Source organism: Acrocarpospora sp. B8E8 (genome assembly GCF_039871605.1).
GTDB classification, from domain to species: Bacteria; Actinomycetota; Actinomycetes; order Streptosporangiales; family Streptosporangiaceae; genus Acrocarpospora; species Acrocarpospora macrocephala.
This window is the reverse complement of record NZ_JBDPLV010000050.1, coordinates 1-88,373: the sequence shown is the minus strand read 5'-3', so window position 1 is coordinate 88,373 and position 88,373 is coordinate 1. Positions and strand designations below refer to the sequence as shown.

The 88,373-nt window shown below is 66.8% G+C and carries 76 protein-coding genes and 6 tRNA genes; 36 read left to right on the top strand and 46 right to left on the bottom strand.

All coding sequences use genetic code 11. The annotated features are described in order from the left end of the window. Positions 1–1,094 precede the first annotated feature (1,094 nt). Positions 1,095–1,499 carry a hypothetical protein gene (locus ABGB08_RS36905; protein WP_347600445.1) on the top strand — a complete coding sequence of 135 codons (405 nt, stop codon included), beginning with the start codon at positions 1,095–1,097 and terminating at the stop codon, positions 1,497–1,499. A 17-nt stretch (positions 1,500–1,516) separates the two neighbouring features. After that, on the top strand, positions 1,517–2,371 hold the full coding sequence (locus ABGB08_RS36900; RefSeq protein ID WP_347600442.1) for a hypothetical protein: 855 nt from the start codon (positions 1,517–1,519) through the stop codon (positions 2,369–2,371). 155 nt (positions 2,372–2,526) lie between these two features. Here ABGB08_RS36900 and ABGB08_RS36895 read toward each other — a convergent pair whose 3' ends face one another. The 4 genes from ABGB08_RS36895 to ABGB08_RS36880 form a co-directional block, all read right to left on the bottom strand. Continuing rightward, positions 2,527–2,658 (bottom strand): hypothetical protein, encoded by a 132-nt coding sequence (locus ABGB08_RS36895; protein ID WP_347600439.1) that lies wholly within the window; start codon positions 2,656–2,658, stop codon positions 2,527–2,529. 926 nt (positions 2,659–3,584) lie between these two features. Next, positions 3,585–6,275 (bottom strand): RICIN domain-containing protein, encoded by a 2,691-nt coding sequence (locus ABGB08_RS36890; RefSeq protein ID WP_347600436.1) that lies wholly within the window; start codon positions 6,273–6,275, stop codon positions 3,585–3,587. A gap of 995 nt (positions 6,276–7,270) precedes the next feature. Continuing rightward, the gene (locus tag ABGB08_RS36885; protein WP_347600433.1) at positions 7,271–7,507 is read right to left on the bottom strand and encodes a hypothetical protein; all 237 of its coding nucleotides are present in this window, start codon (positions 7,505–7,507) and stop codon (positions 7,271–7,273) included. A 46-nt stretch (positions 7,508–7,553) separates the two neighbouring features. Continuing rightward, complete coding sequence (locus ABGB08_RS36880; RefSeq protein ID WP_347600430.1) at positions 7,554–8,249, bottom strand: TetR/AcrR family transcriptional regulator; 696 nt, start codon at positions 8,247–8,249, stop codon at positions 7,554–7,556. 85 nt (positions 8,250–8,334) lie between these two features. On the opposite strand from ABGB08_RS36880, the gene ABGB08_RS36875 reads away from it, so the two are divergent. Further along, a complete protein-coding gene (locus ABGB08_RS36875) occupies positions 8,335–9,207 on the top strand; it encodes an SDR family oxidoreductase (protein ID WP_347600427.1) in 873 nt (290 codons plus the stop codon). A 349-nt stretch (positions 9,208–9,556) separates the two neighbouring features. Here ABGB08_RS36875 and ABGB08_RS36870 read toward each other — a convergent pair whose 3' ends face one another. Further along, positions 9,557–10,219, bottom strand: a complete 663-nt coding sequence (locus ABGB08_RS36870; RefSeq protein WP_347600424.1) for a hypothetical protein — start codon at positions 10,217–10,219, stop codon at positions 9,557–9,559. Positions 10,220–10,282: 63 nt separating this feature from the next. On the opposite strand from ABGB08_RS36870, the gene ABGB08_RS36865 reads away from it, so the two are divergent. After that, complete coding sequence (locus ABGB08_RS36865) at positions 10,283–11,011, top strand: MerR family transcriptional regulator (RefSeq protein WP_347600422.1); 729 nt, start codon at positions 10,283–10,285, stop codon at positions 11,009–11,011. 317 nt (positions 11,012–11,328) lie between these two features. Next, positions 11,329–11,925 carry a 5'-nucleotidase C-terminal domain-containing protein gene (locus tag ABGB08_RS36860; RefSeq protein WP_347600420.1) on the top strand — a complete coding sequence of 199 codons (597 nt, stop codon included), beginning with the start codon at positions 11,329–11,331 and terminating at the stop codon, positions 11,923–11,925. A 271-nt stretch (positions 11,926–12,196) separates the two neighbouring features. Here ABGB08_RS36860 and ABGB08_RS36855 read toward each other — a convergent pair whose 3' ends face one another. After that, entirely contained in the window at positions 12,197–13,657 is a 1,461-nt protein-coding gene (locus tag ABGB08_RS36855; RefSeq protein WP_347600417.1) for a DUF1996 domain-containing protein, read from the bottom strand. Between the two features lie 241 nt (positions 13,658–13,898). Between ABGB08_RS36855 and ABGB08_RS36850 the strand changes: the two genes are divergently transcribed. The 5 genes from ABGB08_RS36850 to ABGB08_RS36830 all read left to right on the top strand — a co-directional run bounded on the left by ABGB08_RS36850 (position 13,899) and on the right by ABGB08_RS36830 (position 18,862). Next, positions 13,899–16,457, top strand: coding sequence for a glycosyl hydrolase family 18 protein (locus ABGB08_RS36850; RefSeq protein WP_347600415.1), 2,559 nt, complete (start codon positions 13,899–13,901; stop codon positions 16,455–16,457). A gap of 238 nt (positions 16,458–16,695) precedes the next feature. Beyond that, positions 16,696–17,043, top strand: a complete 348-nt coding sequence (locus tag ABGB08_RS36845; protein ID WP_347600412.1) for a metalloregulator ArsR/SmtB family transcription factor — start codon at positions 16,696–16,698, stop codon at positions 17,041–17,043. After that, on the top strand, positions 17,040–17,507 hold the full coding sequence (locus tag ABGB08_RS36840) for an SRPBCC domain-containing protein (protein ID WP_347600409.1): 468 nt from the start codon (positions 17,040–17,042) through the stop codon (positions 17,505–17,507). The genes ABGB08_RS36845 and ABGB08_RS36840 overlap by 4 nt, the downstream gene beginning before the upstream one ends. Continuing rightward, positions 17,504–17,860 carry a nuclear transport factor 2 family protein gene (locus ABGB08_RS36835; RefSeq protein WP_347600406.1) on the top strand — a complete coding sequence of 119 codons (357 nt, stop codon included), beginning with the start codon at positions 17,504–17,506 and terminating at the stop codon, positions 17,858–17,860. Before ABGB08_RS36840 ends, ABGB08_RS36835 begins: the two co-directional genes overlap by 4 nt. Before the next feature lie 180 nt (positions 17,861–18,040). Further along, complete coding sequence (locus ABGB08_RS36830) at positions 18,041–18,862, top strand: nitroreductase/quinone reductase family protein (protein WP_347600403.1); 822 nt, start codon at positions 18,041–18,043, stop codon at positions 18,860–18,862. A gap of 640 nt (positions 18,863–19,502) precedes the next feature. On the opposite strand, the gene ABGB08_RS36825 is transcribed toward ABGB08_RS36830, so the two are convergent. The 11 genes from ABGB08_RS36825 to ABGB08_RS36775 form a co-directional block, all read right to left on the bottom strand. Further along, complete coding sequence (locus tag ABGB08_RS36825) at positions 19,503–19,697, bottom strand: hypothetical protein (protein WP_347600400.1); 195 nt, start codon at positions 19,695–19,697, stop codon at positions 19,503–19,505. A gap of 102 nt (positions 19,698–19,799) precedes the next feature. Then, entirely contained in the window at positions 19,800–20,735 is a 936-nt protein-coding gene (locus ABGB08_RS36820; protein WP_347600397.1) for a sigma-70 family RNA polymerase sigma factor, read from the bottom strand. Then, positions 20,732–21,055: a YciI family protein gene (locus tag ABGB08_RS36815; protein ID WP_347600394.1), complete on the bottom strand. Its 324-nt coding sequence runs from the start codon at positions 21,053–21,055 to the stop codon at positions 20,732–20,734. Before ABGB08_RS36815 ends, ABGB08_RS36820 begins: the two co-directional genes overlap by 4 nt. Positions 21,056–21,321: 266 nt before the next feature. After that, entirely contained in the window at positions 21,322–24,480 is a 3,159-nt protein-coding gene (locus ABGB08_RS36810) for an ATP-binding protein (RefSeq protein WP_347600391.1), read from the bottom strand. A gap of 2 nt (positions 24,481–24,482) precedes the next feature. Continuing rightward, positions 24,483–25,100 carry a hypothetical protein gene (locus ABGB08_RS36805; protein ID WP_347600389.1) on the bottom strand — a complete coding sequence of 206 codons (618 nt, stop codon included), beginning with the start codon at positions 25,098–25,100 and terminating at the stop codon, positions 24,483–24,485. Then, entirely contained in the window at positions 25,100–26,224 is a 1,125-nt protein-coding gene (locus ABGB08_RS36800) for a DUF559 domain-containing protein (RefSeq protein ID WP_347600386.1), read from the bottom strand. Before ABGB08_RS36800 ends, ABGB08_RS36805 begins: the two co-directional genes overlap by 1 nt. Positions 26,225–26,430: 206 nt before the next feature. Next, a complete protein-coding gene (locus ABGB08_RS36795; RefSeq protein ID WP_347600383.1) occupies positions 26,431–27,213 on the bottom strand; it encodes an endonuclease/exonuclease/phosphatase family protein in 783 nt (260 codons plus the stop codon). A 575-nt stretch (positions 27,214–27,788) separates the two neighbouring features. Then, positions 27,789–28,031 carry a hypothetical protein gene (locus ABGB08_RS36790; protein WP_347600380.1) on the bottom strand — a complete coding sequence of 81 codons (243 nt, stop codon included), beginning with the start codon at positions 28,029–28,031 and terminating at the stop codon, positions 27,789–27,791. A gap of 559 nt (positions 28,032–28,590) precedes the next feature. Then, positions 28,591–29,073, bottom strand: coding sequence for a hypothetical protein (locus tag ABGB08_RS36785; RefSeq protein WP_347600377.1), 483 nt, complete (start codon positions 29,071–29,073; stop codon positions 28,591–28,593). 305 nt (positions 29,074–29,378) lie between these two features. Further along, positions 29,379–30,734 (bottom strand): PEP/pyruvate-binding domain-containing protein, encoded by a 1,356-nt coding sequence (locus tag ABGB08_RS36780; protein ID WP_347600374.1) that lies wholly within the window; start codon positions 30,732–30,734, stop codon positions 29,379–29,381. Next, positions 30,731–31,435, bottom strand: a complete 705-nt coding sequence (locus tag ABGB08_RS36775; RefSeq protein WP_347600370.1) for a transcriptional regulator — start codon at positions 31,433–31,435, stop codon at positions 30,731–30,733. Before ABGB08_RS36775 ends, ABGB08_RS36780 begins: the two co-directional genes overlap by 4 nt. Before the next feature lie 149 nt (positions 31,436–31,584). Between ABGB08_RS36775 and ABGB08_RS36770 the strand changes: the two genes are divergently transcribed. Beyond that, positions 31,585–32,754 carry a low temperature requirement protein A gene (locus tag ABGB08_RS36770; protein ID WP_347600367.1) on the top strand — a complete coding sequence of 390 codons (1,170 nt, stop codon included), beginning with the start codon at positions 31,585–31,587 and terminating at the stop codon, positions 32,752–32,754. A 72-nt stretch (positions 32,755–32,826) separates the two neighbouring features. On the opposite strand, the gene ABGB08_RS36765 is transcribed toward ABGB08_RS36770, so the two are convergent. From ABGB08_RS36765 to ABGB08_RS36740, 6 genes are all read right to left on the bottom strand, one after another. Then, positions 32,827–33,477, bottom strand: coding sequence for a hypothetical protein (locus ABGB08_RS36765; RefSeq protein WP_347600364.1), 651 nt, complete (start codon positions 33,475–33,477; stop codon positions 32,827–32,829). A gap of 131 nt (positions 33,478–33,608) precedes the next feature. Beyond that, entirely contained in the window at positions 33,609–34,205 is a 597-nt protein-coding gene (locus ABGB08_RS36760; RefSeq protein ID WP_347600361.1) for a hypothetical protein, read from the bottom strand. Positions 34,206–34,815: 610 nt separating this feature from the next. Beyond that, on the bottom strand, positions 34,816–35,214 hold the full coding sequence (locus ABGB08_RS36755) for a hypothetical protein (protein WP_347600358.1): 399 nt from the start codon (positions 35,212–35,214) through the stop codon (positions 34,816–34,818). Positions 35,215–35,310: 96 nt separating this feature from the next. Continuing rightward, positions 35,311–36,468: a hypothetical protein gene (locus ABGB08_RS36750; RefSeq protein WP_347600355.1), complete on the bottom strand. Its 1,158-nt coding sequence runs from the start codon at positions 36,466–36,468 to the stop codon at positions 35,311–35,313. A 2-nt stretch (positions 36,469–36,470) separates the two neighbouring features. Then, complete coding sequence (locus tag ABGB08_RS36745) at positions 36,471–37,214, bottom strand: MBL fold metallo-hydrolase (RefSeq protein WP_347600352.1); 744 nt, start codon at positions 37,212–37,214, stop codon at positions 36,471–36,473. A 49-nt stretch (positions 37,215–37,263) separates the two neighbouring features. Further along, a complete protein-coding gene (locus ABGB08_RS36740; protein ID WP_347600349.1) occupies positions 37,264–37,908 on the bottom strand; it encodes a TetR family transcriptional regulator in 645 nt (214 codons plus the stop codon). Between the two features lie 165 nt (positions 37,909–38,073). Between ABGB08_RS36740 and ABGB08_RS36735 the strand changes: the two genes are divergently transcribed. After that, positions 38,074–38,523 carry a MarR family winged helix-turn-helix transcriptional regulator gene (locus tag ABGB08_RS36735; protein WP_347600346.1) on the top strand — a complete coding sequence of 150 codons (450 nt, stop codon included), beginning with the start codon at positions 38,074–38,076 and terminating at the stop codon, positions 38,521–38,523. 82 nt (positions 38,524–38,605) lie between these two features. Here the strand turns inward: ABGB08_RS36735 and ABGB08_RS36730 are convergent, their stop codons facing one another. After that, the gene (locus ABGB08_RS36730) at positions 38,606–39,568 is read right to left on the bottom strand and encodes a YafY family protein (protein WP_347600343.1); all 963 of its coding nucleotides are present in this window, start codon (positions 39,566–39,568) and stop codon (positions 38,606–38,608) included. A 64-nt stretch (positions 39,569–39,632) separates the two neighbouring features. Between ABGB08_RS36730 and ABGB08_RS36725 the strand changes: the two genes are divergently transcribed. Continuing rightward, positions 39,633–40,766, top strand: a complete 1,134-nt coding sequence (locus ABGB08_RS36725; RefSeq protein WP_347600340.1) for an epoxide hydrolase family protein — start codon at positions 39,633–39,635, stop codon at positions 40,764–40,766. A gap of 24 nt (positions 40,767–40,790) precedes the next feature. Here ABGB08_RS36725 and ABGB08_RS36720 read toward each other — a convergent pair. The 8 genes from ABGB08_RS36720 to ABGB08_RS36685 all read right to left on the bottom strand — a co-directional run bounded on the left by ABGB08_RS36720 (position 40,791) and on the right by ABGB08_RS36685 (position 45,268). Next, positions 40,791–40,864, bottom strand: a tRNA-Glu gene (locus ABGB08_RS36720). Between the two features lie 10 nt (positions 40,865–40,874). After that, positions 40,875–40,951, bottom strand: a tRNA-Glu gene (locus ABGB08_RS36715). 10 nt (positions 40,952–40,961) lie between these two features. Continuing rightward, a tRNA-Ser gene (locus tag ABGB08_RS36710) sits at positions 40,962–41,051 on the bottom strand. An 11-nt stretch (positions 41,052–41,062) separates the two neighbouring features. Next, a tRNA-Leu gene (locus ABGB08_RS36705) sits at positions 41,063–41,136 on the bottom strand. Positions 41,137–41,146: 10 nt separating this feature from the next. Next, positions 41,147–41,220 (bottom strand) — tRNA-Leu (locus ABGB08_RS36700). 362 nt (positions 41,221–41,582) lie between these two features. Then, positions 41,583–42,215 carry a hypothetical protein gene (locus ABGB08_RS36695; RefSeq protein WP_347600454.1) on the bottom strand — a complete coding sequence of 211 codons (633 nt, stop codon included), beginning with the start codon at positions 42,213–42,215 and terminating at the stop codon, positions 41,583–41,585. A gap of 79 nt (positions 42,216–42,294) precedes the next feature. Continuing rightward, positions 42,295–43,653, bottom strand: coding sequence for a hypothetical protein (locus ABGB08_RS36690; RefSeq protein WP_347600338.1), 1,359 nt, complete (start codon positions 43,651–43,653; stop codon positions 42,295–42,297). 100 nt (positions 43,654–43,753) lie between these two features. Then, positions 43,754–45,268: a phospholipid carrier-dependent glycosyltransferase gene (locus tag ABGB08_RS36685; protein ID WP_347600451.1), complete on the bottom strand. Its 1,515-nt coding sequence runs from the start codon at positions 45,266–45,268 to the stop codon at positions 43,754–43,756. Positions 45,269–45,471: 203 nt separating this feature from the next. Here ABGB08_RS36685 and rsmI point away from each other — a divergent pair, with 203 nt between their 5' ends. Next, positions 45,472–46,314, top strand: a complete 843-nt coding sequence (rsmI, locus tag ABGB08_RS36680) for a 16S rRNA (cytidine(1402)-2'-O)-methyltransferase (protein WP_347600335.1) — start codon at positions 45,472–45,474, stop codon at positions 46,312–46,314. Between the two features lie 121 nt (positions 46,315–46,435). Here the strand turns inward: rsmI and ABGB08_RS36675 are convergent, their stop codons facing one another. Then, positions 46,436–47,920, bottom strand: a complete 1,485-nt coding sequence (locus ABGB08_RS36675) for a hypothetical protein (protein ID WP_347600332.1) — start codon at positions 47,918–47,920, stop codon at positions 46,436–46,438. 97 nt (positions 47,921–48,017) lie between these two features. Between ABGB08_RS36675 and ABGB08_RS36670 the strand changes: the two genes are divergently transcribed. The 4 genes from ABGB08_RS36670 to ABGB08_RS36655 all read left to right on the top strand — a co-directional run bounded on the left by ABGB08_RS36670 (position 48,018) and on the right by ABGB08_RS36655 (position 53,422). Then, positions 48,018–49,238 carry a glycosyltransferase gene (locus ABGB08_RS36670; protein ID WP_347600329.1) on the top strand — a complete coding sequence of 407 codons (1,221 nt, stop codon included), beginning with the start codon at positions 48,018–48,020 and terminating at the stop codon, positions 49,236–49,238. A gap of 40 nt (positions 49,239–49,278) precedes the next feature. Next, entirely contained in the window at positions 49,279–51,069 is a 1,791-nt protein-coding gene (gene metG / locus ABGB08_RS36665; RefSeq protein WP_347600326.1) for a methionine--tRNA ligase, read from the top strand. A 108-nt stretch (positions 51,070–51,177) separates the two neighbouring features. Continuing rightward, complete coding sequence (locus ABGB08_RS36660; protein ID WP_347600323.1) at positions 51,178–52,035, top strand: TatD family hydrolase; 858 nt, start codon at positions 51,178–51,180, stop codon at positions 52,033–52,035. Positions 52,036–52,498: 463 nt separating this feature from the next. Then, positions 52,499–53,422 (top strand): ubiquitin-like domain-containing protein, encoded by a 924-nt coding sequence (locus ABGB08_RS36655; protein WP_347600320.1) that lies wholly within the window; start codon positions 52,499–52,501, stop codon positions 53,420–53,422. Between the two features lie 174 nt (positions 53,423–53,596). Here ABGB08_RS36655 and ABGB08_RS36650 read toward each other — a convergent pair whose 3' ends face one another. Together ABGB08_RS36650 and ABGB08_RS36645 are read right to left on the bottom strand one after the other, a co-directional pair. Next, positions 53,597–55,159: an integrin alpha gene (locus tag ABGB08_RS36650; RefSeq protein WP_347600317.1), complete on the bottom strand. Its 1,563-nt coding sequence runs from the start codon at positions 55,157–55,159 to the stop codon at positions 53,597–53,599. Next, positions 55,156–57,054, bottom strand: a complete 1,899-nt coding sequence (locus ABGB08_RS36645) for a protein kinase (protein WP_347600314.1) — start codon at positions 57,052–57,054, stop codon at positions 55,156–55,158. The genes ABGB08_RS36650 and ABGB08_RS36645 overlap by 4 nt, the downstream gene beginning before the upstream one ends. 153 nt (positions 57,055–57,207) lie before the next feature. Here ABGB08_RS36645 and rsmA point away from each other — a divergent pair, with 153 nt between their 5' ends. Continuing rightward, on the top strand, positions 57,208–58,056 hold the full coding sequence (gene rsmA, locus ABGB08_RS36640) for a 16S rRNA (adenine(1518)-N(6)/adenine(1519)-N(6))-dimethyltransferase RsmA (protein ID WP_347600311.1): 849 nt from the start codon (positions 57,208–57,210) through the stop codon (positions 58,054–58,056). Here rsmA and ABGB08_RS36635 read toward each other — a convergent pair. Both ABGB08_RS36635 and ABGB08_RS36630 read right to left on the bottom strand, forming a co-directional pair. After that, positions 58,046–59,245 carry an FG-GAP repeat protein gene (locus tag ABGB08_RS36635; protein ID WP_347600308.1) on the bottom strand — a complete coding sequence of 400 codons (1,200 nt, stop codon included), beginning with the start codon at positions 59,243–59,245 and terminating at the stop codon, positions 58,046–58,048. The genes rsmA and ABGB08_RS36635 overlap by 11 nt on opposite strands. Before the next feature lie 191 nt (positions 59,246–59,436). Next, positions 59,437–60,780 (bottom strand): serine/threonine-protein kinase, encoded by a 1,344-nt coding sequence (locus ABGB08_RS36630; protein ID WP_347600305.1) that lies wholly within the window; start codon positions 60,778–60,780, stop codon positions 59,437–59,439. Between the two features lie 112 nt (positions 60,781–60,892). On the opposite strand from ABGB08_RS36630, the gene ABGB08_RS36625 reads away from it, so the two are divergent. Together ABGB08_RS36625 and ABGB08_RS36620 are read left to right on the top strand one after the other, a co-directional pair. After that, the gene (locus tag ABGB08_RS36625; RefSeq protein ID WP_347600302.1) at positions 60,893–61,792 is read left to right on the top strand and encodes a 4-(cytidine 5'-diphospho)-2-C-methyl-D-erythritol kinase; all 900 of its coding nucleotides are present in this window, start codon (positions 60,893–60,895) and stop codon (positions 61,790–61,792) included. A gap of 16 nt (positions 61,793–61,808) precedes the next feature. Next, positions 61,809–63,599 carry an ABC-F family ATP-binding cassette domain-containing protein gene (locus tag ABGB08_RS36620; RefSeq protein WP_347600299.1) on the top strand — a complete coding sequence of 597 codons (1,791 nt, stop codon included), beginning with the start codon at positions 61,809–61,811 and terminating at the stop codon, positions 63,597–63,599. Between the two features lie 113 nt (positions 63,600–63,712). On the opposite strand, the gene ABGB08_RS36615 is transcribed toward ABGB08_RS36620, so the two are convergent. Continuing rightward, complete coding sequence (locus ABGB08_RS36615) at positions 63,713–65,224, bottom strand: hypothetical protein (RefSeq protein ID WP_347600296.1); 1,512 nt, start codon at positions 65,222–65,224, stop codon at positions 63,713–63,715. A 326-nt stretch (positions 65,225–65,550) separates the two neighbouring features. Next, complete coding sequence (locus ABGB08_RS36610) at positions 65,551–66,063, bottom strand: MarR family transcriptional regulator (RefSeq protein WP_347600293.1); 513 nt, start codon at positions 66,061–66,063, stop codon at positions 65,551–65,553. Positions 66,064–66,149: 86 nt separating this feature from the next. On the opposite strand from ABGB08_RS36610, the gene ABGB08_RS36605 reads away from it, so the two are divergent. The 3 genes from ABGB08_RS36605 (at position 66,150) to ABGB08_RS36595 (ending at position 68,866) form a co-directional block, all read left to right on the top strand. Continuing rightward, positions 66,150–66,902, top strand: coding sequence for a trans-aconitate 2-methyltransferase (locus tag ABGB08_RS36605; RefSeq protein WP_347600290.1), 753 nt, complete (start codon positions 66,150–66,152; stop codon positions 66,900–66,902). Between the two features lie 98 nt (positions 66,903–67,000). Continuing rightward, the gene (locus ABGB08_RS36600; protein ID WP_347600287.1) at positions 67,001–67,348 is read left to right on the top strand and encodes a VOC family protein; all 348 of its coding nucleotides are present in this window, start codon (positions 67,001–67,003) and stop codon (positions 67,346–67,348) included. A gap of 69 nt (positions 67,349–67,417) precedes the next feature. Further along, on the top strand, positions 67,418–68,866 hold the full coding sequence (locus ABGB08_RS36595) for a CYTH and CHAD domain-containing protein (RefSeq protein WP_347600284.1): 1,449 nt from the start codon (positions 67,418–67,420) through the stop codon (positions 68,864–68,866). A gap of 65 nt (positions 68,867–68,931) precedes the next feature. Here ABGB08_RS36595 and ABGB08_RS36590 read toward each other — a convergent pair whose 3' ends face one another. The 4 genes from ABGB08_RS36590 to ABGB08_RS36575 form a co-directional block, all read right to left on the bottom strand. Then, complete coding sequence (locus ABGB08_RS36590) at positions 68,932–69,783, bottom strand: NUDIX hydrolase (protein WP_347600281.1); 852 nt, start codon at positions 69,781–69,783, stop codon at positions 68,932–68,934. Further along, positions 69,780–71,882 (bottom strand): RNA degradosome polyphosphate kinase, encoded by a 2,103-nt coding sequence (locus ABGB08_RS36585; protein ID WP_347600278.1) that lies wholly within the window; start codon positions 71,880–71,882, stop codon positions 69,780–69,782. Before ABGB08_RS36585 ends, ABGB08_RS36590 begins: the two co-directional genes overlap by 4 nt. Before the next feature lie 161 nt (positions 71,883–72,043). Next, the gene (locus ABGB08_RS36580) at positions 72,044–73,051 is read right to left on the bottom strand and encodes a TetR family transcriptional regulator (RefSeq protein WP_347600275.1); all 1,008 of its coding nucleotides are present in this window, start codon (positions 73,049–73,051) and stop codon (positions 72,044–72,046) included. 91 nt (positions 73,052–73,142) lie between these two features. After that, positions 73,143–74,084 (bottom strand): acyl-CoA desaturase, encoded by a 942-nt coding sequence (locus ABGB08_RS36575; RefSeq protein WP_155358647.1) that lies wholly within the window; start codon positions 74,082–74,084, stop codon positions 73,143–73,145. A gap of 249 nt (positions 74,085–74,333) precedes the next feature. On the opposite strand from ABGB08_RS36575, the gene ABGB08_RS36570 reads away from it, so the two are divergent. The 5 genes from ABGB08_RS36570 (at position 74,334) to pth (ending at position 78,504) form a co-directional block, all read left to right on the top strand. Further along, positions 74,334–74,406 (top strand) — tRNA-Gln (locus tag ABGB08_RS36570). A 150-nt stretch (positions 74,407–74,556) separates the two neighbouring features. Further along, the gene (gene glmU, locus ABGB08_RS36565; RefSeq protein WP_347600271.1) at positions 74,557–75,999 is read left to right on the top strand and encodes a bifunctional UDP-N-acetylglucosamine diphosphorylase/glucosamine-1-phosphate N-acetyltransferase GlmU; all 1,443 of its coding nucleotides are present in this window, start codon (positions 74,557–74,559) and stop codon (positions 75,997–75,999) included. Positions 76,000–76,073: 74 nt separating this feature from the next. Continuing rightward, positions 76,074–77,051, top strand: a complete 978-nt coding sequence (locus tag ABGB08_RS36560) for a ribose-phosphate diphosphokinase (protein ID WP_347600268.1) — start codon at positions 76,074–76,076, stop codon at positions 77,049–77,051. 93 nt (positions 77,052–77,144) lie between these two features. Then, complete coding sequence (locus ABGB08_RS36555) at positions 77,145–77,756, top strand: 50S ribosomal protein L25/general stress protein Ctc (protein WP_347600265.1); 612 nt, start codon at positions 77,145–77,147, stop codon at positions 77,754–77,756. A gap of 139 nt (positions 77,757–77,895) precedes the next feature. Then, positions 77,896–78,504, top strand: coding sequence for an aminoacyl-tRNA hydrolase (gene pth, locus ABGB08_RS36550; RefSeq protein WP_347600262.1), 609 nt, complete (start codon positions 77,896–77,898; stop codon positions 78,502–78,504). Here pth and ABGB08_RS36545 read toward each other — a convergent pair. Then, positions 78,501–79,070, bottom strand: coding sequence for a 3'-5' exoribonuclease (locus ABGB08_RS36545; RefSeq protein ID WP_347600259.1), 570 nt, complete (start codon positions 79,068–79,070; stop codon positions 78,501–78,503). The two genes, pth and ABGB08_RS36545, sit on opposite strands and share 4 nt — an antisense overlap. 184 nt (positions 79,071–79,254) lie before the next feature. Between ABGB08_RS36545 and ABGB08_RS36540 the strand changes: the two genes are divergently transcribed. The 7 genes from ABGB08_RS36540 (at position 79,255) to ABGB08_RS36510 (ending at position 86,285) form a co-directional block, all read left to right on the top strand. Beyond that, positions 79,255–80,595: a sugar transferase gene (locus tag ABGB08_RS36540; protein ID WP_347600448.1), complete on the top strand. Its 1,341-nt coding sequence runs from the start codon at positions 79,255–79,257 to the stop codon at positions 80,593–80,595. A 2-nt stretch (positions 80,596–80,597) separates the two neighbouring features. Further along, the gene (locus ABGB08_RS36535; RefSeq protein WP_347600256.1) at positions 80,598–81,359 is read left to right on the top strand and encodes a 3'(2'),5'-bisphosphate nucleotidase CysQ; all 762 of its coding nucleotides are present in this window, start codon (positions 80,598–80,600) and stop codon (positions 81,357–81,359) included. Between the two features lie 26 nt (positions 81,360–81,385). Then, on the top strand, positions 81,386–82,300 hold the full coding sequence (gene cysD / locus ABGB08_RS36530; RefSeq protein WP_347600254.1) for a sulfate adenylyltransferase subunit CysD: 915 nt from the start codon (positions 81,386–81,388) through the stop codon (positions 82,298–82,300). Continuing rightward, a complete protein-coding gene (gene cysN / locus ABGB08_RS36525; protein WP_347600251.1) occupies positions 82,300–83,544 on the top strand; it encodes a sulfate adenylyltransferase subunit CysN in 1,245 nt (414 codons plus the stop codon). The genes cysD and cysN overlap by 1 nt, the downstream gene beginning before the upstream one ends. A 107-nt stretch (positions 83,545–83,651) precedes the next feature. Beyond that, complete coding sequence (locus ABGB08_RS36520; RefSeq protein WP_347600248.1) at positions 83,652–84,545, top strand: sulfotransferase; 894 nt, start codon at positions 83,652–83,654, stop codon at positions 84,543–84,545. A gap of 16 nt (positions 84,546–84,561) precedes the next feature. Further along, entirely contained in the window at positions 84,562–85,455 is an 894-nt protein-coding gene (locus ABGB08_RS36515; RefSeq protein WP_347600245.1) for a glycosyltransferase family 2 protein, read from the top strand. Further along, the gene (locus ABGB08_RS36510; RefSeq protein ID WP_347600242.1) at positions 85,455–86,285 is read left to right on the top strand and encodes a WecB/TagA/CpsF family glycosyltransferase; all 831 of its coding nucleotides are present in this window, start codon (positions 85,455–85,457) and stop codon (positions 86,283–86,285) included. The genes ABGB08_RS36515 and ABGB08_RS36510 overlap by 1 nt, the downstream gene beginning before the upstream one ends. 104 nt (positions 86,286–86,389) lie before the next feature. Here the strand turns inward: ABGB08_RS36510 and ABGB08_RS36505 are convergent, their stop codons facing one another. Both ABGB08_RS36505 and ABGB08_RS36500 read right to left on the bottom strand, forming a co-directional pair. Beyond that, a complete protein-coding gene (locus tag ABGB08_RS36505; protein ID WP_347600239.1) occupies positions 86,390–87,262 on the bottom strand; it encodes a sulfotransferase in 873 nt (290 codons plus the stop codon). Next, on the bottom strand, positions 87,259–88,272 hold the full coding sequence (locus ABGB08_RS36500) for an MATE family efflux transporter (protein ID WP_347600236.1): 1,014 nt from the start codon (positions 88,270–88,272) through the stop codon (positions 87,259–87,261). Before ABGB08_RS36500 ends, ABGB08_RS36505 begins: the two co-directional genes overlap by 4 nt. Positions 88,273–88,373: the final 101 nt, after the last annotated feature.

The window sequence follows — 88,373 nt, the reverse complement described above, 5'->3', positions numbered from 1 at the left end:
GGCGGACAGGCCGCCACCGTCGGGGTACCGCACAGAAGTGTTGTACTGCTGAAATACGACGATGTAACTCACCTGTAGCGTTACGTGTTTGTACCATCGCCAATTGCTAGCACTTCAAGCTCTGTAGCCACGTGAGCCATACCCGATGCCACGGGCTTCATGTGGCGCCGACGGGTGGGCTTGGCTACCGTCGTGCGCACTGCGAGGTCGCGGTCGCGGCCGAGATGGGCTCAAGGGGGCCTTCCAATGGGCTTTTCAGCCTCCCGTAGTGACCGCCGCGACCCGCGACCCTGAAGGCGTATCTCCAGGTTGGGCCCGGTAAGGGCGGTCGCGCAGCGGGTCGCGGAGCCGCGACCAGTCGCGGGCAACGCGCGACCCGGGGACGCTCGAATTCCCGCACGGCTGTACAGCCGAGAAGTACAGCAACCGCTATGGATCTGCCTGGACTTCAGCGGACTCCCACAGACGGTTATCCAGCCCGTGACCTGACATCGGAGCATGTCAGCAAGGCAGTGCCATCTAGTTCGCATCGAAGGGGTCTGGGGTTCAAATCCCCATAGCTCCACCCACGTCAGAGGCCAGTTCCGATCATCGGAGCTGGTCTTTTGATCTTCTAGGTGACTACGCCTTGAAGATGTCGTTCACGGCCTCAGCATCACCCCTGAGCATGGTCTCTTATCTAAACTGTCGGGATCTCGGGGATACTGGATCCATGCGAGCCACCAAACGACGACGGCCACAGCGGCGGAGCCCTTGCGTGGTACCTCCGGGCGTCGACCTAGCGATCCTCGCTGCTCGTGCCTCCTATGTGGGCTCGCCCGAACACAAGACTTTCCCCTCGTTCGCCGGTCCGCCGCGCCCACGTGCGGATGCCACCAAATGCGACCCGGCATTAGGTGATCCTGGAATCCTGACGTCGTGGCTGCGCGAGGGCATTGCCAGCGGATACATCGGCGAGCCGTGGGAAGGCGACTTCCCTAGGTATGTCTGGCACCTCCGGGACGGTGTTATGTACGAGGGGCGTCTGGTCAACCAAGAGCTCGGCCAGTACAAGGGTGGCCGCTCAAACCAGACGAGTGGCCGGAGGGAGTGCAGTGACCGAGTCAGCCAAAGTGCGGATCGAATGGGAGTGGGAAGCCGCTCCGCACATGAAAGCAGTCGAGCTCCGCGCGACCTTCGCTCGCTTGACGATCTTTGTCGGCCAAGACTGTGTGACGCTTGTCGAGGATCAGGAGTCCAGCAGCTCACGTCGTGCGATCGCGGTCTCGCTGTACCCGTTGGCGGAGTGGCTGGCCTACAACTGGTGGTTCTTGCAGGCGGACAGCCGGCACAACGAGAACGAGGCGGATGCGCGTCGATCGCGGCAGCGTCACAGCATCCGCCACGCAGGAGACGGGTTCTTTTGGCCGGATCTGTACGTTCTCCCAGAGGAGTCACATATCAGGTTGACGTGGCATCCTGATCGGATCGCCCCGCAGGATGGCCTATCCGCTTCCTAACTTCCGGTTCAGCCACGGTGGACTCGGCCGAGCTCGGACGGACCTTCGCTGAATTCATCGAGCAGGTCTTGGAAAGGCTGAGTGATTGTGGCGTTGGTGAGACACGGCTGTCCGACGAGTGGACAGCCATTCGACAGACCGATGCCGAGGAAGCGGACTACTGCCTCGCGGCGGCACGCCTAGGGCTAGACCCTTATTCAGACGCGGCCAAATACGAAGCGGAGATCGTGCGATCTAGCCAAGAGTTTGCGGATGATCCGGATCTGCTCGCCGATTTCCTCAATATCGTCAATCCTGCTCGCATCGGGGAGGACCTCGATTGGATCGTCGCGGCGAGGAGCGAGATCGCGGCGTTGCCCGCGGCTAAAGGTCTCATTTCCACCAAAATTTCGCCCTCGCACTCAGGTGGATCGCCGTGGAGCCACGGGTACATCGCCGCTCAGGCGGTTCGCCAAGAACTTGGGCTCGGCGTCACGGACATGATCGATGTTGACAGTCTTGTCAGTAGTCGGATCCTCGAAGTGGCTGATCGAACGCTTCAAGCATTTGGCACAGGTCGGAGCGGAAGCGGTCCAGCGCTCGTGCTCGGGCGGGAGCAACACCCGCGCTCTAGGCGGTTCACGCTGGCGAGGGCAATCTGGCACACTCTGCACCAGCCAGGCGCGCCGTTCCTTGTCGCCTCGACACACACAGTACGGCAACAAGCCGAACGGGCATTCGCCGCAGAGTTGCTGGCTCCAGCTATGGGCCTGGCGGAGTTCATGGGTGGCCCGGAAGGGGTCGACGACGACAAGATCGAGCGCGCTGAGGAGCACTTCCAGGTCTCGTCTCTGATTGTCAAACATCAGATCGATAATCAGTGGAGCTTCTGAACCGACTGTCGATCGGCTTAGATCCTTTGTAGGCACCTCTCCAGTTGCGTTGTATCGCATGCGCCTGCGCTGATGCTGGAAAAGGACAGGGAATAGATTCGCCCAGGACAAAGCCGCCATTCATCGGGGAAGCGGCTTCGTCCTGGACTGATTTGCTAGTCATTGAAGATGGCGTCCATGGCCTCCGCGCCCTCCAGGAGCATTGGCCGGAGCTGCTTGCGGTAGACGAGTTCGGTGAGCTTGGTGTTGCTGTGATCGACCAGGTGCGAGATGTTCTCGATGGGCACGCAGCCGTCCGAGAGCAGCGAGACGAAGCTGTGCAGTTCTCGCGCGGCGTCCGCTCCTTCTCGTTCAGGCCCGCCTTCTTGAAGACCCTCCGGAAGGCGTGGCGGACGTTGTGCGAGTCGAGCTGAATGCCGACGGTGGAGGCGAGCACGAGGTCGGTCTCCTGCTATCGGGCGACCGCGCTGGGGAGGCGTCAGCTACCCCGCGACCTGCGAGGAAGCGCTTGCCGGTGAGTGACGAACTGGGTGACAACGGGGACGCAGCCGGGGGACACTGCCGATCATGGAGGGACTGTATCGCCAGGTCAAAGGCCCTTCAGGCCGGACAGTGCACGCTGCGCAAGTGGTTTCGCATCGAAGGGGTCTGGGGTTCAAATCCCCATAGCTCCACTCACTCGTTCTCGTTCCTCCACACGGGGGGACGACCCCCCGAACCCCCCGATACGAAGGGCTTTCGCCCCCTCGCGCTCCCTGGAAAGGCCTCGCTTCGCTCAGGAGGCTCTCGCTTCGCTCGGATGGTGGAATGCAAACCAATCCAACCACCAGGCGCCCTCCTATTCCGATGGATGTATATCGGGCCAGGAGACAAGCTGGTGGCGCGCCCGACGAGGTGTTTCCGGGTGATGAGGGCTGGTCAAGCCTTCAACCACTTGTCGCCATCGTCGGCTTCAGACGACTACGCGTACGTGGTTCACCTTGGCGATACGAGGGCTCTGGGCTGGCCATCCGTCCTTGGGCCACACGAGATCTACGGCATTGCCACGGCCACAGGCCAGAAGGTCTATCGTGCTCTGAGACAAGAGGGGTCGGTACGAACGGAGCCGGGGATGGGCAGCTTCGTAGTTGAATCGTCCACAAGGAAGACATGACCGGGAGGGTGGGCCGCGGGCGGTGCGGGGGTGACCGTCCGCGGCCGGTAGGACCTCACGTCAGCTGCGCAGGCTCCACTGCTGGTTCGAGCCGCCGTTGCAGGACCACAGGATGATCCTCGTGCCGTTGGCGGTGCCGCCGCCGAAGGCGTCCAGGCACAGCCCGGACTGCACACCGGTGATGGTGCCGTTGGAGTTGACGTTCCACTGCTGGTTTGTCTGTCCGTTGCAGTCCCAGATGATCACCTGAGTGCCGTTCGAGGTGCCCTGGCCGTTGGCGTCCAGGCACTTGTTGCCGAACACCTGCAGCTGCTTGCCGGACGTGTACGTCAACCGCTGGTTGGTGCCGCTGCCGCAGTCCCACAGTTGCGCCTGGGTGCCGTTGGTGGACGAGCCGCCGGCAATGTCCACACATCGGCTCGACTGGCCACCGACGATCTGCTGGCCGCCCCCGCTGCTGCCGCTTCCCTGCCTGACGAGCGACTTCGACTCGGCCGATCGGTTCCCCTGGGCGTCCACCACGTAGAGGCGGTACTCACCGGCCGACGTCGGGACGGCGATGGAGGTCGCGGTTCCGCTTGCTCTGGTCATCGTATTGCCGACGGCGAAGGAGGTCGTACCCGAGGGAGCCAGCCAGACGGTCTTGCCCGCGTCGCCGGTGCTGCGGATGGGGATCGAGGTCGTACCGCTGCTGATGAACGTGCTGGCGGGCAGGACATAGTCCTGCAGAGAGAGATTGCTCTGCGGGATTATGTTCCTGTACGCGTCCTCAAGTCCGGAGTTCACGGCGATGCCATACGCCGGCGCCGGCCAGACATAGTCGGAAGACACGAGGATGTCCTGGATCGTGCTGTTCGGCAGGTTCTTGTTGGAGACCTTGTTGATCGGCCCGTATGTCTGCGTGATGCTCAGATCGTGCTTACGCCCGAAGTCGTCGGAGTTGATGAGCCACGTGATGTTCTTGTCCACGCTCAGGACATTGTCGCGGAAAACCATGTTTCCCGAGCCTTCGTCCGGGTGGAGTCCGTACTTGTGACCGGACGGGACGCCCTGCATATAGTTGTTGGTGATCGTGGTTCCCGGCTGGTTGCCCAGCGTGTAGACGGGAGCCGTGTCGCTCAAGCGCTGCACCGTGTCGATGAAGTGGTTGTAGCCGATGGTGTTGTTCTTCGCCGTGGTGGTCGGCCGGTTGGGCACGATCGAGCCTGACGATCCATCGAAGTTCCACCATCCCCAGCCGAGCGTCACACCGGACCATGGGGATTTCTCGATGCGATTGCGCTGAATGGACAGGCCGTCGGCGAAGTACGCCGAGATGGGGCTGTGCCCGTTGAACAGCACCGCACTGTCGTAAATGTAGTTGTTCTTTATCTCGATGTTCTTGGGTGCTCCTTCGACCTGGGCGGAATACTTCTCGCGATTCGACGAGGTGTAGTCACCGATGTAGACATGCTGAGGATGGCCCACGGTGATGGCGGATCCGGCGATGTCGTTCGTGTAGTTTCCGATCAGCTGCGTGTTCACCACGTCGTTGACTATGTTGATTCCGTCGACGCCGGTGTGCTGGATCCGGTTGTTCTGCAGGACGAGCCCGTCGGCGTTCTCGATCTGAATGATGCCGGGCGCCGTGTCGACATTGCGGTAGTAATAGACGTGGAAGTTCTGCCTGGCATAGGCGAGCGCGCCGAGGTTGCCCTGCTGGGCCTGCTTGAGCACCGAGCCGGCCACGTTGAACAGATTCCAGTCGGAGTGCTGAACCGTGAGGCCCGAGAAGGTGATGTTCCGGGCGCGAGCGCTTGTGGAGGTGCCGGCGACCTTGAGAAGGGTGGACACGTTGTTCGGAGCGAAAACGGTCGCCGTCGACATGTTCTCGGAGCTCGCCTTGTAGTAGTACAGCGTCTTGCTCGTCTTGTCGAAGAAGAATTCGCCCGGCGTGTCCAGGAACTCGTAGGCGTTCATGACCTTGTGGGTGCCGCCGACCTGCGCGTTCCCGTTGAAGGCGCCCTGGGCGATAGCCGCTCCCGGCTGCTGGAACAGCGCGATACGGTTCGAACTGTCAGAGGTGACCTGCCGGACTCCAACGATGGCCGTGGTCCAGGTCGTCCCTGTTTCTATTTCGATGTCGTCCTGATTGTTTGGGACAGCGGGGAAGTCACTCAGGCTGTACTTCGATCCGGCGCACTGCGAACCCGATTCCCACGCCCACGACGCCTGTCCCGCCGTGATGTTGTAGGTTCCGTAGCACCCCGCCGAGCTTATGGTCTTCGAGGCCATGAACGTTCGCTTGTCGTTGACATAGAGCGCGCGGAGCTTGTTGCTGCGATTCAGCGAGGCTTTCCAGATGTTACCGCTGTGCTGCGTCCATCCGGTTACCTGAACGCCTCCGCTGAGGATCGGCGTCTCGTTCTGGTACGCGGCGTAGATGACCCGGAAACCATTCGTGCCGGAGTCGGCCGGCGTGAAGTCGATGGTGCTGCCGACCGAATAAGTGCCCCCGCGAAGATAGACGTAGATGTCGCCTGTCATGCCAGCGCTTATCGTGCGGACGATGTCCCTCGCGCGCTGCAGGGTCTTGAACGGTGACGTGATCGTTCCGGGGTTGGCGTCGTTGCCGTCAGGGGCGACGTAATAGGTGGCCTGGGTCTCCGCCGAGGCCGCTGCACCACCTGCGAAGGTCGGCAGCAACACAGTGGCGACGAAGACCGTAAGCGCTGCTAACGCCTTCCCGGTGGTGGATAAGGCTGACTTCACGCTCTGTTCCTTTCGCTGGCTCCGGGCAGAATGTTCGCGCTAACACATCGGCCGTAGCGGAACTCATCGGAGTGTGCGATTGCGCGGACGTGGCGCCTGTCGTGCAGTTGAGGACATCGATCGGAGGGCCGGGCCCCTTCCGGACCGAAGGTCGCCTCCGCAAGGGAGAGGTCTCCTCATGAGACGCCCTGAGATCCGTGACAGGCGGGGTGTGGTCATCGTGATATCCAAAACATATGACGTATGCCGACTGACGTCTGAGGGTAATGTCGCACCAACAGGGGCGTCTGGCAACAGTGGACAGAAAGGGAACAGGCACACCTTCGCCCACTCCAGCGCACGCGCCAGGTGATCTTCCATGACAAGGAGAGATTCCGCCTGTCAAACGCACGGCGTGACCTCGCGACTCGCGGGCCCGATCGGCCAGGTCAAAGGGCGTTAGCTCAGTCGCCGCATCGGTTGCCGACAGCCCGGCGCACTCGCCCATGCGGCGTCCTGGGCTTACGGGATCCCCGTTGGATCAGCCGTGTTCCGGGCAGGCCGGGAGAGAGAGTCGCTCGTATCAACAGTGGTGAAGTACGTTCGCTGATGTAACTTTCATCAACGAATGCGATCACGTCACCAGCCGTCCCCGTCGCGGAGAACGACCGGAGGTGCGGACGGCCCTCAGCGGCTCACACAAGGGCACCAGAGCCACCACCTTCGACAAGTGGCCCCCAGAGGACACATCCTTGGAGGAAACTCGGCCCGCCCCCCAGCGACATGTGCGAGACGCGCCGTCGAAAGCCGCAGCTAGTACTTGTTCCAACAAGTTCGGGAGCTGGATCGTGCGACCTGACTTGGCTCAAATTAGTGCGCACCACCATGCCTCTTGGAGAGTGATTTCGCGGGACTTGCCGTCAGCGGCGAGGCAGTGAACGCGGGGCGGCGTCCGCCCCGGTGCACTGCGCAAGCAGTGGCGATGAAGTTGCCGCGGTCGGGTCCGGTAACCCGAATCAGGTGCTTGTGTGCTTCTCCAGGGCGGCTTCGTAGGCGCGCATCGTGGCTACGATCGTCACTCGTTCAGCGGGCGTGAGCGCGGCCAGCACCTCGGTCCAGGCGGTGGCGCTGCCAGAAAGCCACTCGGTGATCGGGGCCGCGTAGTCCGATGCGATCGCGACGATTCTGCGTCGCCGGTCGGCATCGTCCTCCTCCCGCGTCAGGATGCCGTGACGGGACAGGTCGCCGACCATGAGGCTGACGGTGGTGGGCGCTACTTCCAACGGTTCGTGGACGTCGTTACCGGCCGAGGGTGAGGCGGTCTAGCCATTCCTCCAGCAGGTGCTGCTCGCCGTCGCTCAGGGCGGTCTGTTCGGGCAAGGCGGCGCGCAGAGCGCGAGCGGCGCCGATCGGGCCGGCCTCCTGAGTTGCCGGTTCGTGGTTGGTGACGGCGGTGAGCATCGACTCGCGAAGGGTGGTCAGCAAAGCGGGGTCGCGCCGGTCCTCGGGCAGGGACAGCCAGGTCAGTACGGCGCCGCGCGCGGTGGCGTGGATGATCGCGGCGGCGAGTTCCTCATCCACGCGGAGCCAGCCGGCGGCGGCAAGGCGCCGGATACGGCCCATCAGGATCTCCATGCCCGCCGTGAACGCGGCCGAGGCGGGTTTGGTGGGGTCGGCGTACATCAGCACGTACAGCGCGGGATTGGCCAAACCGAATTCAACCGCCAAGTCCCAGCCTGCCTTCAGGTCTTCGATGGGGTCTCGTGGGTCGAGGTCGAGGCTCTTGCTTGCCAGGAACGTGGCGAAGCCGTGCTCGGCGATCGCGTCGAGCAGCCCGTCCTTATCGCCGAACAGACGGTAGATGGCCGGCGGCTGAAGACCGGCCGCCAAAGCGACGGCGCGGGTGGTGACCGCGTCGCGGCCCTCGCGCGTCAGCAGCTCGATCGTGGCCTCGATGACGCGCCGGCGGGTCTGCTCCTGGTCGCGAGATGGCATATATCAACGTTACCACTATCTTGGTTCCATCGATAATTTCCGATGTTAACATGAGTTTGTTTCCATTGGAATCATTGGAGGATCAATGATCATCGTGACCGGAGCGACCGGACAACTCGGGCGCCAGATCGTCGAGCGGCTGCTGACACGTGTCCCGGCGAACCAGATCGGGGTCAGTGTCCGCGACCCGCAGAAAGCGCAGGAGCTCGCCGACCAAGGGGTACGGGTGCGGCAGGGTAGCTTCACCGACTCCGACGGGCTCGCCCACGCCTTCGAGGGCGCCACACAGGTGCTCATCGTCTCCGTCGACAAGATGGGCGAACAGGCCGTACAGCAGCACCGAACCGCCATCGATGGGGCCGTCGCGGCGGGCGCCCGCCGCATCCTCTACACCAGCCACATGGGTGCCGACGCGTCCTCCCACTTCCAGGCCTGCCGCGACCACGCCGCCACCGAGGACGCACTGCGTGCCTGCGGCGTGCCGTTCACCTCACTGCGCAACGGCTTCTACGCCACCAGCACGGTGCAGTTCCTCAATCCGGTCCTGGCCACCGGCGGAGAGATCGCGCTCCCCGTTGACGGGCCGGTGAGCTGGACGGCGCACGCCGACCTCGCCGACGCGGCCGCCACGATCCTGGCCGAGGAAGGTCGCTTCGACGGGCCCACCCCACCGCTCACCGCGACCCAGGCGTTCACCTTGGACGACGTCGCCAAGCTCGCCACCCAGGCCACCGGCCGCACCATCACCAGGACCGTCGCACCCGACGACCAGTTCCGGGGGCAGCTGATCGGCCGTGGTGTTCCCGCTGAGGCCGCAGACCAGGTACTGGGCATCTTCGCCGCCAGCCGCGCCGGCGAATTCGCCACGGTAGACCCGACCCTGACCACCCTGCTCGGCCGCCGGCCCACCACCCTGGACACGGTCCTGCGCGAGCTACGTCAAGGGCCGCGACCCTGAATACGTGTGGTACCAGGGCCGCGATGGCGACGGCATCGTCTGCGAACGCTGATCGGCGGTGACGATTTTCGCCCTATGCGGTCCTGCCACTCCACAGTTACGGTCGCCGGTAGTTCGAGTAGGCGAGCGTGAGCTCCACCCAGGGCCGTTCTTGAGATGGCTCGACTGACGTTGACGGGATCCCGTCTGATCTTGCTGATCGGGCGGGATCTTGTCGTTTCAGGGGATTCTGAGCCTGGTTCTGCCGAGTTCGGGCCTGGTGCCGTCGGGGCCCTGCTTGTTGTGCAGCAGGGAGGATCGGCGTGCCCTGATCAGGGCGGGCACGCACCCATGCCGCCACGTGCGCCGCTCACTGCCTCCGCAGATAGCGCCAGCCCACTACGCCGTACCAGATCATGATCGGCAGGTAGAGGGCGTATCCGAGCTGCTCCGATGCCTCCGACGGGTTATCGGCCCCGGTCGTCCACGGCAGCGCGACTGCGGCCAGGCCGCAGAGCGCCGCGATGGCGCCGGCCCCGCGAAGCCCGCTGGGCATGGGGACGCCCACCGCGGTGGTCGTTGTGGCGGCGACCCAGAGCAACCCTGCCAGGTTGACCGTCCACTTGGCGGTGAGCAGCAACGACGTGGCCACAGTGGCGGTGGTCGGCATGACCGGATCGGTGCTCAGACGGGTCAGCGCCAGGTTCCCGGCGTCGTGAAGCAGTCCCGCCAGCCCGGCGGCGGCCAGTAGCCCACCGGCGAGCACCACCAGGTGCGGCCTGGGCGCGACGTGCGGGCTCGCGGCCATGACCAGCCCGGCCGCGGTCAACCCCAGCCAGCCCAGCACGTCGAAGGCCAGTTCGGTCAGGTGCAGCCCAACCTGCTCGCCCACCGCGGCGAGCGCGGCATCGGGGTCGGCCGGATTCAGGGTCAGCCCCGATGGCACCACGATGGCCGCACCGGCAATCATGGCCACCAGCGAGATCAGCAGCAGGACACCGGTAAGCCGGGCCCCGGGGTTCAGATCAGTCATGGATGGTGACGGTAGAACCCTGACACAGGGAGAAGGTCAACACGCTGAGGACAGGGAGTCGTCATGTGGCGGATTGGTCAACTGGCGCGGATGGCCGGCGTATCCCAACGCACCCTGCGCCACTACGACAAGATCGGGCTGCTCGTGCCCGCCGCGGTGGATCGGGTTACGGGTTATCGCTGGTACGGCGTGGCCGAGTTGTGCCGGCTGGAGCGCATTCGGGGACTACAACGCCTCGGCCTGCCGTTACGCCGGATCACCGATCTACTTGACGCGCCCGAGGCACAGCTACGGCAGGCCTTGGCCGAAAATGTGACGAGTCTCCACCGCGACATCGCCGCATTGGCCGCGACCGCTGCTCAGGCTGAGGATCACCTCATGACGCCCATATCGATACTGCCTCAGCAGACCACGGTGGGGCCGCGCCGCCTGCGCGTACGCCGCCTGCGTCTCGAGCACGCATCCGAGCTGGCCGTCATCTGCGCGACGGTATCGCCGTCGACCTTGCTGACCTGGCTCAGCGGACATCCGACGGGCGGCTTCGCCGCAGCGGTGACCACCGATCGGGGCGGCGAGCAACTCATTCTGCCCGCCCGCGCCGTCGTACGCGCCGTCGTCCCCTCCTCGATTGGTGTCGTCCGCGCTGGGGAGGAGCTGTTCGACTGGCTGCACCGCCACGGGCTGACCGTCGCCGGCCCCACTCTGGAAGATCACCTCATCGACGCGGGCGGTGCCCACGCCACCGTTCTGGAGGTGCCGGTGGACCGAAGCCACCATGTCGGCCTGGCTTGAAATGACTGGCCCGGCGCTGCGGGCCGCTGTTGATGATGTGGTCATCACGGTCATCATCGACCGTGCGGCAGTGGCCAGCTGGCAGAAATCTGCCCTCGCAGTCGACCGTCGTCCAAGCCGACGACATCACCATCGAAGCCCGCCAATGCCTCGCCCATCGGCATGCGCTTACCCGCTGGGGTTGAGGACGTATACCAGGGCCGCCCGGGCCGCCCTTCACCGCCCTGCTCGCGACGCTCGACTGGGAATGGGACTTCGAGACACCGACGCCAGGTCAGACGTCGGTCCAAATCGAGCTCAGGCAGCCCGACGGTCTCATGTCCAATACGCTCTACTACTTCGAGTGCGGTATGGCCGACGCGGACGACACCTTCGGCGAGACCTCCGAGCCCATCGTCCGGACGGCCAGCGGCGGCCCGCTGGCCGAACTGGTCGCCGACGCCAACCTCGACGCGGTTCAGGCCCGGTCGGGCGCGGAGGCCGCCCTGGTCAGCAGGTACGGATTCCACCTGGACCTCGACGCGGGCCCGGTCACCTACGAGGAGGTGTTCGCGACGCTTCCGGCCGGGTTCGCGGTGGACGTGTGGGCGGTCACTGGCGCCGCGCTGAAGTCCGTCCTCGCCCACCCGAATGCGCAGGGCTGGGTGCTCACGCCGTCGTCCTCGCTCCGCTACACATTGGAGGGCGGCGCTGTCACCGAGATGACATTGAACGGCGTTCCGGTGACCGACGACCAGGTCCTCAGAATCGCGGCCAACTACATCCTGGTGGGCGGCTATGAAGGTTTCCCCCGATGGCCCGGAGCCACCGGCGTCTATCGCGGCGGCCCGGACGACAGAGGGGCCCTGGCCACCTATCTGGTGAAGAACTCGCCAGTCAGCGCACCAGCCGGCGACCGGGTCACCGTCCGATGAGCATCACGTGAACGAGCTGATCGCCGGGCGGAATCCGCTCCGCCCGGCGATCAGTGAACCTGAGCCGGTTGGCTGATCGGGTGCAGATCACAGGCGCAGCCCGGGACGAGCGTTTCGGCGGCGCGCGCGATTGCCGCTACCTCTGTCACGCTTGGTCTCTGTCAAACGTGGCGTGCCGGGCGGCGCAGCCGTTGATATATCACGGCCACGCGTGCCGTGCCGGTAGCCCCGCGGAACGCGGGATCCCGGCACGGCACGCAATGCAGAAGTGTCAGCGGCCCCAGCCCGGCGTGGTGCCGCACTTGGCCTTCTGGTTGATGCAGATCTTCACGAGCGCGCCGAGGGTCTCCGGCTTCCACGCGTTCATGAAGTCGCCGTGAATCGAGGACGCCATGCCCGACGACAGCGCCAGGCCGTCACCGCCGAGGGAGTCGTAGCCGAGCATGAGCGAGATGTTGGGGAGCGCGACCGGGTAGGCGCCGGAGCACTTGCCGTCCTTGGCCGGACCCATGTGCGACTTGTGGTCGGGCGAGTCGATGTGCTTGCCGTCCCAGCAGTCCTGGAACGTCAGCTGGTAGATCAGGTTGCCGCCCGGGGCGCAGACGGGCCAGTTGCCGTCGGCGCTGCGGCCGGTCTCCGCGCTGCCGGCGCACCAGAACTGGCCGGAGGCGCCCTTCGGCGTCGCCACCTGCCGCTTCGCGTCGCCCTGCACCAGGCGCATGCCCGGCGGGAACGGCACGACGACCGCCGGGTCCTTGAGTCGGGAGCCGTAGTACACGCGGAAGTTCTTCATCGGGACCGGCTTGCCGTTCTTCAGCAGGGTCGGCGCCCAGTAGGCGCTGTTGTCCCCAGGAGCGTCGCAGGTCGTGGTGCTCTTGAGCAGGTCCTCCGTCGTGGTGTTCGCCGACACCTTCGGGCCGAAGAAGGTGTGCAGGTGGGAGGCGCCGGGCAGGCCGGGCAGCACGATCGGGTCGTCCTTGGCCTCGTTGGCCACGGTGCAGTTGGTGTGGAACTCGGGGACTCTGACGATGTTCGCGGGGACCGTCTGGGGTGCGACCTTGTTGTACGCGTCCAGGGCCTTCTTCCATTCGGCCTGGTTCACCGGCACCCAGCCGGCGGCAGGCGTGCCGGTGGTCGGGGTGGCGCTGGGCGTCGGCTCAGCCGGCTTGGTCGGAGTCGGGGTCGGGGTCGAGGTGCCCGAGCCGGTGCCGAAGACCTGGAACTCCCACAGTGAGACGCCGTACCGGGTGGACCGCTTGGTCGCGTACAGCCGTACGAACCGGCCGGTGGCCGAGACGTTGATGGTCTGGACGCCGCCCTTGCCCGCCGTGGTGTTGTACACCGTCTTCCAGGGGTCGCTACTGCTGGCGGCGGTTTGGATCTGGAACGCCGTGGCGTAGGCGTTCTCCCAGTTGATGACGATCTTCTTGATGGCGGTGGACTTGCCGAGGTCGACCGCGAGCCACTGCGGGTCGCTGAACTTGCTGGACCAGCGGGTGCCGGTCTTGCCGTCGAAGGCGGCCGCGGGCGACAGGTCACCACGCTCCGCCGAGGAGGCGATGGCGGTACGGCCCTGCGAGAGGGGCACCTCGGCCGCGGTGGCCGGGGAGGCGACGCTCACCACGGAGGTACCCAGGAGGCCGGCAAGGACACAGGCCAGCGCAACGCGGCGGACCTGACGTAGGTCGAACGCGCGTCCGGCTCGGATGCCGCGCGAGGCGGTTGTGCTCATGGTGAATGGGGTCCTTGTCCTGTTGAGGAAACGTGGAGGGGACGTTCGGCGGCGCTCGCACGCGCCGCCACATAGGAGACCCGCAGGTCACCGGTGGATAACGAAAACTTCGGAGAAGCTCGGAAGATTTTGCTCGCCGGGCGCTGCCCCCTCTCGCCGGCTCGGTTGGGTCTTTACCTCCCGTCTGCCCGGGTCTACGCTCGAACTTTTAGGAAACTTTCCTTTTAGAAAGGTTCCCCACGTGCGCAGACTCGTTTCTCTCCTCCTGGGACTGGTTGTCACCGCCGTCCTGGCCAGCACACCCGCGCACGCGGCCTCCCGGCTCATCGCGACCTTCAGCCTGTCGGGCAACGCCGGCAAGTTCGTGGTCGCCAATCCGGGAACCACCGCGGTCAGCGGCTGGTCGATCATCTTCGACTTGCCCGCAGGGGTCACCGTCAGCAACGCGCAGCACGCCACCACCACGCAGACGGGGACGCGGGTCAAACTCACCCCGGCGTACTACATCGCCACCCTCCAACCCGGGCGCAACACCGAGCCGTACAGCCCGTCGTTCACCCTCAGCTCCCCCGTCAGCCCAACCTCCTGCACGATCGCGGGCGCGGCCTGCGACGGCACCGGCGACCCACCTCCCCCACCGCCCCCGGTCGTGGCCGAGTACACCGCGACCGGCACCTCCGCCACCTTCGTCATCACCAACAATGCCGCGACCGCGCTGACCGGCTGGTCGATCGTCTTCGACCTGCCCGCCGGGGTCACGGCGAGCAACGCCCAGCACGGCTCGATCAGCCAGAACGGGCGTACGGTCAGCCTCACCCCCGCCCACTACAACGGAACAATCCAGCCCGGTCGCAGCACCGAGCCGTACAGCCCGTCGTTCACGCTCAGTACGGCGGGCGCGCAGGCGACCAACTGCCGGATCAACGACGTGAACTGCGACGGGTCCGCCGACACACCGCCCGGCGCGCCCGGCAGCCTGACCTCGCCGGTCAAGACCACCCGGACGGTCACGCTGGCCTGGACGGCGGCGACGCCGGGCAGCCTGCCGATCACCGGCTATGAGGTGTACGGCGGCCCGGCCACAGTGACCACCACCGGCACCTCGGCCACCGTCACCGGGCTGAACCCGAACACCGCCTACACTTTCACCGTCAAAGCGAAGGACCGGAAGGGCACGCTGTCGGCAGCCAGTGCCGCCCTGAACGTCCGTACCAACAATCCGGCCGATGACACGCAACCGCCGAGCGTGCCGGGGAACCCGCGGAGCACGGCCAGGACCTCCGGGAGCGTCACGCTGGCCTGGACCGCCTCCACCGACAACACCGGCGTCGCAGGCTACGACGTCCTGGTGGGCGGCACAGTGGCCGCCGCGGTCATCGGCACCACGGCCACGGTCACCGGGCTCTCGCCGTCCACCGAGTACACCTTCACGATCAGAGCGCGCGACCTCTATGACAACCTGTCCGCGGCCAGCGTGGCGGGGAAGGCCACCACCGCCGACATCGTGGAGGCTGGGTACGCCAGGGTCGGATACTTCGTGCAGTGGGGTATCTATGGGCGGCAGTACTTCGTCCGCAACCTCGACACCAGCGGGGCGGCGGCCAAGCTCACCCACCTCAACTACGCCTTCGGCAACATCGACCCGGTCAACCTGACCTGCCTGCAAGGGGTGACCAGGGGCACCACGGCCAACCCGCAGGATCCCAACCAGGGGGACAGGGCGGGCGACGCGGATGCCGACTACGGGCGTCCGTTCAGCGCCGCCCAGTCCGTGGACGGCGTCGCCGACACCGGGTGGGAGCCGCTCCGCGGCAACTTCAACCAGCTCAGGAAGCTCAAGGCCAAGCACCCGCAGCTGAAGGTGCTGATCTCCCTGGGCGGCTGGACCTACTCCAAGTACTTCTCCGACGTGGCAGCCACCGACGCCGCGCGCAAGAAGTTCGTCAGCTCCTGCATCGACATCTACATCAAGGGCAACCTGCCGGTCGCGGGCGGAGCCGGGGGACCGGGCACGGCGGCCGGTATCTTCGACGGCATCGACCTGGACTGGGAGTGGCCAGGCGCGGAAGGCCACGCCGGTAACCATGTCAGCCCGGCCGACAAGGCCAACAACACCCTGCTGATCGCCGAGTTCCGGCGCCAGCTGGACGCGCTGGGCGCGCAGACCGGCAAGCGCTACCAGCTCACCGCCTTCACCCCGGCCGACCCCGCGAAGATCGCCGCCGGCTGGGACCTGCCGGAGGTCGCCAAGTCGCTGGACATCTTCAACGTCCAGGGCTACGACTTCCACGGCGCGGGCAGCGACAACTCCTGGGAGCCGAACAGGACCGGGCACCAGGGCAACCTGTACGCCGACACCGACGATCCCTACAACTTCCACTTCAGCGTGGAGAACGCGATCAACGTCTACACCAACGCCGGGGTCAACCCGCGGAAACTCACCATCGGCCTGGCCTTCTACGGGCGGGGCTGGCAGGGCGCCCCCGACGGCGGGAAGTTCGGCGAATGGCAGACCGCGACCGGGGCGGCCCCGGGCCAGTTCGCCGAGGAGGCGGGCACCCGCGGATACTCCAACCTGATCGCCGGAGTCCCCGGCTGTACCGTCCGGCATGACGAGCAGGCGGTCGCCACCTTCTGCCACACCGGCAACGGCGGGCAGTGGTGGACCTTCGACGACGCCTGGTCCATCGGGAGGAAGACCGCCTGGCTGCGGAGCAGGAACCTGCTCGGCGCGATGATCTGGGAGATGTCCGGCGACACCGGCACATTGATGACCGCCGTGGACACGGGTCTACGGTAGTGCGCTTCCAGGCTTAGCGCCTTCTCGTTCTGGTACGGCGACGGACCCGTGCGGACCGTCCGCCACCGAGTAGCGGCCAAACCGAAGAAGGCCCCGGATCCCAGCGGATTCGGGGCCTTCCGCATCAGCCTCGTGGCGCGAGTCCGGGCCTGACAGCTCGGCTGGATGCCTCGGCCCGGCGGGTTCCTCTTTGAAAACGATTGTTTGCGCAAATGACCGTTTGCGCTAAGGTGAACCCATGTTCCCCTCACTCGTGGCCCCCGGGCCGGACCTCGACTCGGCCTTCGCCGCTCTCGGTGATCCCGTCCGTCGCGCCTTGGTCACTCGTCTCGCGCGGGGTGACGCCACGGTTGGGGAACTCGCCGAACCGTTCGACCTGACCCCACAGGCGATCTCCCACCACGTCGGTGTCCTGCGGCGGTGTGGCCTGGTCGAGCAGCGGCGCGAGGGCACCAGGCGCCCCTGCCGGCTGCGGGTCGATCAGTTGTCACTGCTCAGCACGTGGATCGACGACCAGCGTCACGCCTGGAACGACCGGCTTGCCGCCCTTGAGCAACACCTCACTGATGGCGGAGCGGTCCGTTGACCGCCGGCGCAGAGCTCCGCGGCGACGAACTGATCGCCAGGCGCCACCTCCCGGCGGAACCCGAACGCGTCTGGGCCGCCTTCACCTCACCGGCAAGCATCGCGGCATTCTGGGGCGGTTCGCACGCCACTGTGCCGCCCGAGTCCGTGACCGTCGACCTGCGTCCCGGGGGAGAGTTCGCGCTCGACACCCGCGCGCCGGACGGCGCGACCCGCCGGCTTCGATTCGTCTACGTGAGCGTCGCCGCACCGCACGAACTCGTGTTCGACGAGCCTCTCACCGGCCTCCGCACAACCGTCAAGGTCCACCCCGCGGGCGGCGGCACGGATCTCACGGTCCACCAGCGTCGGCTTCCCCCTGAGCTTCGGACGGCCCAAGCGGCCGACGGGCTCGCCTCGATCCTCGACGCCCTCGCCGTACATCTGCAGCACCGCGACACCACCCCAGAACGGAGCACACCATGACGCAGCACACCCAGCGCGACCTCGTCGCGGAGTACTTCGCAGGATTCCGGACAAGCGACCACCCACGAATCCTCGCGACCCTCACCGACGACGTCGAGTGGGTCATCCACGGCCACCGGACCACCCGCGGCAAGGCGGAGTTCGACGGCGAGATCGAGAATCCGGGGTTCACCGGCAGCCCCGAACTCGACGTCCAGCGTATCCACGAGGACGGCCCGGTCGTCGTCACCACCGGCGAGGGCCGCGGCACCAGCGTCGACCACGGCCGATTCCGGTTCGCCTTCAACGACCTGTTCACGTTCCGCGACGGACTTATCGCCCGCGTCGATTCCTACGTCGTCCCGCTGCCCTGAGGCGGGCGACTTTTGCGGAGAATATCTTGATGAAGTAGCGTGACGTACGTGACTGCCGGGTCGGCCTTGGGCCACGCACCAGAGAGCAGCCCGGCTGACGCTTGATCGCCGCGCGGGCCCGCGGCCCGCCGTCTTCTTCTCCATTCAGTACGGCACTGCAGGAACCACCAATGGAGAAGAATGGATTTCAACAAGCAGGTCATCGACGAGTTCCGCGCCAACAATGGCCAGGTCGGTGGCTATTTCGAGGGAGCGAGGCTGCTCCTGCTCACCACCACCGGCGCCCGCTCGGGCAAGCCACACACGACCCCGCTCGCCTACCTGCATGACGGCGCCGGGCGTATGCAGGTCATCGCCTCCGCCGGGGGAGCGCCGAACAACCCGGCCTGGTACCACAATCTGAAGGCCAACCCGCGCGCCATCGTCGAGACTGGCGCCTTCAGTTTCGACGTCGAGGCGGAGGTCCTGGAGGGCGCCGAGCGTGACGCGGCGTTCGCCCGCGCGGTGGAAGGCGACCCTGGCTGGGCCGGCTACCAGGCCAAGACGACGCGCACCATCCCGGTCGTCGCACTTCGCGTGACTGCTCCGCGGTGGGATAGCGCACCGTCGGGCGGTGCGTTCCTCATACTGGTGCACGACGGCTTCCGCCGTGAACTCGCGCTGATCCGCAAGGAGCTGTCCGATTCAGGACGGCCAGGCCTGGGCGCACAGCTGAGGATCAACTGCTTGACCGTCTGCCAGGGGCTGCATCATCACCACACGGGCGAGGACACCATGATGTTCCCCGGCCTGGCCGAGCGGCATCCCTCGCTCGCTCCGGTTTTGGAGCGGCTGGCCAAGGAGCACGAGCGCATCGCCGTACTCCTGGAAGAGCTGAAGCAGGCCCTTTCCGGTGTGGATCCGCTGAAGGTACGGGCCGAGATCGAACGGCTCATCGATGAACTCGAAGCGCACCTGACGTATGAGGAGGAGCAACTGATCCCGATTCTCGACCTCGCCTGAAGTCCGGGGAATTGGGAAACGATCTCGGATCAGCCGGGAAGCGATCTTCTTTGCCCCCCTGAATACACAGCTCAGCCATACTCGTGAACACCCCACCCAGAGCCGTTCTTGAACGGCTGGACTGAAGTTGACGGGATCCCGTCCGATCATTTGGATCGGACGGGATTTCGCGTTCTCCGGGGGTCTTTGGGCCGCTGACCGGGACCTGTCGGCGGTTCCTGGCCCACCCTTCAAGCACGGGGAGGAACGAGGCTGATGAAACACATATGGAACGGGTGGAACTGGATGGAACGGCCTAATAGTAGACCGATTCAGAAAGGACCCCATGAAACTCAATCGTGGTCCCATCGCGGCGACTCTGGCCGCCGGTACGACGGCACTCGGCGTGCTGGCCGTCATCCTCACATCAACCCCGGCCCAGGCGATTCCCACTCTTCCGACGCCTTCGCCACAAGTACTCAACGTCTATAGCTATTACGATTCAACCAACAGACTCGTCGGCCAAAGGTGGAATGGCTGCGGCGACCCACCGGGCAGCTGGGGCATAACGACGAGTAAGGGCGCATATAACACCGCGCCCTGCGGCTAAGGCCGAAAAGGCACGTACATGTTCACCAGCCCGGACCGGGTTCGCGACGTGCTACCCCAGCTGGTCGCGGCGGCGTGTCAGGTAGGCGGTCTCCGCGGTGTTGCCGGCAAGCTCGATGGCTTTGTCGTACGCCGCGCGCGACTTCTGACCGCGGCCCAGCCGGCGCAGCAGGTCGGCGCGGGTCGCATGGTAGGCGTGGTAGCCGGCCAACTTGTCCTCAAGACGGTCGACGGCTGCCAGTGCCACCTCCGGGCCGTCGAGCTCGGCGGCCGCGATGGCCCGGTTGAGGGCGATGATCGGCGAGGGGTCGAGGGGGACGAGCTGGTCGTAGAGGGCGACGATCTGCGATCAGTCGGTGTCGCGTACGTCGCGGGCTGAGGTGTGCACGGCGTTGATCGCTGCGAGGATCTGGTAGCGACCCGGGGCCATCCCGGAGGCCAGGCGCCCGCGCACCAGCTGGTGGCCCTCGGCGATCAGCGCCGCGTCCCAGGCTCCACGGTCCTGCTCGTCGAGGGTGACCAGTTCGCCGCTGCCCGAAACCCGGGCGGTGCGGCGGGCCTCGGTCAGGAGCATCAGCGCCAGCAGCCCGGCCACCTCACCGTCGGTTGGCATGAGGGCACGGATCAGGCGGGTGAGCCGGATCGCCTCGGCGGTCAGGTCGTGGCGTACGGGATCGGTGTCGGGGCCGGTGGCCAGGTAGCCCTCGTTGAAGACGAGGTAGAGGACGGCGAGCACGCCGGAGACGCGCGCCGGGAGATCCTCCCCGGACGGCACGCGATAGGGGATGCGCGCCGCCTTGATCTTGGCCTTCGCGCGGGTGATCCGCTGCCCCATGGCGCTCTCCTGCACCAGGAAGGCACGGGCGATCTCGGGCATGGTCAGGCCGGCGACCATGCGCAGCGTCAGCGCCACGCGGGCCTCCATCGCCAGCGCCGGGTGACAGCAGGTGAAGATCAGCCGGAGCCGTTCGTCGTCGATGGCGCCGAGAGGCTCGGGCGGGTCGTCGTCGTACAACAGCTGAGCCTCCCTGTGCTTGTCGTCGCGCTTGTTCTCGCGCCGGATCCGGTCGATGGCCCTGTGGTTGGCGGTGGTGGTCAGCCAGGCGCCGGGGTTGGGCGGTACGCCGTCGGCCGACCACCGCTGGACGGCGGTCGCGAACGCTTCGCCCGCCGCCTCCTCGGCGATGTCGAGGTCACCGAAACGCCTGGTCAGGGCAGCGACCACCCGTGCCCACTCCTCGCGGTGGGCCCGGGTGACCGCATCCCGGACGTCGATCCTGTTCACAGGAACGGCCGCACCTCGATCTTCCGGTTGCAGGCCTTCGAGCCCTCGGCTGCCAGCTTGAGCGCCACGTCGAGGTCGGGAGCCTCGAGGATCCAGAAGCCGCCGAGGAACTCCTTCGACTCCAGGAAGGGCCCGTCGGTGAACATCGCCTCCCCACCCCGGTTGTCGATCACCGTGGCCGTGGTGGGTGCCCCGAGACCGCCGGCGAAGACCCAGTGGCCTTCGGCCACGAGCCGGTCGTTGAACACGTCGATCGCAGCCTGCTCGTCCGGGGTGGCCAAGCCGGCCTGGTCAAAGATCACGGAAACCATGTACTGCATCTCGGATCATCTCCTGTGTTTCGGGGCATCCCTCGTGGGCGGCCACTCACCCCTACTACGAACACCTCTGCCCTGATCCGACGCCGCCTCCCGGACTTCTTTCGAGGGAACTTTCGGCGGGTCGCGACCGAAGATCGTGTACGTCGACGATTCACAGGAGCCGCAATGGGCGACGGACGGGTGGGAGAGATCGTGCAGCCGGAGCCCGGGACGAACGTCTCGGCGGCGCGCACGATCTTCCCCGCGAGTGATCAGGACCTGCAAGGTCATCGGCTCGCTCGGGCGATGACCTCCTCGGTCGTCAGCGGCGCCCTGGGGTGATGGGTCAGACACAGAGGTGTACGCACCTTCGCGAACCCCGCGCCCTCAGGTGCGACGTAGAACTGGCCGCTGCGAAGCGAACCGATGTCATCGGCACTGCCGCCTTTGACGCGGGCCATCGCCTTGGCGGCCTCGATCTGCACATCCGCATTGAGCAGACCGTAGAACTGTGTTGCGGCGTTGCCCGGGATCCGGTTGTTCAGGCCCTTGGGTGCCTGGGTCGCGAACACCAGCCCGAGCCCGTATTTCCGGGCCTGGGAAGCCAGCGCGAGCGTGCTCTGCGTGCACGCGGTCATGGCACCCGAGGGGGCGAAGGTCTGCGCTTCGTCCATGACGAAGAGCCCACCGAGGGGCCGGTCACCGGCGGGGTTCTTCTTGATCCAGGCGAACAGCGCCATCTGCAACTGGTTCACGAAGGACTGCCGCTCGGAGTCACTCGGTAGCCCCACGAAGCTGATGACCGAAACCCGGGCCCGCTTCCCCGCGGCCGGAGTGAGAAGTCGCCCTGGGTCGACCGGCTCACCTTCCCCACCGAACAGCGGATCGGTCACGGCAGCAGCCCGGAGCACCTGGGCGAGCCCATCCGCGATCTTCGCCGCTCCGCCGATCTGACTGATGTCCTCGGGGAAGTCCGCGAGCAGATTGATCAGCCCGTCGAGGCCGCCACTCTTGTACTTCCCGAAGTGGACAACCGCCTCCGTGAGCACGGCCCGAGCGACCTGGGCCTTGCTGGTGCCGCCTTCCACCTTCGCCCGCGGGGCGAGCGCCGCCATGGCGGCGTAGACGGCTTCGTTGAACTCGTCGACGTCGTCTCGGACGCTGGAGAAGTCGGGCAATGGCTGGAAGGCCAGCGGACGGCCCTTCTCCCTGCGCGGTGTCCAGACCACGACATCGGTGTCCGCGATGTAACGAGCCGCCCGGCCCCCGTCGCCGGGGCCCCAGGCGGAAGGCTCCTCCGGCCAGGCGTCACCGAGACGGGCGAGGTCGTTGTTCGGGTCGAGCACGATCGAGGAGACGCCCTGAAGGGCGCATTCTTCGATGATTCGCCTGATCAGAACGGTCTTCCCCGAGCCCGATCCCGCGAAGATCGCAGTGTGTTTACGGAGTGCCTCCAGCTCGACGGAGACCGGCAGCCCGCGATCGTACGAGCGCCCCACGATCAGCGACGGCACCCCGGCCGGCCGGCTTTCCGGAGCGCGGTCCGACGTACCGGCCTGGTGAGCCGGCAGGGGTTTCGCCTGCGCGGGCGGCCCTTCAGGGTCTTTTGGGGTTTGAGGCTCCTGCGGAGCGGTTGGATCCGGCCAATCACCCAAAGCGTCCTTGAGGAGCTTGAGGTTGGCGGTGGGTTTCCTGCTGGCGATCCACTGGTCGAGGTGTGGGAGGTTCTCCGCGAAGAGATCCCGCAGGGCGCACAGCACCTTGAGGTTCTCTTCGTCGGCCGCGACCACCCGGCCGCCCCTGGCGTGGAAGCCAGTGACCGCTTCCTGGGTGACCGGCCCGGAGTTCCACGGGATGTTCCGGATGATGATCAACCGGCGCTTGGGGCTCTCGTCCGCGAGACCGGCTTTGAGCACCGCCTTGCGGAGCCGGGTCAGCGCCGCGAGATGGTGCGTGGCGGCGATGCCGCGGAACGCCCAGTGGATCTCGTCTTCGGTCGCCTCGTTCAGGACTTGCTTGAGACCCGCGTGAAGGGAGGTCTTCTGGCCCATTGGCGGGTCGACCCGGTAGCGCGCGGACGTCCCGCGCTGCTCCACGATCCAGGCCCGGAGCCCCGCCGAAATCAGGCCAGGAAGAACCGCGTCCTCCAGTTCGGTATCCAGCGCTCCACTGACGTCGGCCGAATCCGCCAGCATAGCGAACTTGGTGTCGATCGCCTGAAGCTCTTCCTCGCGGGGGCCAGGCTTCATGTCTGGATCGATCACGTTTGGGGAGGCGTCGAGGCTGTCCAACTCAGTGATCTTGCCCTGTAGCAGACACTTCTGGATGTGCCTGGACAGACATTCCAGGACCTGGCGCGGGGTGTAGAAGGGAGCCTGAGAAAAGGCCTCCGGCTTGATCGGCCACGTTGGATATGGCCGGTCGAAACCAATGTCCTTGAAGTGCTCCGCGAGTCGCATGGTGACGAGTTCCGCCCCAACCTCAGGAGTCGGAATGCGCCGAAGGAACGCGGCCTTCCGAAAGCGGTCCTTGAAACTCGCGACAGCCAGCACCTCAATAAGCGTCCACGTCTCTGGCAGGCAGGAGAGAACCGTCAGGGTTCGGCTGGTCACCTCACGGAGATTGGTCAGCTGATGAGCGAACTGAAGAACTGCCGAGGGCGCCGAACTCTTGGGGCTGCCCTCGACATAGACGCTGCTCTGCGCGATGAACGCGTCGAGCTGATCGAAGGCCATGACACTCGGGCCAGTCAACGCCAGCAGCCGCGAGATGTCACGGACGATCTCCTGTGGAGATTTGTGGTCCTGCCGGAAGCCCCAACTCAGCCGGTAGCTCTCGCCATCCTCGATTGAACAGATGTAGGACTGGCCGATGTCCACCAGGGCATTGTGATTGGCCTCCAGGAGCACAAGAGCCCGAGCGACGTCCTGTGCTTCTCTGCCAACCCGGCGATCGATTTTGTACAGGGCCTCGATGAACAGATCGAGATCTTCGCGAGTGACCACCTGGTTACCGATGATCGCCTGCTGGCTCTTTCGCGGGAGCTGCATCAGGCTCGTCAGATTGCGAAGGAACCGCTTGAGCTGGGTCTCCTCATCTGTGCCCACCCGAGCCAGCCCGTCCTGGATGGACACGACGGCGCTTTCCCAGAAGTTGCGGGCGTCGAGAACGCCCATGAGGAAGAAGTAACCATCGCGCTGGATGACCTGCTCACGCAGCCAGCTCATCAGGTGCGTCTTTCCGCTTCCGGCGCCACCCTCAAGGACCACCCCGATCGGGCTGGTCACGGGAGAGTCGGCGGCGGCATCCAGTCCCGAGCGGAGAGCGTAGGAAGCCGCCGGGTGCATCTCAGGCACGTGGAACGGAACCGGCTGCCAGACATCCTCACTGGCGTTGACGGTCGAGAAGGTCTTGAGACTCTCCAGCGCGTACCATTCGGTAACCATCGTCACGCTCCGATGCGGAACTGATGGTTGGGCGTGCTGCCAATGATGATCGCGGCGGCGTGGTCTTCGGGCTTCAGGTCACCCAAGATCGCAACGGGCTCGATGTCCACACGCCCTGCCAGCATCATGGTGCGCAGAACGTCGTCCTGGAGATCCCGGTCGATGTCCGTCAGGAGGGCTCGCAGCTTGGTCATCGCGGCCCACCTACCAGCGCCAGGCGTGATCTTTGCATAGGCCTCGCGAATCCGGCCTTCCACTTCCTCCGGCGAGACCGGTGCCTGAACGGGTTCCTCGACTGGGATCGCCACTTTGGGCGCCAAGAGGGACCGCAGGTACAGAAGAGCCAGCGCCTTGCCCGAGCGGGAGGTCACCGGGACTCCCCCCTTGCGTACTTCCTCGATCGCGCGATCTTCACCAGCCGGTGTGATCGTGTACCACAGAGCTCGCCTGGCTTTGGTTTCCGACTCAATCAACTTGGAGTCGACGAGACCCTTGCGGTTGTTGGCGTCGAGCTCCAAGCCCCACTCCTCTTTCAGCTCCTTGTGGGCCAACGCGGTTCCGAGCTCCCTCAGTACGAGCAGAGCTGCGACCTGCCGATACGTGAGTCTTTCTTCGGACATCAGCCTGCTCCTTCGCTAATTCCGAGGCGTCGCCCCCGGAGGAATTCTTCGATGTGGCGCAAAACCGCCCGTAGATCGCCCATCACCTGCTGGTTGGTGAATCGCAACACCGTGAACCCGTCACGTTCCAGGTGCCGGTCACGGATCTGGTCGCGCTCCATTTGGGCAAACGTCTCGTGTTCCGGTCCGTCGAGTTCCACGACGCACTTCTCCGGGACCCACATCAGATCCGTACGAATCATCACGAACAACGGGTCCTTGGACTGATACGTCTGATTCCAGGTCCGGCCATGAGCCCACGCGCATTCCGCCAGGGCCGCCTCCATCGCCTGCTCGACCACGCTCCCCGCGTGCGGCCTTCCGGCGATCGGCGGCACGCCCACCATCGCGGTGAGCGGCGGTGCCGTCATCTCTTCGGCCAGTCTCCTAACCGCTGCGGGCACCTCCAGGTAGAGGGTTTCGACGCGGCGCAGTTCGGGGCCGACTAGCCAGATCCCCATGCCGCTCCGGTGCGCCAGCCACTCACATCCGGCAACCAGGAGTGTCTCCCCATGGGAGGTCAGCTTCTCCGGCACATAGATGACCAGCGCCGCCGATTCGCGGCCGAACGTGGAGGCGATGACCCGGGCCAGACCAGCCGCCCGCGACTCCGCCGGGAACGATTGTCCTTTGGGGCCGCGCTGCCCGGGAACCAATGGGCCGCGATGCTGGATGGCCCGGGCGGCGAGGTCGGCCAGGAACGGTCCGAAATGACGGGTGCTCGATGCCAGGCGCATCGCGAGGATCCTCGCCGCCGCCACTCCGCCGCCGCCGGGGCCGGAGAGCTTCTCCCCTTCGGGCAACCAGGCCGGGAAAAGTCCGATGGCCAGTATTTCCAGCTCGCAGAGGATGGATTCCACCAACTCTGAGACCGAATCGCCTTCAGCCGCCGCGTAGGTGATGACGGCGGGGCCGGTCTCCGGTAAAGGATCCAACAACAATTCCATCACATTGGCGTCAATGTTGGAATCGACTCCGGCAAGGCGGAGCACCCTCCCGACCGGGAGATCGCCCCATGACAATGCCACACCGGCTCCCTCTGGACACTCCTCTGAAAACGTGACTTTGTGCAGGGTATAGGGCACGCGAGTTGACGCGTAGGAAATCCGGAGATATCTCCTATTCCGGATTTACAAAACCACCCAAACGGTCATCCTGACAGTTCTTCACATCACCGTTTATGTCACGGGTCACCGCCGCGACCTCCGGCTGGGCAGCGGGTACGGACGTCCGGCGGCCAGGGCCGTACAGGAACAAGGACGCCGGCGACACCGGGCCGCGCCCGCGCAGGTCACGTCGGGGGGTGATCGCCCCACGAAAGTTCGGCCACCAGTGCGTGGTGATCGGAGGCCGAACCAACGTCGATCACCTCGGCGCCCGCGAGCCGAGGCGCCAGAGGCGGGGAAAGGAGGATGTAGTCGGTGCGCGTGTCCACTGGCGCGGTCCCTCTGTTGCGCTGGGCGGTGACCCAGCGGTGCGATCGTGGCCGAGTGCGAAGCGCATCGATCCAGCCGGCGGTGTGCAGGCGATCCATGGCTTCGAAACGGGGCGGATGGCCGTACTTGTGCACACCCGCCGCAGTGAGCCGGTGGTCGAGGTCGAGCGCGTTGAGATCGCCGAGCACGCAGCTGCGGGTGGCCAGCCGCTCCGGAGGGGCCAACGCCAGCAACTCGCCGACCTCCGTCAGCCGCGAATCCTCATCGCCGTGCACCAGGTGCGTCGCGAGCAGGAGCAGCGGCTCGTCGGCGTCCGGCCATGCCAGCTCGGCTTCGACGATGCAGTGGGCCAGCGTCGGCGGCGTGTGCACACGCTGCCGAAGGATGGGCGTGCGCGACACCACGCACACGTTGTATCGTCGCCCGCTCGACCGCGCGTTCGCCCGGCCGAGGATCGTGTGCTTCCCATCGGCCGGTACGCCCATGACCTCCGCGACCGCGCGCAGCCTGACGCCGTCCTCCCAGCCGACACACTCCTGCAGGACCAGCAGATCGGGCCGCTCCGCCGAGATGATCGTACGCAGCGCTTCGAAGCGGTCCTCACCGCCGAGCAGCACGTTGAGGGTCATGATTTTCATGCGCGGGCACTCGGACGAGAAGGCATGCCCATCAGGCATCGCCATCGCTGCCAGGCCGGGCAGCCGCGTACCGCGCCGTCCATGTGTCCTCCTGTTTCGTGACCGCCGTCCTCCGCCCCTGGGAATCGATCAGCCCGGCACTCTTATGGAGATTCAGCGCCTGTCAGGGAGCGCCGACGTCGCTCCACGAGGAGAAAGTGGACGGCGACGAAGCCGATACTCACGGCAGCCGCGATCCATACGATCGTCTTCCCCATGGTCTCGACCACCTCGTTCCTGCCGGGTGGGAGTACAACCATCTGCACGGCCGCACCGACCGGCACGGTCAATCTCGCGAGCAAACCGATCGTTCCCGGTCGCTTGACGCATGCACCGACGGCCCCCAAGGGCGCTCCGAAGATGACGCTGGTAATCCACCACACGGGCGGTTCGGACGCGTACCAGGGGAAGTCCCCGCCGCTACGGATGGTGTCCACAACGCTGTAGGCGGCCGTAGCAGCAAGCAGGGCCAGCGCACCAGCGGCAGCACCCTGCGCCAGTTCCGCGCGACGGCTCTCCACGCCGCGTGTGACCAGCTATCCCACGGCAATCGCCAATCCCGCCCACGCCCAGCCGGAGTCGAGCAGCGTGCTCATGATTTCCGCGACTGACCACCCGCTGGTGGTGTACGTACGGCTTTCTAAGTCGGCATAGCCGTGAGAGATAGCGTTCACTAGGGACGTCGCGGCGCCGAATCCCGCTCCGGCAGCCAGGGCTTTTGCCAGGATCTCCACGAGGCGGGCCACCCGCGAGCGGTCATGCCGCTGATTGCCGGTCACGATGCCTTCCTACCGCACGGATCATGCTGCGCAGCAGGGTCAAGCCTGTTCTAGCGGGTCCCGGTTCTGTAATCGGCACCCAGGACCATGGATAACGTCTCGCGGGGCGCGGCCCAGCCTGCTTGCCCTCGCTGCAACGGTTTACGTGGAGCTCGGGCGTAAGAAGACCGCGGCTCTGGTGGAGGGACTCAGTTCGGAGGGAGAGCGGGTGCGGGAGTCGTAAGGACAGTCCCTCCAGCCGCCGAGCTGCCCATACGTGGCTCAAGGTGAGCGACCAACTGAGTGACAACGGAAGCGAACACATGGGAACGTCATCGAACCGTGAGGCACCTTAGGGCGAGCTCAATGGCCCATAGCGCGTACGTGGCCTCGCGTCGAAGGGGGTCTGGGGTTCAAATCCCCATAGCTCCACTGTGACAGCCAACCGCCCTGTTCCCGATCAAGGAACAGGGCGGTTGCGTTATTGATCAGCCGGGACGAGCGCTCCGTCGTCATCTTCCGCCGTTGCCGGCCACGCCGTCTGCTCGTTGATCTCCATGGCGATCGCGGCGGCGGCGGCTCAGTTGAAGGGGTTGTCGTAGGTGCCGCTGCTCTTGGTGCGCGTCCTGTACCCGCTGCTGCTGAACCAGCCGGCGGTCACGTCGAAGCGGAGGTTGTAGACGGCGCTGCCGACGTTGACCTCGGCGCTGTACAGGGCCACCTGCTGGCACCCGGTAGCCGAGGTGGAACCGGTCCAGACCGGGTAGTTCGTGGCCGAGCCGTTGACGATGATGAGGAAGGACGGCTGGGGGTAGGCGCCGCTCTGCCAGCACAGGCTCAGCGAGTAGCGGTACTTCGTGTTGGAATCATCGAACGCGACGGTCCCTTCTAGGCGGGCCAGCTGCATCCCGGAGCCGTCGTTGGCGATCACCTGCACATAGACCGGCTGATCCGCGCCGTACGTGGCATGGGCGGGAGTGGCGGGCAGGAAGGTGACGGCCAATGCCGTGATGGCGAGTGCGATCGACGTCGTCAGGCGACGTCCCCACGAGCGTTCGGTCAATTCACACCTCATCAATTCAGGAGTGAGGGAACGCCCGGAGGTTATATATAAGATCTTGAACCGTCCAGCATGGCGATTTGGGGGCCAACCCCAAAAGCACCTCACGTATCATTGGCCAAGCTATTCTTGTAGCGACCAGGGAAGAGAAGGAGATGCGGTCCGTGGAACTCCGGCGTGGCCGCTGAAAGTTTCACCTCATTACACCGGTCAGGCAGCCGTTCCGGCTGAGGCGTGCTTTCCCGCTGCGGTCCCGCGACGCGGTATTCCAGTAAGCGGAGTTCCACCCAGGACAGCGGAACTGGCCATCATTCTGGCTTCCGACGTGCCTTTGTCAGAGACAGGGCAATGTGGGCCGCCCTGAGACGGTCGGGCCCGGGGCGTTCCGAGGTGTCGCCTGAAATGTCGTCCGCCCATCCGAGGAGTCGGCGGACATGAGATTCGGCTGTGGACGTCGTGATGGTGGCCTCTCCCACAACCACATCGCCGCTGGTCCCGTCGATGGAGATGAGGGTGCCCTCCTCGATCGTACGATCGCCTGCTCGTACCGAATCCGCCCCCACGACCAGCCCGGCGACTCCGACCACGGCGGGTTTGCCCATCGCGCGGGCGACCACCGCCGCGTGGCTGGCCGGGCCTCCTCGGGCGGTGACGATTCCGGCGGCGGCTGCGATGCCACGCATGTCGAGAGGGGACGTCTCCGGACGTACCAGCACCACCGGACCCTTGGCAGCCATCCGGACCGCCGCATCGGTGCTGGTCGCGACCATTCCGACCGCCACTCCCGGGCAGGCGCCCAGACCCCGGGCCAGTACGTCGGCAGCCAGGACGATTCGGGGCGTTCGCACCTGCTGGAGATCCTTCGGAGAGACCCTCAGCAGGGCTTCCTCCCGTCCGATGACGCCGTCGTCGGCCAGGTCGGTCGCCACCCGTACGGCAGCGGCGCCGGTGAACCGGCCAGGACGAACCTGGAGAAGCCACAACTCGCCGGTTTCGAAGGTGAACTCCAGGTAGCACGCGTCGCGGTAGTGCGATTCGACGCGGTCCATCGCGTGCAGCAACCCGGTCCACACCTTCGGTTCCCGAGCGGTCAGGTCGGGCAAGGGGAGGGGCAGTTCCCGGCCCGAGACGACCGCGTCGCCTTGGCGGCCGAACAGGACATCGCCGAACGGAACGGGCTCGCCCGTGTTGGGGTTCCGGGTGAAGGCGACGCCGGTTCCGCTGTGGTGGTCGCGGTCGCCGTACACCATCGCCTGAATTGTCACAGCGGTGCCGAGATCGTGGGGGATGCCGTGAAGTTCGCGATAAGTCCTCGCCCGGGGAGTGTTCCACGAGGAGAACACCTCGGTGACCGCCTTCTTCAAGGGCTCGATCGAGTCGACGGTCAGGTTGAGAATTGTCGTCATCATGCCGGGCATCGACACGCTCGCGCCGGATCGTACCGACACCTGTCCGCCGGGCAGGTCGGCGACAGCGGTCGTGAGTTCGTCGGCCAGGCCCTCGGGCAGGCGTCCGTCGCGGAGGTACGCGCGGCAGGCCTCGGTCCCGATGACAAATCCGGCGGGTACGGCCAGCCCAAGCCGCCCCAACACGACGAGCCCGTGAGCCTTGCCCCCGAGAACCTCGGCCGGCTCGTCGGACGAAAGGGAATGAATCCACCTCATCGTGGGATGCCCAGCGTGACCAGCAGATCTTCGTGAAGCTGGAACCAGATGACGTGATAGGACGCCATGTCGTCCGTCACATACTCCAGCTCGCCCGACCTGACCCGCGCCAGGGCCTCAGCGAGACGGACGCGATACCTCCCGAATCGGGGTAAGGCCGCCGACAGGGCGGCGCAGACGACCTCGGCCCGCCGGTCAAAGTCGACCAGCACCGCCAGAACGCGGGCGTCATAGGCCGCGTCGGTGTGATCGTTCAGGGTGCCCGAACGCATCTGCCAGGCCCCGCAGAGATCGAGCAACTCCGTGTTCAGCGGCAGAAAGCGGTCAAATGCTTCGGCCACAGCGACCTTGGCCCCGGCGGCGTCCAGTTCGTCTGCGACCCAAGCGGCGTGGGAGCTCCGGCCCGTCGGCGTGATGCTCCAGCCGCCGAAATCGCCTGGTTCGTACGTGACGAGACCGGCCACGGCGAGGTCGATCAGCTCCGACTGGACATCGGACTCGCCGAGCCCGGCCGCCCCGGCCACCCGGGACAGGGTGGCGAAACCCATGCAGCGAAGTGCGTGGAGAACCAGAACCGCGATCACCCCATCGGCGCCAAGGTCGACCGCACGGCCGGTGACCTGGTCGAACAGGCCGGGCGGAGGGTCCCAGGCGTCGGCGCTCGGCCGGGCCCCTTGAGGCCATGAGGATACTCTCAACATCTGGATGTTATGAACATCCCAAATGAAGACGGCACAGAACCGCCCAAATCCGGTGGTCAGGTGATCCTCTGGCATGATTACATGATTACGTCATCTGCCACCGAGTCCCGAGGGTGGCCTACCAGCCGCAGCCATGAAAGGTCCCTGACATGCGGCTTCCCGCGTGGTTCGCCGAACCGGCCGAACAGGTCACCCCCGAGCCCGAATTACGTGTCTCCACCCTTGAGCTCTTCTTCGATCTGGTCTTCGTCTTCACCATCACCCAGTTGACGCACGTGCTGGTCGTCGGCCTGGAAGCACCCGAACCCGGGCACCGGGCGGTGACCATCGGCGAGAGCGCCCTCCAGGTTTTGCTGGTGTTCGGGGTGATGTGGTGGATGTACTCCGGGTACGTCTGGCTGCTCAACTCCGTTCCCCCGGTACGGCCGGCTCGGCGGGTGCTCGTGCTGCTGGGGATGACCGGGTTTCTCCTTATGGCGCTCGCGATCCCCACCACGTTCGAGGGCGGCGGGCTGGCCTTCGCCGTCGGATATCTGCTGCTCATCGTGGTTCACGGTGCGCTCTATCTCCAGGCGACCAAGGCGATCGTGCGCGTGGTGCCGTTCAACCTGGCGGCCACGGTGCTCATTGGTGTGGCCTCCTTCCTGGAGGCGCCGTACACCTATCTGCCGTGGGCGGCGGCGCTGGTGTTGCTGTGGGGCAGCCCGTATTTCATCGGTCAGAAGGGCTTCACTCTCCGGGCATCGCACGTGGTTGAGCGGCACGGCCTGTTGGTGATCGTCGTACTCGGTGAGTCGATGCTCGCGATCGGAATCGGCGCCGCTGACCTGGAAGTCGACCTGGGTCTCGGGGTCGCGGGGGCGCTCGGGCTGTGCCTGGCGGCGTGTCTGTGGTGGACCTACTTCGGCGGAGACGACGAGGTGGCGGCCGAACACGCCCTGGCGTCAGCGGAACCCGTCCAGCGGACTCGGATGATCCTGGGCGCCTACTTTTACGGACACATTCCGATCCTGCTGGGGGTCATCGCCGTGTCCGGCGGGATCAAGAAGGTCATCGGGCACCCCCTCGACCCACTCAAGCCATCGGCGGCGATCATGCTCTCGGCGGGTGTGGCCCTCTATCTGGCCGGCGACTTCTGGTTCCGCCGGGTGCTGGCGCTACGCCAGGCCCAGGTCAGGAGCCTGGTAGCGATCGCCGCGCTCGTGGCTACGGCGATCGGACTGTGGTCGGCGATGGCGCAACTCGCGGTCCTGGTACTGATCCTGGTCACCATGCTCGCCGTCGAACACCGACATACGGCAGCGGCCACAGCCCCTTGATCACGGCGCTGTCGACTCCGCAAACGCTTTGAGGCCCAGAATTCGGCCGGTCTACGCCACGGGAAGCACTGCCTACCCTTCCGATCTCTCTTTGAGTCTCTTGATCTCATCAAGGAGGGCGGCATGCACCTGCTGCCGGTCATAGCCGCGCATCACGACTTCCAAGGCGACTTCTTGCAGCTCATCGCTGGTGATCTCGTTTGCTTCGACCCTTGCCCAGAGTGCATCCACCTGGTGGCGGCGGTAGCCTCGAATGGCCACATCAAAGAGCTTGGCTCCCATCAGGCGAGTCGCCCTTTCTCTGCGGCGGGCATGGGCCGGTTTCTTCGGGTTCTCCTGCCGATTGCACTGGACGACGGCCGCCGTGTCACCTTCGGAGTCTTCGTCGCGGTCGGCTCGCAGGCGTACGAGAAAGCGCGCGAGGCAGCAGGTGATGATTAGAAGTATTTGCAGCTCACTTACTCCGGCCTGCTGGCCAACGCGATCGAGCCATGGGGGAACGAACTTCTGGGAGCTGAAGTTGATGTGGCCGTCCTTGACCCGCGTCAGATGGCTTATGTCGTGGGAAGCGAACACCAGGCGCTCGCCCGTGTCCTTCAGGAGCAGTGGCCTGCTTCCGACGTTCTCGGAGCCCGCGCTGGCTCTGCGTGACAACGGAGACGATTCGGTTTCCGCGGGATCCCAACCTGTGTACATGGCTACGACGAACCCGCCGTCGCTCATGCTGTTGAATCAGACGGCATCGGAGTTGCCGCACTCGTTCTCCCGAATTGGCCCTTGATCGTCGTCGTAAGGGTTCTTCACCGGGCCTTCGCCGCCAGCCTGTTCATAGAAGTCCGGGTGAGCGAACCCGTTCAAGGGCTTGCACAGCACGTTGGAAAGTTTGTTGTTCCCGGCCGCGAGAAACCAGTGTCGCAGCGGGCCGTTTGGTGTATCCCGCCAAATTCGTAGCGATCCTTCACATACGACATGACGAGTTCTACCGGGCCCTTTCGACCCTTGGGTCGCACAGCATAGACGAACCGGTACTCGACGGCGACATAAAGTTTGCGGTTGCCCGCATCGACTGCTGATATTGCTGACATGGAACCTTGAACCTTGATGATGGGACCCACCAGATCTACGATTCCCGGGGCGAAACTCATAACCTCGTAGCGGGTGCTTTTTTCCTGGACCAGGCCTTGCAGGAACCATGCGCGCTGCTCGGGGTCGAGGAGGTTGGCGTAGGCATCGGGGTGGCCGCCGAGCAGAGTTGAGCGATCGAGGTAGGCGGCCTCTAGCAACTCTTTGGCGGTCTTGTAGGCTTCGGCGACGTCCTGGAATGAGAAGCCCTCGACGGGCATGGCCCCTGGGATCACGATCCCATCCGCACCGTCGGCGAACTTCTCTGACGGAGAGCCCGCAAAGGGCCGATCCGCGTCGATCGCCCGGCCCTCGATCAGGGTCTCCACAACACCGCAACTTGTCAGCAAGCCAAGAGAAATAACACATGCCGTCAGGCGCCACGATAACGATCTACCTAACATGTGACGAGACGGTAGATCGGCTATATTGCTGCTCAACGCAATATCAGTGGCCGAGACATGAACGTTCGTTCCTGCGTTGCCGTGCCTGGTCTTGACGGGGCAATTAGCGGTTGGAAGTCGGGGCTCGCGTCCGCCGTGTGCGCGTCGACCGGCGTGCCGGGATGATTCTTTGGGTGAACGGCGCCTGCACTCCATTGCCCAGGATCCCTCCGGCAAGATCTGGATCTTGTCGTTTCAGGGTTCCTGAGTTCTCGCGAAACACCACAAGATCGCCATCGTTGTCGGTACGCGGGCTGACGTGCACAGCGATTCGCCCCGGCGATGTCGATCGAGGCCGATCATCGAAGCAGTCTGACCGCCGTGCGCGAGGATGGATGCGATCGTGGCTGCGCACTCCATGCCACATCGGCGTGAACGCGGTCGAAGTCCGAGGCAACTCAGGAAAGATCGATGACGAGACCGGACGTAGCGATGCCGACGAGCCGCGAAGACGCGACTCAGGGTGAGCGACCAACTGAGTGACGACGGGAACCGATCAGGAGCCGGTGGGCAAGGCGAACGGATCTTCAGGCAGGAAGCAGCCGTAGTCCTGCAACGGTATCGGATCGTTGAGTACGATCTGCTGGAGTTCGCCCGCCGGGGATAGGCCGTCCGGGCGGTCCAGGACACGTCGGCCTGGAGGCAACCCACCGCGGCCGATCAGCATCTCGGGCGCATCAGCCGCCAGCCGCCCGAGCCGGTCCAGCAGGATACCGACCGCGTCATACACATCTGCGACGCTCTCGGCCGCGGCCTCCTCGCTGACGTCAGGGTGAAGATCACGATATGCCGCCCGCGCCGCCGCCATGAAACGCGCTGGATCCACGATCACAACGTCCTGGCGCGTCCGGACGCTGATCGTCATGCCCGCTCTTGGATGCATCTGCTCGTCCACTGTCTGAAAGTAGCCCGCCCAGGGGCTGGACTTCCTGGGAAACGATCACTGCCTGCTCGTGGAGCAGGGACATCGTGCCCTGGCGGGATGCTGGTGTCAGTCCCGCAGTCGCTCGACGGTGATCACTCGGGCGGCCTCCGCCTGGGTCGCCGCGCGGACCTCGGCGAAGTCATTTTCGTTGCGCAGGATGGTGACGATCCCGGTGAGCAGCGTGTTCTGGCGGATGCGGTCACGAACGATGACCTGTCGGTCAACCGACAGCACGTCGGCATAGGCGTTCTCGTCCTTGGCCCACACCCAGGCGCGGCCGCTGAACCCGGGCTCGGGCCCAATCAGAACAGTACGCACGCTGGACGCCTCCAACTGAAGCATGGGTACGCCGTGCGGGTTCAACTCCCTGCCGATGCGCATGCTCACGCGCAACTGCGTGGCGTAGTCCTCAAGCTGTGACTGCGACCAGGAGCCAATGTTCCTGGGCAGGTTGCCGAGCATGTCGATGCGCAGGTCACCTAGCGTCTCCTCAAGGCGCTGGGCGAAGTCGAGCGTTTCTTGGGGGACAAGGATGCGGCCTGCGGCTTCGCGGCTCGGGACACGCTCCATGCCACGCATGGGAGGGGAGGGCCGGGTCACCAGGGTCGGGGGCTCGGGTTCAGGCAGCGGGTGCAGCGCGGGCCACTGCTCAGGCCGCGGTACGGCGGAGCCGGGCTCCAGCGGAAGGATTTCCCGCATCCTGGCGGCGACCTGGCCGCCTGCCTCCGATTCGGCGCGCAGGGCCGGGCCGGCGGCATCGGCTAGCGGCCAGAACCGCAGCAGCCAGGACTCCTCGACGGCTTCCGTGACGGTCTCGTCGTAGTCGGCCGGTTGGGTGCGGACAGGACCGGCGTAGGCGCGCAGGCCGTACACGAAGAACGGCGGGCCCAGCAGCAGCATCTGCCTTGACGGGCTGTGCATGAGGCCGCACAGGTACACGATGCCTCCAGGGCTCAGGTAGCGGACCTGCCCAGCCTCGGTCCACGGCTTGCCGGGTGCGGGGGGCTCGGTGTCCCATGCCTCCATCCGCACGTGCGCCCTCCTCGCCCATGCCTGGCTTTTGATGCCGACCTGCCCCAGGGCGATCTGGTCGGGCTCGGCCAGCAGTGCGCCGGCCTCGGTCTCCGGGTCGGCATCGTGGCCGAGGTCGGATCCATCGAACAGGTTAAAGCGGCCGCAGGAGATCGGTACCTCGTCCTCGACGCCGCGAATCATCTCGGCCATGCTCAGGAAAGATCCATGACGAGACCGGACGTGGCGATGCCGATCTCGCCGTCGTATTCGGCGCTGGCGGCGGCTTGCGCGGCTGTGGGGTCTGTGCCTGGCTGCAGGTGAGTCAGTAACAGGTGTCGCGCGTCGGCTTTCTTGGCTTGGCGGCCTGCCTGGCGAGCGCTTGACAGGTGGCGTCGCGAATCCTCCGGGACCCGGTCCACGTAGGTGGCCTCGGCCAGGAGCAGGTCCGCGCCGCGCGCCAGGTCCACCACGTCGGGGCTCGGGCCGGTGTCACCTGTGTACGCGAGTACTCGGTCGCCCGCTGTCAGCCGTACGCCGGAATTGGGCACCGAGTGCGGCAGCAGACGGGTTTGCGCGCGGAACGGGCCGATGTCGAGCCGGTCGCCGGCGGTGAACTCGTGCAGGACGTAGGCGTCGGTCAGCATTCCCGGGCGGTCCAGTGCGAGTACCGCATCCAGGGCGCCGGGCAGCGAGTACACCGGCAATGGCGACGGCGGGTCAGCACGCAATGTACGCGCCCGCAACAGCGGGTTCAGGTCGGCGCAGTGATCGGGATGCCCGTGACTGATGAACACCGCGTCGACCTGATCGGCGGTGACCCGTTCCAGCAGCCGCGGCACCGTCGCATATCCAGGGTCGAGGAGCAGCCTGAACCCATCGTGCTCCACGAGGTAACCGCTGCAGGCCTGGCCCGCCCCCGGCCATGCACCGCATCCGCCAAGGATTGTCAGCAGCATCCGTGAACTCTAACGGCCCAGGCTCACCAAGCCTCGGCGGGCGTTTGCGTCAGCTTTCTGTCTGGGCGGACAGTTCCAGGCTGGCGGGGATGGTCTGGAAGGCGTGTTCGACGCTTTCCAGGAGGGACTGGCGTCCGCCCTGGCCGCCGGTGCGGACCCAGGCGCGGGCGGCGATGGTCCAGGCGGTGGTGGTGAGTTCTGCCAGCACCTGAGGTCGAAGGTCTCCGAGCGGCAGTTCGAGCCTGTCGGCAAGCAGGTCGCCGATCTGCTGCTGGATGTCGGCACGGTGGTGTGCTGCGTACGCCATCAGGGTCGGCGCGGTCAGTACGAGCCGGCGGGTGGCGACATAGCGGTCCGGCCAATCCGCATCGAGTCCGGTGACGACCCCGCACAGGATGTCCTTCATCTCGGTGAGGATGACGCCCGACAGAGTGTGGTCCCGCAGCGCGGTCAGGTAGGCCGACCACAGCTCGACTTCGGCTTCGATGGCGGCGGCTTCCTTGGCCGGGAATGTACGGAAAAAGGTGCTCTTGGACACCTCCACCTCGTCGACCAGCTCCTCCAGCGTGGTCGCATCGAAGCCCTTCTCGGTGAACATGCGCAGCGCGGCATCGGCCAGCGCCCGACGGGTGCGCAGCTTCTTGCGTTCCCGCAGCGGCAGTGAACGGTCAGCGGCCGAGGAGACGGATGCCATGTCAACACCCTAGCGTCACAAGCCCCAGCCCCTATAGGGGCTTGGCGTCTTTTAATTCATATTGCCAAATGGCACTCAGTATCAGTATGGTCCGGTTGTGATGAGGCGTGGCTTCACCTGCACCACAAGACGACATGCCACTCGACCTCTGACGAAGGAGCAATCATGTCCACCACCCCGATCCTCAACGGCCAGGTCCTCGGCCAGGCCCATTACGCCACCCGGGCCGTCCTGGAACGCGAACTGGCCCGCATCCGGACGTCCTTCCAGCAATCAGTCGCGCTCAACGCCGTGGCGAACAACGGTGGGGTCGTCGGCCGCGACTGGCTCCTCGACCGGATGACCAGCACACTGAAGATCGACGAATCGGCTGCGTTGGAAACACTCACCGAACTGACCGACGCCGGATTGGTGGAGGTCCTGCCCGACGAGCAACCGCGCGTACACCTCACCAAGGCCGGTCAGGCACTGCAACACCAGATCAGCGACGCGGTCGCCGACATCACCGCCCGGCTGTACGCGGACATCCCGGCCGAGAACATGGCCGTCGCAGGCCACGTGCTGACCCTTGTCACCCAGCGGGCCAACGCCGAACTGGCGGCGACCAAGAGGTAGTGGCACACGAGGCCGGTGCCGCCATCGCCGGGGTACGGCGTAGAGCGTCACCCGCGCCTACGGCCTGAGGGCTGGCCGCGCCCTACATATCCCCGGCGGCGCGAGTGGCGCGGCCGCCCAGCGCACGCAGATACTCCACCAACTCTGGCGGCTCGTGCACGTCGAACTCGCAGCCGAGCATGAGCAGGCGCGACGCCAGCCACTCCAGGGTGTCGGCAGATCCACGCAGGCGGCAACTGTGCTGATCGATCACCTCGACCTCGCCCGCAGCGGCGCCGAGCCATCGCGTGACCTGGTCGGCCGGAAGGCCCAGGGTCGCCACCACCTCATAAGTCGGTGCGAGCGAGTACAGCTTGCTGGTGATGAACGCGGCCGCGTCCTGCTCGGGCGGCACGCGGGGCGGAACCCGTACGCCGGTCGCCCGCGGATCGCTGATCCGATCGGCGCGAAAGATCCGCCAGTCGTCGCGGTCATTGTCGTACGCCAGCAGATACCAGCGGCGTCCGGCCGCCACCAGACGGTACGGCTCGGCCAGACGCCTGGTCGGGGTACCGTCGCCCGCCCGGTAGGAGAAGCGCAGCCTTTCCCGATTGGCGGCGGCCCCCGCGAGCACCACCAGGTCCCGCGGGTCGAGGTTCGGCTCGCTCCCGGTCAGCATGGAAACGGTGGCGGCGCCGAGCGCGCCGACCCGGTGCCGCAGCCGGGACGGCAGCACCTGCTCCAGCTTGGCCAAGGCCCGTACGGACGCCTCCTCGATGCCCTCCACCGGATGCGAGGCCGCGGTGCGCAGGCCCACCGCGATGGCCACCGCCTCATCGTCGTCCAGCAGCAACGGCGGCATGGCCTTGCCTGCGGCGAGCCGGTAGCCACCTACCGGACCCATCGTCCCCTGCACCGGATAACCCAGCTCGCGCAGCCGGTCGATATCCCGGCGGATCGTCCGGGGACTCACCCCCAGCCGCTCGGCCAACTCGCTGCCAGGCCAGTCACGCGGGGTCTGCAGCATCGACAACAGCTTGAGCAGCCGCGCAGAGGTATCGCTCACGAAACCATCATGCACGTCCATATAGGACGAAAACTGGCCTACATAGCCCCTACCGTCGGATCTCATGAGCATGAGTACCGAGAAGTTCTCTATCCACATCCCCCACGACGACCTGCACGACCTGAACGATCGACTTGCTCGAACCCGCTGGCCCCGGCAGCTGCCCGGCGAGGGATGGAGCCGCGGCGTCCCCGTCAGCTATCTCAAGGAGCTGGCCGACTACTGGCGTGACGGCTACGACTGGCGCAGGCACGAGGCGCGGCTGAACGAGTTCCCCCAGTTCGTGACCGAGATCGACGGCCAGGACATCCACTTCCTGCACGTCCGCTCCACCGAGCCCGGCGCGCTGCCGCTCGTCCTGACGCACGGCTGGCCGAACTCCTTCGTAGAGTTCACCGACATCATCGGCCGCCTCACCGACCCCTCAGCGCACGGCGCGGACCCCTCCCAGGCGTTCCACGTCGTCGTACCCTCGGTTCCGGGATTCGGCTTCTCCGCGCCGCCACGCGGCACCGGCTGGACCGCCACGCGCGTGGCGCGGCTCTGGGCCGAGCTGATGCGGCGGCTCGGCTACGACCGCTACGGCGCCCAGGGCGGTGACTTCGGCGCGTACGTCGCCCCGGAGCTGGCCAGAGCCGCTCCCGACCAGGTGGTCGGCGTGTACGTCGTCAGCGGCCTCGGCTTCCCCACCGAGAAGGACGTCCCGGAAATGAACGATGACGAACGAGCGGCCTACACACAGCTCATGCAACAGGACTGGATGAACGGCGTGAACCACCACGCACTGCTGCGCGCGGCGCCCCAGACCTTCGCCTACGGCTGGCACGACTCCCCGGTCGCGGCCCTGGCCTGGATGACGCAGAAGTTCCACGAGTTCAACGCCAGCGGCAGACCACTGGAGCAGGCGATCGACCGTGACCTGTTCCTGACCAACGTGAGCCTGTACTGGTTCACCGGGACGTTCGGATCCTCGGCCTGGCCGTATTACGACAGCACCGGCTCCGGCTGGCCGGAAGGGCAGACCGCCGTGCCGACCGGCGTCTACAGCGGACCGCCTGGCATCCGCCGACTCGCCGAACGCCACAACACCATCGTGCACTGGCCGGAGGACAACCCCGCCGGCCACCATTTCATCGCCATGGACCAACCTGATCACTTCGCCGCCGACATGCGCGAGTTCTTCGCCAAGGTCCGCTGACTTCCACGTGTGGAGCGCTGGAGGTACCCCGTACCGGATTCGAACCGGCGTTCTCCCGGGTGAAAGCCGGGCGTCCTGAACCGCTAGACCAACGGGGCGCGACAATGCTGGTAGCCCGTACCGGATTCGAACCGGTGATCTCCTGAGTGAGAGTCAGGTGTCCTGACCAGCTAGACCAACGGGCCTTGTCGTGAGCGGAGGGGGCGAGGGTCGAACTCGCACGCGCTCGAAAGCGCCAACAGTTTTCGGGACTGCGGCCGTCGCCATCTGTCGGCTGGCCCCTCCATGGATTTTCGTGCCGCCCCGGGGATTCGAACCCCGACGTCCCGTGTCCTGAGCACGGTGCCTCCTGCCGTTGGGCTAGAGCGGCCTGTTCCGCGTACGTCCGGCGGGATTCGAACCCGCGACCTCCGGCACCTCGGGCCGGCGCCTCTGCCATTTGGGCTACGGACGTCTGGAATTTCTCCGCTATTGAGTTTTAGGCATGCGCATACCAGATCACGTCATTTAAGGAAGTGCGGGAAAAGAAAAAGCCGCCGGGTGTCCCTGGCGGCCTCGCGGCGATCTCTTGTGGGTTTACCAGGAAGACCGCCGGAGCCGCAGCACGAGCGCGCGCAGAGATCGCGCGTCCAGTGAACGCAGACTGCGCGCCTGTTCCAGCTGGTAGCTCACGACTGTCATCCTTCCCTGCCTTCGCCCGAGCGTCTTGCTCGTGTTATCCAGAACGGTAGCCGCGCGGCTCGCCGGGCGCTACATATTTACGGGCGAAAGTCAGGGAAGGAATCGGCTCTAACCTTCGAGTAGCACCGGCGCAGTTTAGAGTGTGCCGTTTTCTATGGCTGTCTTGAGACCTGCTTGCGTGGCCTGATGTGAGGCGACGCCGTTGGTCACGGTGAAGTCGATCAGGAGGATGCTGGCCTCGAAGGTGAGGTGTTCGGTTACTCGGGTCGTGCCGTTTCCGAGGTCGGTGAAGATGATTTTCTGGTGGGTGACGACGTTGGGGAGGGTCCAGGTGTCGGTCTCGTAGTAGAACGCGTTGCGGTGAATTCGCTGCTGGGCGTGGGTTTTGCTGCTGATGGGGATGCCGGCTACGACGGGGATGTCCTCGATCGCGGTGAAGTTGATGTAGCGGACGTCGTTCTCGGTCCAGTCGGCGTGGGTTACCACTCGTTTGAGAAACGAGTGCATGCCGATGTGGTTGTTGATGTTGGAGTAGGCGTCGAAGACGTGTGCGATGGGGGCGTTGATGTCGATCGCGATGTCGCGGGTGACCTGGCTTCGCCCGGTCCAGGGCAGGGGCGCGGTAAGGATCTCGTAGAACCGGTACGTGTCCCACGCGAGCTGCCACGATGCAGCGAGTTGCGCATCCGTCTCGGCGCGGGCAGGGGTGGATAATCCGGTCAGGAGCAGGGCCATCGCCACGACGGGAGCCGTGAGGAATCGCAGCATTCTCTTCACAGGTACCTCAAAGGTGAGGGTTGTACGGGTTCCAACCTTCTACCCTATGTAGGAGCACTTGAGGAAGAGCTCAGCCGAGGCCCGCGTACTGGCGAGGGCGCAGGGCCTGCGTGCGGAGCGCGGACAGGACCGCTTGCTGGCCGACGGGTGTCAGTTGCCAGCTTGCCCGCCAGTCGCACGACATGCGCAGATCCAGCGCGTCCAGCCGCCGCTGCAGCTCCCCGAGCGGGGTGGTCAGGTCCGCGGCGGAGACCTGCCCCCCGGCGGAGGACCGCCAGCCTTCGCCGTTGACCACGTCGGCCACCCGATCGCGCAGCTCCGCGTAGGGCAGAGGGTCGCCGTCCGCGAGCAGCATCAGCGCCGCCTCCCGGACGGAAACCTCGAAATCGTGCTCCCCCTGGGCCGGGGTGAGCAGGGTCGCCGTCGCGGCGGTCCACATCGCCTCGGGGTCGTCGGAGAGTTTGCGGCCGGCGACCGTGAGCACCAGCTTCCGGCCGTTGCGCCGCAGAGCCCGCAGTTCCTCGCTCACGATCTCCCGCAGCATCGTCAGGGTGGGAACGTCCGCCTCGCCCCGGATGGACCCGGCGGTGACCGTATCCCACCCGAACAGCTCGGCCGATTCCACCACCAGCGCCCGGGACAGGTTGAATTTCTGCGTCAGCGGAACTCCGCCGCTTCCGGCCGCCCAGTCCAGCAACCACCACAGCGACGCCAGATGCGGTTCGGCGGGAGCGGGAATGGGAGCGTAGAGCCGCACCTCGAAGGGCTGGGCGAGCTCGCGGCGGGCCTTGCCGCGGCCGAGGACCCAGCGGTTGAGGCGTTCGCCGTGGACACGATGGAGCCAGCAGTCACCGCCGAGTTCGGCGCGTGGCTCGGTGAGCCAGCGCGTGGTCAGCTCCACCCGGCCGCGGGTGAGACCGCGCATGACCGTCGTGGCGGGCGTCTCCGGTTCGTACGGCATGGCCAGCTCGCCCGACACGATCGCGAGCTCAAGCGCGGCGGCGCAGGCGACGTGCGCGCCGAGCTCCTCCGGGCCCATGATGGAGCTCCAACTGAGTTCGGGGACGTCGGGGGGCAGCACGCCGGTGGCCTCAAGCGCCTGCTGGTAGGCGGCGGCCCCGGCCTCCTCGCCCTCGCGGCCATAGGTGCGCAGGATGTGCGTGGTCGCTTCGGACGCGCACAGCGCCGCGTAGCGCTCCATGCCGCCCAGCTCGAAGAGCCGGCCGAGGGCGTGCGCGATGGCCACGTGATCTCCGGTGACCTTGATCGGCAAGGCGTACCAGAGGAACTCGCACACGTCGAGTTGGCTGATGGTCTCCAGGGCCTCACCGCCGGTGAGCCATTCCACGGCGATTCTGGCCGAGTCGGCGACGTCCGGCTCGGCGCGCTCCAGTTCGGCGAGGAGCGCCGCCACATCAGGTGCGGGCATGACCCGCAGTCTGCCGTATGGGACCCACCGTTGACGACGACCGAGAGACACTCGGGACCACCCCCCTAGTGACTCACGATACGGACACCGTCGCCAGAGCTCAGATCCAGCCCGACTTAAACAACATTCGGGCATACCAGTCCTGGTACGGAATGACCTCCGCGGACAGCACCGGATAGAGCCACCAGAAGTTGACCAGCGCGAGCAATGCGAACGCTCCCACGGCCACCGCCCCGTACAGACGCCGGTTGCCGGGCCGGGTCATCGGGCCGATGATCAACCCGGCGCCCAGCACGATGGCGAGGATCATGAAGGGGACCATGGGGATGGCGTAGAACAGGAACATCGTCCGGTTGTCGACGATCTGGAAGAAGAACCAGGGGAGCCAGCCCGCCGAATACCCGAGCAGGATCGCTCCGGCGCGCCAGTCGCGGGTCGCCACGTACCAGCCGATCATCGCGATCAGCGCGATGAGGCCGCCGAACCAGATGATCGGCGTGCCGGTGCCGAGCACGGCCCACGAGCAGTTGTCCGAGCCGCAGCCCTTGGGCGATTCGTAGAAAAATGCCACAGGGCGCAGCAACATCGGCCACTGCCAGGGCTCTGACGCGTACGGATGTGAGGAGTCCAGGCCGGTGTGGAAGGAAAGGATCTGTTTCTGGTAATCCACCCAGGAGCGCAACGAATCGAAGATGAAGTACACGGGGCCGTTGGAGGTCGCCTGGGCCCAGTTGCGGCCGTAGCCGCGGTCGGTGGCGAACCAGCCCGCGAACGAGAGCACGTAGACCAGCAGCGGGATGAGCGCGATCCAGGCGAAGGCGAGCGGGAGGTCGCGGCGGGTGGTGCCGAGGAGGGACTGGCGGAGGCCGACGGCGCGGCGGGCGCCGAAGTCCCACAGGACGGTCATGATGCCGAAGGCGGCGATGAAGAACAGGCCGGTCCATTTGGTGGCGAGAGCGCCTCCCAGGCAGAGGCCGGCGGCGAGGCGCCACGGGCGGATGCCGAGCGAGGGGCCGAGGTCGCCGACGCCGGAGGTCTCGTACCAGTCGGCCAGGCGTTGCCTGCTTCGATCGCGGTCGACCACCAGGCAGGCGAAACCCGCGATGACCCAGAACATCAGGAAAATGTCCAGCAGGGCCGTACGGGACAGGACGAAGTGCAGGCCGTCCAGGGCGAGGAGGAAGCCGGCGAAGCAGCCGAGGAGCGTGGAGCGGGTGATGCGGCGGGCCACCCGGGCCAGCAGCAGGATCGACAGGGAGCCGATGACGGCGGCCATGAAGCGCCAGCCGAACGGGGTCAGGCCGAACATCCACTCGCCGAGGCCGATCATCCATTTCCCGAGGGGCGGATGGACCACGTATGACGCGCATTGGTCGACTTGTTCGCAGACCTTGAAGATGTTCGTGTCGCCGCGGAGCACGGCCTGGTTGGCCGCGTCGCCTTCGATGAACTGGCGCTCGACGCCGTACTTGATGGTCGACCAGGCGTCTTTCGCGTAGTACGTCTCGTCGAAGACGATCGCCTTGGGCGTACCCAACCGGTCGAAGCGGAGGATAGCGCCGAAGATCGTTACGATGATCGGGCCGAGCCACCCCCATATCGCGCTGCCGGGCATCGGCGGGACCAGCCGATCGCGCACGGAGGGCGATGAGTTCTGCGGGTCCGGCTCGGGCTGCTCGTACGCCTGATTGGCGAAGTCGGTCACGGCCACCCGCCCACACTACTGGCGACACCACGCCACGAACACGACGTACGCGCCGATTCGATCCTGTTCGGCCACAGTCCGAACGGGGGCGCTGGGGATTACATACTGGTGCGGTGAGTGAATTCGGCAGGCTGGTGTTGGCGGGCGCTCCGATCGGGCAGGTCGGCGACGCGTCGCCCCGGCTGCGGTTGGCGCTCGAAACGGCGGATGTGATCGCCGCCGAGGACACCCGGCGGCTGAAGCGGCTGGTCTCCGATCTCGGGGCGAATGTGACCGGGCGGGTGGTGTCGTACTACGACGCCAATGAGATCGCTCGGGCGAAGGAACTTCTCGATGTGCTCCTTGCCGGAAAGACCGTGCTTGTCATTACGGACGCGGGCATGCCCGGCGTTTCCGATCCCGGTTACCGGCTGACCAAGCTGGCCGTCGACGCCGGTGTGCCCGTCACCGCCCTGGCCGGGCCCTCCGCCGTGACCACCGCCCTGGCGATCTCCGGGCTGCCCAGCGATCGTTTCTGCTTCGAGGGCTTCCCGCCGCGCAAGTCCGGCGACCGGGCGCGGCGCCTGGCTGGCCTGGCCACCGAGGAACGCACGATGGTCTTCTTCGAAGCGCCGCACCGGCTCCAGGCCTGCCTTGAGGCGATGGCCGAGGCGTTCGGTCCCGACCGCCAGGCCGCCGTCTGCCGCGAACTGACCAAAACCTACGAAGAGGTACGGCGAGGCGGGCTCGGCCAACTCGCCGACTGGGCCGCCGGGGACATCCGCGGCGAAATCACCATCGTGATCGCTGGGTACGCCCCTGATCAGACCGAGCCGGAAATCGAAGACCTGGTCGCCCAGGTCGCCCAATTGGAGGCGACCGGAGTCGCCCGCAAGGAAGCCATCGTCGACGTGGCGAAACGAGCGGGTATCCCCAAGCGGGACCTGTACAACGCCGTACACACGGCGAAGTCCTGAAAGGGCGCCGCCAGGTTCAGCGAGCGGCTTGGTAGCTCGCCGTTATCCGGCGCCGTTTACCTCGTCGTCGGTTCTCGCCGTCCCGGCGCCAGAAAGGGCGTTGCGGTCCTCTGGAGGGGTTTCAGGCTGCTTCGGGGAGGTCTGGCGGAGTGGGGCGGGTGCGGCGGAGGCCGTGGCGGAGGGTGATGGCGGCGGCGAGGCAGGCGAGGGGGGCCGCGGGGATCAGGTAGCGGTAGTCGAATTCGGCGGTCGCGGCGGGGGCGAGGATCAGGCCGACGGAGGCCAGCCAGGGGAGCAGGACGGGGCCGCCGAGTTTGCGCCAGCGGAGGGCCACGCCGTACAGGCCGATGAGGAGGAGGACGCCGAGGGCCAGGCCGGGCAGGCGCATGATCTTCTGGTAGCCGATCATGATGTCGGCCCAGGGGCGGGCGTTGACCGTGGCCGCGGGGCCGTTCTCGTAGGTTTCGGCGTCCGTGTGGGTCTGGCCGCGGAAGGAGGTCCATTGGGGGAGCCGGGTGGTGATGTTGTTGCCGAATTCGTACTGCAGGAAGGTCTTGGTGTCCGGGAACGGGCTGCGGTCCCAGCGGAAGGCGCGGAAGAAGTCCTTGGCGACGACGGCGAGGTAGTCGCCGGGCTGGCTGAAGATGGCGCGCGTCGCGAAGGCGCTGGTGTTCTTGTTCATTTCGGCGTCGAACTTCATGCCCGCGCCGAACACGTGGATCTGGTTGTCGTTGTCCCACCACAGGTAGGCCTGCGCGGAAGGGCCACGATCGGCGGGTTTCTTCGGGATGCAGAGCAGGGCGAGCTGGAGTTCGGCGCGGGGGTCGAGGCCCATCTGGTGGCAGTCCGAGAACGACGCGGTGCGCATGTAGAGGATCACGCCGTCGCTGCTGGTCATCGCGAACTGGCCGTTGACCGCTTTGAACCAGCCCATGTAGCCGACGACGGGAATCGCGCAGGCCGTCACCAATGCCAGGATCGGCTTCCAACCTGTCCGCTTGACCAGGAGGTAGACCACCACCAGCGCCAGGATCGGCAGGCCGATGCTGCGGGTGAGCGCGGTCAGCGCGAGCAGGCCGCCAACAGCCGCACCGACTTTCCACGACATTTCCCGATGCCACAGCACCAGCGTGATGACCCCGACCACGAGCAGGACGAACATCGCATCCGACATGATCATCTGCTCGATCTGGATCTGGTACGCGTCGAACAGCACCGGCACCGCGGCCAGCGTCGCCCCCCACCCAGGCAGGTTGAATCGCCTGGTTAAGAGCGCATATATCAGCACCCCAGTGCCCAGCCCCATCAGATGCTGGGTGAACACCACCAGGGCCAGGCTGTGCAACGGCTTGAGTATCAGCAGCCAGAATCCGTACCCATCCGGGCGGATCGGGTGCGGACGGGGGTGCAGCGCGACGGAGATGTAGTCGTAGGAGTCGTTGAACCACATCGCCGGGCCGAAGCCCAGCATCGTGATGATCCGCAGGACCGCGCCCAGGCCGAGAGCGGCGGCGAACCAGCGATGCCGGCGCAGAAACGCGACTGAACGCCCCCACCGTCCGATGCTGGGGGCGCTCAGCGTTGTCGGTTCCGCGACCGCGACCATGGTTACAGAATGCCAGTCGTTTCACGGACTTGACTCGGGCACGTGGGGGTAGCGGGCATGATTGGTTGATCTGATCGGGAGCTTGAGGGGTTGCGACGTGGAACTCACGGTGGTCATGCCCTGCCTCAACGAGGCGGAGACCGTGGAAACGTGTGTGCGCAAGGCGCTGGACTGCATGCGCGAAAACGGCATCGAGGGCGAAGTGGTGATCGCCGACAACGGCAGCACCGACGGCTCGCAGCAGCTGGCCAGGGATGCCGGTGCCCGCGTGGTGCACATTGCCGAGAAGGGGTACGGAAACGCTCTGATCGGTGGCATCCGGGCGGCGCGCGGCAAGTACGTCATCATGGGCGACGCGGATGATTCCTACGATTTCACCGGTCTGCTGCCGTTCGTTGAGGAGCTGCGCGCGGGTGGCGAGCTGGTGATGGGCAACCGCTTCAAGGGCGGGATCGCCCCGGGCGCGATGCCCCCGCTCCACCGCTACCTGGGCAATCCGGTGCTCTCGTTCGTCGGCCGGCTGTTCTTCCCGAGCGCGATCGGCGACTTCCACTGCGGCCTGCGTGGCTTCCGGCGGGACTCGATCCTGCGTTTGGGCCTGCAGACCGGCGGCATGGAGTTCGCCTCCGAGATGGTCGTGAAGGCGACCCTGCAGGGCCTGGACGTGCGCGAGGTGCCGACCACCCTCTCGCCCGACGGCCGCTCCCGCCCGCCGCACCTGCGCTCCTGGCGGGACGGCTGGCGCCACCTGCGCTTCCTGCTGCTGTACAGCCCGCGCTGGCTGTTCTTCATCCCCGGCCTGGTGCTGATGACGCTCGGCCTGGTCGCGGGCACCGCCCTCACGTTCGGCCCGGTCTACATCGGCAAGCTCGCGTTCGACATCGACACCCTGGTCGGGGCGTCCGCGATGGTGGTGATCGGGTTCCAGGCCGCGCTGTTCGCACTGTTCACCAAGGTGTACGCGGCCGAGGAGGGGTTCCTTCCTGAGGACCGGCGGGTGCGGAAGCTGGTGGACATCGTGACCCTGGAGAAGGGCCTGGTCGCCGGTGGGCTGCTGGCGCTGGGCGGTCTGGTCGGCCTGATCGCCTCGCTCGCGCACTGGGGCGGCCGGGGCTTCGGGGAGCTGATTCCGGCCGAGGTGCTGCGCATGGTCGTGCCGTCGGCGACCGCGTTCATCATGAGCTTCCAGACGATCTTCGCGGCGCTGTTCATCAGCATCCTGGGGATCCGCCGGTCGAAGGAGACCTCGATCGACATCGCCGCGTCGGCGGCCGAGGAGGCGGCGGAGGCCGTCACCCGTACGGCCACGCGGGGTTAATCGGTTCGAGCGGGCGGTCAAGGGGCTCTAGGCTGGACGCATGTCTCAGCACATCTTGACCGCCGTCGCGTGGCCCTACGCCAATGGGCCGCGGCACATCGGGCACGTTTCCGGGTTCGGCGTGCCGTCCGACGTCTTCAGCCGCTACCAGCGGATGGCGGGCAACAAGGTGCTGATGGTCTCGGGGACCGACGAGCACGGCACCCCGATCCAGGTCCAGGCCGACAAGGAGGGCCTTTCCGCCCGTGACCTCGCCGATCGGTATAACCGGATCATCGCCGAGGATCTGACCGCGCTCGGGCTGTCGTATGACCTGTTCACCCGGACGAGCACGCGCAATCACTACGCGATAGCCCAGGAAATCTTCCTCGGGTTGTACAACAACGGATACGTCTTCCCGAAGACCACGCTCGGCGCGGTTTCCCCGTCAACCGGGCGCACTCTGCCTGACCGCTACATCGAGGGCACCTGCCCGATCTGCGGGTATGACGGCGCGCGCGGCGACCAGTGTGACAACTGCGGCAATCAGCTCGACCCGGTCGACCTGATCAATCCCCGATCGCGCATCAACGGCGAGACGCCCAAGTTCATCGAGACCGAGCATTTCATGCTCGATCTACCCGCCTTCACCGAAGTGCTCGGCACATACCTGCAAGGCAAGCAGGGCGAATGGCGTCCGAACGTGCTCAAGTTCGCGCTCAACCTGCTTGGCGATCTGCAGCCTCGGGCGATCACGCGGGATCTGGACTGGGGGGTGCCGATCCCGCTGGATGGCTGGCGTGACCGCAGCGACAAGCGGCTGTATGTCTGGTTCGACGCCGTCATCGGGTATCTCAGCGCCTCGATCGAGTGGGCCCGGCGTTCCGGCGACCCCGACGCCTGGCGCGCCTGGTGGCAGAACCCGGACGCGCGCGGCTACTACTTCATGGGCAAGGACAACATCGTCTTCCATGCCGAGATCTGGCCGGCGCTGCTGTACGGCTACAACGGCGAGGGCGCGCGCGGTGGCACGCCGGGGTCACTCGGGCGGCTTGAGGTGCCTTCCGAGGTGGTTTCGAGCGAGTTCCTGACGATGGAGGGGCGGAAGTTCTCCTCCTCCAGGTCTGTCGTCATCTACGTGCGCGACTTCCTGGAGCGGTATTCGGCCGACGCGCTGCGCTACTACATCTCGGTCGCGGGTCCGGAAAATCAGGACACCGACTTCACCTGGTCGGAGTTCGTCAACCGCAACAACGGCGAGCTCGTCGCGGCCTGGGGCAACCTGGTCAATCGGTCGATCTCCATGGCGGCCAAGAACTTCGGCGAGATCCCCGCCGCCGTTGATCTCACCGACGCCGACCGCGCGCTGCTCGCTCGTTCGCGTACGGCTTTCGCCTCTGTGGGCGCCGAACTCGCCCGATCCCGGTTCAAGAACGCCGTCAACGAGGCGTTCGATGTGGTTCGGGATGCCAACAAGTACCTGGCCGAGCAGGAGCCTTGGAAGATCAAGGACGATCCCTCCCGGCAGGGGTCGATCCTGCACGTGGCGTTGCAGGTGGTCGACGACGCCAAGACGCTGCTCACGCCGTTCCTGCCGACCTCGTCGAACAAGATCTTCGACATGCTGGGCGGGGAGGGTGTCTGGTCCGGCATGCCGCAGATCAGCGAGGTCGACGAGGATGGCGGGCCCAGTTACCCGATCATCACGGGTGCCTACGACGGGGCTGCGACCTGGGAGCACCGGCCGATCCGGTCCGGCACGCGTCTCGCCCCGCCCACGCCGCTGTTCACCAAGCTGGACCCCAAGATCATCGATGAGGAACTGGCGCGCCTGGCCGACCCCGCCAAGTGAAACGCTCGGTGGGGTAAGACGGTTCGGCAACGAACGAGGGCGTGGTTACTCCCACGCCTCCGGTCGGGCTGAGGAATTCTGATCGGGGGACGGCGATAGGTTGTGGGCATGTCGCGTGAGATGCCGTCCCCGCCTGAGCCGCTGGGAACCGAGGTGTTCGATTCCCACTGCCATCTCGACATCATGGTCGGGGATCGGCAGGCGTCCTCCGGGGATCCGGTGGCGCTGGCCGCTCAGGCGGCCGGGTCTTCGGTGGCCGCGGTGGTGGAGCAGGCGCGGGCCGTGGGGGTCACCAGGCTGGTGACCATTGGGTACGATCTGCGGTCCTCGCGGTGGAACGCCGAAGTGGCTCGGGACCATCCGGATGTGTACGCAGGGGTGGCGATCCATCCGAATGAGGCGCATGCGGCCACGCCTGAGGTGCTCGCGGAGATCGAGGAGCTGGCTCGGCAGCCGAGGGTGCGGGCGGTGGGGGAGACCGGGCTCGACTTCTACCGGGACTGGGCGTCGCACGACGACCAGCACGCGAGTTTTCGGGCGCACATCGAGATCGCGAAGCGGACCGGCAAGGCGCTGGTGATCCATGATCGGGACGCGCACGATGCGGTGCTGGCGGTGCTCGCCGAGGAGGGAGCGCCGGAGGTCGTGGTGTTCCACAGCTATTCGGGCGACGCCGAAATGGCCAAGAAGTGTGCCGAGGCGGGATATTTCCTATCGTTTTCTGGGCCGGTGACGTACAAGAACGCAGGTTATCTGCGGGAAGCGGCGGCGGTGGCGCCGGTGGAGCTCATGCTGGTGGAGACGGATGCGCCGTATTTGCCGCCCACGCCGCACCGGGGAAAGCCCAACGCGCCCTACCTGATCCCGTTGACGTTGCGCTGCCTGGCCGAGGTGAAGGGCGTGGATGCCGACGATCTGGCCCGGGCGGTCAGTCACAACGGGGAGCAGGTTTTCGGCGCCTGGTAGAGCCAGATCGGCAGAACGCCTGCTAATGCGTGGCTTTTGCGGCATATTGGGGCTAATCTCCTGAGCCAACTGCGACCAATGTCACGGCGGGGATTCAGTGATGAGGTTGAGGTAGGAGTGACGACGGCGCTAGCGTCGTGAGCCGGTCAACCTCCGGAAGGACGCGTCCATGTATTCACCGACATTGGAGCAACCGTTCGGGGGCGGCATCGGCGAGTCGGGAGGCGAGCCGGTCGGGCCGCCGCGGGTGGGTCGCAGGCGCAGAGGTCAGTCCGCCGAGGTACCGTCCAGCGATCCCGTTCCCCCGGGTGAGCACTCCTACGACACGCGCGAGGACGGGCTGTCGGGTGGTGTTCGACTAGGGGAATCGTTAGACGACGGTGTTCCGAGGCCGAGGTCGCGTCGGGCGCGGCGGCAGAGCGGTCATGAGGGTGCTTTGTCGCCTGAGGACCTCCACGACCTGATGCTTGAGCCGAGCCGGCAATCCGCGCCCACCTGGCGGACCTGGCTGCTCTCCCCCTGGGCTGGATCGCTTTACGCCGCCCTGGCCGGAATATCACTCGGCATGATCGTTGGCGGCGGGCTGGCCACCGAGGTCACCCTCGACGTCGACGGAGATCTCATCACGTTACGCAGCTTCGCCGGAACCGTGCATGGCGTGCTCGACGCCGCCAATGTGAGCTACGACGCCGAAGACCACGTCCAGCCCACCCCGACCGAGCCCGTGGCCGACGGCGCCACCATCGTCGTACGGCATGCGCGCCCGCTCACCCTGATCATGGACGGCAAGCGCAGCACCCATATGATCACCGCGCTCAACGTCGGCGACGCTCTCGAAGACCTCAAACTCGACCCCGCCCGCCTCCGGCTGTCCGCCAACCGCATGCGCCAGATCCCGGTCTCCGGCTTCAAACTGAGCGTGCGAACCCAGCGCAAGGTCTCCATCGTCGCCGACAAGATCCGCGTCACCACCATCACGACCGGCCGCACCGTCGCCGAGGTCCTCAAACAGGCCAACATCACCCTCGCCAAGGGCAACACCGTCCGCCCCGGCCTGAAAAACTTCCCCGAAGACGGCTCGGTCATCCGGGTGATCCCCGCCCTCCCCCCGCACACGATCCCCATCGCCCCCAACGTCGCCGCCCTCAACTGGGCCGGCCTCGCCGACTGCGAATCCCACGGCAACCCCAAGGCGTACAACCCCGGCGGCCCCTACTACGGCATGTACCAGTTCAGCCTCCCCATGTGGAGAGCCGTAGGCGGCACCAGAACCCCCATCGACTGGCCCGCCGAAGAACAGACCTACCGCGCCCAACTCCTCTTCCAACGAGTCCAGGGCCGCTGGCAAGGCCAATGGCCCCACTGCGGCGCCCGCCTCGGCGCCTAACACATCCACCCAACGACCCGGGTTGCTCACCGTTATCCGGCGCCGTTCACCTCCGCACCACTCCTCGCCGCACCGGCGCCAAGAAGGGTGCCGCTGCGGCGAGACGCATCACCAGCGTGAACGGCGCCGGATAACGGCGAGAGACCCGGTGGCCTGCTTATTCGGTTAGGTGCTCTAGCCGACGGAGCGGCCTAGGTCGGTGGTTCCCTTGCGGGTGGTTTTGATGAGGGTGGCGGGGCCTACGGCGCGGGTGGCTACGGCGCCGCCGCCTTTGCGGTCGGGGATGCCGATGACCAGGCCCTGGCCGGGGGAGAGGCCGTTGGGGTTGCCGTAGGAGGCTAGGGACCAGCCGAAGTGCTGGTAGGGCTGGGGGTCGGGGAAGTCGAGGGTGTCGCCGCTTTCGCCGCCGCGTACGGAGGCGAAGCGGACTCGGCCGGTTTCGCGGGCCTCGCTGGTTGAGGCGAAAGGTTCGCCGATCGCGAGGACGGGGACGCGGGGGTTCAAGAAGGCCATGGACCAGCCGATGGCGGCGCCTTTGACGACCGGGATCGTGGGGAAGCGGAGTTCGCCGACGCCCATGCGGATGGTGCGGAAGGGGGCGAGTTCGCCGGAGCCTTTGCGTTCGAACAGCTGGATCGCGCCGGTGTTGGCGATGTCGCCCTGGTCGGCCAAGGGCATGCTGACCGCGAGATATGCGGTGTCTCCCCACTCGGCGTACGCCAGGGACCAGCCGAAACGGTTGCCCGATTTCTCGACGACGTCCTTGGTGGCCTGGTTGAGGTCCCATTTGCGGCTGGTGTAGGGGCCCTTTTCGAGGACGTCGAAGATGACCGCGACCATGCCGGAGTCGATTTTGCCGGAGGCGACCTGAATTCCGGTGCCGTCGTTGTTCTCGTACGGCGCGCCGACGACCAGGTCGGGTTTGTCGGAATCGCCGCCGAGGTTGCCGATCGCGAGGGACCAGCCCCACATGTCGCCGACCTCGCCGTTGCCGATGACGCCTTCGTTCTCCTGGGTGAGGCGTTTGGTGGAGCGGATCGTCCCGTCCAGCTCGAAGACGTGCACCGCGCCCGCGTCGGCGGGTTCGTCGGCGTGGGGTTCGCCGACGGCGACGATCGCGCCGCCGCCGGTCAGGTCAGCGGCGGCCAGGGACCAGCCGAAATGGGCTTCCGGCTGCTTGTCCGCGTCCAGCGGGAGCACCTCGGCGTCCCCACCGGAGGCGGTTCCGAAGAAGACGTAAGCGGCACCGGTGTCGGTGTCGCCCGCGTAGGGGGCGCCGACGATGACGTCGAGGCATTTGTCGTCGTTGACATGGGCTGTTCTTACGGCCCAGCCGAAGCCGTCGCCGGGTTCGGGGTTGGGGCTGCGCAGTTCGAGCGTGCCACCGGCACCGGGGAGGCCGTCCGGCGCCTCTTCGGTCTTCCCGCCCAGGAGGACCTGAACGATGCCGGCGCCCTCGATGCCGTCGAGGTCGGCGAAGGGGTCGCCGGTGACCGCGTCGGTGAGACCGTCACCGTTGAAATCGGCGGGGCCTGCGGTGGTAGCGCAGTCAGCACGTGCGGAAGCCGCGCCACGCGCAATACCGGACGTGTGGGCGGATGCCGTGCCAGCCGCAGTACCGGATATGAAGGCGGAAGCCGTACCCGATGCGGATGCCGTACCGGAGGCGAGGGCCGGGGTGGTCAGGACGGCGAGCGCGGTGGCGAGGGATGCGGCGAGGACCGCGGAGCGGGTCATAGCTGAGCCTCCACTTCGTCGGTGAGGGACAGCTTGGTGGGGGTGCGGCCGGAGGGCAGGTCGAAGACGAGGACGCCGTCCACCTTGGTGCCGGGTTTGAGGGCGGTGGGGAGGGTGGTCGAGGTCTCGTGCGGCGTGTATTCGCTGCCTTTGTCGTCGATGAGGGTGGGGGCCACGCCGTTGAAGGCGGCCAGTTCGCCGCCGGTGTTCAGCATCGACCAGCGGACCAGGCAGAAACCGCCCTTGGCCGCGGTCGCGCCCTCATGGGTCTGTACGCCGCAGCGGGGCTGCTGGGGGATGATCAGGGCGAGGTCGTATCCGCCGAGCGTGATCTGGCGGCCGACGTCCTCGCCGATTCGGGGCGGCGCGGAGACGCTGGCCTTGGCCAGGGGCTTGGGCTCTTCGTCGGGTCCGGCGGTGAGCAGAACGACCAGCGTCACCGTCAGCGCCGCCACCACGGCACCCGCGCCCAGCAACCACCGCATGACCGACGTGCGCTCACGCTTCCCGGCCTCGGTGGGCGAATCCTCCGCATAGGGGAGGCCACCCCGAGGATCGGTCTCCACCGACCGCCACGCCTGCTCCATGGCCGTCAGCGACGCGGCCTCCGGAACCGGGTTCTGACCAGACGTGCCGTAGGGAGGACGACCAGAGGCAGCCCCAGAACCGGGAGCAGTACTCTCCTGAAGGTTACGAACGGGCGGAGAACTCTCCGGATTTGGGGGAGCGCCTACCCGGAATCCGGCTGGAGCCGACGGAGCGCTCTCAGCTGGGGTCTTTTCCTGAGGGCTGGCCGGGGGAGCGTCGCTCGAACTGCTGCGACCCGTTGCGGAATCGCTCGGAGAGGTGCTGCGGGGAGTCGGAGCTGGAGTCGGAGCCGGATTTTCGGTGGTTGCGGGAGATAAGGCCGCCTTCTCAGGCGTCGGAAGCGAGAACGTGGCAGTCCGGGCCAGAATCTGGGTGGCGTCCGGTTCGGCGGCCACGTTCGGTGGGGCCTCCCAGGACTCGGAGAGCATTTCGGTGGCGACCAGCGTGTTCTGCGAGCCGGACGCCATCGACGCGGGCTCCGGAATCGCGCCACCCACCAGGGCGATCAGCAGATCCTGCGCGGTCGGCCGCTGGAACGGATCCGGATCGGTCGCCCGCCGGGCCAGCTCGTTCAACGGAGCGGGCAGGGCACCAAGATCAGGCCGCCCGCCCAGCACCCGGGCCGCGAGCGTGACCGCGTCCCCCCGCCCGTACGGATGCCGCCCACTGCCCGCATACGCCACCAAACAGCCCCACGCGAAGATGTCCGTCCACGGGCTGATCTCCTGCCCGCGCACCTGCTCCGGCGCCCACCACCCGGGACTACCGAGTAACTCCCCGGACTGGGTGAAGCTGTGCGTGGCATCCAACGCCCGCGCGATCCCAAAGTCGATCACCCGCGGCCCGGACATGGACAGGATCACATTCGCCGGTTTCAGGTCGCGATGCACCAACCCCGCCACATGGATCGCCGCCAGCGCCGCCGCGACCCCCAGGGCCACCCCGTGCAACGGCCCCGGATCGAGCGCACCGAACTGGGTGATCTGCCGCGACAGCGGAATCCCGGCGATGTACTCCGTCACCATGTACGGCGTTCCGGTCTCGGTGTTCCCGTTGTCCAGCACCTGTGCCGTACAGAACGACGCCACCCGGCGCGCGTTCTCCACCTCGCCGTGGAATCGAGCGGCGAAATCCTCATCCGTGGTGAATTGCGCCTTCACCACTTTGACCGCCACCAGCCGCCCGGTAGGCGCGACGGCCAGGTACACCGTGCCCATGCCGCCCTCGCCCAGCCGGCCCAGCAGCCGGTAGGGCCCGATCGCGGGCGGATCGTGCGGGGTAAGCGGCTCGGCGCCGGTCGGTTCCATCGGGGGATCTCCTACTACCTGGGATTGCGCGCCCACGTTATCCACCGTTGCCTCCCTTCGTACATGGGGTGTTCGACGCCGAGTCCAGCTTGGATGTTTCGTACCGGGGGGCAACAGGTAATTCGGCACGCTCGCATGCCCGACACTGGAGCCATGAGTTTGCTCGGGCCCGTCGAAGTGCGCACGCTGGCGGAGAAATTGAACATCCGTCCGACGAAGAAGCTCGGGCAGAACTTCGTCATCGACGGCGGGACGGTTCGCAAGATCGTCCGGGTGGCGGGGGTGACGCCGGAGGATGTGGTGATCGAGATCGGTCCCGGTCTCGGCTCGCTGACGCTGGCGCTGCTGGGTGAGGTCGCGCGGGTGGTGGCGGTGGAGATCGATCCGGTGCTGGCGGCGCAGCTTCCCGTGACGGTGGCGGAGATGGCGCCCGAGCACGCGGATCGCCTCTCGGTGGTGGCCGCCGACGCGCTCCGGATCAATCTGGACGATCTGCCCGCCGTGCCGACCGCGCTGGTGGCGAACCTGCCCTACAACGTGTCGGTTCCGGTCGTGCTGCACCTGCTGGAGATCCTGCCGTCCCTGCGGCGCGGCCTGGTCATGGTCCAGGCGGAGGTCGCCGACCGGCTGGCCGCCCCGCCCGGCTCCAAGATCTACGGTGTGCCGTCCGTGAAGGCCGCCTGGTATGCGGAGGTTCGCCGGGCCGGCCCGGTCGGCAGGAACGTGTTCTGGCCCGCCCCGAACGTCGACTCCGGCCTGGTCTCCCTGGTCCGCCGCGACCCGCCGCCGACCTCCGCCACCCGCGAGCAGGTTTTCGCCGTCGTGGACGCCGCTTTCGCCCAGCGCCGCAAAACCCTCCGCGCCGCCCTCGCCTCCTGGGCCGGTACGGCGTCCGCCGCCGAACACGCCCTCACCGAGGCGGGAATCAACCCCTCAGAACGCGGCGAACAGCTGAGCGTGCTCGATTTCGCCAAAATCGCGGAACACGGCCCTATCCGGTGACGGCAGCCCCGAACTCCAGCGCCTCCCCGTCCGGAAAGATCAGTTGAGGCTCGCCCCCTCCGGGCGAAACCACGGCAACCGCACCGGTCGTCCCCCGATCCGGTACGCCCACGAGCGCGAACCCGTCCCCCGTCCGCGCCAGGCTCCACCCGAAATGGTCGTACAGCTGACCGTCCGCCAACCGGATGATCCGGCTGACCCCCCTGGTCGAATCAATCGGAATCGCTTGTACGGCTCCGCATTCCAGCCGCCGGATCTCGCTCTGCCCCGGAACCCCGGCCAGCAGATCCGCCCCCACGAACGCGAGCGCATAGCCGAACATATCCCCCGGCTCCGGCAAGTCCCCGATCCCGATCGACCCTTCGTGCAGGCTCCTGATCAGGCGCGGATCCCCTGACGTGGACTCGAAAAGCAACGCCAGACCGGAATCCCGCGCCCCTCCCACGTCCGCGTGCGGCGCTCCGATGGCGAGATAGCCCTTCCCGGCGTGTGTACCGTACGCCAGCGAATGCCCGAAATGATCGCCGGACCGGGATTGCGTCCCGGAGTCCACCAAGGACAGATCCCAGCCCACCCCGCGATAGGTCCACGGCTTGGTCGCCACGTCGTACACGACCGTGACCGCCCCCGTGTCGATCTGCCCGACCTCTTCCCGGTCCTCAAACGGCGCACCAACCGCCAAATCCACATCCCCCGGGTTCCCGCCAAGCCGCGCGAACGCGAGCGACCACCCGAACATGTCCCCCGGCTGCGCCGCCCCCGGCACCCCCGGGGTGTTCTGTGTGATCCGCTGCGGTTCTCGCGGTTTACGCCCATCGAACCGGAACACGTACGCCGCCCCGGAATCGGCGACCTCATCCGCATCCTCATGCGGCGCCCCCACGGCCACGGTCCCCGATGCGATCGCCAGCGACCACCCGAAATGCGCATTGGCCCGCGGCGCGGGAACCTTCAACTCCAGCCGCGACCTCGTGCTCGTTTTCCCACCCCAGAAGACGTAGGCGACCCCCGCCCCCGGCACCGTGCTCCCATCCGACAGCACCGACGCGAACGGATTGGAGACCACCGCATCCAGGCACTCGTCCCCGTCCAGATGCCCCGCCTTGGCCGCCCACCCCGCCCGAAGCTCCAACGGCACCGCCCGGCCATTCAACATCGGCCCCAGCAACACATACGCCTGCCCCTGCACCCCACTCCCCGGGGAAGCCGGGTCGGTAACGATCGCATCGTTAACCCCATCTCCATCAAAATCAGCCGTCCCCGCACCCTCACAAGCATCAGCAGGCGGTGCCCCAGCCCCAACCAACCCCGCCACCAACCCACCGGCTACCAACAAAACCGCCGCTTTCCGCAGCCTCCACCCAGGTAATGGCCAGGTCTTCACAGGCGGACCTCGATTTCGTTGCCGCCCGCCATCGGTGATCCGGTCAGGATGGCGGGGACGTTGCCTTCGGGGAGCGTGTACTGGGCGGTTACGGAGAGGCTGTCGCCCGGCATGAGTTGATCGGGTGGGCGCGCGCTGGTTGTCGTGTGGGTGAGCCCCTGGTCGTCGATGAGCTGGGGGTAGGCGCCGAGCGGGGCGGTGGCGCCGCCCATGTTGATCAGGAGCCAGGTCACCGCGCAGTTTTTGCCGCCGGTGGGGGCCGGGAGGCAATGCGGGCGCTGGACGATCATGTGGACGTCGCGGACGACGACGCGGCGGCCGATGTCGTTGGCGCGGGCCTGCTCGCGGCTCCCGGAGGGCGTACCGTCACGGAAGCCGAGGTACAGACCCGCGGCGGTGAGGACCACGAGGCCGGCTAAGACGGCGAAGGGCCACTTGCGGCGTTTGCGGGCGGGTGGCTGGATGTTCTCCGGGGGGTCCCAGGCCAGGACTTCGGTGCTGGGGTCGTCGCGTCCGCCGACGAGGGCGAGCAGGAGTTCCTGGGCGGAGGGGCGGTGCCGGGGTTCCTTGTGGAGGGCGCGGCGGACGAGGTGGTCGAGGGGGGCGGGGAGGCCGTCCAGGTCGGGTTCGGATTCTAGGACGCGGTGGGCGAGGACCATGGGGTCGCCTTCGCCGAAGGGGTGGCGGGCGTTGCCCGCGTAGCCGACCAGGCAGCCCCAGGTGAAGATGTCGACGGCGGGGGTGACCACCCGGCCCTGCAGCTGTTCCGGCGCCCACCAGCCGGGGGATCCGACGACTTCGCCGGTCTCGGTGTGGCCGTGGGTGGCGTCGACCGCGCGCGCGATACCGAAGTCGATCACCCGGGGGCCGGACATGGACAGGATCACATTGGCCGGTTTCAGATCCCGGTGCACCAGTCCCGCCGCGTGGATGGCGGTCAGCGCGGCGGCCACGCCGAAGGCGACCCCGTGTAAGGTGCCCGCCTCCAGCGCGCCGAAGCTCGCGATCTGCCGGTCCAGCGGGGTGCCCGGGATGAACTCGGTGACCATGTAAGGCCGCCCGTCCTCGGTCGTGCCCTGGTCCAGCACCAGCGCCGTGCAGAACGAGGCCACCCGCTGCGCGTGCTCCACCTCGGTCTTGAAGCGCTGGCTGAAGTCCTCGTCCACCGCGTACTGCCGTTTGACGACCTTGACGGCGACCTGGCGCTCCCCGTCCACGCCAAGGTAGACGGTGCCCATGCCGCCCGTACCGAGCCGCCCAAGCAGCTGATATGGCCCGATTCGCGCCGGATCGCCCGCGGAAAGCGGCGCGCTGATGGCCGAGTTGACGTCGATGTGCACTCCCCGTGAACCGCGCGTTGCCGCAACCGTACCGTTCTATGTACGGCTTTCGCCCCAATTTGTGGTGATCGTTTGTCGGGTGTAGGAGCAGGTCAGGCTAGGCTCGGATGCCGTGACGTCATCTGTGACCGTCCGTGTCCCGGGCAAAGTCAATCTTCAGCTCTCCGTGGGCCCGCTGCGTGACGACGGCTACCACGACTTGGTGAACGTGTTCCACGCCGTGTCGCTGTTCGACGAGGTGACCGCGGTGGAGGCGGAGACGCTGACGGTCCGGGTGGAGGGCGACCCGGCCGGCCTGGTGCCGCTGGACGGCGACAATCTCGCGATCCGGGCCGCCCGCGCGCTCGCCGCCCGCGCCGGCCGGCCGTACGGCGCGGAGCTGGTCATCCGCAAGTCCATCCCGGTGGCGGGCGGCATGGCCGGCGGCAGCGCCGACGCGGCGGCGGCCCTGGTGGCCTGCGACCGGCTCTGGGGCCTTGGCCTGACCCAGCGGGACCTGCTGGACATCGCCGCCGATCTGGGAAGCGATGTGCCGTTCGCCCTGCTCGGCGGCACCGCCGTCGGCACCGGGCGGGGCGAGATGCTCACGCCGCTTCCGGTCCGGGGCACCTTCTTCTGGGTCTTCGCCCTCGCCGACGGCGGCCTTGCCACTCCCCAGGTGTACGGCGAGTGCGACCGCCTCCGCGAAGCCGCCGGGGAACGCGCGTGCTGGCCCGCGCTGAGCGACCAACTCGCCGCCGCGCTCCGCGACGGCGACGCGCCCGGGCTGGGGAAATCCCTGGTCAACGACCTGCAACCAGCCGCGATCATGCTCCGCCGCAGCCTGGCCAGGACCCTTCAGGTCGGCCGGGATCGCGGCGCGCTCGGCGCGCTGGTCTCCGGCTCCGGCCCGACCTGCGCGTTCCTCGCCGAGTCGGCCGAGCACGCGCTCGACCTGTCGGTGGCGCTGAAGAGCGCCTGCCGCGCCGTGGTGAGCGGCTACGGACCGGTCCCCGGAGCCGTGGTCGTCTAGATAGGCTTACCAGGCGATGAATCTGGTCAATCTTGAATCCGTCTCCCACGCCTACGGTCCCAAACCTCTGCTCGCGAACGTCTCGCTCGGCGTCGAGGAAGGCGACCGCATCGGCGTCGTCGGCCGCAACGGCGGCGGCAAGACCACGCTGATCTCGATCATCGCGGGGGAGTTGAAGCCGGCCGGCGGGCGGGTCACCCACACCCGCAACCTGCACGTCGGCGTGCTCTCCCAGCGGGACGACTTCGCCGCCGACGCCACGGTCCAGGAACTCGTCCTGGGCGGCAGAGCCGAGCACGAATGGGCGGGCGACGCCGCGATCCGGGAGATCCTGGCGAACCTGCTCGGCGACATCGAGCTGTCCGCGCGGGCCGGCGCCCTGTCCGGCGGCGAGCGGCGCAGGACCGCGCTGGCCCGGCTGCTGATCGGCGCCGACGACCTGATCGTGCTCGACGAGCCCACCAACCACCTGGACATCGAGGCCATCGCCTGGCTGGCCGGCCACCTGGCGGCCCGCCGGTCGGCGCTGATCGTGGTCACCCACGACCGCTGGTTCCTGGACGCGGTCTCCACCAGAACCTGGGAGGTCGTGGACGGCTCCGTCGAGCGATATGACGGCGGCTACGCGGCGTACGTGCTGGCCAAGGCCGAGCGCGCGCGGGTCGCGCAGGCCACCGAGGACCGGCGGCAGAACCTGATGCGCAAGGAGATCGCCTGGCTGCGGCGCGGCCCGCCCGCGCGCACCTCCAAGCCCAAGTTCCGGATCAACGCCGCCGAAGCCCTGATCGCCGACGTGCCACCGGCCCGCGAGACCGTCGAACTGCTCAAGTTCGCCTCCGCCCGCCTCGGCAAGACGGTGTACGACCTGGAGGACGTGACCCTGCACGCGGGCGGCCCCGACACCGGACCCCTGGTCCTCGACCACTGCACCTGGCAGTTCGGCCCGGGCGACAGGATCGGCCTCATCGGCGTCAACGGTTCGGGCAAATCCACCGTGCTCCGCCTGCTCTCCGGGTCGGTACGGCCCGACACCGGCCGCCTGGTCGAGGGACGAACCGTCAAACTCGCCCACCTCTCCCAGGAACTCACCGAACTCGACCCCACCCGTCGCGTCCTGGAGACGGTCGAGGAGATCCGCAAGTACATCACCGTCGGCAAGAAGGAATGGTCGGCCTCGCAGCTGCTGGAGCGCCTCGGGTTCAAGGGCGACGCGCAGTGGAAGGTGATCGGCGACCTGTCCGGCGGTGAACGCCGCCGCCTCCAGCTCCTGAGGCTGATCATGGACGAGCCCAACGTGCTCCTCCTGGACGAGCCCACCAACGACTTGGACATCGAGACCCTGACCGAACTGGAAGACCTGCTCGACGGCTGGCCGGGCACCCTGGTCGTGGTCAGCCACGACCGCTACTTCCTGGAGCGCGTCTCGGACCGCACGGTGGCCCTGCTCGGCGACGGCAAACTGTCGATGTTGCCCGGCGGCGTCGACGAATACCTGGACCGCCGCGCGACCGGCAACGCCCTGTCGGCCCGCGCGGCGACAGCCGTACCCGCGCTGGTGGTCGAGACCCCGATCACGGTCGGCCTGTCCGCCAAAGAGCAGCGGGAACTCCAGAAGGAGCTGTCGCGGCTGGAACGGCAACTGGACAAGCTCTCCGAACGCGAAGGCAAAGTGCACGCCCAGATGGCCGAGGCGGCCAGCGACTTCGAACGCCTCGGCAAACTCGACGCCGAACTCCGCGAGATCGCCGCCCTCAAGGAGAGCACCGAAGTCGACTGGCTGAACGTGGCCGACCGCCTGGGTGAATAACCGAGAAGGCGAATAACCGAGAAAGGGCCCGGCCGAGAACGGCCGGGCCCTTCGTTTCCCGTGCTCAGGCGAACCGGGGCACCTCCGGTTCTCCCGCGTCGCTCCTGGTGCTACTAGACGATCTTGCCGGACCAGAGGTTCTTGGCCACGCTGTAGACGCCGTAGGTCTCACCGTCGAAGTACGGCGAGACGCTGGTGTCGTAACGGTTGTTCTTGTCGGTGTCGGAGACGCCGATGGTCACACCGTTCAGGTAGCCAAGACGACGGGCGCTCTTGTAGTTCAGCAGCCACGACGAGCCGAGTGCGCCCTCGCCGGTGAAGCTGGACTTGATGCCGATGAGCTCTTCGGCCTTGATGGACGAGGCCGAAGCGGCGAACGTCTTGCCGTACGCCCACTTGAGGGTCTTGCCGGTGAAGGCGTAGTTGCCGTCCGGGTGGGAACCGCTCGGGTAGCCGAACACGAAGACCGGCTTGCCGATCTTCTGGTTGTAGGCGAGGCCCTGGCCGCCGACGTTGTCACCGAGGCGACCGACGTCCTTGAGGCCGATGGAGAAGACCTTGCCGAGGACCTTGTAGTCCAGGTCGTAGTTCACCCAGAAGGCGCGAGAGTAGTACTTCCAGTCGCTGCCGACCTTCTTCGACCAGTACAGGGTCTTCTTGTCCGGGCTGAAGTACCAGCTGCCGTCGGCCTGGGTGCCTTCCGGCTCACGGAACTTGTCGCGGCTGATCTCTTCGTCCCAGTAGCCGGTGCCTTCGGCCGCCGACTCCGAGGTCTCCCAAGGCGCGATCGACGGGTTGAACTTCTTGAACGCGTCCCAGGTGACCCCGACTTCCTTCTTCGACCCGGGCGTGTACAGCGGCTTGACGTGGTCGTAGTCGATGAACTCTTCGACCTTCAGCCAGGACCACGCGGTGGTCTTGTCCGCAGCGAGCGCGGCCTTCTTGTCCTCGGCCTCGGCCTTGGTCTCGTGCGTGCTCTCGTAGTCCTTGTCGAAGCTCGCCGACGTCGGGATGACGCCGTTGTACACGGTGACGAACGCGTAGTCGCGGTCGCCGTCCTCGTACACGTCGAAGTCGTAGTGCGTGAAGCCCTGCTTGCCGACGTAGATGCCCCAAGGGGTCTTGCCCTGGTAGTAACCGGGGACGAAGATCCACTTGTCGAGGGTGGCCTTGTTGCCCGCCGTGTCGTACACGCAGCTGCCGGCCGTGGCCACCAGGTTGCGGTACTGCGCCTGGATCGAGGTGCCGGTGCACCAGTGCGGCTGGTGGTCGGCGCCGATGAAGAACACCTTGCCCGAGGTCTTGGGCAGGTTGACGTTCTTCGACTTGCTGCTGCTCTTCTTCTCGTCGCCGATCGCGGGGACGACGCCGGGCTTGCTGTCCGCGGCGGGACCACCGGTCGAGACGTGCTTGGCGACGACCTTCGTCTCCACGTCGTAGGGCGTGGCGCCGATCAGGTTGGCCTTGGCCTCCCCGTACCAGAACGCCGCGACCTCGCGTGCCGCGAGGTTGGTGTTGGCCAGGATGACCGATGGAACCTCGTCGGCCGCCTGAGCGGGAGCGGAGACAAGAGCGGAGGCCAGCAGGCCCGCGCTGATGCCGCCCACAACGAATGTGCGCTTCATGGTGTAACCCCAGGTCTGTCGTGGGACGTCACTTGCGCCCCATGCGTCAGTAAAGGAACAGCTATGAAGCTATAAGACGATCTACCGTTGCGAAAGTTAAACATCTTGTTACCCGAGCTTGGCGACATCGCCGATACACCACGTACCTGAGGGAAACCTGGGAATGGAAGGGTCGTTTCCCCTGCTGGTAGGGGCTTCCCAAAATGATCACACCAGGACCGGTCCAGAAGTGGTGTGACATAAATCACATAACCCAAATGAAACCAACAGGCACTATTGTCACGTCTTACTCGGGTTTCGCCTGCCACCCGGCAGGCAGTGAGCCCCTACGCTCCGCTGTCGGAAGCGTCAAAAGGGACAAGAAGCGTGCGCAGCAGGCCCGACAGGGCCTGCTGCTCATGCTCGCCGAGGGCCGCCAGGAGCTCCTGCTCCCGGCGGAGTAGCCCGGTGAAGGCCGCGTCGACCCGTTCGAGCCCGCTGGGGGTGAGCCGGACGAGCACGCCGCGCCGGTCGTCGGGGTCGGGGTGACGGGTCACCAGCCCGGTCGCGGCCAGCCGGTCGATCCGGTTGGTCATGGTGCCCGAGGTGACCAGGGTGGCGCGCAGCAGCGCGCCGGGGCTCAGCTCATACGGCTCGCCGGACCGGCGCAGCGCGGTGAGCACGTCGAACTCCCAGGATTCGAGGCCGTGCTCGGCGAAGCTGGCCCGCCTGGCCCGCTCGAGATGGCGGCTCAGCCGCGACACCCGGCTCAGCACCTGCAGCGGGCTGACGTCCAGATCGGGACGCTCCTGCTTCCACGCCGCAACCAGCCGGTCCACTTCATCCTCGGCCTGCCTCATGGACACCAAGTCTATCTCTCTTGACGTCGAGACATCTATCACGATATCAAGTATCTTGACGTCGAGATAAATGGAAGGATGCCCTCATGTGGAACCCCAGCCTGTACGGCCGGTACGCCGACGAGCGGGCCCGCCCGTTCTTCGAGCTGGTCGGCCGGATCGGCGCGGAGAACCCCCGGACGGTCGTCGACCTGGGCTGCGGCACCGGCGAGCTCACCGTGCAACTGGCCCAGCGCTGGCCGGACGCCGACCTGTCCGGCGTGGACTCGTCCCCGGAAATGCTCTCCAAAGCCCCGCCCGGGGCTCAGTTCGAGGTGCGGGACGCACGGGCCTGGAAGCCCGCTGAACCGGTTGATGTGATCGTGTCCAACGCGCTGCTGCAGTGGATCCCGGAACACCGCGAGCTGATCAGACGCTGGATGGCCGAGGACCTGGCCCCGGGCGGCTGGCTGGCCTTCCAGGTGCCGGGCAACTTCGACTTTCCCAGCCATGTCCTGATCCGCGACCTCTGCCAGCGCGCGGCCTGGCGGGACGAGCTCGGTGACCTGGTCAGACACGCGCCGGTGGGGGATCCCGGCGAGTATCTCGACCTGCTCGGGGGCGACGGGGTGGACGCCTGGGAGACGACCTACCAGCACGTGCTCCAGGGGGAGGACGCCGTGCTCACCTGGGTCAGGGCGACCGCGCTCCGCCCGATGCTGGGGCGGCTCACGCCGGACCGTCAGGACGAATTCCTGGCCGAGGCGGGCCGGCTGCTGGGTGAGGCGTATCCGCGCCGCCCCTACGGCACCCCGTTCCCGTTCCGGCGGATCTTCGTCGTGGCCCGGAAAGAGTCCTAAATGATCCAGGTGGTCGGCCGCGAGCGACCCGAGTTGCGGGCCTTCTATGGAGGCGTGATCGAAGTGGATCTTCGTTGTGGCTCGAAGGAAGTTTATAGGTGATCGTGGGAATCCATCATGTCCAGTTGGCCGCGCCCGCCGGGAGCGAACCCGAGTTGCGGGCCTTCTACGTGGGCGTGCTCGGCATGACCGAAGTCGAGAAGCCTCCCGAGCTGGCCAAACGCGGCGGGGCCTGGTTCCGCGGGCAGGGCGTCGAGCTGCATCTGGGCATCGAGGCGGATTTCAGGCCCGCCCGCAAGGCGCATCCCGCGCTGCTGGTCACTGATCTGGACGATTTGCTGGCCCGGCTGCCGGATGCCGTACCCGATGATCTGCTGCCGGGGTATCGCCGGTGCCATGTGCACGACCCCGTGGGGAATCGAATCGAGCTCTTGCAGATGCCTTGAGCGATTTGTTTACCTTCGGGTGGCATTATGGCCGCACATAAGCGGCCAACTGTTCACTGCGAGGTGCTAGTGCCGATCGAGATCGAAGACAAGTTCGACGTTCCCGCCGAGTTCGAGATTCCGGACCTGAGTGATCTCAAGGGCGCCGCGGAGGCCGTGGGCCCTCGCACCTTCTCGCTGGTCGCCATCTACTTCGACACGCCTGACCTGCGGCTGGCCGCGCGCGGCATCACGCTGCGGCGCAGGCGCGGCGGCGACGACTCGGGCTGGCACCTCAAGCTCCCCAAGAGCAAGGGCGTGCGCGAGGAGGTCACCCACCCGCTGACCCGCAGCACCAAGGTCGTGCCCCCGGAGCTGGCCGAACTCGTGCTCGTCTACAGCCGCGGCAAGGACCTGGTCCCGGTCGCCCAGCTGGACACCAAACGCGGCGTCACCCGGCTCCTGGACGAGCACGGCGACATCCTCATCGAGATCGCCGACGACCGGGTCAAGGGCACGGTCTTCGGCGAGCCGCCGGCCGTGACGCGCTGGCAGGAAGTCGAGGCCGAGCTGGTCAAAGGCGACGAGACCATCCTGCGCCGGGTCGGCAAACGGCTCCGCAAGGCGGGCGCCGTCCCGGCCGAGTCGGCCAACAAGCTCGGCCGCCTGCTCGGCGACGCCGTCTCCGCCCCGCCGCCCCCGCCTCCGGCGGGCACGGCCGGCGCGGTCGTCGCGACCTACTTCCGCACCCAGGTCGAGGCGCTGATCGCCCACGACGGTCCGGTACGGCGAGCCGAAGACGACGCCGTGCACCAGGCCAGAGTCGCCTGCCGCCGCATGCGCAGCGCGCTCAGGGCGTTCAAGTCGCTGGTCGAGGACACCGAGAAACTCCAGGAGGAGCTGCGCTGGCTGGGCGAGGTGCTCGGCGAGGTACGCGACCTGGAAGTCATCAGGGCCAGGTTCGCCGGGCACCTGGACACCCTGGACGACGCCATGATCGTCGGCCCGGTCCGCGAGCGCCTCGGCTCCGACCTGCAGGCCAAGGAGGACGCCGCCTACGCGCGCGTCCGGGAGGTCATGAGCGACGAGCGTTACTTCGCGCTGCTGGACGCGCTCGACGCGCCGCTTCCGCTGACCAAGAAGGCGGCCAAGCCCGCCGAGGGCACCCTCGAGAAGATCGCCGAGAAGGAGTGGCAGCGGGTCGAGGGCCGCTACGCCGCCGCCCAGGCCATCGAGGACAATGCCGAGCGCGAGATCGCCATGCACGACGTACGGAAGGCGGCCAAACGGGCGCGGTACACGGCCGAGGCGCTCGGCATGACCCAGGCCGCCAAGCGCGCTGAGTCGGTTCAGGAAGTGCTCGGCCTACACCAGGACGGTGTCGTCGCCCAGCAGACCCTCGCCGCAGAAGCGGACCGCGCCCGCGAAGCAGGCGAGGACACCTTCACCTACGGCGTGCTCGTCGGAATGGAACACGAAACCGCCGAACGCGCTCACCGCAAGTTCCCCAGCGTCTGGGCCAAGGTCACGGCTCAGTAGCCCCAACGGGCAATCGCCGCACCGTTAGTCGTATGTCGCGGCCAAGCCCGCCGATCCGGAGGATGTTACGTGGCGTAACGTTCCACGCTTACGAGGTGGTCGCCGCTGTGGTGGACGACCGCGAAGGCGCCCTTGCGGAGATGGGTGTCGCCGCAGCGGTGGTCGCAGATGGCGTCGAGCAGGTCGGGGACGACCTTGCCATGCGTGCACACGACCGCGCGTTCGTCCAGTTTCTGGACCAGGCGGAGGGTTTCGCGTGGGTCGTAGTGGTTCTCCGTGAGCAGCTTCTCCTTGCGCACGGGGAGGCCGGTTTTCGTCGCGTATGGCTTGAGGGTCTGGACGCACCGCTTGCTCGGGGAGCTGACCAGGGCGGTCGGCGCGTACGCGACGAGGGCGGTGGCCAGGGTTTCGGCCTGGGCCAGGCCGGCTTGGTCGAGGGGGCGGCGGTCGTCGTCGCCTTTCCAGTCCTGGCGGGAACCGGCTTGAGCATGCCGTACCAGGATCAACGGGGTGGTGCGGAGGGGGGCGGCGGTGAGGGCGCGGAGCAGGCCCGCGTCCCATTCGTAGGTGAGGCGGCGGCGGGCGGCGTCCAGGCTGAGCCAGGCGACCTGGTCGACCTCCTCGACGGCTTCCAGGTCGCCGATGGCGACGGCCTGGGCGGTCCAGTAGTCCACCCGTTTCAGGCGGCCGTCCTTCAGGTAGTGCACGGGGGGCAGCGAACGGCCGAGGACGACCTGCAGGCCGGTCTCCTCGGCCACCTCGCGGAGCGCTCCGGCGATCACGTGCTCGCCGGGTTTCAGCTTGCCCTTGGGGAAGGACCAGTCGTCATACCGGGGGCGGTGGACCACCGCGACCTCCGGGTTCCGCTCGTCTCCGCGCCAGATCACGGCACCGGAGGCGCGTACCAGATCGGTCATTCGCTGTCGTCCACCGTGCGCCACCGGCGGGTGCCGATGAGGTGGTGCTGCAGGTCGGTTCCGCCTTGGTGTCTTTGCCAGAGTCCGTCCGCGTTGAGCCACCATGAGTCCGTCCCATCGGAGAAGGCCCGATCGAGCAGGTCCGCGATGTACGTGCGATGTTGTGTTCCGGTCACCTTGACCAGGGCTTCCACTCGGCGATCCAGGTTCCGGCGCATCAGGTCGGCGCTGCCGATCCAGTATTCCGGGCGCCTGCCCAGGCCGAACTCGAACACCCGGGAGTGCTCGAGGAAGCGGCCGAGCACGCTTCTGACCCGGATCGTCTCCGACAAACCTGGCACGCCCGGCCGGAGCGTGCAGATGCCGCGCACCCAGAGGTCGATCGGGACTCCCGCCCGCGAGGCTCGATAGAGCGCGTCGATGATGGGTTCGTCGACCAGCGAGTTCGTCTTGATGCGGATCTTGGCCGGGCGTCCGGCGGTCTGGTGGGCGATCTCCCGGTCGATCCGGCCCAGCACGCCCTGGCGCATCGAGTGCGGGGCGACCAGCAGGCGGCGGTAGGCCGAATGGTTGGAGTAGCCGGTGAGATGGATGAACAGGTCGGTGACGTCCTCGCCCATCAGCGGGTCGGCGGTCAGCAGGCCGAAGTCCTCGTACATGCGGGCGGTCTTCGGGTTGTAGTTGCCGGTGCCGATGTGACAGTAACGGCGCAGCTCGCCGCTCGGCTCCTGGCGGACGACCAGGGCCAGCTTGCAGTGCGTCTTCAGGCCGAGCACGCCGTAGACGACGTGGCAGCCGGCGCGTTCGAGCTTGCGCGCCCAGGAGATGTTGGCGTGCTCGTCGAACCTGGCCTTGATCTCGACGACGACCACGACCTGCTTGCCCGCTTCGGCGGCGTCGATCAGGGCGTCCACGATGGGGGAGTCGCCGCTGGTGCGGTACAGGGTCTGCTTGATCGCGAGTACGTCCGGGTCGGCGGCGGCCTGCTCGATGAAACGCTGCACGCTGGTGGAGAAGGAGTCGTACGGGTGGTGCAGCAGGATGTCGCGCTCGCGGAGCAGGGCGAAGATGTCGTCGTCGGCGTGTACGGCTTCGGCTGGGACGAACGGGCGGTAGCTCAGGTCGCCGCGGTTCTGGGCCGGGCCGATGTCGGCGATGGCGTGCAGGCCGGACAGGTCCAGCGGGCCAGGCAGCCGGTAGATCTCGTGTTCGGCGACGCCGAGCTCCTCGACCAGGAGTTCCAGGACCTCGTCGGTGATCGTGTCCTCGACTTCGAGGCGGACCGGAGGGCCGAAACGGCGGCGCAGGAGCTCGCGTTCGAGGGCCTGCATGAGGTTCTCGGTGACGTCCTCGTCGACGTCCAGGTCCTCGTTCCTGGTGACGCGGAAGACGTGGTGCTGGATGATCTCCATGCCCTTGAAGAGCTGGCCCAGGTGGGCGGCGATGACGTTTTCCAGGGGGACGAAACGGTCTCTGGAGGCGGTGACGAAGCGGGGCAGCTGGCTGGGAACCTTGACGCGGGCGAAGACGGTGTTGCCCGTTGAAGGGTTCCGGACGGTGACCGCGAGGTTGAGCGAAAGTCCGGAAATATAGGGAAATGGGTGGGCGGGGTCGACGGCGAGCGGCGTCAGCACCGGCCGGATCCGCTCCCGGAACAGCTTGCGCATCGCGGTGCGCTCATCCCGGCCCAGATCATCCCACCGGACGATCTCGATGCCCTCGGCCGCCAGATCCGGCCCCACCAGCTTGTGGAAGCAGGCGTCATGCCGCCGCGCCAGCCCATCCGCGATCCCCGCGATCCTGGCCAGCTCCTCCCGCGGCTTCAGCCCGCTCTTGGTCCGCAACAGCAGGCCGGTGGCCATCCGCCGTTTCAGCCCCGCGACCCGCACCCGGAAGAACTCGTCGAGATTACTCGCGAAGATCGCCAGAAACCGCACCCGCTCCAACAGCGGCGTCCGCGGATCCTCAGCCAGCTCAAGCACCCGTTCATTGAACTGAAGCCAGCTCTCCTCCCGGTTGAGAAACCGATCAGGAGGTAGCGGCCGATCCCCAGGGTTGTGGTCTTCCTGCTTCGAAGCGACAGAGATTTCGGCGGACATGTCCTAAATATGCCCGAACTTGTTGAACGGAACGTTAACTGACACCTGAAATCTCGGCGTGTCTCGCTCAGACAGGACGATCTGTGGGGGAACTACGGCGATGGCGGGGGCGGGCGGAGCCCGAGGGAAAACAGAGGGCTGGGTGGGTGGGAGAACTACCCCTACTGGGGTTCCACGTCCGCGAGGCGGGCTTCTAGTTCGGCTTGGCGGGCTTCGAGGGCGCGGAGGCGTTCCTGCTCGCGATGTTCGCGTTCGCGTTGCTTCTCGAGCTCGCGCTGCAGCTTCTCGTGTTCCTTTGCCTCGCGTTCACGTTGCTTGTCGAGCTCACGCTGAGCCTTCTCCTGCTCCTTGAGCTCGCGTTCACGCTGCCGCTCCAGCTCCTTGGCCTCGCGTTCCCGCTGCTTTTCGAGCTCCCGGCGCAACTTCTCCTGCTCCTTGAGCTCCCGCTCCCGCTGCTTACCCAGCTCCTTGAGCTCCTTGTCGCTGAGCTCCTTCCCCGGCATTTCAGGAACAAGGCCCGGAGAGAGGACAAGCCCACGCGACGCACTCGTCAGCCGCGGATTCGGGTCTAAACTCGTGAGACCGTTCCAGCAGAGATTCACCAGATGAGCGGCCACGTCCTCGCGGCTCGGCTTACGCACATCCAGCCACCACTGCCCGGTCAGAGCGACCATGCCGACGAGCATCTGCGCATACATCGGAGCAAGCTTCGGGTCGTACCCACGCTCCACGAACTCGTCGGCCAGCACATCCTCCACCTGGCTGGCGATGTCACTGAGCAGGCTGCCAAAGGTCCCCGTCCCAGAAGCCGCATGCGAGTCACGAACCAGGATCCGGAACCCCTCGCTGCTCTCCTCGATGTACTGCAAGAGCGCCAGCGCCGCCCGCTCCAGCTTGACCAGCGAATGCGACGCCGACAGCGCCTGCGTCACCAGGCTGAGCAACCGCTGCATCTCCCGGTCGATGACGACCGCGTAGATCCCTTCCTTGCCCCCGAAATGTTCGTACACCACGGGCTTCGACACCTTCGCGTGAGCTGCGATCTCCTCCACCGACGTCCCGTCGAAGCCCTTCTCCGCGAAGAGCGCGCGACCGATATGGATCAACTGCTCGCGCCGCTCGGCGCCGGTCATGCGTCTGCGGGATCTGGGTTCGGTCACGGGTTCCATAATGGCGGTCCCCGTGGAATCCGTCCCATTCGGGGATGGAAGACGTACGGCTACCACGATCTCCGCGGTAGCCGTACGAGAATTGCCTGGGTCAGCCAAGGCGCTTCGCCGCCAGTCTCTCGGGGACGGGCCAGCGCACGTCGTACACCCAGCCGAGCTTCTCGAAGATGCGGATCGTGCCCGCGCTGAGGTCGATCTGGCCCTTCAGGGCGCCGTGCCGGGCGCAGGTGGGGTCGGAGTGGTGCAGGTTGTGCCAGGACTCGCCGAACGAGGGGATGGCCAGCCACCAGACGTTTCGCGACTTGTCGCGGACTTCGAAGGCTTCGTCGCCGAAGACGTGGCAGATCGAGTTGATCGACCACGTGACGTGGTGCAGCAGGCCGATCCGGATCACGGTGCCCCAGAAGAACGCGGTGGCCGCGCCCTGCCAGGACCAGGTGATCAGGCCGCCGAGGACGGCCGGGAGGACCAGAGAGGTGATCGCCAGAGTGGGGAAGAGCTTGTGGAGCCTGATGACATCCGGGTCTTTGACCAGGTCCGGGGCATACTTCTCCCGGTTTGTACGGTGTGTCTCGAACAACCAGCCCATGTGGGCCCAGAGCAGGCCCTTGGTGATGGCCCAGAAGCCGGTCCCGAAGCGCCACGGCGAGTGCGGATCGCCGTCCTTGTCGGAGAACTTGTGGTGCTTGCGGTGGGTAGCGACCCAGTCGAGCACCGACATCTCCAGGGAGAGGCTCCCCGCGATGCCGAGCGCGATCTTCATCGGGCGCTTGGCCTTGAACGAGCCGTGGGTGAAGTAACGGTGCAGACCGACCGTCACCCCCAGGCCGGTGACCACGTAGAAAACAAAGCCGATCGCGACGTCGATCCAGCTGAGCAGGCCCCAGCTCCAGGCCATCGGCACGGCGACGGCGAGTGCCACCAGCGGCGCCCCGACGACGAAACCGAAGGTGATGAGCTCGGGAAGGGTCTTCGGTTCGGGGTCGATGTCCGGTTTCGGCTGCGGAGCGGCTCGCTCCGTTACAACGGTCATGGGCTACCTCGCGGTCGTGGGATTACTGCCTACGCTACCGTAACTTACGCCATCGTAAGTAAGGAAGCCCTAAGTTGTGACTGTATGGAACATGACCGTTGAAAGTCCATCTCGTGGCGCTCCCCCGACTTGTCGAACAACACGAACTCTGTTATGGAACGACGGGCGACACAGCGCGCGGATATCACAACGCGTCTTGGGATCGGTCCCGGTAAGGTGGTGGCTGATCGAACCGGTTGGTTCGAGCTATCCGGCGTTGGGTAATTGGCAGCCCGCCAACCTTTGGAGTTGGTTTGTCCTGGTTCGAGTCCAGGCGCCGGAACGCGGTGGGGGTGGTGTGCCGGGTGTGATCGGTGCCCGGCCAGGTAAGCTCACGTTGTCGAGTGGGTGACCGTGCGGTGCCTTGGCGGTAGCCGCACAGCATCCTGATCTAAGAGCCGTCTCACCAGCGGATCCGAGGGAGCTCCCACAAGTGAGTGCGCCGCGCCCGGCCGCCGTCATCGTCCTCGCCGCGGGCGAGGGCACGCGGATGAAGTCGAAGACCCCGAAAGTTTTGCACGAGCTTTGTGGTCGCTCCCTGGTCGACCACATGCTCGCCGTCGCCCGGGGCCTCAACCCCGACAAGTTGATCGTCGTCATCGGCCATGCGCGCGAGCAGATGGAGGCCCATCTGGCCCGGACCTCGCCCGACGCGCGCCAGGTCGTCCAGGAACAGCAGAACGGCACAGGACACGCGGTCCGCACGGTCCTGGAGGCGGTCGGCACCATCGACGGAACGGTCCTGGTGACCTACGGCGACACGCCGTTGCTGCGCACCGAGACCCTCACCGCCCTGCTGGCCAGGCACGCCGACGACGCCAACGCGGTCACCGTGCTGACCGCGAAGGTCCCGGACCCGACCGGTTACGGAAGGATCGTCCGGGATGCCACCGGCGCGGTCCTGGAGATCGTCGAGGAGAAGGACGCCACGCCCGACCAGCGCGCCATCACCGAGATGAACTCGGGGGTGTACGCGTTCGACGGCCTCCTCCTCGCCGACGCCGTCAAACGTGTCTCCACTTCCAACGCGCAGGGCGAGGAATACCTCACCGACGTGCTGTCGATCCTCCGCGAGGAGGGCCACCGCGTCGGCGCCCACATCGCGGTCGACTACGTCGAGGTCGAGGGCGTCAACAACAAGGTCCAGCTGGCCTTCGCCCGCCGGGTGCTCAACGAGCGCATCCTGCACGCCCACATGCTCAACGGCGTGACCGTGATCGACCCCGCCAGCACCTGGATCGACGCCGACGTCACCCTGGAGGCCGACGCGGTGATCCACCCCGGCACCCAGCTGCACGGCGCGACCCGGATCGGCGCCGGCGCCGAGATCGGCCCCGGCACCACGCTCACCGACACGATCGTGGGCGAGGAGGCGGTCGTCCGCAACGCCGTCTGCTTCAGCTCCGAGATCGGCCCGCGCGCCTCGGTCGGCCCGTTCGCCTACCTGCGGCCCGGCACCCGCCTCGGCGTGAAGGGCAAGATCGGCACGTTCGTGGAGACCAAGAACGCCACCATCGGCGAAGGTTCCAAGATCCCCCATCTCAGTTACGTCGGCGACGCCACCATCGGCACCGGATCCAACATCGGCGCCGGGTGCGTGTTCGTGAACTACGACGGTGTCACGAAAAGTCACACAACGGTGGGCGATCATGCCCGGGTCGGTAGCGACAACATGCTGGTCGCCCCGATTCACGTCGGCGACGGCGCGTACACGGCGGCGGGCTCGGTGCTCGTCAACGACGTGCCGCCGGGCGCGATGGCCGTGGCCAGGAGCCGCCAGCGCAATGTCGAAGGCTGGGTGCTCCGCCGCCGGGTAGGTACGGCTTCCGCGGAAGCAGCCCAGCGGGCGCTCGATTCCGGGCAGGCCCCAGCGTGAAGCAGTACGGATCGGATCAAGGCGCGGTCTACCGCGTATCACCGGTTTATCCCGGGCCAGGAGGAGCAAGCCGCATGAGTGGGATTCAGACGATGGGTCAGAAGAACCTGATGTTCTTCTCCGGTCGGGCGTATCCGGAACTCGCCGAAGAAGTCGCGAAGAACCTCGCGGTGGAGATCACTCCCACCGCGCTCCGCGACTTCGCCAACGGTGAGATCTACGTCCGCTACCTGGAGTCGGTACGGGGCTGCGACGCGTTCATCATCCAGAGCCACACCGCCCCGATCAACAAGTGGATCATGGAACAATTGATCATGGTGGACGCGCTGAAACGCGCCTCCGCCAAACGGGTGACCGTGATCATGCCCTTCTTCGGGTACGCCCGCCAGGACAAGAAGGGCAGAGGCCGCGAGCCCATCACCGCCCGCCTGATGGCCGACCTGTTCAAGCAGGCCGGCGCCGACCGCCTGATGTCCATCGACCTGCACACCTCGCAGATCCAGGGCTTCTTCGACGGCCCGGTGGACCACCTGTTCGCGATGCCGATCCTGATCGACTACCTGCGCGACAAGGTCGACCCGGCCACCACCACGATCGTCTCGCCGGACACCGGCCGGGTCCGCCTGGCCGAACGCTGGTCGGACTCGTTGCGTACTCCGGTCGCCTTCATCCACAAGCGCCGCGACCTGGACGTGGCCAACCAGGTGAAGGTCAACGAGGTGGTCGGCAAGGTCCGCGGCCGCACCTGCGTGCTGATCGACGACATGATCGACACCGGTGGCTCGATCTGCAAGGCCGCCGACGCCCTCTACGACCACGGCGCCACCAACGTGGTCGTGGCCGCCACCCACGCCGTGTTCAGCGAACCCGCCGTGGACCGATTGAAGAACTCGCGGATCTCCGAGGTCGTCGTCACCAACACGCTGCCGATCCCGGAGGCGGCGCGCTTCGACAAGCTCACCGTGCTGTCGATCGCGCCGCTGATCGCCCGCGCCATCACCGAGGTCTTCACCGACGGTTCGGTGACGAGCTTGTTCGAGGGAGACTCGTAAGCCGATAGACTGCATTAGTTGCGCTCGTAACGCCTTCCGCTAGGGCGGGTGAGGGGGAGCGCGTCACCCATCGATTTCCCTAGGAGATGTGCCGTGTCCGAAGTCATCATCACCAGCGAAACCCGCGACACGTTCGGCAAGGGCGCCGCCCGCGCCATCCGCCGCGCCAACCGCGTCCCCGCCGTTCTGTACGGCCACGGCACCGAGCCCCGCCACCTGAGCCTGCCGGGCCACGAGCTCCTGCTCGCGCTCCGCACCCCCAACGTGCTGATCAAGCTGGAGGGCGCGGTCACCGAGCTGGCCCTGCCCAAGGGCGTGCAGCGCGACCCGATCAAGGGCTTCCTCGAGCACGTCGACCTGCTCCTGGTCAAGCGCGGCGAGAAGGTCGTCGTCGAAATCCCGGTCACCGTGGTCGGCAACGTCGTCAACGGCGCGATGCTCGACCAGCAGATGGTCCAGGTCCAGGTGGAGACCGAGGCCACCCACATCCCGACCGGCGTCGAGGTGGACGTCGAGGGCAAGGACGCGGGCTTCGACCTGTTCGCCGCCGACCTGCCGCTCCCCGCCGGAACGACCCTGGTCGGCGACCCCGAGGCGCTGATCCTGCACGTGATCTCCGCTCCCACGGCCGAACTCCCCGAGGAGCCCGAGGCGGCCGAGCCGACCGCCCCCGCCGAGGCCCCCGAAGCGGCCCCCGCCGAGTAACCAGACCACGACGAAAGCCCCATCCGACAATTCCTGCCGTGTGGGGCTTTCGGCATCGCGGTCAACGTCCTCCGCAACACTCGCCGCCACCGGAACGTCGTTAGAGTTCGAGGATCTAGGCTGGAGCCTGCGCGACGGAATGAGACGGGGAGACGTAGTGGATCGTTGGCTAGTGGCCGGGTTGGGTAATCCTGGTCCGGAATATGCGGCCAACCGGCATAACGCGGGATTCATGGTGGCCGATGAGCTGGCCGTTCGGGTCGGTGGCCGATTCAAGGCGCACCGGGCCCGGGCCGAGGTTGTGGAGGGGCGGTTGGCCGGAGCCTCCGTGGTCCTCGCGAAGCCTCTGTCGTTCATGAACCTTTCTGGCGGGCCGGTGAAGGCACTGGCCGACTTCTACAAGACCACGCAGCTCATCGTCATTCACGACGAACTGGACGTCCCCTATGGCGCACTCCGTACAAAACTGGGCGGCGGTGACAACGGCCACAACGGGCTGAAGTCCATCACGAAGTCGCTCGACACCAAGGACTACCTGCGCCTGCGTTTCGGGATCGGCCGGCCGCCCGGGCGCATGGACACCGCCGTCTACGTTCTCAGGGATTTCGCCACCGCCGAACGCAAGGACCTTCCCTTCCTCATCGACCGCGCGGCGGACATGGTCGAGTCCCTGATCCAGGTCGGCCTGGAACCGACCCAGAACAAGTTCCACGCCGCCGACCTCAACCTCTCCGGCCCGCCGCGCTAGCGCCAGGTCATCAGGTTCTGGAACAGCTCGGCCTGCTCGAGGGCGTCGTCAAGCGCGTGGTGGGAGTGCCGCCGGGTAGACCGCACCTCCTGCGGCATCTGCCGCTTTGTCGCCCACCCAATGGGAACCTTCGCCTTGGCGGCATAAAGCGTCTTTATATCCATGCATCGCGAATGCCCAAACGGCGACACGCCCGCGAACTTCATGAAGTACCAATATATCCACATCCAGTCAAAGGAAAGCGGATACGCAACCAGCACCGGAGTGGATTTCCCGCAGGTCTCCGTGAGCCACTTCGCCGCCGACTTCATGGCCTCCTCCGGATCGCGCCCCTCACGAACCAGCAGGTCACGATCAAGCCCGCTAACAGCCATGGCATCCGGCACGAAATCATCACTGATCGGCCGTAGCTCCGCATAAAACGTGCTCACGCTAGGGTCAAGGCGCTCGAACTCGCGCCCGGTCATCCGCCCAGCCACGGCCATCCCAAAACTCACCATGGAATATGGCCCCGGAATCGGCCCGTCCGCCTCGATATCAACGGAAATGTAGGTTTCGGCTTTCACTGAATTCTCCCCAAGGCAGCGCTAGCATGTCCAGCGGCTAATTAACGGTAGGTATGCGTACGGTTACACGGAGGCATGCGTGAGGGACGGCGAGATGGGGGCGGTCGTCGTCGACCGGGCGCTACCGGTGCCAGAGCGAAAGCTGACGCCGACCTGGACCCTCCGGTATCGGGTGAGTGCCGCCATGTCCGACATCACCTGCGCCTTTCTCGCCGGAGCCGCGGCGGTGGTCCTGCGATTCGGGGAAGTCACTCCGTATGTGGAGCCTTACGTTCTGCTGAGCGGAACCCTGCCATTGTTGTGGGTGATCGTCATGGCCCTCAACCGCGTATACGAACCCCGGCTGATCGGCGTCGGCTCCGAGGAGTTCCGCCGGATCGCCCAGTCGGGCATCGCGATCATCGCCGCCGTGGCCATCGCCGCCTACGTCACCAAGACCGACCTGGCCCGCGGCTACGTCGTGCTCGCTCTCCCGCTCATGACCATTCTGACCCTCCTCGGCCGGTACGGCTTGCGCCGCGGCCTGCACCGCAGAAGATCCCGAGGCCAGTGCATGCGCCGAGTCGTCGCCGTCGGACACCCGGAAGCGGTCGCCGACCTGGTCCGCCTGTTCCGCCGCGAGCGCTACCACGGCATGGACATCGTGGCCGCCTGCCTCCCCGAGGAAGGTCCCGACGTAGGAGTCCCCGTATTGGGCGATTTTTCCGACGTGCCGCTGGTGGTCAACCGCATCAACGCCGACACGGTCGCCGTGCTCGCCTGCCCGGAGTTCGACGGGATCGCGCTGCGCCGGCTGGCGTGGCGGCTGGAGCGCAGCCGTACCGACCTGGTGGTGGCCCCGGCTCTGATGGAGGTGGCCGGTCCGCGCACCACGATCCGCCCGGTGGCGGGCCTGCCACTGCTGCACGTGGAACATCCGGAACTGGCCGGAGTCCGGCGGCTGATCAAGAACGGCTTCGACCGCCTGGTCGCGGGCGTGGTCCTCATCCTGCTGTCACCGCTGCTGCTCGCGCTGGCGATCGCCGTCCGGGCGACGAGCTCAGGCCCCGCCCTGTTCCGCCAGACCCGGGTCGGCCGGGACGGCCAGGAGTTCACGATCCTCAAGTTCCGCACCATGGCCCAGGACGCCGAACACCGGAAGATCCAGCTGGTCAGCGACGCCGACGGGGTGCTCTTCAAGATCCGCAGAGACCCCCGGATCACCCCACTCGGAGCCCGCCTGCGACGTTACTCGCTGGACGAGCTCCCTCAACTCATCAACGTGGTCAACGGCCACATGTCCCTGGTCGGCCCCCGCCCGCCCCTGCCAGAGGAGGTGGCCCGCTACGGTGACGATGTCCGCCGCCGCCTGCTGGTCCGCCCCGGCATGACCGGCCTCTGGCAGGTGAACGGCAGATCCGACCTGTCCTGGGAGGAATCGGTACGGTTGGACCTGCGTTATGTCGAGAACTGGTCCCTGATGTTGGATCTTCAAATCCTCTGGAAGACGTGGTCGGCCGTGGCACGCGGAGCAGGAGCGTACTGAGAATGACGATCAGAGACGACCACGCCCTAGCCGAAGACCTCGCGACGGAGGCAGGCGAGAAGCTTTTACGCCTGCGCGCGCGATATGGCTTCGATGACCCTAGGGCGCTCAAGGACGCGGGCGACCGCGAGTCCCACCGCTTCCTCACCGAGTCGCTGGAACGCCTGCGCCCGAGCGACAGCGTGTTGTCGGAGGAAGGGGACCGGCAGGATCCGGCCCGGCTGAAGGCGAGCCGGGTGTGGATCGTCGACCCCCTGGACGGCACCCGCGAGTTCGGCGAGGCCGGGCGGGCGGACTGGGCGGTGCATGTCGCGCTCTGGGAGAAGGGTGAGCTGGCGGCGGGCGCGGTGGCGTTGCCCGCGCAGGGCCGTACGCTGTCGACCGGCAAGCCCCCCAGGTTGCCGCGCCATGAAGGCCCCCGATTCCGGATCGCGGTGAGCCGCACCAGGCCGCCCGAGTTCGTGCAGAAACTCGCCTATCTGGCCGGCGCCGACCTGGTCCCGATCGGCAGCGCGGGCGCGAAGATCTGCGCGGTGCTCACCGGCGAGGTCGAGGCCTACGTGCACGCCGGTGGCCAGTATGAGTGGGATTCGGCGGCTCCGGCGGCCGTCGCGCTCGCCGCGGGAGCGCACGCCAGCCGCATCGACGGCTCGCCGCTGACCTACAACCAAGCCGACCCGTCCCTGCCCGATATCCTGGTCTGCCTACCGGATCTGGCGCCGACGTTGCTCGCCGGCATCCGTGACCTGCATCGGCCTGTGTAACCATCCCCAATCTTAGGAAGCCCCCAATGCTTCAGCGCGACTACACGACGTCGCAGCTCGACGTCCTCGAAGCCGAGGCGATCCACATCATGCGTGAGGTCGCGGCCGAGTTCGAGCGCCCCTGCCTGCTCTTCTCCGGTGGCAAGGATTCGATCGTGATGCTGCGCATCGCGGAGAAGGCGTTCTGGCCGGCGCCGATCCCGTTCCCGCTCATGCACGTGGACACCGGCCACAACTTCAGCGAGGTCATCGACTTCCGGGACCGGCGGGTGGCCGAGCTGGGCGCGCGGCTGGTGGTGGCGTCGGTGCAGGACTCGATCGACGCCGGGCGGGTGGTCGAGGAGACCGGGCGGCGGGCGTCGCGGAACCGGCTGCAGACGACCACGCTGCTGGACGCGATCGAGGAGCACGAGTTCGACGCGGTGTTCGGCGGCGCGCGCCGGGACGAGGAGAAGGCGCGGGCCAAGGAGCGGGTGTTCTCGTTCCGGGACGACTTCGGGCAGTGGGACCCGAAGAACCAGCGGCCCGAGCTGTGGAACCTCTACAACGCGAAGATCCGCAAGGGCGAGCACATCCGGGTGTTCCCGCTGTCCAACTGGACCGAGCTCGACATCTGGGACTACATCGGCCGGGAGGGCATCGAGATCCCGACGATCTATTTCGCCCACACCAGGAAGGTGTTCGAGCGCGACGGCATGCTGCTCCCCGAGTCGGACGTGCTGGAGCGCGGCGACGACGAGCCGCTGTTCGAGGCGATGGTGCGCTACCGCACGGTCGGCGACATCACCTGCACGGGCGCGGTCCACTCCACGGCCGCCACGGTGAGCGAGATCATCGAAGAGATCGCGGTGACCAGGATCACCGAACGCGGCGCCACCCGGGCCGACGACCGGGCCTCCGAGGCGGCGATGGAAGACCGCAAGAAGGAAGGGTACTTCTGATGGACATCCTTCGGTTCGCCACCGCCGGATCCGTGGACGACGGCAAGTCCACGCTGATCGGCCGCCTGCTTTTCGACTCCAAGGCCATCTTCGAGGACCAGCTGGAAGCCGTCGAGCGCACCAGCCGGGACCGCGGCACCGAATACACCGACCTCTCGCTGCTCACCGACGGCCTGCGCGCCGAACGCGAGCAGGGCATCACCATCGACGTGGCCTACCGCTACTTCGCGACGCCCAAGCGCAAGTTCATCATCGCCGACACGCCCGGGCACATTCAGTACACCAGGAACATGGTCACCGGCGCCTCCACGGCCGACCTGGCCATCATTCTGATCGACGCGCGCAAGGGCGTACTAGAACAGTCGCGGCGGCACGCGTTCCTGACCACGCTGCTGCGGGTGCCGCACCTGGTGCTCGCGGTCAACAAGATGGACCTGGTCGACTACTCCGAGGAGCGGTTCGAGGAGATCCGCGAGGAGTTCACCTCGTTCGCGTCCAAGCTCAACGCCAGCGACCTGACCTTCATCCCGATCTCCGCGCTGCACGGCGACAACGTCGTCTCCCGCTCGGAGAACATGCCGTGGTACCAGGGCACCTCGCTCCTGCACCACCTGGAGAACGTGCACATCGCCTCCGACCGCAACCTGGTCGACGTGCGCTTCCCCGTGCAGTACGTCATTCGCCCGCACAAGACGGAATTCCACGACTACCGAGGCTATGCCGGGCAGGTCGCGGGCGGCGTGCTCAAGCCGGGCGACGAGGTCATGCACCTGCCGTCCGGGATGGCCACCAGGATCGCCTCGATCGACACCTTCGACGGTCCGGTGGACGAGGCGTTCCCGCCGATGGCGGTCACCCTGCGCTTCGAGGACGACATCGACATCTCGCGCGGCGACATGATCTGCCGCCCGCACAACCAGCCGATCGCCACCCAGGAGATCGACGCGATGATCTGCTGGATGGCCGACAGCGTGAAGCTGCGCCCGCGGGCCAAGCTGACCATCAAGCACACCACGCGGACCGCGCGCGCCCTGGTCAAGGACCTGCACTACCGGCTGGACGTGAACACGCTGCACCGCGACGAGACGGCCGCCGAGCTGTCGCTCAACGAGATCGGCCGGGTGTCGCTGCGCATCACCCAGCCGCTGTTCGTGGACGACTACGCCAGGAACCGGCTGACCGGTGGCTTCATCCTGATCGACGAGGCCAGCAACGGCACCGTCGGGGCCGGGATGATCCTCTGATCAGGTAGATCATTTAACGTTCCGTGAACAAGTAGTTACTCTCCGCGCTAGCGTCGGCACGTTCCGTATCCACTTCGGGGGTCGTGCTCGTGTCTGACGCTCAGCCGGTGATCTTTGTGGGAGGGCTCGGCCGCAGCGGCACCACGCTGCTGGAGCGCCTGCTCGGAGAGCTGCCCGGGGTCGCGCCGCTCGGTGAGGTCGTGCATCTGTGGCGGCGCGGCGTGCAGGCCGACGAGCCGTGCGGCTGCCGCCAGTCGTTCTCGCAGTGCCCGTTCTGGCACAAGGTGGGTGAGCGCGCGTTCGGCGGCTGGCGGGCAGCCAAGGCGGAGCGGCTGCAGGAGCTGCGCGGCAAGGTGGACCGGACCCGGCGGGTGCCGGTGTTCGCGTTCGGCCTGATCAGCCGCGAGGCGCTGCTGACCGAATACGTGGCGTCCTACTACCGGATCTACGCGGCCGCCGCTGAGATCGTGAACGGCCGGGTGGTGGTGGATTCGAGCAAGCATGCCTCGCTCGCGTACTGCCTGTCGGCGATCATGGATTTGCAGGTCGTGCACGTGGTGCGCGATCCCCGCGCGGTGGCCGCCTCGTGGCGCAGGAAGGTGGCACGCCCCGAGGACGGCCGGCCGATGGCGCGCTGGACCCCCGCCAGGACCGCCGTGCACTGGGTGGTGCAGAACCTCGCGTACGAGGTGTTACGCGTCAAGGGCGTGCCCGTGCTGCGGGTCCACTACGAGGATCTGGTCGAGGAGCCGACGCGGACGCTGCGCCGGCTGGCCGAACGTCTCGACCTGCCGTGCGGGGATACGGACTTTGCGTTCCTCGTCGACCGGGAAGCCCGCCTTGGCGTCGCCCACACCGTCTCCGGCAACCCGATGCGCTTCGCGGTCGGCCGGATCAGGTTCCGCGAGAACCACGCCGCCCTGCCCTTCCCGCACCGCTGGGCGGTCACCCTGATCACCCTTCCGTTCCTGTTGCGGTATGGCTACCGCCTGACCTACTAGTTCCGGAGAACGAGACATGAACCCGTCCGTCGGCGTTGTCATCCCCACGCGCGGCGACCGGCCGGGCCCGCTGCGCGCCGCGCTCGAAGGCGTGCTGGGTCAGAATCCCGCCCAGGTTGCCGTCGTTTCTGACGGAGGCGATCCGATCGACGTCGCGGAACAGATCGCGGACGTCGTAGCGGCCACCCGTGGCCGGGTCCGGGTGCTGCCCAACCGGCTCAGCCCCGGCCTTCCCGGCGCGCGCAACACCGGCATCGCCGCGCTCACCACCGACCTGATCGCCTTCTGCGACGACGACGACCTCTGGCTGCCCGGCAAGCTGCCCGCGCAGATCGCCGCCCTCGGCGACGCCGAGTTCGCCTCCTGCGCCATCGAGGTGGAGTACGGCTCCCGCGTCGTCCCCCGCACCGCGGGCCGCTCCGAGGTGACCGTGGCCGACCTGGTCAGGTCGCGGATGATGATGGTGCACTCCTCCACATTCCTGTTCCGGCGCGGCGCGCTGTGGGTGGACGAGAGCGCTCCAGGCGGCCAGAACGAGGACTGGGATCTGGCCCTGCGCGCGGCCAGGCGGCAGCCGATCGTGCATGTGGATCGCCCGCTGGTGCGGGTCCGCTGGGGAGGCTCCCAGTATGTGACTCGCTGGGCGGATCGCATCGCCGGGCTGGAGTGGATGCTGGCCAGGCATCCGGAGCTGGCCGCCGACCCGACCGGCGCGGCTCGCGTCTACGGCCAGCTCGCCTTCCACCATGCGGCGCTCGGGCGGCGGCGCGAGGCCGGGCGGTGGGCGCTGCGCGCCTTCTCGGCCCGCCGGGGCGAACTCCGCGCACCGATCGCGCTGGCCGTCGCGACCGGCCTGGTGTCCGCGCACGCCGTGCTCGCGGCCCTGAACACCCGGGGGCACGGCATCTGATGGGGCGCATCCAGTCGCTGCTCGCCATACCCCGGCAGCGTCCGGCGCCGGAGCAGACCGTCCGGCGGCGGCGACGCCGGGTCTCGGTGGCCGGGATCGAGGTCGATCGGCTGACCGAGATCCAGGTCGTGGACCGGGTCGTCACGGCGCTCCGGCGGGGACGCGGGGGCCACGTGATCACGCCGAACGTGGATATCTGCCGGGCTTGCTCGCGGAACTCCGAGTTGCGGGCGCTGGTGTTGAAAGCCGATCTGGCGGTGGCCGACGGGATGCCGCTGGTGTGGGCGGCCCGGCTGCTCGGCCGCCCGCTGCCGGCCCGGATCACGGGAGCCGAGCTGATCTGGTCGCTGTCGGAGGCGGCGGCGTTCTACCGGCTGCCCATCTACCTGCTCGGCGGCCCGCCCGGCGTGGCGGATCGAGCGGCGACCGCACTCTGCGAACGCTATCCCGGCCTCATCGTCGCCGGGGTGGACGCTCCTACGCCCGGGTTCGAGACCGACCCCGAACGCTTCGAGCAGATGCGCAGGGCACTGCTCGACGCGAACCCCCTCCTGGTCTTCGTCGGACTCGGCTTCCCCAAGCAGGACCTGCTGATCGACCGTCTCCGCGCTGACCTACCGGCCACCTGGTTCGTCGGCTGCGGCTCCGCGATCGCCTTCGCCGCCGGTTCGGTACGGCGTGCGCCCCACTGGATGCGCGACCACGGACTGGAATGGCTCTACCGCCTCAGCACCGAGCCCAACCGCCTGGCCCGCCGATATCTGGTCGACGATCTCCCCTTCGCGCTCCGCCTGCTCCTGGTATGCGCGGTACGACGCTTGTTCACCTGACCAGCGACTACGCCCAGGCCCGCGACCTGTTGCAGGCGCTGCACCTGGACCTCCCAGCGGGAATGGGTTCTTCGCGCTTCGCATGCTTCTGGTGGGCGCTTCTTTCAGCTGACCAGGGATCTTACGCGGGAGGCGTCCTCGGGGGAGAGTCGGGTTCGGGCGGCGGCCGTCGCGCTGTCGGTGCGCTGGAACGCTGTCCGGGACAGGCCCGACCAGGTGAAGGCGCGTTCGGTTGAAGGTCCGGTGCAGGCGCGGCGGACGAACTGTGCTGATCGGTCGGTCCAGGTGAGGCCGCACCAGGCGTAGAGGTCGCGGAAGCCGTAGAGGGGGTCGGCGGCCAGGGTTTCGTAGGAGACGACGCGGATGTTCGGGTGCGTGATCGTGTCGGTCACGTCGCGGGCGGCGCGCCAGAGGGCGGCGGCTTTCGCGATGCGGTCCTGGGAGCCGACGTGGTCGCGGAGGGCGAGCAGGTTCGGGTGGTCGCGGATGAGCAGGGGTTGTTCCAGGAGTTCGTGGAAGTACACCGTCCAGCCGAGGTGTTGCCAGCTGCCGGTGAACGTGACCGGGTCGCGGATCAGGATGATTACCCGGCAGTTGAGGCGGGAGGCGAACCAGGCCGCGGAGAACAGGGCGAACGGGTCGTCCAGGAGGGCGCGGCGGCCGAGCAGGCAGCCGAGGGTGAACGCGGTGCCTGTTTTGAGCAGGCGGGCGAGGGCTGCTGGGCGGCGGTTGTGGCGTAGTTCGGCGAGGAAGCGGTAGCGGAGCGCGGTGGTGTCCGTGAACGCGGGGAGCCAGGTTGGTTCGTTGTCTTCGCAGATGTATTGGAACCGGTTGGGGGGTGGGGTGTTGAGGACGCCTGGGTGGTGGCGTTCCGGGTTGAGAGGCTCGTTGACGTAGACGAGTTCGCCGGAGGCGCACAGCATGCGGCCGGTCCAGCTGGTGCCGCTGCGGGGGAGGCCGGTGACGAGAACGGTCATGTCGCCATCCTGGGGCGGAAGCCGTACAGCTGGACTAGGGGGAGGATGTTCTTCACCAGCACGCCGGCGGACCAGCCGAGAGCCGCGCCGAGGGCGCCCAGTGATGGGACGAGGGCGATGTCGAGGGCGACGGTGACTGCCACTGCGGAGATGACGTTGATCAGGCTTGCGGTGGTGCGGCCGGACGCGATGAGGACCACGTCCACCATGCCGCACGCGGTGGCGATCATCATGGTGGCGGAGAGCACGAGGGCGATATCCACACCCTGGGGATAACTTGGTCCGAACAGGCGGAGAACCCAGGGGGCGAGGGCGGCGTAGGCGATCCAGACCGGCCAGGTGATTGCCATCAGCGTCCGGGTGGCCTGCCGGTAGAGCGCTTTCGCCCGGTCATGGTCACCATCGGCGATCGCTCGAATCAGCCGGGGTTGTACGGCCTGCGCGAGACCCTGGCTGACAAGTTGTCCAACCACCTTGAACCGTGTGGCAGCCGTATACATCGCCGCCTCTGCAGGCCCCGCCAACAGGGCGACCACCACGATATCCAGCCGCTGAAACACCGCCTGAACACCACTGGCCACCGACCGAGGCCCGATATACCGCCAGAATTCCCCCCACCCCACCGACCCAAAGGAATCCCTCGAAACCCGAACCCCCGCCAGCACCAGAACCGGCACCGCAGGCAACGCCCAAGCCACCACCAACACCGGCACCGACGCCCCCGCAACCAGCGCACCCCCTACCAGAACAAGCTGCCCAACCGGCTGCACCACTCCACCCAAAACCAACGTCTCCCGCATCGACCCCCGCCCCCGAGTAGCCGCCACCAACACATCCGCCACCACCACAACCGGCAAAACCACCCCCAGCACCCAACTCTCCCCAGCCCTCCACAAAAGCCCCCCGCCAACCAACCCCGAAAGCACCCCCACCGGCCCAAGCGCCACCACAACCATCCGCGCCCGACCTCTCAAAATCCCCCAGCCCAGATTGTTGCCGGGTTCTCCCACCCACCCACCCTTTGTTTCTTCACGCCGCCCTGACCCGCCCCCGCTGTTGCGCCCTTGGGGCTGCGCCCCGTTCCCGCCGTGACGGTCTTGGGGTTCTACCC

Excerpts from the sequence above, each read along its gene's own strand:
- ABGB08_RS36885 (WP_347600433.1), bottom strand. The coding sequence starts at position 7,507 with ATGGTCGGCGACCTGTCCCGTCACGGCATCCTGACGCGGGAGGAGGAC.
- ABGB08_RS36880 (WP_347600430.1), bottom strand. The coding sequence starts at position 8,249 with ATGCCATCTCGCGACCAGGAGCAGACCCGCCGGCGCGTCATCGAGGCC.
- ABGB08_RS36875 (WP_347600427.1), top strand. The coding sequence starts at position 8,335 with ATGATCATCGTGACCGGAGCGACCGGACAACTCGGGCGCCAGATCGTC.
- ABGB08_RS36870 (WP_347600424.1), bottom strand. The coding sequence starts at position 10,219 with ATGACTGATCTGAACCCCGGGGCCCGGCTTACCGGTGTCCTGCTGCTG.
- ABGB08_RS36865 (WP_347600422.1), top strand. The coding sequence starts at position 10,283 with ATGTGGCGGATTGGTCAACTGGCGCGGATGGCCGGCGTATCCCAACGC.
- ABGB08_RS36860 (WP_347600420.1), top strand. The coding sequence starts at position 11,329 with ATGTCCAATACGCTCTACTACTTCGAGTGCGGTATGGCCGACGCGGAC.
- ABGB08_RS36855 (WP_347600417.1), bottom strand. The coding sequence starts at position 13,657 with ATGAGCACAACCGCCTCGCGCGGCATCCGAGCCGGACGCGCGTTCGAC.
- ABGB08_RS36845 (WP_347600412.1), top strand. The coding sequence starts at position 16,696 with ATGTTCCCCTCACTCGTGGCCCCCGGGCCGGACCTCGACTCGGCCTTC.
- ABGB08_RS36835 (WP_347600406.1), top strand. The coding sequence starts at position 17,504 with ATGACGCAGCACACCCAGCGCGACCTCGTCGCGGAGTACTTCGCAGGA.
- ABGB08_RS36830 (WP_347600403.1), top strand. The coding sequence starts at position 18,041 with ATGGATTTCAACAAGCAGGTCATCGACGAGTTCCGCGCCAACAATGGC.
- ABGB08_RS36815 (WP_347600394.1), bottom strand. The coding sequence starts at position 21,055 with ATGCAGTACATGGTTTCCGTGATCTTTGACCAGGCCGGCTTGGCCACC.
- ABGB08_RS36810 (WP_347600391.1), bottom strand. The coding sequence starts at position 24,480 with ATGGTTACCGAATGGTACGCGCTGGAGAGTCTCAAGACCTTCTCGACC.
- ABGB08_RS36805 (WP_347600389.1), bottom strand. The coding sequence starts at position 25,100 with ATGTCCGAAGAAAGACTCACGTATCGGCAGGTCGCAGCTCTGCTCGTA.
- ABGB08_RS36795 (WP_347600383.1), bottom strand. The coding sequence starts at position 27,213 with ATGAAAATCATGACCCTCAACGTGCTGCTCGGCGGTGAGGACCGCTTC.
- ABGB08_RS36780 (WP_347600374.1), bottom strand. The coding sequence starts at position 30,734 with ATGAGGTGGATTCATTCCCTTTCGTCCGACGAGCCGGCCGAGGTTCTC.
- ABGB08_RS36775 (WP_347600370.1), bottom strand. The coding sequence starts at position 31,435 with ATGTTGAGAGTATCCTCATGGCCTCAAGGGGCCCGGCCGAGCGCCGAC.
- ABGB08_RS36770 (WP_347600367.1), top strand. The coding sequence starts at position 31,585 with ATGCGGCTTCCCGCGTGGTTCGCCGAACCGGCCGAACAGGTCACCCCC.
- ABGB08_RS36765 (WP_347600364.1), bottom strand. The coding sequence starts at position 33,477 with ATGAGCGACGGCGGGTTCGTCGTAGCCATGTACACAGGTTGGGATCCC.
- ABGB08_RS36750 (WP_347600355.1), bottom strand. The coding sequence starts at position 36,468 with ATGGCCGAGATGATTCGCGGCGTCGAGGACGAGGTACCGATCTCCTGC.
- ABGB08_RS36745 (WP_347600352.1), bottom strand. The coding sequence starts at position 37,214 with ATGCTGCTGACAATCCTTGGCGGATGCGGTGCATGGCCGGGGGCGGGC.
- ABGB08_RS36740 (WP_347600349.1), bottom strand. The coding sequence starts at position 37,908 with ATGGCATCCGTCTCCTCGGCCGCTGACCGTTCACTGCCGCTGCGGGAA.
- ABGB08_RS36735 (WP_347600346.1), top strand. The coding sequence starts at position 38,074 with ATGTCCACCACCCCGATCCTCAACGGCCAGGTCCTCGGCCAGGCCCAT.
- ABGB08_RS36725 (WP_347600340.1), top strand. The coding sequence starts at position 39,633 with ATGAGCATGAGTACCGAGAAGTTCTCTATCCACATCCCCCACGACGAC.
- ABGB08_RS36695 (WP_347600454.1), bottom strand. The coding sequence starts at position 42,215 with ATGCTGCGATTCCTCACGGCTCCCGTCGTGGCGATGGCCCTGCTCCTG.
- ABGB08_RS36690 (WP_347600338.1), bottom strand. The coding sequence starts at position 43,653 with ATGCCCGCACCTGATGTGGCGGCGCTCCTCGCCGAACTGGAGCGCGCC.
- ABGB08_RS36685 (WP_347600451.1), bottom strand. The coding sequence starts at position 45,268 with ATGCCCGGCAGCGCGATATGGGGGTGGCTCGGCCCGATCATCGTAACG.
- ABGB08_RS36675 (WP_347600332.1), bottom strand. The coding sequence starts at position 47,920 with ATGGTCGCGGTCGCGGAACCGACAACGCTGAGCGCCCCCAGCATCGGA.
- metG (WP_347600326.1), top strand. The coding sequence starts at position 49,279 with ATGTCTCAGCACATCTTGACCGCCGTCGCGTGGCCCTACGCCAATGGG.
- ABGB08_RS36660 (WP_347600323.1), top strand. The coding sequence starts at position 51,178 with ATGTCGCGTGAGATGCCGTCCCCGCCTGAGCCGCTGGGAACCGAGGTG.
- ABGB08_RS36655 (WP_347600320.1), top strand. The coding sequence starts at position 52,499 with ATGCTTGAGCCGAGCCGGCAATCCGCGCCCACCTGGCGGACCTGGCTG.
- ABGB08_RS36650 (WP_347600317.1), bottom strand. The coding sequence starts at position 55,159 with ATGACCCGCTCCGCGGTCCTCGCCGCATCCCTCGCCACCGCGCTCGCC.
- ABGB08_RS36645 (WP_347600314.1), bottom strand. The coding sequence starts at position 57,054 with ATGGAACCGACCGGCGCCGAGCCGCTTACCCCGCACGATCCGCCCGCG.
- rsmA (WP_347600311.1), top strand. The coding sequence starts at position 57,208 with ATGAGTTTGCTCGGGCCCGTCGAAGTGCGCACGCTGGCGGAGAAATTG.
- ABGB08_RS36620 (WP_347600299.1), top strand. The coding sequence starts at position 61,809 with ATGAATCTGGTCAATCTTGAATCCGTCTCCCACGCCTACGGTCCCAAA.
- ABGB08_RS36615 (WP_347600296.1), bottom strand. The coding sequence starts at position 65,224 with ATGAAGCGCACATTCGTTGTGGGCGGCATCAGCGCGGGCCTGCTGGCC.
- ABGB08_RS36610 (WP_347600293.1), bottom strand. The coding sequence starts at position 66,063 with ATGAGGCAGGCCGAGGATGAAGTGGACCGGCTGGTTGCGGCGTGGAAG.
- ABGB08_RS36605 (WP_347600290.1), top strand. The coding sequence starts at position 66,150 with ATGTGGAACCCCAGCCTGTACGGCCGGTACGCCGACGAGCGGGCCCGC.
- ABGB08_RS36590 (WP_347600281.1), bottom strand. The coding sequence starts at position 69,783 with ATGACCGATCTGGTACGCGCCTCCGGTGCCGTGATCTGGCGCGGAGAC.
- ABGB08_RS36585 (WP_347600278.1), bottom strand. The coding sequence starts at position 71,882 with ATGTCCGCCGAAATCTCTGTCGCTTCGAAGCAGGAAGACCACAACCCT.
- ABGB08_RS36580 (WP_347600275.1), bottom strand. The coding sequence starts at position 73,051 with ATGGAACCCGTGACCGAACCCAGATCCCGCAGACGCATGACCGGCGCC.
- ABGB08_RS36575 (WP_155358647.1), bottom strand. The coding sequence starts at position 74,084 with ATGACCGTTGTAACGGAGCGAGCCGCTCCGCAGCCGAAACCGGACATC.
- ABGB08_RS36560 (WP_347600268.1), top strand. The coding sequence starts at position 76,074 with ATGAGTGGGATTCAGACGATGGGTCAGAAGAACCTGATGTTCTTCTCC.
- pth (WP_347600262.1), top strand. The coding sequence starts at position 77,896 with ATGAGACGGGGAGACGTAGTGGATCGTTGGCTAGTGGCCGGGTTGGGT.
- ABGB08_RS36540 (WP_347600448.1), top strand. The coding sequence starts at position 79,255 with ATGTCCGACATCACCTGCGCCTTTCTCGCCGGAGCCGCGGCGGTGGTC.
- ABGB08_RS36535 (WP_347600256.1), top strand. The coding sequence starts at position 80,598 with ATGACGATCAGAGACGACCACGCCCTAGCCGAAGACCTCGCGACGGAG.
- cysD (WP_347600254.1), top strand. The coding sequence starts at position 81,386 with ATGCTTCAGCGCGACTACACGACGTCGCAGCTCGACGTCCTCGAAGCC.
- cysN (WP_347600251.1), top strand. The coding sequence starts at position 82,300 with ATGGACATCCTTCGGTTCGCCACCGCCGGATCCGTGGACGACGGCAAG.
- ABGB08_RS36515 (WP_347600245.1), top strand. The coding sequence starts at position 84,562 with ATGAACCCGTCCGTCGGCGTTGTCATCCCCACGCGCGGCGACCGGCCG.
- ABGB08_RS36510 (WP_347600242.1), top strand. The coding sequence starts at position 85,455 with ATGGGGCGCATCCAGTCGCTGCTCGCCATACCCCGGCAGCGTCCGGCG.
- ABGB08_RS36505 (WP_347600239.1), bottom strand. The coding sequence starts at position 87,262 with ATGACCGTTCTCGTCACCGGCCTCCCCCGCAGCGGCACCAGCTGGACC.